The organism is Rhizobium leguminosarum (assembly GCF_010668065.1).
In the GTDB taxonomy this organism is placed as follows: domain Bacteria; phylum Pseudomonadota; class Alphaproteobacteria; order Rhizobiales; family Rhizobiaceae; genus Rhizobium; species Rhizobium leguminosarum_S.
The window spans coordinates 342,893-457,898 of the sequence record NZ_WUEN01000001.1 but is presented as its reverse complement, the minus strand read 5'-3'; the positions used below and the strand labels follow the sequence as shown (position 1 = coordinate 457,898).

The following is a 115,006-nucleotide window of genomic DNA, read 5'->3' as shown; positions in this document are numbered from 1 at the left end:
TGTCGCGGCCAAACGCTGACCGCGCCGTCATTGATGCCGGGTCGAAGGCGCTGACATCGGATCTTCAGGGTTTCAGCGATTACGGGCTGATCGTCGGTTATCCCCAAGCGCGGATTAGCAGCCTCTCGGAAGAACACGGCGTCATCGACCTGTCTGATTGTACCGGTCCCCGGCCGCAGATCGGCCAGAAGCTCTTCATCATCCCGAACCACACCTGCGTGGTTTCCAATCTGTTCGATACGATGGTCTTCCATCGGGGCGGCATCGTCACCCGCGTCGAGGATGTCGCGGCCCGCGGTCTCGTCTGGTAGGAAGAAAGCCGGTCGGCGGGCTTAGATGCATCACTTGGCCATATCGTGAAGGTATGTTTCAAACTTTGACCGGAACCGGCGGTCAAATGCTCGTGACATCGTGCTTCCCACAAACTGATCGATCGGCTTGAAAATTATCACTTTTTGTCTGCCACTGCGGTACGCATCCGTCCTCACCGGCGAGAACGGTGGCGTTCCCACTTTTGAAGTCCCCGGATTCAACTGAAACGAGACAACAGCCTGAGCACCCGCGAGAACAGTTAGGCAGCACAAGGAAAAATTGCAACAGTACAGTTGAGAGCGGCTGTGTTCTATCGGTCCATTAAGTTCGCATCTTCCGGCCAAAGGGTCCGGCAATAAGCCTTCAAGGAAATTGAAGCCGTGGCGGGTTTGCCGAGTAGAGTCCTGCTCGCGAAATTCATTTGCAATCTACATTAAATTGCATTATCACAAGACACACTAGATAGTTATAGCTCTAGCATTGCATCTCGGCTCTTCTTTCCTCTTCCGTTGCTTTAGCACGTCATCCGGATAGGCCTTCATGCATCCAAACAGTCAATATATCCACGCCGATAATGCGGCGCTCATTTTCGACGAGTTGAAGTTTCGATCGCTGACGGTGAAGAACCGTCTTTTTCGATCCAATATATCCGGTCAGTTCGATGACTATAATGGTCACGGCGGCAACGCTCGACTGAACTGGGAGGAGAAGTTTGCGCGCGGCGGGATCGGCTGCATCATTTCCTCCTTCACGCCGGTCTCAGTGCGCGGCCGGATCCTCGTACGTTACGCGATGATCGACGATGACGACAAAATTCCCTTTTGGCGGGAAGTAGGCCGCCGCGTCCATGCCCATGACTGTCGATTCATCATGCAGCTCAGCCATTCCGGCCGCCAGCAGGACATGGGTGGCGTCGAGAACCTGTTCAGCAAGGGCCTGAGTTCCACCAGCAAAAGCGATTACTTCCACGGGCTGCTCGCCCAGGCGATGACGAAACCCGAAATCACCGAAGTGGTGGAACAGTTCGCACAAGGGGCGCGGCGCGCGCGGGAGGCGGGGCTCGACGGTGTCGAGCTTCACGGCGCCAACGGCTATCTGCTGACACAGTTCCTGAGCTCCGGCATCAACGACCGGACCGACGAATATGGCGGCGGCTGGGAGGGCAGGGCGCGTTTCGTGCTCGAGATAGTCAGGGCGATCCGCCGCGAGGCGGGAAACGACTTTCACCTGCAGATGAAGATCAACGGCGTCGACCACAATGACTGGCTCTATCCCTGGATCAGGAAAGGCAACACGCTCGACGAAACCGTCAAGATCTGCACGATGCTGCTCGATGGCGGCAAGGGTGTCGATTCCTTTCATGTTTCAAGCGGATCGACTTTTCCGCATCCGCGCAATCCGGCCGGCGACCTTCCGCTGAACGACCTTCACCGCTGGTATGACGGCATGCTCTCGCAGGGTACGCGGGCGCCGATGAACTATGCGATCTTTTCCAATCCTTTGCTGGCGCGCGCCTTCCAGGCGCTTTGGCGCTGGCGCAGGGGCAAGGTCATCGAGGGCATCAATCTCGATTATGCACGCGCCGTTTCCGAAGCGATCGGCAAGATCGACCCCGATATCAAGGTGCTCTGTACCGGCGGCTTCCAGCATGCCGACAGGATCGCCGAGGCCATCCGTTCGAAAGCCTGCGATGGCGTCACCATGGCCCGCCCGCTGATCGCCAACAACGATCTGCCGGAGATCCTCGCCAAAGCAAACGGCCCGGAAAAGGAATGCACCTACTGCAACAAGTGTCTGCTCAACGATCTCGAAAACCCGCTCGGCTGTTATGACCTCAGCCGCTTTGACGGAACGAGCTTCGAGGATCGCTACGACAAGATGATCAAGCAGGTCATGTCGGTTTTCGAGCCGCCGACCTTCCATTGAGACGCGCCATCGCCCGCGCATTCGGATTGGACTCATGAGCAGCGACAACGACCGCAAAACGCCCGTCGAGATCGCAGTCGCCCGCCACCGCCGCTGGTGGCTGGCGATCGTCGTGCTGCTGTTGCTCGCAGTCGTCTACTATCTGGTTTTCGTCAACCAATATGTCGTCGCTTTCAAAAGCCAGAACGAGCATTTCATGCACGGCTCTATCGGCAGCGAGACGGCGACGGGACCGCCCTACTGGGTCTTCAAGGCCTTGCCGGTCATGTATACCGACAAGCTCGGGCCGGAAGGCTGGAGCCGTTTCGGCTTCCTCTACGAAAAGCCCGGCGACGACCTTCCGATCGGGGTGTCACGCCGCGTGGTCTCAGGCGTCGAGCGGGTCTGGCTCAACTGTTCCGTCTGCCATGTCGGCACATATCATCTTCCCGGCGATCCGGTTCGCCATCTCATCCCCGGCGCACCTTCCAATAATCTGCGCCTACAGGAATTCATTCGCTTCTTCATCGATGTCGGCCGCGATCCCGGCTTTACCGCGGATGCGTTGATTGCGACGATCGACGGCCCCAAGGTCGGCGGCGATCTCAATGTCTTCGAGCGGCTGGTCTACCGCTACGTGGTCTTTCCCAGGGTCAAGAACGCCTTCCTCGATCTCGGCACCCAACTCGATTTCGTCAAGCGGCAGGAGGAGTGGGGGCCGGGCCGCGTGGACACGTTCAATCCCTATAAGGCGCTGCAGTTCAACTTTCCGATGGACGAGGCGCATATCAGCGGCTCGGCGTTGAACGGCTCTTCCGACTATCCCGCCATCTGGCGCCAGCGCCCGCGCGAGGGCATGAACCTCCATTGGGACGGCAACAATGATTCCGTGGCCGAACGAAACCTGAGCGCCGCACTTGGCGCCGGCGTCACGCCCGTGACGGTCGACCGGGCATCGATCGCGCGTATCGAGGACTGGATGTGGGATCTGCCTTCGCCGCCGTTCCCCGTCGCCGCCAAGATCGATCAGGCGAAGGCGGCAGAGGGCAAGACGCTGTTCCTGCACTATTGCGCCGATTGCCACGGCTTCAAGGATGCGAACGGCTACAGCTACGACAGGCAGCGTTTCACGCGGCTCGGCAAGACGGTTCCACTCGCCGATATCGGCACTGATGCGGGACGCTGGACCTCCTATACGGAAAGTTTCGCCGCCGAGCAGAACCTGCTCTATGCCGGCTATCCCTGGCGCTTCAGCCGCTTCCACAAGACCGACGGCTATGCCAATCACCCGCTCGACGGCATCTGGGCGCGCTCGCCCTATCTGCACAACGGCTCGGTGCCGACCCTGCGCGATCTGCTCGAGCCGAGCGCCAAGCGGCCGCCTGTCTGGTTCCGCGGCAGCGACGAGTTCGATCTCGCCAAGGTGGGCTATCGGCAGTCTGCCGGCGCCGATGCCTTTCGCTACGACACGGCGCGGCCCGGCAACGGCAATGCCGGCCACGAAGGATATCGCTACGGCACGGAGCTGCCGGACGCGGCAAAAGACGCCCTCGTCGAATATATGAAGACGCTATGACCCAGTCGCGATCGCTCAGCAAATGGAAGGCACGGCATGCAGTCCTCGTCTGGATCGGCATCCTTCTGAACTTCGCCTTCGTCCTGCCGCTCATCTTCTGGCCGGAATGGATCCTCGGCCTCTTCGGCATTAGCGTGAACCAGCTGATCTGGCCGAGATTTGCAGGCCTGCTGCTCGGGATCCTGTCGATCTTCTACATTCCGGCGACGCTCGATATCGACCGCTACCGCGTTTTCGCCTGGCTTGCGGTCTTCCCCTCCCGCACGCTCGGCACGGTTTTCTTCTTGCTCGCCGTCTTCGTCTTCGACCAGCCGCTCGGCTACCTCGCCGGTGTCTTCCTCGACGGGTCAGTCGGCATTGCGACGCTTTTCTGTCTCCTGCGCATCCTGCGGCTCGAACAGAATATCGCCGAAGGGAGACAGGCATGAGGCGCGTCTTCTGGAAATGGCTTTTGGCCGTTCTGGTGCTGCTCGTCGTCGGCGCTTTCGCGCTGTTGTTCCTGCTTTTCCGGCCGGTCGCCCAGCCGAAGTCGAACGATCTGGCTGAAGTCTTCAACCACGGTTCGATCGGCAATGAAGAGGCGCAGGGAATTCCCTACTGGATCTGGCGGGTCCTGCCGCAGCTCTTTCCCGAACATCTGCCGGCAAACGCGGACGGCTACGGCGCCTTCGGCCTCTACTGGCGCCCCGGCGACGAGGTTCCTGTCGGCCTCTCGGTCAAGACGCTCGGCGTCATAGGGCGCGTCGCGCCGAACTGCGCCTTCTGCCACCAGGGCAGCTACCGGCTCCGGGCCGACGAGCCGGCGCGGCTGGTCGAAGCAGGCCCGGGAACGAGGGTCAATCCGCAGGCCTATATCCGTTTTCTGATCGATGTTGGCGCCGATCCGCGATTTACCGCCAACCGGGTGATGGCGGAGATCGGCAAAGTCTACGACATGCCGGTCTGGGAATGGGCGCTCTATCGCTTCGTGCTGGTGCCGGCGACCCGGGCGGCCCTCCAGGAGCAGGGGCGGCGCTTCGCCTGGATGAAGGACCGGCCGGATTGGGGCCCGGGCCGGATCGATCCCTTCAACCCGGTCAAGTTCCAGAACCTCCGTCTTGCCGACGACCACACGATCGGCAATTCCGACATGATGCCCCTGTGGTCGCTTGCCGGTCTAGCCACCACCAATACGCGCCGCTTCTCGCTCCACTGGGACGGATTGCAAACCGATCTTTACGAGACGGTGGTCTCGGGCGCGATCGGCGACGGGATGACCTACAAATCTTATGGGGGAAGCGAAGAGGGCCTTCGCCGCATTATGGATTTCATCCGCCTGCAGGGGCCGCCGCCCTCGCCGTTTTCTCCTCTCAGGCCGGCAGGCGATCCCTATCATGTCGATGCGGCGGCGGTCGACGCCGGCCGTGGGATCTATATCGCGCAATGCGCCGTCTGCCATGACGCCAAAGGGCCCCGTTACCGGACGCCGATCTCGATCGTCGAGCTCGGCACCGACCGCCATCGCCTCGACATGTGGACGCCCGCGGCCCGCGACCGCTACGCCGCCTACGAGCCGAGTTACGCTTGGAGTTTTACCAACTTCCAGAAGACCGACGGTTATGTCGCGACAGGCCTCGGGGGCCTGTGGCTGCGCGGTCCCTACCTGCATAACGGCAGCGTCCCGACATTGCGGGCCTTGCTTCTTCCGCCAGCCGAGCGGCCGGGGCAGTTCTACCGCGGCTACGATCTCGTGGATGCCGAGAATGGAGGCTTCGTAAGCATGCCGGATACGCCGGGGGAACGGTACGGCACGCTTTACGACACAAGCCGGCCGGGCAACGGCAATGGCGGTCATCTCTGGGGCACGGATTTGCCGCCGGAGGCGAAGGAGCAGTTGCTTTCGTATCTCAAGACACTTTGACCATCAGGAGGGATCGATGGCAAACATCAGACAGCGCATCGTGCGGTTTATCGCCTGGATCGTGGCGACCGTCGTCACCCTCGCCGTCATCGCCGTTGCTGCGGTTGCGCTCATCGTCTGGTGGCTGATCGAGCCGGATGCGGGCCAGTTCGGCCATGTCGAGGATGAGGCGAAGCAAGCCCATCGCAAGGTCGAGGAATTTCCCGGGGCGGGAGAGCCTTACTTCGCGGCAATGGACAAGGGCCTGCTGCTGCCGCCGACAGCCGGCGCCGATTATCCCGACGAGATCAAGGAGGTCGCAACCGCCACCGGGCTCGATCCGGAGGCCGTCCGCAAGGCGGCGATCCGCGGACAGAACACCTGGACCGTCTGGACTGGCGGCAACGACCGTTTCTGGGACTTCGCCGCCCGCGCGACAATCGGCTCCTTCGACCTTTTGAAGACCATCTCGTCCCATCCGACGATGGCCTATGGCCGCGACAACCGCTTCCGCTATCTCGGCCTCGTCAACGAACCCTGCTTCACAACCCCGAAGAGCGCCGATCCCGATCATTGGGGGCTGTGGATCGATCAGCGGAAGACGGAGTGCGCGGCCGACAGTTTCGGCGGCAATGCCGAGGCGGACTCACGCTATCCCGGCGTGCGGATCGGCTCGCGCGGCACCACGGTCAAGGTAAAGGGCGAGGAGAAGAAAATCCCGGTCGGCTCCTACTACGGCGAGCCGACGGGCGTAATGGGCCTGCGTCTCTTCCCCAATCCCGCCTTCGACAGCAAGGCCGCCGAACATTGGGATGCGGTGCGCTACTATACCGATCCTTCCTACTACAACGACAAGGACCTCGTGCGTCCCTATCGCGTCGGCATGTCCTGCGCCTTCTGCCATGTCGGGCCTAGTCCGATCAATCCGCCGAAGAACGTCGAGAGCCCGGAATTCCCTGAAATCTCCTCCAATCCCGGCGCCCAGTATTTCTGGGTCGACCGCATTTTCTTCTGGAACACCAAACCGCGCGCGACGCCCGTGGAACCGGCCCCTAACGAAGGAAACTTCCTTTTCCAGCTGTTCCATACGAACCCGCCCGGTTCGCTCGATACCTCGCTGGTTTCGAGCGACTACATGAATAACCCCCGTACGATGAACGCCGTCTACAACGTCCTGGAGCGGTTGCGCATCGGGGCAAAGACGGGCAAGGAAACCATCAAGGGAGACGAGAAAGACAACAAGCAGGCGCAGGACTATCCGCAGACCGCAGCCTTCGGATCCCTCTACGACAAGGCGACCGGCACGGTCGCCTCGATGCGCGTCCTGAAGGACGGAGCCGATTCCGTCGGCACGCTCGGCGCGCTCAATCGCGTCTATCTCAATATCGGCCTCTTCAGCGAAGAATGGCTGCTGCATTTCCGCCCCTTCCTCGGCGGGCAGAAGATCTCGCCGATCCGCATCACCGACGCCCAGAAGAATTCGGTCTACTGGCAAGCCACCGAGACGATGACGCCCGACATGGCGATATTCTTCCTGGTCGCGGCCCGCGCCGATTATCTGAAGGATACGGCAGTCGGAGAGCAGGTGCTCCAAGCGCGCGATCCGGCCGAGGTCGATCGCGGGAAGATCGTTTTTGCCGAAAACTGCGCCGCCTGTCATTCGAGCAAGCAGCCGGTGCCGGCGCCGGACCTCGGCGTCGATCAGGGCATCTGCGCAGGCGGCGGAGCCGGCCCTCATTATCGCGAATGCTGGGATCGCTATTGGGCCTGGGCCCAGTCGGATGCCTTCAAGCGCGGCATGGTCAAGCTCGTCACCGAAAAGGATGACGACGGAAAGGATTTCCTCGACGGCAATTACCTCTCCACGGAACGGCGCGTGCCGATGGATGTCGTGCGCACCAACGCCTGCAGCGCGATCGCCACCAACGGGCTTTCGGGCGACGTCTGGGACAATTTCACCTCTTCCACCTACAAAGCGCTGCCGCCTCCGCATGAGGTGACGGTCAATCATCCGGTTTCGGGGGCGGCAACGCCGCTGCAGGCGGCCGGCAACGGGCGCGGCTATCTGAGGCCGCCTTCACTTGTCAGCCTCTGGTCGACTGCGCCTTTCCTGCTCAACAATTCGGTCGGCCACGAGGAGAGCTATCACGGAACCGACTACTACAATCAGGAAAATGCCGGCGGCTACGGCGCCGGGCGCGGCACCGCCTGCCCCGCGGCGGATACCGGCGATCCCTATCTGCCCTGCGTCGAAAACAGGCTTACAGTCTTCGATCGGTCGATCCGCCAGATGCTCTCGCCGCAGACGCGCCGCATGGATAAGATGACCGAGGCGCCGGTGCCGGGCTATATTTACCGGACGAGCGCGCCCTCTTGCCTCATCGTGCCGCCGGGCTTCGTGCCCGACAAGGTGAAGCCCTTCACCGGCATGCTGAACAAGGTCGCCGGCTGGGCCTTCAAAAAGGACGGCTCGATCACCGTCGGCCCGTTCCCGGCCGGGTTCCCGATCAACGCGCTGACCAACACCGAGCTGCTGCCCGACAATGACGAGGAGGACAAGTTCGCCAATTACAAGCGCCTGATCGCCGCCGGCCCGGCGCTGATCGGAGCCTTTTCCGAGCTCGGCGGGCAATGTACGCCGGAGGAACTCGCAGATCCCGCCGTGCTCGCCAAAGCCGAGAAGGTAGTGCGCGACACGAAACTCGTCGACCGCCTGGTGGGCTTGAGCAAATGCCCGGATTACGTGGTCAATGGCGGGCACACATTCGGCGCCGATCTCTCGCAATCGGACAAGAATGCCCTGATTTCCTATCTGAAGCAGTTCTGACGATGTCCGGCGGGCCGACCCACGATTATATCGTCATCGGCAGCGGCGCTGGCGGCGCCGTCGTCGCCGCGCGGCTCGCCGAAGAAGGCCGGACGGTGCTCGTCATCGAAGCCGGCGGCGATCCGCTGGCCAAAGCCGATGACGGCACCGACATGCCGCTTGCCGATGCCTCTCGCGTACCGGCCTTTCACGCCTTTGCCTCGGAACATCCCGGCATGACCGAGAACCATTGGGTGCGCCACTATGAAAATCAGGAGATGCAGGAGCGCGACTGGCGCTACAGCAAGGAAAAGGACGGCGTGCTGTATCCGCGCGTGCGCGGGCTCGGCGGCTGCACCGCTCATCATGCGATGATCGTCGTGCGGCCCAATCATTGCGACTGGAACCACATCTTTGCGGTCACCGGTGACGAAAGCTGGAAGGCCCCGCACATGCAGGGCTATTTCGAGCGCATCGAGCGCTGCCGCTACCGCTTCTTCTTGTGGCGCTGGCTTGCCGCCGCAACCGGCCTCAATCCGACGGGCCATGGATGGTGGGGGTGGATGACCACGGAGCGCGCCGTGCCGCTGCGGGCCTTGCGCGACTGGCCGCTGTGGCGGGCGCTGCTGCGCTGCGTCGGCGCGGCGGCCGACGCCTTCGGCAAGCGGGGCTCCGACTGGGAGACGACCGAGATCGACCCGAACGACCACCGCAACTGGAACGTCGGCGCCTGCGGCGTGCGCGTCACACCGCTTTCGACGCGCGGCCACACCAGGCACGGGCCGCGCGAGCGGCTGCTCGACGTGATCAAGCGGCACCCCGACCGCCTGACGCTTCGCCTCAACACCACCGTCACGCGCATCGAGTTCGAGGGCAAGCGGGCGGTAGCGGTTCGCTGCATCGACGGGGAGGGGCGCGAGGAGATCATTCGGGCCGGCCGCGAGATCATCCTTGCCGGCGGCGCCTTCGCCTCGCCGCAGCTTCTGATGCTCTCCGGCATCGGCGATCCCGGCCATCTCGACGAGCACGGGATTCCCGTCGTCGAGGCGCTTCCTGGTGTCGGACGGAACCTGCAGGACCGCTACGAGGTCGGCGTCGTCAGCCGGATGAAAGAACCCTGGTCGGCCCTCAAGGGCGTGACCTATACGACCCGCGATGTCCATTACCGGCGGTGGCGCAGATTCCGCATCGGCAACTATACGAGCAACGGCGTCATGTTTTCCCTGACGCTCAAATCCCGCGACACGCTGCCGGAACCGGACCTGCATTGCTTTTCGCTGCTGGCCGATTTCCGCGGCTATTTTCCTCGCTATTCCGCGCGCATCCGCAAGCCGGATTGCATGACCTGGGCGATCCTCAAGGCCTATACCGAAAACCAGGGTGGAACGGTGCGGCTGAGAAGTGCCGATCCAGCGGTCCTGCCTGCCGTCGTGTTTCATTCCTTCTTCGAAGGAACCGGCGATTACGACCTCGATCTCGATGCCGTCGTCTATGCCATCCGCTTCGTCAGGAAGGTCAACGATGCGATGGACGACCTCATCGCAAGCGAAGAGGAACCCGGCCGGCAGAACGAGAGCGACGAGGCGCTTCGCCGCTATGTCGCGGAAAACGCCTGGGGCCATCATGCCTGCGGCACCTGCGCCATCGGCCCCCGCGAGGATGGCGGCGTGCTCGACAGCCGCTTCAGGGTGCACGGCATCGAAGGCCTCCGCGTCGTCGATGCTTCCGTATTCCCCCGCATTCCCGGCTACTTCCTTGCCACCGCCGTCTACATGATCGCGGAGAAGTCGGCCGACGTCATTCTCGCGGACAGCTGACTGGAAACACGCTGATGAACGAACACCCCATCCATCGGGAAGCCAGCATCTACAATTGGCTCGGTGAACACGTCCGGAGCTTCGTTCGATGGTGGCGGGAATTCGATGCCTGGCTGAACCAGCCGCTGCCGAAGGGGCGGCACATCGCCTGGCGATGGCTCGCCCCCGACGGTTACGCCTGGTTCGTGCCGGTGCTTGCGGGTATTCTGACCCTTGCCATGGCGCTCGGCCCGACCGTCGAGATGCGCTGGGGCAATCTCGGCCTGCTCGCGATCGGTTTTGCGCTTCTTTTCCTGCTGCATGCGGCCGCTGGCCGCCAGGCGCTCTTTAACCAGTATCTGCTGGGAGGACAGCTCGTCATCCTTGCGGTCCTTGCCGTGCTTCTCCTCGTCAATTCGCGCCCGAAAACTTACGGCATGACGACGGCGCGGCCCCGCCTGCACATCGGCGTCGCGATCGTCTGCGCACTCGTCCTTGCGCTCCCGGCGGCCTGGCTGCTTGCATTGAGCCTGTTCCGCTCCAATGCAGGCGCCGGGTTTGCCGACAGCCTGCCGAAAGTGGAACTCTTCCTGCCCAAGAACCGTTACGATTTCATGGGTCGCGGACCGATCGCAGCGCTGGTGTCTGCCCTTGTCATCGCCCCGATCCGCTATCCGGTCGAGCTGCTTCTGCCCGGATCGCTGCTCACCCTGTTCGTGCCGGACCACTATCTCGGGTACGCATTCGGCGTGACCGCCCTTGTCGCATGGATCGTCCTTTTCCTCGGCATTCTGTTCGACCGGTTGATGGAAATCCTGAAGACGGTCGGGCGCCTCTTCTTCATCGGCCCGCAGCGGGTCATCAGCGTTCTCGTCATCGTCGTTGCGGTACTGCGCCTCGCCGACGTCCATTACATCACCTATCTCTTCAACGCCGGCTCTAGAGGCTACGGCAACACGACGATCATGCGCTATATCGTATTCGCCTATGCTGTCGCCTGGTACTACGGCTTCTGGTGCGATCACTTCGTCGCGCGCCGGCTGATGCGCCTCATCGACAAGCAGCACCTATCGATCACGCCGGTCGAAATCGCTTACGACTATGAAGGCAGCGAGACCTTGAGCACCGTCCGCAACCAGGGCCGGACGATCGCGCTGCATGGCGCGGGGCGTTTGAAGATCGAGGGCCGCTACGAGGATCAGTATCAGCGGCAGACCAAAGCAGTATCGAACAGGGCGATCCAGTTCATGACGCCGGCGGAAGTGCTGACGCAGTTTCGTACGCAGCTGGAGCGTCTGCCTGCCGGGCAGGCTCCAGCGGGAGACCTGCTTGCAAGCCTGCGCAATTTCCAGCGCTCGACGCTCGTCTATCCCGCCCTCGTCGGTGCCCTGGCCTATGGCCTGATCGGCGGTCCCGCCGTCTTCAGCTTCCTGCGGGCGATCCAGCCGCCGGAACTTGCTATCCGCTCCGAGCGGCACGTGAACAAGCAGCCTTCAACGCTATTGTTCGAAAGCAACCAACCCAACGGCGGCTGCGGGCCGCTGCAGCTCACCACGCCGAGAATTGCCGTCGTCGCCTCCGGCGGCGGCACGCGTGCGGCGATCTATACCGCCTCGCTGCTGCGGGGGCTGGCCGAACACGACCAGATCTGCAACGTCGTCCTCGTCAGCGGTGTGTCAGGCGGCAGCGCCGCGCTCGGCTATTTTGCGCTTCACGAGAAAGAGCTTCGCCGGCCGCGGGACAGCATGGACGTCAAGGCGTGGGATGATTTTTCGCAAGCCATGGCGCTGCCCTTCATCGAGCAGGTGATAGATGGCGCGAGCGACATGCGCTTCGCCTTCGGGCGCTGGCATTGGGCGTCCTCGGCGTGCCGTGAAGCCAAGAGGCCGAATGAAGACGCGACGGGCTGGATACCTGCACGCTCGAGACTCGGCGCCATTCTCGCAGAATCCTTCGTCTGCAATATGGGTGCCGGGACGATGGAAGCGCCGTCCTTCGGCGTGATGCTCAACACCGCGATCGTCGGATCTTTTTCCGATGACAGCCCTTCTTGCCAGGCCGATCGGAACCTTTCGCTTCCCGAGAGGGCGACACGCTGCCGCCAATTCCTGGATGCTGCGCAAGCGGGCGGGCGGTTGGTGCTGACCAATCTTGCCGCGCCGACGTCTCCACGGGACGACGGATCGCTGCATATGCAGCTCGTAACGCTCGACAACGCGGATATATCGATCGCACGTGCTGCAGCCTTGAGCGCAAACTTTCCGCCCGTCTTTCCCGATGCCGCAATCGACATCGAAGCATCGGGAGAAGCGAGGACGCGATACTGGGTGACAGATGGCGGAGCGGTCGAAAACCGTGGCGCCATGACGCTCTACTATTCCATCCGCGACGCGTTCCGATCGGCGCCGCAATCATCGCAGACACTGCCGCCGCTGCACGTCGTCATCGCCGATGTTTCGGCCCCGGCCGGCCGCTATAGCGAGAGCTTCGGTTTCGGCTCGGTGCTCGGCGCCGGAGGCCAGCTGGGTCTGGGGCTGGAGACGGAGCTTCGCGCGGCAATCGAGATGCTCTACTGCGATCATAATTCCGAGGTCAGCATACACGAGATCACCATGCCCCGCGTTTTCAGGGACGGCGGTATTGGCACACATTGGCTGCTTCCCAACTCGCTGTCGTTCGCAAATCCGGCGAAACCATCGGAGACCGAAATCCTCTCCGCCCATGACGTCGCAACGCTCGTTCTGGCATTGCATAACGATATATCGGAAACATACCAGGACGAGGACGCAGCCAGGAAAGTCAAACTTTGGGCACAGGGTGACGACGCCGCAAAGCATGACGCGAACTGGAACGATTTTCTGGCGAGCCTGACGCCAACTCAAAACGAGCATGGCTGTCAGGTCCAGGGAGGAATTAAGGACTGACAGAAAGGGTAGGCCTGGTCGCCAATCGGAAAATGCGGCACCCCCACGTTCTCAAGAGCATTCCCGATATAGAAGTCCGATGCGTCAGGCCGCCGTCGGGTTGATCACGTTCATATCGATTTCCGTCAGCTCCACGCGCCGCTCGAAGGCTATGCCCGCCTCGTCGAAGAGGTGGCAATCGGCAGCATTGATGCCGGTTGCGACAGGCGCGTCCGCGCGGATGCCGACGCTGCCTGGCAGCATCGCGCAGAAATTCTCGGACTCTCCGTTGAGCGAGGCGTAAGCGACCGTATTTGCCCCGAGGCGCTCGATAACAGTTGGCGTCACCTTAAAGACGATATCGCCGCCGCCGAGCTGGATATGCTCCGGCCGGATGCCGAGCGTCAAAGCCTTGCCGGCCATGCCGTCGCGCGGCGTCACGGGCAGAACGGCTGTCTGGCCTTGATAATCCACCTCGACGCCACTGGCGCTGACGCCCTTGCAGGTCACGGGAAGAAAATTCATTTTCGGATTGCCGATGAAGCCGGCGACAAACTGATTTGCGGGCTTGTGATAAAGCTCCAGCGGCGCTCCCGTCTGGGAGATATCGCCGGAATCCAGCACGACGATGCGGTCGGCCATAGTCATGGCCTCGACCTGGTCGTGCGTCACATAGATCATCGTCGCCTTCAACTGCCTGTGCAGCTTGGCAAGCTCGATGCGCATGTCGGCGCGCAGCGCTGCGTCGAGATTGGAAAGCGGCTCGTCGAACAGGAATATCTTCGGTTCGCGCACGATGGCGCGGCCGATCGCGACGCGTTGGCGCTGGCCGCCGGACAGCATGCCGGGTTTCTGTTGCAGCCGCTGTTCGAGGTGAAGGATGCGCGCCGCGTTTTCCACCTTGGCCTTGAGCTTTTCCTCTTCCATCCTTTCGACCCGAAGCGGGAAGGCGATGTTCTCGAAGACAGTCATGTGCGGATAAAGCGCGTAGGACTGGAACACCATGGCGATGCCGCGCTTGACCGGCGGCAGATCATTGACCCTGATACCATCGATGACGATGTCACCGGCCGTCGTCGCGTCGAGACCGGCGATCATGCGCAGCAGGGTGGATTTGCCGCAGCCTGAGGGCCCGACGAAGACAACGAACTCGCCGTTCTTCACATCGAGCTGCACGCCCTTCAGAACTTCGTAGTCGCCATAGAACTTCTGAACTTTGTTGAGAAGGAGCTGTCCCAAAAATCTGTCTCCGCTGGCGGCCTTCGTCGCACATTCGATCATCGTGACTGCATGATTCCTCAAATCGGATTCGACTTAAGGAATCATGCAGCAATTCAAGGTGTTACAGCGCCGCACTGCGAAAAGACATGCGGCGCTGCAGGAGGGGGATCGCGGGCTGTTGCCGTCCGCGATCCCGCGACCCCAAAGAGGCTTACTTGAACGCCTCGACTTCGCCGGCGGCCTTCTTGAGTGCTGCCTCCGGCTCGGCCTTGCCCGTCACCACGGACTGTACCATCTCGATCATCGAGTTCTGGAAGCCCTTGTAGTCGGTGAAGAGCGGCTCGGGACCACCGTAGCTGATGCCTTCGATCAAAGGCTTCCAGTGCGGAACCTTCGCGACGAATTCATCGACCTTGGGCGACGGACGCAGCGGTGTGAGGCCGGCGCCGCCCTGCAGTTCATATTCGGATTGCACATCCGGCGAGGTGATGAACTTGGCGAATTCCGTCGCCTTGTCTTCGACACCCGAGCCCTTGAAGATCGCCAGGCTGTCGGTGATCAGCAGCGTGCCGGGGCCTTTGGCGTCGGGGCCGAGCGGCAGCGTCGTGATGCCCCAGCTGATCTTCGTTGCCTTCAGGCGGTCGGCTGCACCCGAGCCTGCCTGGATCATAGCCACTTTGCCGTCGAGGAAGATGGCGCGGACTTCGTTCTGCTCGTAGGCAGTCGGGCCTTCTTCGGAGTAGGGGACGATGTCCTTGTAGGCCTTGAGCGCGGCGAGAATCTGCGGGCTGTCGAGCGTGACCTTGCCGTCGGCATCGATCACCGTGCCGTTGTTGGTGTAAACCCAATGCATGAACTGGTGCATCGTGTTGTCGAAGGTCTTGGCGGAAAGACCGAAGCCCGGAATGCCGGTCTTTTCCTTGATGGTCTTTGCCATCTCGATTTCTTCAGCCCAGGTCTTCGGCGGCGTCTCGGGGTCGAGACCAGCCTGTTTGAAGAGATCCTTGTTCCAATAGAGCGCCTTGGTGGAGAAGGCGATCGGAACACCCCACTGCGTGCCCTCGAAGGTCACGGTGTTGACGATGTTCGGATAGTAGGTCTTCTTCTCGTCGTCCGTCATCGGCACAGGAACGATAAGGTCGTTCTGCGCGAATTCCTTCAGCGTGCGCGAGCCGACATAGGCCATCGCCACCGGCGTGCCGGCGGCAGCGAGCGTCGTTGCCTTGTCCTGGCACTGTGCCCATCCGACGACCTCGGGAGCGACCTTCCAGCCCGTGTTCTTTTCTTCCCACTGCTTGATGTATTTGGTGTGGACCGGGTCGATCGTGTCGCCGCAATAGATCCAGCTGATTTCCTTGTCGGCCGCCTGGGCAGTGACGGCGGTCAATGCCGTCGAACCGAGCAGGGCGAGCGCCATAAGGCCTGTCTTGATTGATATGCTCACGTCGTGACTCCCATTCTTGTGTTAGCTGTTCACTCGTTTTTTGGTCTTATTGTTTCACCGCACCGGCGGTCAGCCCGCCGACAAGGTAGCGCTGAAGGAAGAAGATGACGACCATCGCCGGCGCGATACCGACGAAGGAAGCCGCCATCAGTTCGTTCCAGATGACCTCCTGCTTGCCGAAGTAAGCAAAGAGCCCCACCGGCAAGGGCATGTATTCGGTCTTCGAGTTGAACGTCAGCGCGAAGATGAATTGCTGGGCGTAGGCGCCGATGAAGGTGGTGATGGCGACGACGATAATCCCCGGCATCGCAATGGGAAGGATGACCCGGCGCAGCGTGTAGAAATGGCTGGCGCCATCCATGTAGGCCGCCTCGTTGAGTTCCTGCGGAATACGGATCATGTAGGTACGCAGCAGCCAGATCGCCGAGGGGATCAGGAAGGCGACGCCCGGCACAATCATGGCGAGATAGGTGTTGAGCACGCCGATGCTGCGCATCAGCCGGAACAGCGGGATCAACAGCACGGCGCCGGAGAACATGTTCACCGTCAGGAAGGCGCCAAGCAGGATCCCCATGCCCCTGAATTCGAACTTCGCGAAGGCATAGGCCGCCGGAATGACGAGGCAGAGCACGATCAGAGTGACGATGATCGAGATGAAGAACGAGTTGAAGATATAACGCCCGAAGCCCGGCACGCTGATCCACATCGTCCGGTAGGCTTCAAACGAGCCGTTCTCCGGCCAGAAACGGTAGGGTGAGGAGAAGAGCTGGCTGAGCGGCTTCAGCGAAACCAGGAAGCCTTCGACGAAGGGCGACAGCACGAAGAAAAGAAAAAGCGCAATGCCGCAATAGATCAGGATGATTTCCCACCAGCGGTAACGGTCGATCATGGCTGCATTGCTCATGCGCGTTTCTCCGGATTGAGGCGGCGGGTGACGCGGAAATAGGCGAAGCAGAAGAGCGACAGGAAGATGCAGATCAAAACGGCGCGCGCTGCACCTTCACCGTATTTCTTCGAGCCGATCGCGGTCTGATAGGTATCGATGATCATCGTCGTCGTCTCGCCACTCGGTCCGCCCTGCGTCAGGATCCAGATGATGTCGAACGAGTTGAAGGTGGCGATCAGTGAGAGCATCGACATGGTGATGATCGCCGGAATCATCAGCGGCAGCGTGATGCGGCGGAAGCGGTACCAGCGGCCGGCGCCGTCGGTCCAGGCGGCCTCGTAGAGATCCTTCGGAATCGATTGGATCGCCGCCAGGAAGTAGATCGTCACCAGCGGCACGCCGATCCACACGTCGGTGATGATCGTTGCCCAGAAGGCGGTGTTTCCATAGGCGAGGAAGGCGACAGGGCCGTCGACGAGTCCGAAGCGCTGCAGCATGCCCGATATCATCCCGAACTGGCCATTATACATCCAGCCCCACATGAAGATGCCGATCGCCATCGGCACGATCCATGGCGGCATGGTCAAAAGCCGGAACAAGGAGCGGCCGGGGACCGCGGCATTCAGCATGCATGCGCCGAAGGTGCCGATCACCATTTTCAGGGCGACCGAGAAGAACGTCCAGATGAAGGTGCGGATGATGACTTCCGCAAACCGCTCGTTGAAGATCTTCTCGTAATTGGCCCAGCCGACCCAATTGGTGGTCTTCCTGAGGGACGCGTCGGTGAAGGAGAGGATGAAGGTATCGACCAGCGGATAGGCGACGATCGCCAGAACATAGAGCACAGCCGGAAGAAGAAGGATGCAAGCGAAGATGAAGGTGCTTCTTTGAACACTCATCTTGCCGCCCTCCTCAAGCCGCTCTCGCGTGAAGGGCTTCGTCGAAGCGGTCCCAGACGGGTCTGAGATCGACGACCGCTTTCTTCATCCTCGCTTCGTCCATCGCCAAGGCGAGGATGCCGGCTTCGAGTGCATTCAGGGTGGAAACAGGAAGTTCGAGCCCGGTGCGTACGCTTTCAAGCAGGTCGCTCGCCATCTGTTCATCGGCGCCGTAATGCTGAGAAAGCTCGGTGGCGGCATATTTGTTCTCGACAATCTTGTTGCCGGTCAGCTGTTCGTGAACGTCGAGATAGCCGCGAACGAAATCGCCTTCGGCCATGCCGCGCGAACCCATGATGGCGAAACGGCGGAATTGGTCGGGCACGTTCAGATTGGTGTGGAAGTTCATGCCGACGCCATTGGCATATTCGACGATCGCCACCTGATAGTCGATGATATCGGCATCGCTGTCGAAAACCTTGTCCGATCCCATCCATCCGCTCGGCTTGCGATGGAAGAGCTCGAGGTCGTTGATGCCCTCGCGCGCCGGGTCGTTGGCCGGAATGAAGCTCTTGCGGCCGCCGAAACTTGCGACGCGCTCCGGCCTTGCGCCGGCGACACCATTATAGAGATCGAGGTCGTGGCAGCATTTCTCCAGCATGAAGCTGCCGGAATAGCGCTCATAGCGGCGCCAGTCGCGCATAAAGAAGGCGCCGTGGTAAGGCTCGATATGTTCGGAAGCCTCGATCGACACGATCTGACCAAGCTTGCCCTCGGCCTGGATGGCGCGGAGATCCTTGTAAAGAGGAGAATAGCGCAACACGAGACCGACCATCAGTCGCTCATGGCCGAATTTTGCCATCAGATGGGCAAGCTCGATGCTTTCGGCGATCGTCGTGACGATCGGCTTTTCGCAGAAGACCTTGAGACCGGCTTGAAGCCCGAGCCTGATATGGTCGAGATGCAGGTGATTGGGGGAGCCGATCATCAGCAGATCGAGCTTTTCAGAGGCAAGGAGCTCTTCCGGCGAACCATAGGCCTTGCCGACTGAAATTCCCTTTTCCGTCAATCCGGGAAGTCCGGCGGGTTCCGGATCCACATAGCCGACAATGTCGAAGCTGCTATCGATTGCCTTGAAAACATAGCCGAGATAGCCGAGCCGGAATCCTAGCCCGATGATTCCCACTTTCATGCCGATCAGGTTCCCATTTAGTAATTTATTTTCTTTAAGTTGGGACAAAAATCGGGAGGCGTCAATAGAAAACGGGCATCGAAGCACAAGCATGAAATTAATTTTCATAGATCGATGGCCGGCGGTCGATTGTTGGCTGCGACCGAGCGGACGCGGATTGTACAAGCGAAGTGTGCGCGCCGCTTGAAGCAGGGGCGGCGAATTCAGCGCCGATCGCCGCAGGCAGCGATCGCCCCGGCAAGCACACGCGGGACTCGCGAAATGTTGAAAAGACTCGTGAGTTTACGTGTGTAGGATGATGCGAGACCCGAAGGCACGGAGGAGCCATCATGACCCGTATGACAGCCAAGGATTTCCCTCAGGAACTTCTCGAACTCTACGATTATTACGCGCACGGGAGAATTACCAAGCGCGAGTTTCTCGACCGGGCCGGCAAATTCGCCGTCGGCGGGCTTACAGCAGCCGCCATTCTTTCATCGCTGAGCCCCGACTATGCGCTGGCGACCCAGGTCGAGTTCACCGATCCCGATATATCAGCCGAATACATCACCTATCCTTCGCCGAAAGGAAATGGCGATGTCCGCGGCTATCTCGTCCGCCCCAAAAGCGCGACGGGCAAAGTAGCAGCCGTGGTGGTCGTTCACGAGAATAGGGGCCTGAACCCCTATATCGAGGATGTGGCGCGGCGCGTGGCGAAGGCGGGTTTCATCGCACTTGCGCCGGATGGCCTCACATCGGTCGGAGGCTATCCCGGCAACGACGAAAAGGGGCGGGAACTCCAGCAGAAGGTCGACCCGGAAAAGCTGATGAACGACTTCTTCGCGGCGGTCGAATTTTTGATGCAAAGCGATCTCACCACCGGCAAGGTCGGCATCACCGGCTTCTGCTATGGCGGCGGCGTCTCCAACGCCGCGGCGGTCGCCTATCCGGAGCTTGCCGCAGCCGTGCCCTTCTACGGCAGACAGCCGCGCGCCGAAGACGTGCCGAAGATCAAGGCGCCGCTGCTTCTCCATTATGCCGGGCTGGACAAGGGGATCAACGAAGGCTGGCCGGCCTATGAAGCTGCGCTGAAGTCATCAGGAAAAACATTCGAGGCCTACGTCTATCCTGACGTCAATCACGGCTTTCACAATGATTCCACGCCCCGATACGACGAAGCGGCAGCCAAGCTCGCCTGGCAGCGGACGGTCGACTGGTTTACGAAATACCTCGCCTGAGAAGGCCAGACCTGAACGAGCTGCGGCGGGGAGCCATTCCTCGCCGCTTTTCGTCCCGCGGCTTGTCAAGCCGACTGATGGCCTGTGATCAGGCTCCAGAAGGGATCGTCGCCAGACAGGTTTTCAAAATCGGCGAGCCCGCGAAGCTGCAGGAAAGAGGTGCCGGACACATTCCGATTTCCCCAGCGCAAGCAGTCCATGAATTTGACTTCACGTTCATGAACGCTCATCGGCGCTTCGAGCGATCCCTTCGCATGCAAGCGGGACTTGTTCAAAATGCGCCCGTCGCGCATCGTGACCGTAACGACATGCGGGAGGCGCTCCACGCCTTTTTCCTCATCAGCCGAATAGGACTGCATTTCGACACGCGGCATGAATTCCCGGATTTCCGATCGCCCAATCTCCTGCCGTGTAAAATCCGAAAGGCTAAGGGAGCCTTTGAGGAAAGCTGTCGCCAGGCAATATTGCATTGAGAAGCGGGCCTGCATCTCGTCGGCGGGATCGGGATAAGCGAGATTTCGGGCAGCGGATATGCCGACTTTCGTCTCGATCCTGGTAATGTCGTCTGCCAAAAGCCCATGCTCCTGCTTCAGATCCAGAAGCGCATCGATCGCCCGATGGGTCGAGGCGCAGCAGGGATGGCGCTTGGTCACCACGCCCCGGCTTTCGATGATATGCTCCTTCTCGAATGTCAGGCCGTCCCAGCCCTTGGCATCATCGCCCCCGAAAAGATCGAGGAAGCCTTGCGGCCGTTCGAGGATATCCGCCCGCCCGCTCATTCCCGCAAGCGCCATGCGCGCCGCATCCACGGCATTGCGCGCTGCAATGCCGGCATGAAGCGGTTTGGCGGTCGTGCCGAACTGCCCTTTCGGGCCGCAGGCGAAGCTCGTCGCGAGGCTCATCGCCGCGACTAAGCCGTTTTCGTCGGTGCCGAGAAGCCGTGCCACACCAGCTGCAGCCCCGATGCTGCCGACCGTCGCCGTTGCGTGCCAGCCTATGTTGTAGTGAGAGGGATTGACGCCGAAGCCGACCGCCGCCTGCGCTTCCAGCCCGGCCAGGCAGGCCTCGAGAAACCGTCTTCCGCTTGTGGCCTTGCCGCGCGTCAGAACCGCCAGCAGCGCCGGCACCAGCACCGCGGAAGCATGTGCCCTCGCCGGATGGAAATTGTCATCGAAATCGAGCGCATGAGCCGCCGTTGCGTTGATGAGTGCGGCGAAAGAGGGCGAGGCGGAGCCGCCGGTGACGAGCCGCGCTGCGCCGCCTCCGGCGATTTCTCCGTCGAAGGCGCGGGTGAGCCCGGCCACGCTTTCATCGCCGCTGCCTGCAATCATACAGCCGATAGTGTCCACCGCAGCATCTCTTGCCCGGTCCATGGCGAGGTCCGAGAACGTCGTTCGCGACAGGAGCTGTTCCGCGATCTTCCGGAGAATGGTGGCCATTGACGAAAGTCTTTCCGTGAGTTTGGTTCTCAGCGGAAAATGTTCAACTTTCCGCAGGTCCGCAATCTTATGCGGTTTGCGGGTAGGGCTATCGATGTTGGAGGTAGAATGGCGCGAGACACGAGTGCGGCGATCAGCCTGAAGCATATCGAGGCCTATGACGCCATCGCCGCGACGGGCTCGACGATCGCCGCTTCCGTCGAGCTTGGGATCTCGCAATCGAATGCCAGCCGCTTGTTGCAGCAACTGGAAGACTATCTCGGCGTCCGGCTTTTCGACCGGGAAAAGAACCGGCTTCAACCGACCCGCGAGGGGCTGCAGCTCGGCCCGGAAATCCGTGCCATTTCCGACCGGCTACGCGCTTTGAAAACGGCGGCGATGGAGCTTGAGAGTGGTCGATCGCGCGAGATCATGCTGCGGCTCGCCTTTCCCTCCAGTCTTTCCTCGACGCGCATTCCGAAGCTCGTGAAGAACTTTCTCGCGGCGAATGGTCCGATGCGCGTCGAAGTCGCATCCGGCAGCTATCTGGCAATTGAACGGATGGTGGCCGACGGCGAGGCCGATCTCGGCTTCGCGCGTCTGCCGCTGATGAGCCCGGGATTGAAACAGGAGAAGATCCTGTCGTCGCGGATCATTTGCGCCCTGCACAATGATCACCCCAAGGCCGACAACCGCCTTTTGTCGGTCGGCGATCTGAAGGGGCAGGATCTGATCATGCTGAACAGGGAGCGACCGGTTCGCCATGAGCTGGAGGCGTTGTTCTACAAGGCCGGCATCCGCCAACGCCCCTTGCTCGAAGCGCATTCGGTGGCGAGTGCCTGCGCGCTGGCCGCCCAGGGGCTCGGCATTGCGCTGGTCGGCGAGATCATCGCCCGCGAATATGCGACGCTGCCGCTGCAGTTCATTCCGCTCGAACCGGAACTGCCGGTTGCCTACGCGCTGATCAGCGGAGAGAAATTTCCAATGCCCAAGGCCGCCAGCCTCTTCCTTCAAAGCATTTCGGACTGGACATGATGACGGTGCCTGAACCGTACCGGGGGATCGCAAACGCATGAATATCAAGCAACTGGAAGTCCTGCGCACGCTTCTGGCGACGGGGTCGACGATTGCCACGGCCAAGACGATGGGGCTCAGTCAGTCCGGCGTCAGCCGCCTCCTCCAGCAGCTCGAGGCGGACCTTTCGATGTCGCTTTTCGTGCGCGACAAAGGCCGTCTCATCCCCACCCCCGAGGCCCTGCTTCTTGCTCGCGATGCCGAGACCATCTTGCTGGCGGTCGATCGGATGTCGGGCCATGCGGAGGACTTAAGAAGCGGCGCCGCCGGCCCGGAGATCGTCCGTGTCGGCCTGCCGAGCAGCATGTGGGAGCATTTCGCGCCGGCAATGCTGGCCGATTACATCAGCGATTTCCCCGGTGTGCGGATCGAAACCTTCTTCGAGACGACGACCGCGATCAACAAGCTCGTCGAGCAGAGGGTGATCGATTTCGGCTTTCTGCGCATGGAGGGCGAGAGCGGACCGGGCATCGAGGTCGAGCGGGTCGCCACCGGCGAAAGCGTCTGCGTCGTTCCGAAGGATCATCCTCTTGCGAAACTGGAGGAAATCACGGTCAGGAATTTGCGCGACGTGCCCCTCATTCTGATCGGCCGCCAACGGCCGAACCGCATGGCGCTCGACCAGACCTTCCGGCGGGCCGGCGTCAAGCAGATCGTCAAGATCGAGACGCATACCAACAGCTCCGCCTGTTCCTACGTCGCGCATGGCCTGGGTGTCACGATCATCAGCAGCTTTTATGCGAATCTCTATCGCCACCTGCCGGTGGTTCACCGTCCTTTCGTGCCACGCGCGACCCAGGAATTCGGATTGGCCAGGGCGGTCGGGACGCCACTCTCGATTGCCGCCCACGCTCTGAGCGACGCCTTGAAGCGACAGATCCAGCTTTCTCAAAAAGACGTTTAAAATCAAATTTCTAGCCTGAACCCTTACGCCAAGGCAGCCGTTTGGGTTGCGGTCGTATTCCGCATAGACTTATGACAGAATCGCATAATATTGCGGATATTTCTTCATTCGATCATAGTCTGCGGCAACGAAACCGATGGCGCCGGGCACTGTCCGTCGCCAATCGCGGGGAACAAAAATGCTGAAATTCGTTCTGAACCGCCTGTTGATGGCATTGCCGACGATCGTCCTCGTTTCGGTGACCGTCTTCACGCTGATCCGCTTCATACCCGGCGATCCGGCGGCGCTGATGCTGGGTGATATGGCTGAGCCCGATCAGATCGCGGCGATGCGCTCGGAACTCGGCCTCGACAAATCGCTGCCGGAACAGTTCCTGATCTGGACCGCCAATGTCGTGCAGGGTGATTTCGGCCGCTCGATCGTCAATGACGAGCCGGTTCTGCCGCTCGTCGCATCGCGCTTTCTGGTCAGCGCCGAAGTCGTCGTCGTCGCCGTGCTTCTGGCGAGCCTCATCGCCGTGCCGGCGGGTGTCATCGCCGCCTGGCGGCAGAACAGTCTGACGGACCTGGCGCTGGTCGGCACGGCCACGATCCTGCTGTCGATCCCGACATTCTGGCTCGGCCTCCTACTTCTACTTTTCTTCGGCCTGAAACTCGGCTGGCTACCGGTCCTCGGCTATGTCTCGATCGGCAGCAACGTCACCGGCGGCCTGCTTTACCTCGTGCTACCGATCATGACCCTGGTCATTCATGAGATGGGTGTGTTGATCCGCATGGCACGCGCCTCGACGCTTGAGGTGCTGCGTCTCGACTATATCACCCACGCCCGGGCCAAGGGGCTTTCCGAGAGCGCCGTCCTCTGGCGGCACGCCTTCAAGAATGCCTTCGGCCCGACCTGGACAGTCATTGGTCTGATCCTCGGCAATCTGCTCGGCGGCATTGCCGTCATCGAGACGGTCTTCACCATTCCGGGGCTCGGGCGCCTGATGGTCGACAGTATTTTTGCTCGCGACTACCCCGTGATCCAGGGTTGCCTGCTGTTCGTCTCGCTTTCCTATGTGCTGGTCAATCTGGTCGTCGACCTGCTCTATCCCCTGTTCGATCCGCGGGTGGTCGCCGAATGAAAAACGTCACGTTCAACGGCTTCATCGGCAGCATTCTGATTGCCGCACTGCTGATCTCCGCTGCGATCGGCCTCTTCTGGACCCCCTATGATCCGATGAAGCTCGGGTTCACGGCGCGGCTGGCGGCGCCAAGCAGCGCCCACTGGCTCGGAACCGACGAATTCGGCCGCGACGTGCTCAGCCGCCTGATCGTCGGCGCCCGGGCGAGCGTCTGGATCGGCACCTTGACGGTCACATTCGCGACGGTCTGCGGCACGCTGATCGGTCTCGTCAGCGGTTACGCCCGCGGTTGGATCGATGCCGTCATCATGGCCGTCAACAATGCGCTTCTCGCCTTTCCGGGCATCCTTCTGGCGCTGGGATTGCTCGCCGTCTTCGGCGCCAACCAATATGGCATCATCTTCGCGCTGGGCATTGCCTATTCACCCTCGATGGCCCGCGTTGTCCGGGGTGCCGTCCTGTCGCTGCGCGAGCGGGAATTCATCGAGGCCTCCAAAGTGATGGGCAATGGCGAGCTCTACACCATGTTCCGCCATATCCTCCCCAATTGCATCGCTCCCATCACCGTGCTTGCGACCTCGATGTTCGGCTGGGCGATCCTTTCGGAAAGCGCACTCAGCTTTCTCGGTCTCGGCGTCCCGCCACCGGCGCCGACCTGGGGCAACATGCTGGCTGCCGGGCGACCATTCATCGAGCAGGCGGTCTGGCTGGGTCTGTTCCCCGGCCTGGCGATCGCCCTGACGCTCCTCGGCATCAATCTTCTGGGCGACGCTCTTCGGGACAAGCTTGATCCGCGGATGAGGGGGCTGAAATGACCAATAGAACGCTTTTGAATGTCCGCAACCTGTCGCTTCAGGTCACCGGGACCGGTGTGCAGGTCGTCAAGGAGGTCAGCTTCGACATCGCTCCAGGCGAGATCTTCGGCATCGTCGGAGAAAGCGGATCGGGCAAGACGCTGGCAACACGCGCCCTGATCTCGCTGCTGCCGGCGCCCATCAAGGTGATCGGCGGCTCCGTTGCCTACAAGGGACGCGACGTGCTTTCCATGAACGCCGCGCAATTGCGCCAATTGCGTGGTGCGGAAATCGGTGTCGTCTTCCAGGAGCCGATGACCTCGCTCAATCCCTCGATGACCGTCGGCCGCCAACTCGAAGAAGGGTTGCAGCTGCATACGAAACTTTCGAAGGAGGAACGGCGCAGCCGGATCCTCGACATGCTGAACCGGGTCGGGATCAGCGACCCCGCCGGGGCGCTCTCTTCCTATCCGCATGAATTCTCGGGCGGCATGCGCCAGCGCATCATGCTGGCATCGGTCATGCTGCTGAAGCCGGCGCTCTTGATCGCCGACGAGCCGACGACGGCGCTCGATGCCGTGATCCAGCGCGATGTCATGGAATTGATGGTGGAGCTGACACAGGCGGAAGGCACCGCCGTGCTGCTGATCAGTCACGATCTGCCGATGGTTGCCCGCTACACGAACCGCATCGTCGTCATGGAAAAGGGCGTGATCGTCGAAGAAGGACGCACCGCCGATCTGCTCGATGCACCGCAGGGTGCCTATACGAAGAAACTGCTTTCCTCCCTGCCGTTCCGCGGAGAGACGCGGACGATCGACAAGACCAGGGCGCCGATGGTCTCGGCGCGGGATATCGTCGTCGACTATCCGGGCCGGCGGTCACTGATGAAGAAGGCAACACCGAAACGGGCGCTGCATGGCGTCAGCATCGATATCCACGAGGGCGAAGTCGTGGCGCTGGTCGGCGGGTCTGGTTCCGGCAAGACCACGCTCGGCCGCACCATTGCCGGACTGGTCCGGGAGAGCGAAGGCGATATCCGGTTCAAGGGACGCAGCCGCGACGACGACTGGATGGATTATCGGCTGAATTGCCAGATGGTGTTTCAGGATCCTTATTCCTCGCTCGATCCGCGCATGACCATCCTCGCGCTTGTGGAGGAAGCGCTGCGGCTCGTTCCCGATCTCGACGCCATGGCCAAGCGCAAGCGCGCCCTGGAGACGCTGGAGGAAGTCGGCCTTGGGTCCGACTATGCCGGGCGCTACCCGCATGAGCTTTCGGGCGGCCAGCGGCAGCGCGTGGCGATTGCCCGCGCCATTGCGCGCCGGCCGAAATTCCTGATCGCCGACGAACCGGTATCGGCGCTTGACGTGACGGTCAGGGCGCAGGTGCTCGAACTCCTGTCCGATCTGCAAAAACGCTACGGCTTTTCCTGCCTGTTCATCAGCCATGATCTCGGCGTGGTCGAACAGGTGGCCGATCGCGTCGTCGTCATGCAGGACGGCCGGATCATCGAGGAGGGCGACCGCGATACGGTTTTCGACAGCCCGAAGGAGGCCTATACGCAAAGGCTTCTCTCGGCCATCCCCGCTCTGGACCACAATGCTCAGGGCGGCGTGATCCTCAAATGGCGCCTGGAGAACTGACATGACGACGATGATTGAATCCGGAAAGCTCGGCCAGCGATTGAACGCGATCTGCGATGCCCAGCCGTTCGTGACGCGCTTCATGGTGCGTGCACTTGGCAGCGGCGAAACGATCGGCAGAGGCGCGGACGAGGAAACCCCTTCCGCCAGCACCCGAAAGACCTCGATCATGATGGCGGCCCTGAAGGCCGCGCATGAAGGCCGCCTGGACCTGGACGAACGGATCACCTACGAAAAACGTTTCGCGGAGGAAGTGGCGAGCGGGATGTTCCGCTATCTGACGCCTGGTATCGTCATATCGCTGCGCGACGCCATCACCGGCATGATGGTGCTGAGCGACAATGTCTGCACCAAGATGGTGTTCGAAAGGCTGACGCTCGAAGAGGTCGACAGCTATTGCAAGTCGATCGGCATGACGGGCACCAACCATCGCTTCCTCATCCCTCCGTTGGCGCTGTCGCCCGATCATTCATTGAAGGCCGTCACCACGACGACGGCGCGGGATCAGGTCTATCTGCTGCAGACCATCCTGGATGCGCAGGATTCGCGGGAAGCCGCGGACCGGCTCGGCTGCTCGCAGGCGCTCAGCGCCTATGCGCTTCAAACCCTGAAGAACCAGATCCTGCGTTATGCCATTCCCTCCCGGCTGCCCTTCGGGGTGCTGGTCGCCCACAAGGGCGGCACGGGAAAGCGCGGCCGCATGAATGCCGGTATCGTCTATCGCGACGGTTCCCCCTTCTACATCATCGCCGCCTATACCGACGACGTGCCGCAGGAGATGCCGGACGGCACCCCCGGCTACACGGTCGCGCTTGAAACCATCGGCAGGCTTTCACGCGCCTGCTGGGATGAATTCCAATCCTAACGATCATAAAAAGAGGGTAGAACAATGCATAAGCTTCTTCTTGCAGGCACCATGTTGATGGCGATGACCGGCGTGGTCGACGCCCGCGACATCGTCGTGGCGCAAAGCTCCGATCTGCGCAGCAACAATCCGGGCGTCAATCGCGACGGCAATACCGATGGCGTCATCCTGCATATCGTCGAAGGGCTCGTCGGCTATGCCAACAACGGCGAGGTCAAGCCGCTGCTGGCAAAGAGCTTCGAAGTCTCGGCGGACGGGCTGACCTACAGCTTCAAACTGCGTGACGACGTCAAATTCCACAACGGCAAGACATTGACCGCCGATGACGTCGTGTGGAACTGGAACCGTTATCTCAAGCCCGAAACGAAATGGACCTGCCTTCCCGATTTCGACGGCAGCGGATCCGTGCATGTTACGGGGGTCAAGGCAGTCGATGCTTCCACAGTCACCATCACGCTGGAAAAGCCATCCGCAGTTTTCCTTGGCCTGATGTCGCGCCCCGAATGCGGTTACACCGGGATGATTTCGCCGGAATCGGTCGGCGCGGACGGAAGCTTCATCAAGCCGATCGGCACCGGTCCCTTCAAATGGGATGAATGGAAGAAGGGCGAGTATATCCATCTCGCCAAGTTCGACGATTATGTCTCGCCGCAGAACGACGGCAAGCCCGACGGCATGGTCGGCTCCAAACGCCCTCTCGTCGATGGCATCAAGTTCATGGTCATTCCCGATGCTTCGACCGTAAAGGCCGGCCTTCAGTCCGGGGTGCTCGATACCGCGGAGATTTCGCCGGACCTCATTCCCGAATTCAAGACCAGCGATACGATGCAACTGATCGTGGCGCGCAACAACGGCAAAAACCTCTTCTACATCCAGACGCGCGACAAGGTTCTGAGCAATCCCGGGGTGCGCCGCGCCATGGCGATGGCACTCGATCTCGACCAGCTCGTCGAGGCCGCCTCCAATGGCACCGGCGCAGCCAACGGTTCGATGGTTTCGCAAGACTCGCTCTATTTCGACGATGTCCAGAAGGAGCGTCTGCCCTACGACATCGAGGCCGCGAAGAAAGAGCTTGCGACGGCGGGCTACAAGGGCGAGCCGATTACCATCATCGCCAACAAGCGCAGCAACGTGCCAAGCTTCCCCGCCGCGGTGATGGCGCAGGCCATGATGCAGCAGGCAGGTCTCAATGTGCAGATCGAGGTGCTCGACTATGCGACGCAGGTCGATCGCCGCCGGTCCGGCAACTACCAGATCATCTCGCAATCGGTCGCGCCGCGGCTCGATCCGGCGCTGATGTACGGCTTCTATGTCGGCAACAAGGACAAGAATGCTTCCTTGATGTGGGATGACCCGAAGGCCGTCGAGTTGATGAGGGCGGCCTATGCGGAACCCGACCAGACGAAGCGTCAGGCGATCTTCGACGAGTTTCACACGCTGATGCTCAAGGAAATGCCGGGCATCTTCCTCTATGACATGGTCGATGTCTGGGGCGCGACCAAGAAGCTGAAGGGCCAGCCCGTCTGGCAATCGAATGCCCGTCTTTGGGAAGTTTCGCTCGACAATTGAGCCTGAACTGCCGCGCCCGGTGGGTCGGGCGCCGCCATCCCGTTTCGACAGTCAACAGGAGATCCGGCAGGCAGTCTGCCGGGTCCGGTGCAACACGTCCCTGTGGCGGCAGGGCAGACAACGAGGAATACCATGAATCTTGACGCGATCAGCTCCATTGCCGCGACGATCGAAAGGATGAAGCCGGATTATATCGCCCTCAGCGACAGTATCTGGGACTTCGCGGAACTGAAATTCGAGGAGCGGCGCTCGTCGCAATTACTGGCAAGGACACTCGAGGAAAACGGCTTTGCCGTGCGCCGCAACGTCGCAGGCATGGAAACGGCCTTCATCGGCGAAGTCGGCAGCGGCAAGCCGGTGATTGCTTTCCTCGGAGAATTCGATGCCCTGGCCGGAATGAGCCAGACCGCCGACCTGGCCGAGCCTCTTCCCGAGGCGGCGGGAGCAACCGGTCACGGCTGCGGGCACAATCTGCTTGGCGTCGGATCGCTGATGGCGGCGGTTGCGCTTGCCCGCCACCTCAAGGAGAACAACCTGCCCGGAACGGTGCGCTATTACGGCTGCCCGGGAGAGGAGGGCGGCTCCGGCAAGACCTTCATGGTTCGTGCCGGCGCATTCGACGACGTCGATGCCGCCCTGACCTGGCATCCGGCTCCGTTCAACGGTGTTCGCTCGACGAACAATCTTGCCGTTCTCGAATATTACTATCGCTTCAGGGGTGTCGCGGCCCATGCTGCCAACAGCGCCCATCTCGGCCGTTCGGCGCTCGATGCGGTCGAACTGATGAATGTCGGCGTCAATTTCCTGCGTGAACACATGCCGCAGGATTGTCGCGTTCACTACGCCATCACCGACACCGGCGGCAGGGCCGCCAATGTCGTGCAGGCCAGCGCCGAGGTTCTCTATCTGATCAGGGCGCCTGACATGCCGCAGGCTCTTGAGCTTGCCGGGCGCGTCGAGAAAGTTGCACGAGGTGCGGCGATGATGACCGAAACCGCCGTCGAGATCGTGTTCGACACGGCCTCGACGAACCTTCTTCCCAACATCACGCTTGAAACGGCAATGCACGAGAACATGGTCGCGCTCGGGCCGATAGCCTTCGACGAGGCCGACATCGCCTTCGCCAAGAAAATCCAGGATACCTTCACGCAGGAGGCGATCAGGAGCAGCATCCGTCTCTATCAGATCAAGGGCGATGTATTCTCCAACGCCAGGGTCGATGGCTCGACGCCCTTGCACACCGGCCTGCGCGATTTCGAGGGACAATCACATTTCCGGGCCGGATCGACCGATGTCGGCGATGTCAGCTGGGTAACGCCAACCGCGCAATGCTGGGCGCCAGCCTGGGCGATCGGCACCAATCCCCATACCTGGCAAGTCGTTGCGCAGGGAAAAACCCCGGCCGCGCACAGGGCCATGGCGCATGCGGCCAAGACGCTTGCGACCACGGGGCTCGCATTGATGTCGTCATCCGACCTCCTGGCAGCCGCGACAGCCGAGTGGCGGGAAAAGACCAGCGGCAAAGCCTATGTGTGCCCGATCCCCGACGATGTGATGCCTGCATCGGTTCATAGCCGGTAACTCTGCCCTGAGAACACCGCGCCTAAGAGATGCTGCGGGGGCGGGGCGCCATTCCCCGCCGTCCATCCGTCTCGTGGCTATTGCGCGCCACCGGCTTTGCGTCGTCTCCGGCTGACCATCATTCCGCCGACGATGAGAACAATTCCGGTCGCGTTCGCCCAAAATGACGCTGGAACGTCGCGCGCATAATCAAGCACCACCCCTGTCACCATCTGGCCACCGATGATCAACAGAGCCGAATTCACCGCGCCTATTCGAGCAATCGCCCAACTGCCCGCCGCCACGAAAATAACGCCGATGGAACCACCCAGATAGGCATACCAAGGCGCCTCGGCAGCGCCCGCAGGAAGCAGACCTCCGACAAAGAGACCAAGGCAGGTGAGTGCAGCAAAGCCTATGGCATGGTTCCAGAAGGATGCGATCAGCGGCGTCGTCGATATGCTCAACCGCCCATTGAGCTGACGACTGAGGCCGACGAGCACACCACCCAGGCACGCGAGGAGAATGAACACCGTCATGCCGCACCTCGCCCAAACAGGATGATGAGTGCAGCCCCAGTGACGACCAAGCCGAGTGCTACGATGTCCCGCATATCCGGACGCCGCTTTGGCAGACCGAACAGTCCCCAACTGTCGGCCGCGACGCTGAAGGCGACCTGGCCTGCCAAACCCAAAGCCAAGGTGCCGGAGAGCCCGAGCGGCGAGTTGACCGCAGTCGAGGTCAGAATGACCGTTGCCGCGCCGGATATCCCCCCGAGATAAGCCCACCAAGGTGCGTTGGGGGTTTTTTCTACCAACGGCGTGCGCCGGCGGTGAACCACCAGGAGAAGAATAACGGCTGCGATGATGCCTGTACCGTGCGCAGTCCAAGATGAGAACAGGGGATTGCCATAACGGGCCAACTCGCCGTTGAGGTGCACCATGAAAGTCAGGAGCCCGCCCGTGGCGAAGGCTCCGATGAAGTAGATGGGATGCGAATTACGTGCTTCGGTAGTCATTGCAGATCCTGTCAAAGAATCGATTGCGCCCGATATTTTTCAAATTGTCACTACAGCGCCGCTGCGTCTTTTCGAGAGCCGCAAAGGACGCAGCAGCACTTTGAATTATGCAGTTCGAAGACGGATTTCTCGCGTGGACGAATGCATCGACCATGGTTCCTGATTAGGACGGTACGTCTCAGCGGATTTCCTGCCTGGCGTCAATCGTGGTCCGACAAACATCCTTTCCATTGACGGGCCCTTCCGGCAGATGGCTAATGGCCGGGTGTCGTCACTGCCTTGCAAGCATGGAGGATGCGATGCTGATCAAGGGCGAACGAACATTCGTGGTGCGGGATGCGGGAGGCTTCGTCGCACATGTCAACATGCCGGGCTGGTTGAAGCCGAAGCCGACCGATCACGGCCAGGGCCCTCTCGCCATGGTCGTTGAATCCATCCTCGACCCTGGCCGCCTGGTTGCGATGCATGAGCACCGGAACGACGAGATCATTTCCTGGGTGCCCGACGGCGTCATGCGTCACGACGACAAGGCCGCCGGCCGGTTGGTGATCGACCGTAATCATCTGATGGTGATGAATGCCGGGGTCAGCTTTTGGCATTCCGAAGAGACGCTGGCATCCGATCCGCCTCTGCGAATGCTTCAGATCCTCGTTCGCCCTCGTGCCGTCGATCTCGAGCCGAAGATCCAGTACGGAGCTATGCCGGCTGCCGCGGCAAACGTCTGGCGACACTTGGTCGGGCCGGAAGGGGAGGGCGCGCCCTTCTATGTCCGCAGCGCGATCGACTTCTTCGACATACGGCTAGACGCGGGCGTACGGGTGGAATTCCCGCAGAAACGAGGCCGAGACCTCTATTTCTATGTCTTCAGCGGTTCCGTAGTCGTCAATAAGCAGACGTTCGCCGAAGGCGAGCAGGGGCTGCATTTATCGGATGACAAGCTCGAAGTAGAGGCGCAGAGTGCAAGCACGTTGGTCGCGTTTCTGCTCGACCCGAACGCATCTATCACCAGGCAGGGGACTGTCGGCGACCACAAGAAGATCCCGCCGGCAATCATCGTTCGCGCGTTTCTGAGGTGGAAGAAATTGCGCGATATGTGGCGTCGTCATCTTTCGCATCGCCGCTCGAAGGCCAAAAGGGCAATATGAATGGAACAAGGATGCCCTTAACGGGTTTCGAACCTTAGCGTTCAATAGGAGGAGCATTTCATGCCTACGGTTGCCGCCACACCCATCACCCCACCAGACCAGCACGTTGTAACTGCGCGCGAAGCCATCGAGCCACTTTATGAGAAGCTTGAGCTTCAAACGGAATCGCTGGTCCTGTCTGCGGCGCTGGAAGCGGGATGGTCTTCAGACGAGGCAACCGAGGCGCTGGCGGCGCTTAGACTACAGGATGCACTTTCCACCCTTGGACGAACGGCCTGACCAATAAAGACTCCGAGAACAATCGACGTCTCCTGTCGGAATGCCGACTATCAGTTATCGAACGGTCTCGCGCGGCGTGCTGACTAGCACGGCGGCTGCATGATTAGCGGCGTGGAGCGCGCCCTCCAGTCCAGTCCCACCTGCGATTTCAGCGGCCAGCACGCCGGTGAATTCGTCCCCGGCGCCGTGGGTGCTGACAAGCCTCACCTTGATGGCTTCGATCAAGAATTCCTGGCCTGGCTTCGTCGCGCAGGCAAGGCCTTCGCCGCCCGCTGTGACGACTGCGGCGGGATACGTCTTGGCAAGCAGACGCGCAGCGTCAAGAGCGCCCGCGAGCGAGTCGAATATGGCGACGTCGGTCAGCTGTTCAGCTTCGATCGCGTTGACGACGATGACGTCGACCAGTTCGGAGAGTGCGAGAGGCAGATCGCGCGCCGGTGCCGCGTTGAGGATGACCCGCCCTCCGGCCGACTTCATCGCTTTGGCGGCGGCGACATTGGCGGCGTCAGGGACTTCGTTCTGCAGAACAAGGACACTTTGCTCGCCGAAGAGTTCCGATGCTCGATCCACATCCGATTGTCCGAGGGTGAGATTGCTTCCGGACACGATTACGGCCCCATAGTCGCCCTCGCGGTCGAAGATCGCCACGCTCATGCCGCTCCCGCCACTGTCCGCTACCTTGACGAATTGGTTATCGACACCTTGCCGATCGAGATTTTCCACCAGCGCTCGGCCGAAGGCATCATCGGCGACCGCGCCGATCATCGCGGTCCGGATGCCGGTCTTTGCAGACGAAACCGCCTGGTTGCCGCCCTTGCCGCCGCACTTCGGATGCCAACTCTCCCCCGTCACTGTTTCGCCTTTTCGCGGTCGCGCCGGGCCATGCACCATGATGTCGTAGTGCAGGCTTCCAAAGACGATAACGGAGGGGGAGGCGGTCGTCATATGATCTTGTCCTTGCGTTTCGATGCTACCGCGGACATCGTTTTTTCGAGGTTCTTTTCCGCCGCGTCGTAGTTGCGTTGAGCGACCGCGACGAAGAGCGCGTCGAGAATGTTGAGCTGGGCGATCCGGGCGGCGGCGTTTTCGCCCATCAGAGGCGAACCCTGGGCCGTCGAGCAAAGAACGATATCGGCGATCTGGGCGAGCGGCGAACCACCGTAATTGGTGATGGCGACTGTCCGCGCGCCGCTCTTTCTGGCCAGCTGCAATGCGTCGATCACCGCCGTAGTATTGCCGGAATGAGAGAAGGCAACCGCCACGTCATCCGCTCCGAGCAACGACGCCGACATCAGCATCATGTGAGAATCGTCCTGCACATTCGCTCTCACCCCGATCCGCAGGAACTTATGGGCGACATCGCGCGCGATTTGGGCAGACCCGCCGACGCCGTAGAAATCCCTCTGGCCAGCCTTCGTAAGGAGGTCCGCCGCCCGGTCGAAAGCATCGACGTCCAAAATTGCCAGCGTTTCCTCAAGCGCATGGATCGAGGTTCGGAATACCTTCAGAATGATCTCCCGCGAGCTATCTTCGACGGAAAGCTCCTGATGCATCTCCGCCGTCGGAAGCTTGTTGTAGCTCGACACCGCCGAACGAAAATCCCGGTAGCCATTGAAACCGAGCTTCTTGGTGATCTTCACCACCATGGCTTCGGAGACCCCGGCCTCAGCGGCGATGTCCTTGAGCGAGGTGTCCTCCGAGAAATCGCGCAATCCAAACACCGTTTCCACGACCCGGGCTTCCAAAGGGGTAAGCTGCGGCATCATCATCCGGATGCGCGGACCCACCGCCTTGAGATCATTTGCAGAATTCATCCTCTACCCCTTGTGACGCGATCGATCATCATCGCGACAAGGATGATAAGACCAGTGGCCAGAAGTTGATAGAAGGCCTGAACGTTCATCAACGTCAGTCCGTTACGCATCGCGCCGAGGATGATCGCACCGAGGATCGTGCCGACGATGCTTCCTTTGCCGCCCATGAGTGAGGCGCCGCCGATAGCGGCCGCCGCGATCGCGTCGAGTTCCCAGAGATTGCCAAGGATGGGCTCTGCTGCGCCAAGGCGACCGATCAGGATCATGGAGGCCAGGGCGGCGAGGACACCTGAGATCACATAGGCGGTGATTTTGGTGACGGCGATCGGCACGCCGGCAACATAGGCGGCCTCTTCGTTCCCGCCGACGGCAAGCAGATATTCACCGAGGGGCGTCTTCTTGAGCAGCACCCAGGCGAGAAAGGCTACGACCGCGACCATGATAACCGGATTGGGAATGCCCATCAGGGAGCCGTTGAATAGCGCGCGAAAACCCTGGGGGACGCCAAGCACCGGATTTCCGCCGGTATAGATCAGCGCAATGGCCCGGTAGGTGCTCAGCGTACCGAGGGTGACGATGAAAGGTTGCAGGCCGGCATAGGCCACGAGGACGCCATTGACGAGGCCGCAAAGAACGCCAATCCCGAGACCGGCCAGCATCGCGAGCGGAACGGGAATTCCGGCAACAAGCAGCGTCGCCGTGATCACCGCCGCTATTGCCGCGGTCGGTCCCACCGAGAGATCGATGCCGCCGGAAATGATCACCAGCGTCATCCCGAGGGCCAGGCAGGCATTGATGCTCGACTGCTGCAGAATGTTGAGCAAATTCCGCTGGGAGAGAAAGTCAGGAGCCAGCAATCCAAAAATGACCACGATGGCGATCAGTCCGATCAAGGTGCCGGCGTCTCGCACCGAGAACGATCCGAAGAGTTTGGAGGAGGGCACCGCGGCATTCTGGGTTGTGTCAGACATGGAATTGTTCCTGTGGGTCATGCCGCGCCAAGGCGACTGTCGGCCTTCCCAACGGCATGGGAGACGATGGTTTCTTCGGATAGCTGGTCGCGACTAAGCTCGGCGACGATCGTGCCGTCGCGCATGACAAGCACTCGGTCCGAGACGCGCATCACTTCCGGAAGCTCGGAGGAGACGACGATCACCGAATGACCTTCTGCAGCGAGGGCCTCGATGAGGTGGTAGATTTCGGATTTCGCGCCGACGTCGATACCTCGCGTCGGCTCGTCGAACAGCAGAATGCGCGAACCCGCCGCCAGCCACCGTGCGATGATCGCCTTCTGCTGATTGCCGCCGCTGAATAACCTGATCTGCCGATCGAGCTGGAATGGCCGGAGGTTGACGCGCCTGAGTAGGTCTTCTGCAGTCCGCTTGAGCCTCAGGTGATTGATGATCCCGCCTTTCGAGAAGCGGCTCATGGAGGGCAGCGCCATGTTGATGGTGACGGACCGGCCTGGGATGATGCCTTCGCGCTTGCGCTCCTCGGGAAGGAGACCGATGCCCGCGGCAATGGCCGCGCGCGGATCGGAGAGCGTCAGCAGCTTCCCGTCGACCTTCACGGTTCCCGACGTCACCCTGTCGGCACCTGAGAGCGCGCGCAAGAGTTCAGTCCGGCCGGAACCGACAAGTCCTGCCACGCCCAGAACCTCACCGCTGTGAAGATCGAAGGATATATCTCGGACACGCGCCGAATTGAGGTTCCGCACCTCGACGCTTACGGTGTTCGTCGCATACGAGTGATGGTCCTCGGCCAGGAGCTCGCGGCCAACCATCATCGCGATGACCTCGGCCGTTGCGGTTTTCCTCAGATCGACCATCCCGACGACCTTGCCGTCGCGCATGACCGTGGCGCGCTGGCAGATCCGGAACACCTCGTCCATCTTGTGGGACACGTAGATAATGGAGACGCCGGTCGCCGCCAGCCGCTCGATGATCTCGGCCAGTCGGTCGAATTCGCTCGGTGTCAGGCTGGACGTCGGTTCGTCCATGGCGATGATCTTCGCCTTGTCCAAGAGCGCGCGGGCGATCTCGACGACCTGCCGCTGCGCGACCTTCAGCGAGGAAATGGGAGCGGCGGGATTGATGGAGGGATCGATCATCGCGAGCGCCTCGGCTGCGCGCCGTTCTTGCTCCCGGCGATTGACTACGATGCCGCCGAAACGGGTCAGCGAGTGACCGAGGAACATGTTCTGCGCCACAGTAAGATGCGGCACCTGTTGAAGCTCCTGGTGAATCATGGCGATCCCGGCCTGGCGAGCACTTTCGGGGCGCCTGAAGTGATGGGCGGCACCGTCAACCCTCACTTCCCCTTCCGTTGGGCGAAAGACGCCGGACAGGATGCGAAGCAGCGTGGACTTGCCGGCACCGTTCTCGCCGAGCAGTGCATGGATCTCACCGGGCGCGACCTCGAAGGAGACGTCGGAGAGCGCTTTGACGCCGGGAAAGACCTTGGAGATATTCTCGAACGCCAATCTGGGAGTAGCCATGGAAATCCAACCTTTGAGAATTTGGACGGCCGGCCATGCCGGCCGTCCCGCGTGAGAGACGTTTAGTTTCCAGCCGCTTTCATCAGCACCGAGCGCACATCGACACCTTCGCCTTGGAAGTCGTTGATGTTGTCTTTGGTAATGAGAGCCTGTGGTGTTGCGACCACGCGCGGCAGCTTCTGACCTGCGACGAGGCGGAGTGCGACCTCCATCGCTACCTCACCGGTCAAAACCGGGAAGCTGTCGACCGTACCCGTCAGTTCGCCCGCTGCGATCGACTTGTAGGCATCGGAGATACCGTCCGTGCCAAAGACGACGACCTTGTCCTGCAGGCCCGCAGCCTTCACAGCCTCGACAACGCCTAGCGCCATGCCGTCATTGTTGCAGTAGAAGCCGACGAGGTCGGGATGCTGCTGGAGAATATTGGTCGCTGCGTCATAAGATGTCTGGCGATCCCAATTGCCCGGCACGCTCGCGACGACAGTGAACTTGCCACCGTCCTCGATCGTGCTCTTGAAGCCGTCGGTGCGCTGGACGGCGGCGTAGACGCCCGCTTGGCCTTCGATGATGGCGACTTTTCCACCATTGGCACGGTTGTCGATGAACCACTTTGCGACGCGAACACCGTTGTCACGCTGAACGTTGCCGACATAGTGTTCCGCCTGCGGGATCACTGCGTCATTGACGTTGACGACAGGGACGTTGGCGGCCTTGGCCTGCTCAATCACCGGCTGGAGATTGGCGTCGGTCTGCGGAGAGACCAGCAAGACATTGTAGCCTTGGGTGACCATACCCTCGGCGATCGTCAACTGACCGAGCTGGTCGCCTTCGCTCTGGGCCGCCTGATAGGCCACTGTTACGCCGAGCTTGTCGGCGAGCTTCTGGTATCCTTCGCCGAGCGAACGCCAATATTCATTAGTCAGCGTCTTGGAAACACCGCCGACTTTGAGGCCGTCGGGCAGCTTTGGCATTGCGCCGTGTTTGGCTTCCAGTGCCGACCAGGCCATGCGGTCCGGCTCGGAATCCGAGTTCAGCGGCTTGAGTTCCTGTGCCATCGTGATGCCAGCACAAAGGGTTGCGGCGAAAGCCACAGCGAAAAATCTCTTCATGTATTCCTCCCGGAGGGTTTGGTGGTTTAGTGCTCCGCGCCGAACATCAGCTCCTGTACGATGGCCTGCGTGGAAACGGCGTCCTGTCGGTCAATCGCGTTTGCGAGGCGATTGTCCTGCTCGAGGCGGTCGACGACCTTCAACATCCGCTGAACGGTCTTGATGTTGACCTCGCATTCATGAACCGGATCGAGCCCGGTCATATCGGGGAACGTGTCGAAATAAATCGCGCCGTCATAACCATCGCGGCGAATCTGGCGGAGCAACTCGATGGTCTGAAGCGTGTGGACGGCACCAACCATCAGGCCGTCGTCGCGCTTTGCATAGCCGTCATTGAGATGGACGCCGAGCACGCGGCTGTGGCGGGCGATCAAGGCGGCCGCATGTGCAGGCTGCTCGTCTGCATAGAGGACATGCGCAAAGTCCAGCGTGACACCCAGGTTCTTCGCGCCGACGTCCTTGATGGCGAGCAACGTCGTGGCCGCATCCGGCATCAGGCTATAAGAGCGAGGCTCGTTCGGCTTGTACTCAATCGAGATCAGGCAATCGGGATCGTGCGCGCATACTTCACGGATTCCATCGAGTTCGTGTTGCCACATCTTCGCATAGTCGACCTGGAAGGAATAGTCGAAGCCGTCCTGGCCAAGCCATATCGTCATCAGCTTCGACCCGGCTTCACGGGCGGCATCGATCCCTTTCTTCGTCAGATCGATCGCCTCGCGCCGGACGGGTTCATCCGGATGTGTGAAAGCGCCGAGCTTGAAGGCAGGACTTGTGTAGTAGCGCATAGCGAAGCCATTGATTGAAAGCCCGAGATTGCCGAGTTTTTGCGCAAGTTCCGCCGGATTTTCATTGACATGGTCTGGATAGTTCAGGTCGAGGTCGGTCAAACCTTTCACCCGGGCGGCGCGTTCGGCCATTTGCATGACCGACGGCTTTGTGGACTGGCCCGGCCATTCCCGATGAGCAGCGGAAGCGAATGAATTGAGGCGGGTGGCAAAGCGTGTCGGATTCAAGGCATCAGTCCCATCTGTGAAGTTGTGCACTACTTCACAGATTATGATGTCTTTGTAAAGTATGAATCGCTTTTATGGTGCCGAAATTGTGTGTTGCATTGCGAAAGGCAATCACCAACTGACTAGTTTTGCAGCAAATCGACAACGCTGAATGGGTTGGCTCGAGAGAACGAAGTGCGGCCGCGCTATCTGCCGTCAACAGCGCTATCTAAGAGCAGCGGAGGCATCACCGGCGGCGAGATGGACGTCGAAACGTAGCATCTCGACTATGGCTCATCAAATGAGGACGCTCTGACCGTCAAAGTCTTCCCGGCGGGGTCTTGCTGGAATATCAGCCCACCTTTGGCTTTCGAGTGTCCCGGGACATAGTCCAAGACGGTCTCGACGTTTTCAAGCACCGAACCTTGTTCTCGTATCTCGCCCTGGACGGTTACCTGCGACGCAGTCGCGCTTGAATCGTTTCGGATTTCGAAGAGGACCTGAAAGCCACCGCCGCGCTTTTCGGTTTGCAGCACGACCCCGACCAGATTCGGCGAAGAATCACGGTCCACCAATGCATCCTTGCCAATCCAAGCAATCACGCCAAGGACAATTACGGCCGAGACGACGCCCGTGGCCCATTCAATCCAATGCGGTTCGCCTGCTTCCACATTTTTGTCGTTGAAGATTTTTGTCATGGTGCCTCACAGGATCAGGCGAGCTGCTGCCGCGCCAATGGCACCGGGAAAGCTCAGAACGACAACGGCCATAAGGATTTGGGTAGACCCGATGTCATCGGTTCTATGGAACGTCCAGAGGCAATAGGCACTGATCAGACCGGCAATTACGTAGCCCGGCAGGGTGAAGCGAACGAAAGCGTGCCAGCTTGGCATACCCTCGGCGAGATCGTGGCTCCCCTTGAAAGAAAGGGCGTAAACGAACCCATGCATGACTGCCAGCGAGGCGGCGATCATGAGCAGGCCATGCCACGGCGTCATCTTGTACGAGAGCAAGATCATTTCCTCGGTGGGCGCGACGTTGAGGTTGAGGAACAGGGCGCCGACCGCCATCAGGAATAGTTCACCGGCGTAGCTCGTTTCCCGTTCGTGGATTGGGTCATCACTATCGCCTTGCTTGGCATCGTCACCATCGTCCGATTGTCCGCCGAGCTGGCTCCTACCTAGCATCGCGCCGATGCTGGCAGGTATGGCTTGGATGGCGATTATTCCGATAATCTCGTGCGGAGATTGGTCGTATTTCAGAACCCCCATGGCGATAAGGATCAGTGCGCTGCCCAGAACCCCAAGGCCGTAGGCAATGCTTGCGTCACGGATCGCTTGTCGCCAGGTCGACGTCCGCTCAAATCCGATCCGGTCCGAGAGAATAACGAGGAGAGGAATATTGACGATCAACAAGAGAAACAGGCGGCTGCGGTCCATGTAGAAGCCGAGCTCCCACATTTCCATGGTCATGAACATGGGCAGCGCGAAAAGCAATGCTCCAGCAATACCGCGTGCAATCCCTGCAAAAAATTTGCGGCTGTCGAAATCCTCATGCGTGGTCGCGACACTCAAGTTAGATCCCCCCCTAAATGAAGAACTCCCACCACCCGTAAACCGAGGCAACGGCATTCAAAGCGCACGCGCTCGCTGCAGAAGCGCGGGTTGGACGCATGAGCACCAGCGCCGCCGAAGCCAAAGCCGTCATGGACATCAAAGTTGACATGACTTTTCTCAATGCTTCTCAGTTGTGAGATAGTGGCAGTTCCGACCGTACCTGCGAGAGTTTTGGTGTCGACACGGTTCGATATCGTGCCTCGACCAAATTATAGATCCCGAACGCAGCCAAGCCGATAGCCACGACGAGGTAGAGAACAGCTCCGAAAGGAAGCTGTCTCACGAAGGTCAAGGCATCACTTATGCTTCCCGCCTGGCCCGGATCGACGGTGAAGGCCGCATAGCAAAAGAAGATGCCGACGATCACGAAAACGACCCCACGGGAAACCAGCCCATAGACGCAAATCAATAACAGAGGTCGGCTTTGACCGAGCGTCAGATATCGCTCAAATCGCCGTGTGATACCTTTCAGCGCGGTAACAGCACCACCAACGACAAACCCGAGACCAATCGCACCGGCCAGGAATCGACCAAACGGTTGCGACATGGCCCAGGCTGCTAAGCCCTTTTCTCCGCCGTCGCCACCGGATCCAAAACCAAGGGCGTCCTGAAAGGCGTATATTGCCAACCCCATGTACGTCACGGCGCTCCCGAGGAGGGCGGCACGGATCAGGTAGCTTTTCACACTGTGGTCATGGTTGTCTGCGTTTGCGATGGACTGGGCAAGCCGCCATGCTACAAAGCCGAGTAGCCCGAGCCCTATCAAGCCCAGCCACACCCGGCCCAATGGCTGTTCCAAGACAGCGTCGAGCGCTGACTTGGTATCGGCCTTTCCGCCGCCGAAGCTCGAAAATACTGCCAGCGCAGCAACGAGCAAAAACACAATACCTCGGGCGCTGTATCCGGCCCGTGCAAGCCATTCAAATTTCGACCTGGTCATCTCTGGTTCCCCCGGCGCGGATTTAACGAGCGCCCAGCAAAACAGTTCCGACTTCTCCGCGATGAATGTCTTCAACGAGGCAAGCGCCTCGAACTTTTGTCGCAATTTTGACTGTCGGACGCCATGGGGTTCCCAATGAAACGAGATTGCGAGCAGCGCTAACTCAGTTCCATAAGATAGATTACGCCACTTTCACAATCATAGATTGCTCTCACTAGATGAACATACTCCTAGTTGTTTTAGGAATTCGGCTGGGACCTCCCCTGAGATCCGCCTTTCAAATACCGTTTGATGATCGCAGTTCATAGAGCACGTGATGGCGCAACGGATGCCGTTCGGCCAAATTGGGATGATCGAACTCACCGATCCGGTTCATCCCCAGTCGTCTCATCAAACCCCAGGAACTGCTGTTTGCGGGCACGGTGAAGCTGACGATGCGGTCAAGCTTCAAATCGTTGAATGCAAAGTCGAGAGACCGTTCCGCGGCCTCGCGCGCATAGCCGGCGCCGTGCCGCGATGCTGAAAGCCGCCAACCGATTTCGACTGCAGGGGCAAACGGCAAAGCCGGCGAAACCTTGGCGAGGCCGCACATGCCGATCAACTGGCCGCTTGCCTTCTCCTCCAGCGCCCAGAACCCCCAGCCATGATCCTCGAAGTGCCGGTCGATGCGGTCGAGCATCGCATCCGACTGTTGGTCGGTCAGAGGATTGAGATATCGGACGACGTCGGGCTCGGCATTGATCGCAGCGAAGGGCTTGCGATCCTGCGGTCGCCAGGGTCTCAAAATCAGACGTTCGCTTTCGAGCCTCATCGTCCCTCTGCGATAGATCCTACCAGAGCGTCATGTGACGGTTGACATCCTTGTAGAGCAGGTAGCGGAAACGGCCGGGGCCGCCAGCGTAACACGCCTGCGGGCAGAAGGAGCGCAGCCACATGAAGTCACCGGCCTCGACCTCGACCCAATCCTGGTTCAGCCGATAGACCGCCTTGCCTTCCAGCACGTAGAGACCATGCTCCATGACATGGGTTTCCATGAAGGGGATCACGGCACCCGGCTCCAAAGTCACGATATTCACGTGCATGTCGTAGCGGACATCGGCCGGATCGATGAACCGGGTCGTCCCCCAGCGTCCATCGGTGTCCGGCATTGCCGAAATGGGGTGCTGGTCCTCATGCGTGACGATCGCCGGCGGCGGCTCCAGCCCCTCGACCTCTTGAAATACCTTCCGAATCCAGTGGAATTTTGCCGCAGTCGAGCCGCCGTTTTTCAGGCGCCAGACCGAACCCGCCGGAATATAGGCGAACGAACCGGCGCGCAGCGCGTGGCTGACGCCGTCGAGTTCCACCGTCATCTCGCCTTCAACGACGAACAGGACCGCTTCGGCCCGCTTGTCAGGCTCCGGCCGGTCGCTTCCGCCGCCCGGCTGAACCTCCATCACATATTGCGAGAAGGTCTCGGAGAAACCGGAGAGCGGCCGGGAGAGGACCCATGCCCGTGTCCCCGTCCAATGGGGAAGGACGCTGGTGACGATATCGGTCATGACGCTGCGCGGGATGACCGCGTAGGCCGTGGTGAAAACGGCCTTGCTGGAAAGCAGTTCGGTCTGCGGCGGCAGTCCGCCGAGTTTGGAATAATAGTCGTTGTTGTTCATCGGTCCAGATTTCGCGGCATGTGGCACTGCATCTGATTTATGCGCCGCTCACCTTGCAGGCAACTCTTAATTCGTCGCGTGAAAATCGATGCGGAGCCGCACCGCCTGCGTTCCCGTCAGAACTCGACTTCCAACTCGACGATCTCGTCCGGCTCGACCATCGCCCCCTCGGTCCACTCACCCATCAGCGGCCAGGACAGCACCGTTTCCACATAGGCTTCGAGCTGCGGTTCGAATTCCACCGCATAGGTGCGGAAACGGGTGCAGACCGGCGCATACATCGCATCGGCCACGGTCGGCGCGGTGCCGAACAGCCAGGGGCCGCCGCTTGCCTCGAGGCATTCGGTCCAGATCGCCTTGACGCGCTCGACATCGGGCCGCGCGCCCGAAAATATCTTGAAGCTCGCATGCCGCGCCTTGAGGTTCATCGGCAAGGCCGAACGCAGGTTATGGAAACCCGAATGCATCTCGCCCGAGACCGACCGGCAGCGTGCGCGCGCTGCGCGCTCAGTGGGCCAGAGCCCCGCAGTGGGCGTCACTTCGTGGAGATATTCGGCGATCGCCAGCGTGTCCCAGACCGTCACATCGTCATGCGTCAGCCTCGGCACCAGAACCGATGGTGAAAGCAGAAGCAGTTCCTGGCGCGCCTCGTCATCCATCTCCACAAGCACTTCGGCGAAGTCCAGTCCCGCCATCCGGCACAGCAGCCAGCCGCGCAGAGACCAAGAGGAGTAGTTCTTCGAGGAAATCGTCAGTGCAGCTTGCGACATCGGGCTCGTATCCTTGTCGGACAATGTTGCTTCTTCCTCGATAATCTTCTCGCATGGCAGGACATATTCCACTAGCATTTTTTGCACCGCCGCATCGATGCGGCAGTGCGGGAGATTTCGGCCATGCTCTACCAGGCCTATCAGTTCCAGGATGATCTCATCGCGCCGCTCCGCGATCTGGCGCGGCGCTTGCAAATCTTCTCGGCGACAGCGCTCTGGGGATCCGGCAGCGAAATGGGACGGCACTTCGCCGCCGCGCTGGAGATGATCTCACGCTTCGAGATCACCCACCAACGTCCGGATTTCGCTATTACCTCGGTCATGATCGGCAATCGCGTGGTGCCCGTCACCGTCGAGACCGTGCTCGACATGCCCTTCGGCACGCTGCTGCGCTTTGCAACGGACACCGATGCAAAGCGGCCGCGGGTGCTGGTCGTCGCCCCGCTGTCCGGCCATTTCGCGACGCTCCTGCGCGGCACGGTGCAGACCCTGCTGCGCGATCACGACGTTTATATTACCGACTGGGCGAACGCCCGCGACGTGCCGCTGTCGGCCGGACGCTTCGGCATGGACGACTATGTCGATTATATCATGCATTTCCTGGAGGAAATCGGCCCCGGCGCTCATATCCTCGCCGTCTGCCAGCCCTGCGTACAGGCGCTGGCCGCCGTTGCCGTGATGTCGGAAGAGCGGCATCCAGCCACCCCGCGGACCATGACGCTGATGGCCGGGCCGATCGATCCGCGCGAAAGCCCGACGAAGGTCAACGAGCTTGCCGTATCGAAGTCGCTCGCCTGGTTCGAGAACTCGCTGATCACGGGCGTTCCCTGGCGTTATCGGGGTGCAGGACGGCGCGTCTATCCCGGTTTCCTCCAGCTCGTCGCCTTCATGTCGATGAACATGGAGCGCCACCAGGACGCCCATCGCAAGCTTTACGACCATCTGGCGAAGGGCGAGACGGCCGAGGCCGGCAAGATCAAGAAGTTCTACGACGAATATTTCGCCGTGCTCGACCTGACCGAAGAATTCTACATCGAGACCATCGAACGCGTCTTCCAGAAGGCGGAACTCGCGACCGGCGACCTCACCCACCATGGCCGCGAGGTCGACCCTGGCCAGATCCGCAACACGGCGCTTTTGACCGTCGAGGGCGGCCGCGACGATATCTGCGCGCTCGGCCAGACCTCGGCCGCGCACGATCTCTGTCGTTCGTTGCGCCCGCATCTGAAGCGCCATCATCTTCAGGCCAATGTCGGACATTACGGCGTCTTCAGCGGCCGCCGCTGGGAGGGAGAGATCTATCCCGTCGTGCGCAACATGATCCTGGCGATGGAATAGTGGCCGTCAGATCCGGAAGCGATCGGCGTGCCACGTCAATGTGAAAGGGAAATGTGCGATGAACAGGGATAGGCTCTTTATACTTCGCCCGGGCTTCGAAGATCCCGCCTACCCAGGAGAACGTTTTTACTGCTGGCATTGCGCGCTCATGGAAGGCGTGCTGGCATCCTTTCCGGACCTCGCGCAAGGACTTGATATCGAGCGAATTGCATGGCCTCGCCCAAGATTGCCGGTCATCGAACTGGTTGGAGAGGAAAATCAGTCACTGCCCCTACTTTTGCTTGCAGACGGAGCAACCTCCGTCCACCAAACCGGCGTGTACCGTGGGCGGGCCTTTATCTCCGAAAAGGACAATATCCTGGCCACCCTGACGGAAAGGCATGGATTCCCAAATCCTCACCCTTGAAACTTCTGCTCGTTAGGCCGATCCGGCTATCCGGCCTTCGACTACCGCTCGGCCATCACCAGATGCCCCGGCCCGACCTCCCGGTAAGAGGCGCTTGGCGTTTGATAGTCGACCGGGCGCATCGGGCTCTTGATTTCGTCATTCGCCACCATCCGCTTTTCGTGGCGGCGGTCCGGATCGGGCACGGGCACTGCCGCGATGAGTTTCTTCGTATAGGGATGCTGCGGATTTTCGAAGACCGATGCCCGCGGGCCGATCTCGACGATCTCGCCGAGATACATCACCGCCACACGGTGGCTGACGCGTTCGACCACCGCCATGTCGTGCGAGATAAACAGGAAGGCAAGGTTGAGGCTCTGCTGCAGATCGAGCATCAGGTTGATGACCTGCGCCTTGATCGAGACGTCGAGCGCCGAGACGCTTTCGTCGGCGACGATGACCTTCGGCTGCAATGCAAGCGCGCGGGCAATGCAGATGCGCTGGCGCTGGCCGCCGGAAAATTCATGCGGATAGCGCGCCGCCATCTCCGGTAACAGGCCGACCTTCACCAAAAGATCGGCAATGACGTCCTTCGCCTGTTTCGCGTTGCCCATCTTGTGTTCGAGATAGGGTTCGGCGATCGCAGCACCAACAGTCATGCGCGGATTGAGGCTGGCAAAGGGATCCTGGAAGATCATCTGTACGGATTTGCGCATCTCGCGCAGATCCTTCCGGTCGAGGCCGAGCACCTCCCTGCCCTCGACGAGAACAGAACCGGCCTGCGGCTCGATCAGCCGCATGATGGCGCGGCCGGTCGTCGACTTGCCGCAGCCGGATTCGCCGACAAGCGACAGCGTCTCGCCGGCGTGAAGATCGAAGGAGACGTTTTCGACGGCATGCACCCGGCTGGTCAGCCGGCCGAACAGGCCGGAATGAATGTCGAAACGCTTGGTGAGGTTCTTCACCTGCAGGACCGGCGTCGCTGCCACCGTATCGGCGACCTCAGCAGGAATGTCCGATTCACCCGTTGCTGTATTGACCACGGGGAAGCGCAGCGGCCTTTGCCTGCCCTGCATCGAGCCGAGCACCGGCACGGCTGATAGTAGCGCTCTCGTATAGGGATGTTTGCCGCGGTGGAAGATATCGGCGGTGGCGCCGCTTTCCACCTGTTCGCCACGATACATCACCACCGTCCTGTCGGCGATCTCGGCAACGACACCCATGTCATGGGTGATGAAGAGAACGGAGGTTCCCTCCTCGTCCTGCAGCATCTTGATGAGATCGAGGATCTGGCCCTGGATCGTCACGTCGAGCGCCGTCGTCGGCTCGTCGGCGATCAGCAATTTCGGCCGGCTGGCGAGCGCCATGGCGATCATCACCCGCTGGCGCATGCCGCCGGAAAAACGGTGCGGATATTCGCCGAAGCGCGAGGCGGCCGAGGGGATGCGGACCTTTTCCAGCAGCCTGATCGTCTCGGCTTTGGCATCGGCCTTGCTCATATCGGAATGGCAGAGCAGCGCTTCGGAAATCTGGTCGCCGATGGTGAAGAGCGGATTGAGCGATGTCATCGGCTCCTGGAAGATCATCGCCACCTCGTTGCCGCGCACCTGCCGCATTGCATTTTCCGGCAAGGCCAGGAGGTCGCGTCCACCGAGCATGACGCGGCCCTCGACGCGACTCGTATCCGCCTGCAGCAGCCGCATAATCGAGAGCGATGTGACGCTCTTGCCCGAGCCGGATTCGCCGACGATCGCCACCGTTTCCGCTGGCGCCACCGTGAAGGAAACATCACGCACGACCGGTTTCCAGACACCGTCCACCAGGAAAGATGTCGTCAGACCTTCGACGGAAAGAACGTCGCTGGTCGTCTGGATCGGTTGGGTTTGGACACTGGCCATGGTGGTTCCTCTAGCGACAGATGAGCGTCGGCGGATCAATCCGGCCAGCGCAGCGCACCGTCGAAGCGGTGTCTGCTGCGGTTCTCGATCGGCGTTGCGATGATCTCGTTGGAGGCGCGCGCCTTGTCGAGCTCCTGCGCCAGGCGCTCCGCGACGATCGTCTCCTCGCCCGGATGCAGGTTGCACGGGTCGAGGTAGAAATAGCGGTGCTCCACCTCATGGTCGCGCACGATGATCGGCGGGCTGCCCTTGGCAAGCGCATCCGCCAGATCCCAAGCGGTGATATGCGCCTGCTCGGGATCGACGATCAGGCGCAGCCGATCAAGCGGATTGTTGGTCGGGTCAGGCTCGATCAGCGCGGTGAGGCCGGGGCGACCATCGAGTGTACGCTTCCACAGGTGGAGATAGCTGGTCTCGCGTTCCCGGATGCCGACATGGTCGCGGTTTTCCCAGGCTTCGAGTGCTGCCATGACGCCGAAGATGCTCTCCTTGCCGACCTTCATGCCGCGGCCGATGCCCATATTCTGCAGGAAGGCATGGCGCACCAGCTCCTTCTTGCCGGCAACGATGCCCGAGGTCGGGCCGCCGAGGAATTTGTGGCCGGAGTAAAGGGCGATATCGGCCCCCTGCTCCAGGAAAATCTTGAGATCATATTCCGAGGCGGCATCGACGATGACGGGCACGCCCTTGGCATGGGCAATCTCGACGAATTCCTTGAGATTCAAGAGGCCGTAATCGACGACATGGTGGGAGACGACATAGACGGCGGCGGCGGTCTTGTCGGTGATGGCGTTTTCCATGTGGAAGCGATGCGTCGAGGTAGCCTGCCCCACAAGCACCACCTTGCCGCCCGCAAGCCGGATCGCCTGGTCGACCGGTGCGCCATAGCTCACCACATGGCCCATCTGCACCAGCACTTCGTTCTTCTCCGGCACCACATCCGGCAGCCTCTCGATCGCCAGCAGATTGTTGCCGGTGATCGCGCCGGCGACGGCGAGCGAAATGCCGGCCGAGCAGGAGGCGGTGACGAAGCCCGCCTCGCCGCCGGTCAGCCGGGCGATGACGGCGCTGGCCTTGCGCTGCAGGTCGTTGATCTCGACGAAGTGCGGCAGGATCGATGCCATCGCGCTGATCGCTTCGGGAACGACGATCGAGGCGCCGAGGCTGGTCATCGTACCCGATACATTGATGACAGGGCGAAGGCCGAGCGACGGGCGGATATCAGTGGACATGGAGATCTCCAGGATTCTGGGTCGGAAAACGAAACATGGTGCGGTCGATCAAGTGTGTCGAGCTCTGGTCAGCCGTGCAAGGCGACGATCGCCTCGATCTCGACGGTGATGTTGCCGGGCAGCGAGCCGAAGCCGACGGCCGAGCGGGCATGTTCGCCGGCCGGCCCGAAGACTGCGATCAGCAGATCCGAGCAGCCGTTGATGACGCTTGGATGATCCTCAAAATCAGGCACGGCATTGACCATGCCGAGCAGCTTGACCACCCGCTTGACGCGGGAGAGATCGCCGAGCGCATCCTGCATGACGGCCAGCAGGTTGATGCCGGTCAGCCGCGCGTGGCCGTAGGCCTCCTCGACGCTGACCCCACCGCCGACCTTGCCGGCATGCATGAAGCCATCGGCCTCGCGCGGGCCCTGGCCGGAGAGGTAGAGCATATTGCCTTCGATCACGTGCGTGACGAAATTGGCGATCGGCGGCGGCGGCGGCGGAAGCGCAATGCCGAGGGCGGCAAGCCGTTCGTAAGGCGAGTTCTCGACCTTGCCGGCGGCGGTGGGAAACTGATTCACGCAAACTCCTGTCATGCAATTTTCGATTTGGCGAGTTTCGATTGGGCCGACCCTTGGTCGGCGGATTAAAGATCCTTGCGCAGTCTCGGATCGAGCATGTCCCTGAGGCCATCGCCGACCATCTGCAGCGACAGCACGGAGAGGATGATGGCGACACCCGGAAACAGCGTCATCCAGTCGGCCTGGCCGATATACTGCCGGCCGGCGGCGATCATCGTTCCCCAGGTCGGGATTTCCGGGCTGACGCCAAGGCCGAGGAAAGACAGGCCGGCTTCGGCAAGCATCGCGCTGGCAAAGAGGAACGTCGCCTGCACGAGGATCGGCGACAGCAGATTGCGCAGCACATGCCGCGTCATGATATGGAAGGTCGAGATGCCGAGCGCCCTCGCCGCCTCGACATAGGGGAGTTCACGAATGACCAGCGTCGAAGCGCGGACGATGCGGGCAAGGCGCGGCGCATAGACGATCGACAGCGCGATGATCACCGTCGTCAACGACGGGCCGAGAGCGGCGACGAGCGCGATCGCCAGCAAAATATCGGGGAATGCCATCATCGCATCGATCAGCCGGGCGATCGGCGTATCGAGCTTCTGGAAGAAGCCGGCAAGCAGGCCGAGCGTCACGCCGATTACGGCCGACAAGGTCACGACCGCAACACCGACGAGCAGCGACAGGCGGCCGGCGAAGATGGTGCGTGAGAAGACGTCGCGGCCGAACTCATCGGTGCCAAAGAAAAAGGTGCCGCTCGGCGGCTTCAGCCGATTGACGATGGAAAGCTTCGACGGCGAATAGGGCGCGACAACAGGCGCGAAGACTGCCAGAAGCACGAAGATCGTCAGGATCAGCAGACCCAAGGCGACGGTCTTGCGCTTCAGCAGGCGCTTGACGAATTTGCTGCCCTCACCTTCGACGGGCGTGATTGCGATATCGGCCATCAGTAGCGCACCCTCGGATCGATCAGCAGATAGAGCATGTCGATCGCAAAATTGATCAGCACGTAGAGGGCGGCGATGACGAGCAGAGCCCCCTGGATGACGGGATAGTCGCGGCGCAGAACCGCCGAGACGACGAGATTGCCGACACCCGGCAGGCCGAAGACGGTCTCGGTGACGACAGCGCCCGAAATCAGCACCGCTGCCGTCAGGCCGATCACCGTCAGGATCGGGATCAGCGCATTCTTCAGTGCGTGCTTGAGAATGACGCGGCGCTCGATCAGCCCCTTGGCGCGGGCCGTGCGGATATAATCGTCGCCAAGCACATCGAGCATCGAAGCGCGGGTGAAACGCAGGATCAGCGCCGAGGAGACGATGCCGAGCGCAAAGGCAGGCAGGGTCAGATGATACATGCGCTCGAAGAAGGTCGAGCCCGGACCGCCATAACCCGAGACCGGGAAGAGGTTCAGCCTGACGGCGAAGAACTGCATCAGGATCAGGCCGAGCCAGAAGCTTGGAATGCTGGCGGCGAACATCGCAAGCGTCGTTGCCGCCTGGTCGATGAAGGAACCGCGCCGATAAGCGGCATAAATGCCGATCGGCAAGGCGATGATGCTGGCAATGGCGAGCGAAAACAAAGTCAGGAAGAAGGTCGGCTCCGCCCGGTCGAGCAAGGCCGAGGTGACAGGCATGTTGAGGAAGATCGACTGGCCGAGATCACCTCTCAGCATCTGGCCGATATAGTAGACATATTGCAGGCCGAGCGACTGATCGAGGCCGAGCCGGGCCCTGAGGTCGGCAATATCCTGCGGCGTCGCATCCGGCCCGAGCATCACAGCGGCCGGATCTCCCGGCGTCACGCGCACGATGACGAAGACGATAGTGACGACGAGAAACATCACGACGATCATGCCGAACAGGCGCTGGAGGATGTAGCGTATCATGAATGCCTGGCAAACCTTTGCAGATGCTGCAAAAAAGAAGACCGATACCGGCCACGGCGGGCCGGTATCGGTGGCGATGCTTACTTCTTGATCGAAGCATTCCAGAAATACGGCCACGGAGCCGGATCGACGCCCTCAAGCTTGGTCGATTCTGCCGAAACGGCGTTGAAGTCGCCGATCTTCATGAACGGGGCGTCGACATAGATCGCCTTCTGGACATCGGCCCAGAGCGCCACGCGCTTCTTCGGATCGACTTCCGAGGTGAAGGCATCGACGGCGGCCTTGCGGGCCGGCGTATCCCACCAGCCCGGCGAGCTGGTCGAGAGCGAGCCGATCAGGGCAGGCTCCGGCAGGAAGGGGCTATGGGTGATGTAGATATCCCAGAGCTTCGGATCGGTGCGGCGCTGCGTCAGCGTCGCCCAGTCCACAACCTGCATATCGACGGTGAAGCCGGCAAGCTTCAGATATTCGGCGGCGACCTGCGCCATCTTGTAGTGGAACTCATACTGGCGGCTGGTCAGGATGCGGATCGGTTCGCCGTTGTAGCCGGCCTTCTTGGCGGCAGCCGCCGCCCCTTCCGGATCGGCGACGTTATAGGCGCCCTCGACGCCAGCATCTGTCGACCAGGCAAAGGTCTTGGGATAGATGGCGCCGTCGAGCGCGTAGAAATCCTTGCTGCCGAAAGCCGCCGCCAGCATGTCTTCCATGCTGAGCGCCTGGCGGATCGCCTTGCGAACCTCGACATTCCCAGCAATACCTTCCTTCGTGTTGAAGACGAAGACGGGATAACCGAAGGGCTTCAGGATGATCGGCTGCGAGGCGGTGGAGGCCTTCAGCTTGTCGTAGGATTCAACCGGGATCGAGTCGACGTAGTCGTACTGGCCGGAAACGGCGGCCTCGACGCGAGTGTTCGGATCCGGCACCGGCACGAAGCGGATTTCGTCGAGATACTGGTGGCGGGCGCCGCCATAACCATTGCTGTCGCCTTCGCGCGACTTGTAGCCATCGAAGCGGACGAGCTGGATGTATTGGTCGGCCTTGCGCTCCTTCAGCATATAGGGACCGGTGCCGATGAAGTCTTTCATCGGCTCGTCCTGTTTTTCGGACGGGATGATGATCGCAGCCGAATTGTTGAAGGCGAGCAGCGAGGTCAGCGGCGCATAGGGCTGCTTCAGCGTGATCGTGACGGTCGCCGGATCGACGGCGGTGACCTTATCGATAAAGCCGGCCACCTGCTTGCCGCGCGAGGCGATCTTCATCCAGCGGCCAAGCGAAGCGACGACATCTTCCGAGGTCATATCGCTATTGTCGTGGAACTTGATGCCGGTCCTGAGCTTGATCGTATAGGTTTTGCCGTCGGCACTGATCTCAGGCAGGCTTTCGGCCAGAAGCGGCGTCACGTTCCAGCTCTTGTCGAAGGTGTAGAGCGTTTCGAAAATGTGCTGTGTGACGATACCGACCAGATCGGCCGTCGACGACATCGGATCGAGCGTCGGCGGCTCGCCGATCGTCGCGACATTAATGACGCCGCCCTTTTCCTGGGCAAGCAGCGTCGAAGGCAGGGCGACGAGCGCGGTGCCGAGAAGGAATGCGACCAGTGTTTTCATGTGAGGACTCCCGTTTAGTTCCACAATTATGTAATTCATCTTTTTGTAACAGAATAAGAGATGGATCGATCCTGTCAAGCGTGAGCGACGGATTATGCTTGGGGGCGGCTACCGGGACGCCGCGAAAACACACAATCTTCGGCTGCGCCCGCCTGCACCACGGCCGCGCATTATGCCAAGGTGAGTCAATTGCCCTGCGGTCAGCTTCAACGGAACAGGAGAACAGGATGAGCATCGATTTCAACGACGGCAAATGGCTGAACGAGCCGGCACACTGGCACGCGAACGAAGCCGGCCTTAACCTGACCACCGATGAGAAAACCGATTTCTGGCGGGAGACCCATTACGGCTTCACCCGCCACAGCGGCCATTTCCTCGCCTTTCCCACCACCGACCGCTTCACCGCGCAGATCCGCGTCCATGGCGAATTCCGCACACTCTACGACCAGGCCGGCCTGATGGTGCGCATCGACGAGAGACGCTGGGTGAAAACAGGCGTCGAGTTCACCGACGGCGAAGCCTTCCTCAGTACTGTCGTCACAGATGGTAAGTCCGACTGGTCCGTGGCGCAGCCCTTCAGGGAATTGGAAGATTTCCGTATCCGTGTCACCGTCGCCAACGGAGCCATGCGCATCCAGGCTTCGCGCGATGGCAGTTTCTGGCCGCTGCTGCGGCTCGCCCCCTTCCCGGCTGCTGACCACTATGAGGTCGGACCCACGGCCTGCACGCCGGAGCGTAGCGGATTGACAGTCCGCTTCTCCGAATTCTCGATTGGGCCGGCGACTGCAAAGGATCTGCATGATTTGAGCTAGAAGAGCGTCCTTTGTGGCTCTACCGGAAGAACAAGATCAAATGACTGCGAGTGCAGCGCAGCACACTTGACAAAGACAAGCTGCCTGTATTTTACTCAGGCCTGCGGATTAGGCAAAGAGCCTTCCACATTACATGACTTCGATAGTCCCCGGGCAGTTTCGCCCCATGACGCCTCATCGCTCGATGGGATCCGCGTCGTGGGGTTTTTGATGTGGTCACTTCATGAACGACGCGCTGAAAATCGGCATCCTCTTTTCGACCACCGGCCCCTACGGCTCGATGGGCCGCGACGCGCGCGACGGCGCCGATTTCGCGATGGCCGAATATGCCGGCGTCGAAGGGCTGGCGATCGAGCCCGTCTTCTTCGATCCGCATGCCGATCTTGCCGCCTATCTCGACGGCGCGCGCCATCTTCTGCGGGCCGGCTGCCGCCATATCGTCGGCACGATCACGTCTGCGGCGCGCAAGGAAGTCATTCCGCTCGTCGAGAAACATGACGGCCTGCTCTGGTACATGTGCCCCTATGAAGGTTTCGAGGCAAACGAGAACGTCATCTATGTCGGCGGCTGCCCCAACCAGCATCTGCTGCCGCTGTTCGAGCACCTGATCCCGCGCTACGGCGCAAGGCCCTATCTCGTCGGCGCCAACTATGTCTGGGGCTGGGAGATGAACCGGCTCGCCCGCGAACTGATTACCAATGCCGGCGGCGAAGTACTTGGCGAACGCTATCTTCCGCTTGAGGAAACCGCCGTCGAACGCATCGTCGCCGAGATCGCGCAGCGCCGCCCGAGCTTCATCCTCAACAATCTGATCGGCCCCTCGAGCTATGCCTTCCTGGAGGCGATCAAGGCACTCGGTGATCGCGACCCGGCCTTCCGCGCGGAAAACTGCCCGGTGGTCAGCTGCGACCTGATGGAATGCGAACTCGACGATATCGCCGCCGGTGCCGCCGCCGGCCAGCTTTGCGCCGCTTCCTATTTCGATAGTATCGCGACCGCCGAAAATGCCGCCTTCAAGGCCCGTGTCACCGAGCGTCACGGCGCCGAGCGGCGTGTCTCCAGCGTCTTTGCCAGCGCCTATACGGCCGTCCGGCTCTGCGTCGACGCGATCGTCGCTGCCGGCGGTGACGAGCCCGACGCCGTCCGGCGCGAGCTCTACAATAGATCCTGGCCGACCCTGTTTGGCGCGCTTTCGATCGACCGCGAGACCAATCATGCCGCCCTGCCCTTCCATCTCGGCCGGATCAACGCCGACAACGGCTTCGATGTCGTCGCCTCGCGGCCGCCGCTCGCCGCCGACCCCTATCTGACCGGCCGCAACCGACAGGCCTTTCCACGGCTGAGGGTGGTGTCATGAGAGAGACGCCCAATTTCACCGGCTGGCAGGCGATGGTCCTGCATCGCGAGGACGGCAACACCGAAAGGCTGATTCGTCAGCTTCGCCTGCTCGGCATCCACGCAACGCTGCAATGGGCGCCGCTTTCGGCCGCGGCACTCCCTGATCTCGTCATCGTCGATGCCGATCAGGGCTGGGACGATCTGCTGCCCTGGAACGGCGAAACGCCTGCCTGCCCCGTTGTCGCCTTGCTTGGTTCGGAGGCGCCCGGCCGCATCGCCTGGGCGCTCGGACAGGGGGCCGGCGCAATCATCGCCAAGCCGATAGCCACATCGGCCGTCTATCCGGCGCTTGTCATGGCCGTCTCCATTCATCAGGAGCGCAAAGCGACTGCGGAAAAGCTGCAATATCTCGAAGAGCGCGTCCGGCTGCGGCCGCTCGTTCACGCCGCCGTCGAAAAGCTTCAGGCTGCACACGGCATCGACGAGGAGAGCGCTTACGCAATCCTGCGCAATTGCGCCATGCGCCGCCGCCTGCCGATGGAGCAAATATCAGCCTTCATTCTGGCAGGAGCAGAACCTCTGCCGGAGGCCGGCTGATGCATGTCTTGAAACAGATAATCCGCCAGCCGACGGCCCTTTTCGGCCTGATCGTCGTCACCCTCGTCATCGGTCTCGCCATCGCAGCGCCGTGGATCGCGCCGTTCAGCCCCGACGAGCAGATGTTTGACGGCCTTTCGCTCGAAGGTGCGCCGCTGCCGCCGGGCGGTGCCTATCTGCTGGGCACCGACACGCTCGGCCGCGACCTCTTCTCGCGCCTGCTCTTTGGCGCCCGCACTTCGCTGATCATCGGCCTTGTCGCCAATGGCATCGCGGTGGCGATCGGCCTCTTCGTCGGCATCGTTGCCGGTTATCTCCGCGGATTGCCCGGCAACATCCTGATGCGCTTCACCGATCTGATGATGGCCTTTCCGGCGCTGCTGCTCGCCATCGTGCTGGCCGCATTGCTGAAGCCGAGCCTCTGGATCGTCGCCATGGTGATCGCGCTGGTCAACTGGGTGCAGGTCGCCCGCATCGTCTATACCGAGACTCGCGGCCTGGTGGAGCGCGATTTCATCATGGCCGAACGCTCGCTCGGCGCCGGCCATATGCGCGTGCTCTTCATGCATATCCTGCCGCACCTCATGCCGACGGCAATCGTCTGGGGTACGCTCGGCATTGCCACCACCGTGCTGCTCGAGGCCACACTTTCCTTCCTCGGTGTCGGCGTCCAGCCGCCGCAGCCCTCCTGGGGCAACATCATCTTCGAGAGCCAAAGCTATTTCCAGGCCGCCCCCTGGCTGGTCTTCATCCCGGGCGCGATCATCCTTCTGACGGCGCTTTCCTTCAATCTGGTGGGCGACGCACTGCGCGACATTCTCGACCCGACCCAGCGCGGGAGGGGCTGATGGCGTCAATCATGCTTCGCAGGCTGGCGCAGGCGGCTCTGATCCTGCTCGGGGTCGCGGCCATCACCTTCCTGCTGCTCTACGCCCTTCCCGCCGACCCGGCCCGCATGATCGCCGGCCGCAGCGCCACCGCCCAGACGGTCGCCAACATCCGCCATGAGCTCGGCCTCGACCAGCCGCTGCTGGTCCAGTTCGGCACCTATCTCGGCAATCTGCTGCATGGCAATCTCGGCCGCTCCTATGCGCAGAAGACCGATGTCTGGACGCTGATCGCCGCCCGACTGCCGGCGACGCTGACGCTGATGCTTGCCGGCATCTTCGTCGAGGTGGTGCTCGGCCTGACGCTCGGCACCATCGCCGCCGTGCGCCGCGGCGGCTTCGTCGACCGGCTGGTGATGATGGTCTCCTTCGTCGGCACCTCCGCGCCGCAGTTCCTCGTCGCCCTGCTGCTGCTCTACCTGCTGGCGGCAACGCTCGGCTGGTTTCCGATGAGCGGCTACGGCAGCTTCCCGCATCTCGTCCTACCGGCCGTAACACTCGGCATCTGCGGCGCCGGCTGGTACGCCCGCATGGTGCGCTCGTCGATGATCGACGTGCTGAACCAGGATTATGTCCGCACGGCGCGCGCCAAGGGTCTTTCCTCGAAACGCGTCATCCTGCGCCATGCCCTGCCCAATGCCGTGCTGCCGATCATCGCGATGATCGGTATCGATATCGGCCAGTTCATGGGCGGCGTGGTCGTGGTCGAAGCGGTCTATGGCTGGCCCGGCATCGGCCAGCTCGCCTGGCAGGCGATCCAGCAGGTCGACATTCCGATCATCATGGGCGTCACCCTGACCTCGGCGCTCGCCATCATCATCGGCAACCTGCTTGCCGACCTCGTCGCGCCGGTCATCGATCCGCGCATCCGCACACGCTGACAGCAACCAAAGAAGGGGAACCAAGATGTTCAAACGCTGGCTGCAACAGACGACCATGGCAACGATGGTGGCGCTCGCCCCATTATCCGTCATGGCGCAGGAAACGCCCAAGCAGGGCGGCGATATCGTCGTCACCTACAAGGACGACATCACCACACTCGACCCCGCGATCGGCTACGACTGGGTCAACTGGTCGATGATCAAGAGCCTCTACTCCCGCCTGATGGATTATGCGCCCGGTACGCCGAATCCGGTGCCCTCGCTTGCCGAAAGCTTCACCGTCTCACCCGACGGCCTGACCTATACCTTCAAGCTGCACAAGGGCGTGAAGTTCTCAAACGGCCGCGAAGTTGTCGCCTCCGACGTGAAATATTCGATCGAACGCGCCGTTGACCCGAAGACTCAGGGGCCTGGCGCCGGTTTCTTCGGCGCCATCAAGGGCTTCGAGGATGAAACCGGCGGCAAGACGACAACGCTCTCCGGCATCGAGACGCCGGATGACAGCACCGTCATCTTCAACCTCTCGCGTCCAGATGCCACCTTCCTGCACGTGCTCGCCATCAACTTCGCCTCGGTCGTGCCGAAGGAAGCCGTCGAGGCGGCCGCCGGCGATTTCGGCAAGAAGCCGGTCGGCTCCGGCACCTTCATCCTGAAGGATTGGACGATCGGCCAGCAGCTCGTTTTCGAGCGCAACAAGGATTATTTCGTCAAGGGCGTTCCCTATATCGACAGCTTCAAGGTCGAGGTCGGCCAGGAGCCGCTGGTGGCGCTCTTGCGCCTGCAGAAGGGCGAGGTCGACATTGCCGGCGACGGCATTCCGCCGGCGAAGTTCCTCGAAATCAAGAATTCGGCCGACGGCGCGCAGATGATCGTCGACGGCGAACAGCTGCACACCGGCTACATCACGCTGAACACCAAAGTGAAACCCTTCGACAACGTCAAGGTTCGCCAGGCGCTGAACATGGCGATCAACAAGGACCGCATCACCCGCATCCTCAACGGCCGCGCAACGCCTGCCAACCAGCCGCTGCCGCCGCTGATGCCGGGCTACGACAAGTCCTTCGCCGGCTATGCCTATGACGTGGCGAAAGCCAAGGCGCTGCTTGCCGAAGCCGGTTATCCCGACGGTTTCGAGACCGTGCTCTACTCGACGAACACCGACCCGCAGCCGCGTATCGCCCAGGCGATCCAGCAGGATCTGGCCGCCGTTGGCGTCAAGGCCGAAGTCCGCGCGCTCGCCCAGGCAAACGTCATCTCGGCCGGTGGCACGGAAGGCGAAGCGCCGATGATCTGGTCGGGCGGCATGGCCTGGATCGCCGACTTCCCGGACCCCTCGAACTTCTACGGCCCGATCCTCGGTTGCGCCGGCGCGGTTCCGGGCGGCTGGAACTGGTCATGGTATTGCAATGCCGATCTCGACAAGCGCGCCGTTGCCGCCGACTCCATGTCCGATCCGGCAAAGGCCGCCGAGCGCACCGCCGCCTGGGGCAAGATCTTCACCGACATCATGGCCGATGCGCCGTGGATCCCTGTCATCAACGAACGCCGCGTCGTCGCCAAGTCGATGCGCATGGGCGGTGCTGACAACATCTACATCGATCCGACCCGCGTCATCAATTACGACGCGATCTACGTCAAGCAATAGGCCCTGAAGAAACAAAGCCTTCCCGGTCCACGCCGGGAAGGCATCATAAAATCGAGGGAGATATGCCATGTGCATCGCCTGCACCCACACCATCCACCGCGCCCAGCATAATTTCGGCTGGAACAAGGATTTCGCCCCCGCCGTTGTTGCCAAGCCCGGCGAGACGATCCACTTCGAATGCATGGATTCGTCAGGTGGCCAGCTCGGAGACGACGCAACGCTGGAAACGCTGAACGCGCTCGATTTCGGCAAGATCAACCCGGTCTCCGGCCCAGTCTATATCGAAGGCGCTAAGCCCGGCGATGCGCTGAAGGTGACGCTACGCAAGTTCATTCCGTCCGGCGTCGGCTGGACGGCCAATATTCCGGGCTTCGGCCTGCTTGCCGACCAGTTCAAGGATCCGGCCCTGCACGTCTGGTCTTATGACGCCAACAGCATGGTGCCCGCCCTTTACGGTCCGGGCGGTCGCGTGCCGCTGAAGCCCTTCGCCGGCACGATCGGCGTCGCACCTGCCGAGCCCGGCACCCATTCCGTCGTGCCCCCACGTCGCGTCGGCGGCAACATGGACATCCGCGACCTGACGGCGGGCGTGACGCTCTACCTGCCCGTCGAGGTCGACGGCGCACTGTTTTCGATCGGGGATACCCATGCCGCCCAGGGCGATGGCGAAGTCTGCGGCACGGCGATCGAAAGCCAGATGAACGTCGAAGCGACGATCGAGCTCGTCAAGGACGCCAAGCTGCAGACGCCGCGCTTCACCACAACCGAACCGGTGACCCGCCATCTCGACGGCGCCGGCTACGAGGTGACGACCGGCATCGGCCCTGACCTGATGACCGGGGCGCGCGAAAGCGTCATGCGCATGATCGATCTTCTCGGCGCCGAACACGGCATGAGCGCCGTCGATGCCTACCTGCTCTGCTCGGTCTGCGGCGATCTCCGGATCAGCGAGATCGTCGACCAGCCGAACTGGGTGGTTTCCTTCTACTTCCCGAGGATCGTGTTCGCGTGAACGAAGCCATGCCCGCCGCAGCACCGGTGCTCAGCCTTCGCAATCTGAGCGTCGATGCCCGCACACCCGAAGGCCGCAAGCCGGTGCTCCAGGATGTCAGCTTCGAGCTTGCAAGCGGCGAAACGCTCTGCATCGCCGGCGAATCCGGCTCCGGCAAGTCGGTCACCTCGCTGTCGATCATGGGGCTCTTGCCGAAAGCCTCGCTACGGGTCGCCTCCGGCAGCGTGCTGCTTGGCGAGCGCGACCTGCTCAAACTTTCCGATCGGGCGATGCGCAGCGTGCGCGGTGGCGATATCGCCATGGTGTTCCAGGAGCCGATGACTTCGCTCAACCCGGTCATGTCGGTCGGCAACCAGTTGACCGAGGCAATCCGCGCGCACCAGGGCAGCGACAATGCCGAGGCGGTGGCGCTGAAGATGCTCGATGCCGTGCAGATCACCGAGCCGGCCCGGCGGCTGAAGCAATATCCGCACGAGCTTTCCGGCGGCATGCGCCAGCGGGTGATGATCGCCATGGCGCTCTCCTGCCGGCCGAAGGTGCTGATCGCCGACGAGCCGACGACCGCACTCGACGTCACCGTGCAGGCGCAGATCCTCAGGCTGATGCGGGACCTCAAGTGCGAATTCGGCGCCTCGATCATCCTGATCACCCACGACATGGGCGTCGTCGCCGAAATGGCCGATCGCGTCGTCATCATGCAAAATGGCAGGATCGTCGAGCAGGGAACGGCGCTCGCCATCTTCCAGCGGCCGAAGGAGGCCTATACGCAGCAATTGCTCGACGCCGTCCCGCGGCTCGGCGCACTTGCAGGCACCGACCGCCCGCCGCGCATCACCCAGCGCGCCGTCGAGACGCTGCATCCGGACCGCACGCCGGTCCTGAACGTGCGCGACCTCACCGTCACCTATGGCAATGCCGCAAGCCGGTTTTTCAAGGGCAAGCCGCCAGTTGCAGCCGTCGATGGCGTTTCCTTCGATATCCTGCCGGGTGAAACGCTCGGCCTCGTCGGCGAAAGCGGCTCCGGCAAATCGACGACGGGCAAGGCCGTGCTCGGTCTCATCCCCTTCAAGGGCAATGTCCTGATCGACGGCCGCAATATCGCCGGCCTCAGCCAGCGTGAGATGCGGCCCGTGCGCCGCTCGGCGCAGATGATCTTCCAGGATCCCTATGCCTCGCTCGACCCGCGCATGGCCGTCGGCAAGGCGATCGGCGAACCGATGCTCATCCACGGCATCGGCAACCACAGCGAACGGCAGGACCGCGTCGCCGAACTGCTGCGCCGGGTCGGCCTGACGCCTGATGCGGCGACGCGCTATCCGCACGAATTTTCAGGCGGCCAGCGCCAGCGCATCTGCATCGCACGGGCGCTGGCACTGGAGCCCAAGCTGATCGTCGCCGACGAGAGCGTCGCAGCGCTTGACGTCTCTGTACGCGCCCGGGTGCTCGACCTGCTGCTCGAACTGCAGGAGACGATGGGGCTCGCCTATCTCTTCATCTCCCACGACATGGCAGTGGTCGAGCGCATGTCGCACAACGTCGCCGTCATGCGCGCCGGCCGCATCATCGAAACCGGCACACGGCGGGACATCTTCGAGAACCCGAGGAATGACTACACCCGCGCGCTGATCGCCGCGGTTCCGATCCCCGATCCGGAGGTCTATCGCGTGAAAGGGGTTCATGCATAAGCGCATTGCGAGAGCGAGTGTAGATCGGCGATCTTAAAGTCATTCGGATATTTAGTAAATATAGAGCTGCATTTCAGAAATATATTGCACCTATGGTTGTCGCTGTTATTCTTTCCAAAGAGGGAGGAGAACCGCATGGCGAGAGGGCCGCAGCCAGCACGGCCTCGGAGAAAATCCGAGGGCAACATTCAAGAAAACCTCGTCAAGACGCGGATCGGGGGCGATCTCTCGTCGTTCATGAAGGGCAAGACGGATCCCCCCAAGGGGATTGGCAAGGCGAAGCACTTCGATGTCATCATCGAATTCAACCGCGACTTTCCGGGCGGCGGCACAGCGGCGCGGCAACTCTTGTTCGAAGCATTCCTGTTGTACCTCAACAGGATTGGGGCGACTGACGAGAGCAACAACCTGTGGCGTTTCGGCATGTCGCCGCCGCTCGGCATGCCTGCGGTCTCGGAGGACAGCAAACTCGACCTCTCCCAGATCTTTTCGAATGGCAGCAGGATTGCCGCCAAATCCCTCTGGACCGACAGCTACGCCTTCGCGACCCTGACCCGGGAAGCCATTGACCGGCTTTCGAGCTGGACAATGCCCAAAAAGGATGACGACGAGAATAAGGGTGAAACCAAAAGCGGCAGCAAGAATAAGAAGACACCACTCGTCTACAAGATCTGGTGCGATCACCAGATCAAACGCTGCGTCTATGAATCCGTCAGGACAATCAAATGCGATGCGGCGCATGCATCCTTCGCAGCCAGCGGAAAAGGCATTGTCTGGGCAGTGGCCGATACCGGCATTGACGGGACACATCCGCATTTCAAAACACTGAGAACGCTCGATCTGCCGGACGGCCTCTTTCATCGGGATTTCACGGCCGACAATCCGGACCCGGCCGTGGCGTCGGCTGCGGCGCTGATCGACAATGCGGGCCATGGAACCCATGTTGCCGGCATCATCGCCGGCCGCACATCGGTGCTGGACGAACCGAAGACAGACGCGGTCAAGAAGATCTGCGTGAAAGCGGAGGTGCGCAACGAGGACGGGACCAAATCAACCGTCAAGGATACTCATGACGGCGTCATCACCGGCATGGCACCGCACTGCAAGCTGTTGAGCCTGAAAGTGCTGGCCAATGAGAAGCAAGGCAAGCTCAGCAATCTGCTGGCTGCGATCGGCTATGTCCAGCGCTCGAACGACTACGGGCGCAACATCAAGATCCACGGTATCAATCTCAGCCTTGGCTATCCGTTCGATCCGGTCTGGTTCGCGGCAGGGCAAAGCCCGCTCTGCGTCGAGGTCGACAGGCTGGTGCGTTCGGGCGTCTGCGTCGTGGTCGCGGCCGGCAATGCCGGCTACGGTACGGTGACGCAATTCTCAGGCGCGCCGGAGCGCGCGGCCCATAGCGGCACGATCATGGATCCCGGCAACGCAGCGCTCGCCATCACTGTCGGCTCGACGCATCGCGACATGCCGCATACCTACGGCGTCTCCTATTTTTCCTCCAAGGGACCGACCGCGGATGGGCGGATGAAGCCCGATCTCGTCGCACCCGGCGAGCGCATCATCTCATGCGCGCTCTACAACGGTGCCAAGTCAGGCGAAGCGCCGTTCCGGGAGGATACCGGAACGAGCATGGCGACGCCGCATGTCTCCGGCGCGATCGCCGCCTTCCTCTCGGTTCGGCGAGAATTTCTCGGTCAGCCGGAACGCGTCAAAGAGATCTTCATCGGCGCCGCGACCGATCTCAAGCGGCGGCCGGAGTTTCAGGGCGCCGGCCTGCTCGATCTGATGCGAACGCTACAGGCTGTGTAAGGAGGACATATGGACACACTTGGACCCTCGCCATTCCTATGGCTCGAATTCGACAAGAATGGCACGATCGATCCCGCGACGACGACAAGTCTCGCGGCGTTGCTCAACCAGCCCGGAACGACCGATCTGGTGGTCATGTCGCATGGTTGGAAGAATACCAAGGACGATGCCCGCAAGCTCTACGGAACGCTATGGGCGAACGCCCGTAAGAAGCTTGCGCCTGAAAAGGCGAGCCACACCGTCGTCGCCGGCGTCGTCTGGCCCGCCAAGGCCTATCGCACCGATTTCGACGAACAGACACTGGTGACGCCGGGCGGCGGTGGAACCCTGGCGGCAGATGGAACGGTGGCGGGCCCTGAGGATCTCGATGACAAGGCCTTCAAAAACGTACTGAAGGATTTCAAGGATCTCTTCGGGCCGGATGGCGCCGCAACAGCCAAAAAGGCGCAGGCGGCAGCGAAGACGCTCGACGAAACGACGTCGTTTTTCCTCGTCAAGAACGGCAACGAAGCACTCGGTTCTCCGGGAACGGATTCCGAACTCAACGCGGATTCAGCGCCGATTGCGCTCGCCACGGACGATGCCACCAGCGCCAAAATACTGATGGAAGCTCTCATCGCGGCGCCGACATTTAACCTCGAAAGCTCCGTCGGCAAGGCTCAAGGGCTCGGCGACGTCGTCTCGGGCCTGATCTCCGGCCCGAGAGCGGCGGTGGCGCGGTTCCTGAACCAGCTGACCTATTACGAAATGAAGAAGCGCGCCGGCATCGTCGGCGAGGCGTTGACGAAAAGCGTGCTGTCGAAGCTCGTGTTGCAGCAGCCGATCCGCCTGCATCTCGTCGGCCACAGCTTCGGCGCCCGGCTGGTCGCGGCGGCGGCAAACGGGCTCGCCCCGGTCCCGAAGCTGGAATTCTTCTCGCTCACCCTGCTGCAGGGCGCCTTCTCGCACAATGGCTTCGCCAAAGAGATCAAGCCGGGCCTTGCCGGCGCCTTTCCCGATGTCGTTGGCAAACCGACCGGCCCGATCTGCATCACCCACACCCACAACGATCTCGCCTGCACGCTCGCCTATGCGCTGGCGTCGCGCCTGTCGCGCGATATCGCCAAGAGCATCGGCGATGCCAACGACGAGTTCGGGGCGATGGGGGCGAACGGTCCGCAGCACCTGAAGGCGGGACAGGCTGTCGAGGACGATACGGATGCCGTCTTCGCGCCGCAGGCCGGCAAGGTCAACACCTTCCTGGCGGACAAGTACATCATCAAGACAGCGGCGTCGGACGCCCATAACAATGTCGCCAACGAGGATGTCGGACGGCTGTTGGCAAAGATCGTCGGCTGACCGCCTTTTCGTAAAAAACGCGCGGCGCTGTCAGTCATGGAATTGTCATTTTCAGGATGACATCAGTCCCGTTCTCTGCGAAAAAGAGCGCGATGAGAGACAGGGGCGCCCGTCGACAGATGGGCTGAGAAGCACCCTTCGAACCTGAACCGGATAATGCCGGCGGAGGGAGTCGCTCGGGGTCGCGGCATCGCCCGCACGAACCGCCCCGTGCCCGCCCCCGCCTGAAAGGGGCCATATGCAGACCAGGACCACACCAGGAGCGATGTTGAAGGCGATGCGCGAGAAGCCGCCGCTCGTTCAGTGCATCACCAATTACGTCGCCATGAATATCGCCGCAAATGTCCTGCTCGCCGCTGGCGCCTCGCCCGCCATGGTGCATGCGGCGGAAGAAGCCGGCGAATTCGCCGCGATCGCCAGCGCGCTGACAATCAATATTGGCACGCTGTCGACGCAATGGATCGACGGCATGCAGGCGGCCGCGAAGGCGGCGACATCCGCCGGCAAACCGTGGGTACTCGATCCGGTCGCCCATTATGCGACGGCGTTCCGCCGCAATGCGGTCGCCGAGCTGCTCGCCCTCAAGCCCACGATCATCCGCGGCAACGCCTCCGAGATCATCGCGCTTGCCGGCGGAGAAAGCCGTGGCCAGGGCGTCGACAGCCGCGATCCGGTCGAACAGGCGGAAGGTTCGGCGCGATGGCTGGCTGAGCGGCAGCGGGCGGTAGTTGCCGTCACCGGTGCCGTGGATTTCGTCACCGACGGCGAGCGGGCGGTGCGCATCGAAGGCGGATCGGCCTTGATGCCGCAAGTCACCGCGCTCGGCTGCTCGCTCACCTGCCTCGTCGGCGCCTTTGCCGCGACGGCGCCAGAGGATATCTTCGGCGCGACGGTCGCTGCACTTTCAACCTTCGCCATCGCCGGCGAGGAAGCGGCCCTTGGGGCGGCCGGGCCTGGCTCCTTCTCCTGGCGTTTTCTCGATGCGCTGGCCGCGCTCGACGCCGAAACGCTTGACGCCAGGGCAAGGATATCAGCTGCATGAAGGCTTTCGACCTTTCGCTCTATCTCGTCCTCGACCCCGATCTCTGCGCCGGGATCGGAATGGTCGAAACCGCGCGCCTTGCCGTTGCCGGCGGCGCGACCATGGTGCAGTTGCGTGACAAACATGCCGGCACCATCAGGATGATCGAGACCGGCCGCGCCTTGAAACAGGCGCTGGATGGGACCGGCGCCCTCCTCATCGTCAACGATGACGTCGAGGCGGCAATCGCCATCGGCGCCAACGGCCTGCATATCGGCCAGGAAGACATGGATGCGATGAGAGCGCGAACGATGATCGGCCCCGAGCTGATCCTCGGCCTTTCGGTCGAGAGCGAGGCGCTTGCTAACGCGGTCGATCCTGGTCTCGTCGATTACACCGGCGTCGGGCCGGTGTTTGCGACACCGACCAAGGCCGATCACAAGCAGCCGATCGGCTTTGACGGACTTGCAAGGCTGGTAAAGGCCTCGCCGGTGCCATCGGTCGCGATCGGTGGGCTCAAGGCGGATCATGTCGCCCAGGTGTTTGCCGCAGGCGCCAGTGGGCTTGCCGTCGTCTCCGCCATCTGCGGCACGCCCGATCCGGAAGCCGCCACGCGCCGCATCGCTGCAGAAATCCGAAAGGTCCGCGCATGATCCGCAATGTTCTCTCGATCGCCGGCTCCGATCCCTCCGGCGGCGCCGGCATCCAGGCCGATCTCAAGGCCTTTTCCGCCCGCGGCGTCTACGGCATGGCGGTGCTGACCGCGCTGACGGCGCAGAACACGCAAGGTGTCAGCGGCGTGCACCTGGTGCCGCCGCAATTCGTCGCCGACCAGATCAATGCCGTCTTTGCCGATGTCCGCATCGACGCCGTCAAGATCGGCATGATCGCCAACGCCGGCATCGCCGACGCCGTTGCCGGTGCGCTGACTGACCACCGCGACATTCCGATCGTTATCGACCCTGTCATGATCGCCAAGGGCGGAGCCGCCCTGCTCGCGCCCGAAGCGGTCGACGTGCTGACCCGCCGGCTGCTGCCGCTTGCGACACTGCTGACCCCGAACCTGCCCGAAGCCGCCGCCCTGCTGCACCAGCCGGTCGCGACAAACCGCGCTGACATGGCGGCGCAGGCCGAGCGCCTGCTCGCGCTTGGTCCAGCCGCGGTGCTGGTCAAGGGCGGCCATCTCAACAGCGACGAGAGCCCTGACGTGCTTGCCACGGCCGCCGGCCTGCACTGGTTCGAAGCCGTGCGCGTGCCGACCAAGAACACCCACGGCACCGGCTGCACGCTCTCCAGCGCGCTGGCGGCCGAGCTCGCCAAGGGCGCCTCGGCGCGGGAGGCCGTCGCCATCGCCAAGGATTACCTCGCCGGCGCGGTCGCGGCTGCCGGACGCCTCACCGTCGGCTCCGGCCACGGCCCGGTGCAGCACTTTCATGCGCTCTGGAAAGACGGCGAATAGGCGCTCGCTCCACCAATATTCCGCCAATCGAAAACGGCCCGGCCTTCCCGGGCCGTTTTTGGGTTCGGCACCTACTTTGCGTTGAAACCCTGGGGACAGCGGCGGGTCGTGCCTTTGGCCGTTTGAAAAACCTTGTTGACAAGCCCGGCCAGATGGCCAAGTCTATGACACTAAAAGGGGATATATTCCGCAATAAAGGAATAACTGGAGGAGTGACAGGTGCCAGACCTGCTTGTGAGCCTATATTCCACTGAGCTCGCCGACCTGAAACGCAAAGCCGGCGATGTCGGCGTCTCCATCCGTCCGGCCCTCCCCCCGGAACTGCATCTCGTCGTCAGCTGGGTTCGCGAACGGTTCAGCGAGAACTGGGCGAGCGAAGTCGCGGTCGCCTTCTCCCGCCAGCCCGTTGCCTGCCTGGTCGCCGTCGAAAGCGGCAAGCTCCTGGGCTTTGCCTGCTATGACACGACGGCGCGCGGCTTCTTCGGCCCGACCGGCGTCGACCCCGACGCACGCGGCAAGGGCATCGGGCTCGCCCTCTTTTCTGCCTGCCTTCAGACCATGAAAACGCTCGGCCACGCCTATGCCTTCATCGGCGATGCCGGCCCGGTCGATTTCTACGCCAGGACCGCAGGCGCAACCATCATCCCCGCCCCCGACAAGGGCATCTACGAAGGCATGCTGAGAAGCGCGCCGAAATGACCATCTGATCCCGGAGTTACAGAATTGTCCTCGACCCCGCTCGCCCTCTTCGTCGGTCTTCCCACGCCGATTATTTCGGATGATGAATTCGCCCTCTTTCGCGAAACCAATCCGCTCGGCCTTTTCGTCGGCCGGCGCAATCAGCGCGAACCGGAGCAGACGAGGCGCCTGATCGAGCGCTTCCGCGAAGCCGTCGGCCGCGACGACGCGCCTGTCTTCACCGACCAGGAAGGCGGTCGCGTTCAGCATCTCGATGCCGGCCCCTGGCCGCTCTTCCGCAGTTTTGGCCAGTTCGCCGAACTTGCACGCCGCGATTTCGATCTCGGCAAAAAAGCACTGCGCCTTTCCTCCCAGGCCATGGGCGCGATGATGACGGAACTCGGCCTTTCCAGCGGATGCTCGCCCGTTCTCGACCTCGTCTTCGAGACGACGAGTGCGGTCATCGGCGCCCGCTCTTTCGGCCCTGATCCCGATTTCATCGCTGCCCTCGGCCGCGAGGTCGTCGATGGCCTGCTCGAGACCGGCAACATGCCTGTTATCAAGCATATTCCAGGCCATGGCCGCGCAACGCTCGATTCCCACAAGGAGCGTCCGGTCGTCGACGCCAGCCGCGAGACGCTCACCGCGACCGACTTCAAGCCCTTCGTGGCGCTGAAGGATACGCCCTGGGCGATGGTCGCCCATGTCGTCTATTCGGCCTATGACGCCGAGCTGCCGGCGTCCGTCTCGCCTGTTATGCACGACGTGATCCGCAAGGACATGGGTTATGACGGCGTGCTGATTTCCGACTGCATCTTCATGGAGTCGCTCTCCGGCACCCTGCCGGAACGCGTCAAACAGGTGCTGGACGCAGGCTTCGATATCGCGCTCCACAGCCACGGCGACATCCCGGAAAGCGAAGCCGCCGCCAAGGCCGCCCGCCCGCTGACGGAAGGCGCCCTGCAGCGGATCGCTGCCGGCAAGGCCCGCCTCGGCAATCTCAAGATCGATGTCCGCGCCGCCCATGCTGAAGTCGAAGACATGTTTGCAAGCGCGCTGGTCTCCTGACCGGCACCTCATCTCTCACCGCATAAGAAAAGGGGAATAAAACATGAAAAAATGTCTTCTTGCCGCCGCCGCACTAACACTGCTTTCGGGTTCCGCCATGGCGCAGACGGTCCTCACCGTGAATATCGAACCGGCGACGACCTGGGTTCGCAACTTCAACCCGTTCAACCAGACCTCGTCGCGCCAATCGACACTCGACTTCATCTACGAGCCGCTGGTCGTCTTCAACCGCTTCGACAGCAATAAGCCGGTCTATCGCCTGGCCGAAAGCTTCAAACTCTCCGACGACCTGAAGAGCATCGATTTCAAGCTGCGCCCGAACCTGAAGTGGTCTGATGGTAAGCCACTGACCGCAGCCGACGTCAAGTTCACCTATGATTACCTGAAGAAGTTCCCGGCGCTCGATTTCGTCAGCATCTGGACCTTCATCACCGATATCAAGGCGGTCGACGGCCAAACGGTGCGCTTCACGCTCGCCAATCCGAGCTCACTCGCCGCCGAGCAGATCTCGCAATTGCCGATCGTCCCGGAACATGTCTGGAAGGACGTCGCCGATCCCGTGACGTTCGCCAACGAAACCCCTGTTGGCAGCGGCCCGCTGACGGAAGTGCCGCGCTTCACCGGCCAGACCTACGACCAGTGCCGCAACCCGAACTACTGGGACAACGAGCACCTGAAGGTCGATTGCATGCGCTTCCCGCAGCTTGCCGACAACAACCAGATGCTGACCGCAACGGCCGACGGCACGCTCGACTGGGGCGTCTCCTTCATTCCCGATATCGACAATGTCTATGTTTCCAAGGATCCGGCGCATTTCCACTACTGGTATTCGCCAAGCAGCATGGTCGCATTCCTGTTCAACCTGGAAACGGCGAACGAGAACAACAAGAAGGCCTTCAACGACCTCAAGTTCCGCCGTGCCGTCTCGATGGCGCTCGACCGCAAGACGATGATCGACGTCGCCGGCTACGGCTATCCGACGCTGAACGAAGACCCCGGCCTGATGGGCGAGCTTTACAAGAGCTGGTCGGACCCGTCCGTCAAGGCCGACTTCGGCAAGTTCGCAACCTATGATGCCGATGCCGCCAAGGCCCTGCTCGACGAGGCGGGCTACAAGGATAAGGACGGCGACGGCTTCCGCGACAATCCCGACGGCACCAAGATCTCCTTCTCGATCATCGTCCCCAGCGCCTGGACGGACTGGATCGATACCGTCAACCTCGCCGTCGAAGGCATGCAGGCGGTCGGCATCGATGCCAAGATCGAAACGCCGGAGGAAGCCGTCTGGACCGGCAACCTCATCAACGGCACCTTCGATGCGGCGATCAACAGCCTGCCGGCATCGGCTTCGCCCTATTACCCCTACAAGCGTGCCTTCAGCGCTTCGGACAAGGGCAAGACCCGCTTCACCGCGCAGCGCTGGTTCAACCCGGAGGTCGAAAAGCTCGTCACCGAGTTCACCCATACCGCAGACCTTGGCAAGCAGAAGGACGCGATGAACAAGGCGCAGCGCATCGTCGCTGAAAACATGCCGGTGATTCCGGTGTTCAACAATCCGAACTGGTATCAGTACAACACCAAGCGCTTCACCGGCTGGTCGACCAAGGAAAACCCCTTCGTCAATCCGTCGATCTCGCGAACCAACCCGGCACGCCTACTGAACCTCCTGGCTCTCGAGCCGGTCAAGTAAGCATCGCAATCCTCGGGAGCGGCGTAAAGCGCCGCTCCGTCACGACGGAGTCCCTATGGCTTTTCTGCTTCGCCGCCTCGTCTTCTACATGGCAGCCTTCATCGCGGCAGCGACGATCAATTTCTTCCTGCCGCGTCTGATGCCGGGCGATCCCGTGCAGATCATGTTCTCGAGCGCCGGCACCGAATTGCCGCCGGAAAGCCTGCAGGCGCTGAAGCTTACCTTCGGTTTCGTCGACGGTCCGCTCTGGCAGCAGTACCTCACCTATCTCGGCAGCATCTTCACCGGCGATCTCGGCCGCTCGATCAAGTATTTCCCGCTGCCCGTCACATCGGTGCTCGGCCATGCACTCGTCTGGACCGTCGGCCTGATGGGCACGGCGACGATCGTCAGCTTCGCGCTCGGCACCTTCCTCGGCATCGTCGCCGCCTGGCGCCGCGGCAGCAAGTTCGATGTCGTCGTCTCGGTCGGCGCGATCTTCGCGACCTCGGTGCCGGCCGTCGTCACCTCGCTGATCGTGCTTTTCATCTTCGGCTTCACGCTCGGCTGGTTTCCGAACGGTTATGCCGCCGACCCATCGCTCGATCCGGCCTTCAGCCTGCAATATATCGGCAGCCTCGCCTATCACGGCATCCTGCCGATGGTGACGCTCTGCACCGTGCTGATTGGCGGCTTCACCGTCACCATGCGCAACAACATGATCAACCTGCTCGGCGAGGACTATATCGTCATGGCCCGCGCCAAGGGCCTTTCCGACCGGCATGTGATGCTCTGGTACGCAGCGCGCAACGCCCTGTTGCCGACCGTCTCCAGCCTTGCCATCGCCATCGGCACCATCCTCGGCGGCTCGCTGGTGACGGAGGTCGTCTATAACTATCCCGGCCTCGGCAACATTCTCTACCAGGCGATCCTCGCCCGCGACTACCCCGTCATTCAGGGCCAGCTCCTCATCATGACCGCGACCATGCTGATCGCCAATTTTATCGTCGACGTCAGCTATGTGCTGCTTGACCCGCGGCTGAAGGGAGCGTGAGATGAAGACCCTGCTTCGAAACCGCAAGGCGCTGGTCGGCCTCGTCATCATCGCCTTCATCGTCCTCGTCGCGATCGCAGCGCCGCTGCTGACGCAGTACGATCCCGCCGCCCGCACCGGGCGGCCGCATCAGGCTCCGTCACTCGACCATATTCTCGGCACCACGCGCATCGGCCAGGATGTCTTTGCCCGGCTGATCTACGGTGCCCGCACCTCGCTTGCCGTAGGCTTCGGCGCCGGCCTGCTGATCACGCTCGTCGGCACCGCACTCGGCATCATCTCCGGCTATCGCGGCGGCAAGACCGACGAGATCATCAGCTTCTTCACCAATATGGTACTCGTCGTTCCGAACCTGCCGCTGCTGCTCGTGCTTGCCGCCTTCATCGGCCAGGCAAGCCCCCTCGTCATCGCCCTTATCCTCGGCGCCACCTCCTGGGCCTGGGGCGCACGCGTCACCCGCGCCGAAACGCTCTCCGTCAAGCAGAAGGATTTCGTCAAATCGGCCGAGATGATGGGCGAGCCGCAATGGCGCATCATGACGTTCGAGATCTTTCCCAACGTGATATCGATCGTCGGCATCAATTTCATCGGCAGCGTCATCTTCGCGATCATTACCGAGGCGACGCTGGAATTCCTCGGCCTCGGCGATCCGAGAGCGATCTCCTGGGGCACCATGCTCTACAATGCGCAGAAGGCCTCGGCCCTCTCGGTCGGCGCCTGGTGGGATATTCTCACCCCCTGCTTCGCGCTCGCCTTCCTCGGTATCGGCATGTCATTGCTGAACTTCGCCGTCGACGAGATCGCCAATCCGCGGCTGCGCACCGGCAATCACCTGAAGCGCTGGTCCCTGCTCGTTCGAACAGGGGAGGGTCGCCTGTGACCCAGCCGCTGCTTTCGGTGAGGAACCTCACCATCGACTATATCGGCGAGGAGAAGGATTTCCGCGCCGTCAACGACGTCAGCTTCGATGTCGCGCCCGGCGAGGTCTTCGGCCTTGCCGGCGAATCCGGCTGCGGCAAGAGCACCATCGCGTTTGCCATCAGCCGCCTGCACAAGCCGCCAGCGCTTATCCGCAAGGAGAGCCGCATCCTGCTCGACGGCCGCGACGTGCTCGGCCTCGACCGGCAGGCGCTCAGCGCGTTCCGCTGGCGCGAGGTTGCGATGGTCTTCCAGAGCGCGATGAACTCGCTGAACCCGGTGCTGCGCATCGAGACGCAATTCTACGACATGCTGCGCACCCACAAGGGCATGAGCCATGCTGCAGCCCGCGAGCGAACCGCCGAGATGCTGACGCTCGTCGACATCGCCCCGGATCGCATGCGCGACTATCCGCACCAGTTTTCCGGCGGCATGCGCCAACGTATCGTCATCGCCATTTGCATGGCGCTCGATCCGAAGCTCGTGGTCATGGACGAACCGACGACGGCGCTCGACGTCGTCGTCCAGCGCGAAATCCTGCAGCGCATCAACGAACTGCGCCGCAGCTTCGGCTTTTCCGTGCTGTTCATCACCCATGATCTCGGGCTGATGGTACAATTCTGCGACCGCATCGGCATCATGCTCGCAGGCCAGCTGGTGGAGCAGAACACGGCCGAGGCGATCTACAGGACGCCCAAGCACGACTACACGAAGAAGCTTTGGGCCTCCTTCCCCTCGCTGCATGGAGGAGTGCTGTTATGACGGACGCCATTCTCGCACTCGACCAGGTGACCAAGACTTTCGGCCATGGTTCCGCGGCCGTCCATGCGGCGCGCGCCATCTCGTTTTCGCTGCATGCCGGCCGGGCGCTGGCGCTGGTCGGTGAATCCGGCAGCGGCAAGACCACCTGCGCCCGCATGGCGATGCGCGAATATCTGCCGACATCCGGCCGGATTCTCTACAAGGGCCGGCCTGTCGAGGCGGCAAAATCCGCCGAGATCGCCCGTTACCGCCGCTCGGTGCAGATGATCTTCCAGGACCCCTTCGCCTCGCTCAACCCTGCTCACACCATTGCCCATCATCTCCGGCGGCCACTGAAACTGCACCGCCCGGAGATCAAGGGGGCCGAGATCGACGCCGCGATCCGTGAACTGCTGCAGCGCGTCAGGCTCGATCCCGATCTCGTCGCGCCGAAATATCCGCATGAGCTGTCCGGCGGTCAGCGCCAGCGCGTCAACATCGCTCGCGCCTTGGCCGTCAAGCCGGAGGTGATCGTCGCCGACGAGCCGACCTCGATGCTCGACGTTTCGGTCCGCCTCGGCGTGCTGAACCTGTTGAACGAGATGAAGCAGGAGATGAATCTTGGCCTGCTCTACATCACCCATGACATTGCCACCGCCCGTTATGTCGCCGAGGATATCGCCGTGATGTATGCCGGCCAGATCGTCGAATGGGGCAGCGTCGCCAAGGTGATCGACAATCCGCTGCATCCCTATACCCGTCTGCTGCTCTCGGCCGTGCCCGATCCCGAGGTCCGGTTCGACGACCCGAAGGCTCGGCTGAGGCCTGACGAGGTGGAGGACATCCGCCGCCGTTCGGCCGTGCCGCAGGACGACATCGTCGAATTCGAGCAGGATCATTTCATGCGGATGATCTGAGGACGGCTTGCTGGCCTCGTCGCCTGCCCTATGCTAGGGGACGCTTCCTTTCATGCGAGGCGAAGCCGTCATGCTGCCCTGGATCCAGCTCGATTCCGCGACCATTCCCGGTGAGAACGGCGAATTGCGGCTGAAGCAGCGCGGCAGCGAGTTCTCGATCATGCTCGGCGCCAACGAGCTGATGAACAGCCGTCTCAGCGGCTCGGAAGAAGCGCTGGCGACCCTTTCCTGGGATCGGATCAAGTCGCACGCCAAGCCAAGGATGCTGATCGGCGGGCTCGGCATGGGTTTCACCCTGCGCGCCGCTCTCGCCGTGCTCCCGGAGGATGCCGGCGTCACCGTCGCCGAACTGGTGCCGGCCGTGATCGCCTGGGCGCGCGGACCGATGGCCGAGGTCTTCAAGGGCTGTCTCGACGATCCGCGCGTCGGCATCCACCAGGGCGATGTCGGCGAAGCGATCCGCGCCGGCAAGGCTGCCTATGACGCCATTCTGCTCGATGTCGATAACGGCCCTGATGGGCTGACCCGCAAATCCAACGACCGGCTCTACGACTTCGCCGGCCTTCGCGCCGCCAGCGACGCGCTGCGTCCCGGCGGCGTGCTCGCCGTCTGGTCGTCCGGCCCGGATCCTGATTTCACGCGACGTCTCAAGGGCAGCGGTTTTGCCGTCGGTGTGGTCAACGCGCGCGCCAACGGCAAACGCGGCGGCGCCCGCCACGTCATCTGGCTGGCCGTCAAGCCGGTGAAATGACGCTCAAGCCGAAGCGATCCTGCGGGCGGCGTTGATGGCGCGGCGGGCGCCGGAGCGCAGTTGCGCTGTCTCGGCACCGGCAATGACCAGATCGAAGCCGAACTTCAGGAGCTCGCCGGCCCGCTCGCCGTCGCCGGCAAAGGCGCAGGCGAATTTGCCGTGGGCGCGGCAGCGCGAAACCGCATGCTGCATGGCGCTGTCGATCTCGGCGGCGTTCGGCGCCACCTGATCGCCGTTCGAGAGTGCGATCGAAAGGTCGGAAGGACCGATGAAAATGCCATCGATACCGGCAACGCCGAGGATGCCGTCGATCGCCTCGAGTGCCGCCCGGGTCTCGATCATGGCAATGGCGACGGTAAGCGCGTTGGCGTTCTTCAGATAATCATCGGCCGACAGGCCGGTATGGTTGAGCGCCAGCGACGGTCCCCAGCTGCGTTCGCCGAGAGGCGGGTATTTCGTGGCCTTGACGAAGGCTTGCGCGTCTTCGGCCGAATTGATCATCGGCGCGATGATGCCGGAGGCGCCGGCATCGAGCAGGCGCGAGGCGGAAGCGAAATCGCCGACCGGTATGCGTGCCAGCGCCGGCTTGCCGGCAAGCCGAACCTGGGCGACGGCGTTCGCGGCCGAGGGCATGTCCCACATGCCGTGCTGCATATCCAGCACGATGGTGTCGAAAGCCTCCTGCGCCAGGTGATTGGCGAGCGTGGCGTCGGGAATACCGATCCAGGCGGAGATCATGCCGCCCCGGTGTTGCCTGATCCGGTCCGCAAAGCCGTCGATTTCAGCTGCGCTCATGCCATTCTCCTCAGTTCGACAGGCCGCCTGCGGCCAGATATTTCACCTTGAGGAACTCTTCGATGTCGAATTCCCTCAAAGCCATGCACGGGTTGCCGGCTCATCCTCTCCGGCGCAGCCGTGAAATAATGACCGTCACGGCGATCCCCGCTGCAGCCATGATGCCTCCCCAGAGAACCCAGATGCTTTGGTTGATCATGAAACTGGATGCGGGATAGGGAAAATAGCCGCTTCCCTGGGCGATCCAGATCAGCCCCAGGAGGATCATGAGCAGTCCAACGACGTATCCGACGGTTCGCGACATGCTTCGCCCTTCCCTATGAATCGATGCCACAATGTCGATCGGCGTCGGTCATGACAAGGCTTCTATCCTGAGAGCGAACATATTCCGGATGCAACGACGCGCCGGCTCCATCCGAATGTCATGTCCTGCAGACTTCATCCACCAGCCAGGTGCTGAGCCTTTCGCTATCAACATTTGCCGATCGCGGCGGTATCAGCCAGTAACCGCGGTCGGGTGCCTCGAGCGGCGGCCCGGCTTCCACCAGCATATGTGTGGAGAGAATCGTATCGACCAGCCCCATCCAGCCGATCGCCACGCCCTGTTCGCTGAGCGCGGCCTGGACAACCAGCGAGTAGGTGTTGAAGCTTATATCGCCGCGGCCGGAATGGAGATCGCGAGTAACGGAGAATTCGGCAAGATAACTTCGCCAGTCGAACCAGGGCGATGGCGTCGGCGAATCGAGGTGGATCAGGATCGCCTTGGCAAGCTGCTGCGGATCGGCGAACGGGCCGTTGCGATCGAGAAATCCTCGCGTGCAGACGGGCACCACCTTTTCCTGCAGCAGAAGCGATCCGACGGCGCCGAATTCAGCCTTTGTGCCGAAAACCACCACCACATCTGCGTCGTCACGAAAGCCGGGCTCAAGCCTCTGGGTTGCGACGATCTGTATATCCGTTTCCGGGTGAAGCAGGCGAAAGCCGTGCATGCGCGGGATCAGCCAAAGCGCCGAAAAGGCATAGTCGGTTCTAAGTCTGACGACCGGCCTTTGAGCCTCGGTGCGGAGACTGCGCGCCAGGGCATCGATGTCACCAACCGTCTTCGCGGCGATCTGGAAAAGCCGTTCGCCCTCCGCGGTCAACTCGACGCCGCGGTGCTGCCGGCGCAGCAGGGCGACGCCGAACTGCTCTTCCAGCCGCCGAATCTGATAGCTGACGGCAGGCTGCGTAAGGCCGAGACCTGCCGCCGCGGCCGAAAAGCTGCCGAGCCTTGCGACCTCAGCGAAGATGCGCATCCATCCCAGCTCAGGCAGGCGGTCTGGCATAAAAATTCCTTTTGGGAAGCATCAAAAAAAGCTGGCTTTACAAGCATGATGATAGTGGTTTTCATAAGATCTGCAAATAGCAAGGGGAAGAGCTTCCCCGGCCTTTGAGACCACAGGAGACAATCTCGCATGGCGCGTCCGAATATCCTCATCCTGATGGTCGATCAGTTGAATGGCACTTTCTTTCCCGATGGCCCTGCCGATTTTCTGCATGCGCCGCATCTGAAATCATTGGCGGAGCGTTCCGTGCGTTTCACCAACGCCTATACGGCAAGCCCGCTCTGCGCACCGGCGCGGGCCTCCTTCATGTCCGGACAATTGCCGAGCCGAACCCGCGTCTATGACAATGCGGCGGAATTTGCCTCCGACATTCCGACCTATGCACATCATCTGCGCGCTGCCGGATACCAGACCGCACTTTCCGGCAAGATGCACTTCGTCGGCCCCGACCAATTGCACGGCTTCGAGGAGCGGCTGACGACGGATATCTACCCGGCCGACTTCGGCTGGACGCCCGATTATAGCAAGCCCGGCGAGCGCATAGACTGGTGGTATCACAATCTGGGCTCGGTCACCGGCGCCGGCGTTGCCGAGATCACCAACCAGATGGAATATGACGACGAGGTCGCCTACCACGCCGCCCGCAAGCTGTTCGATCTCTCGCGCGGACACGACGAGCGCCCCTGGTGCCTGACCGTCAGCTTCACCCATCCGCACGATCCCTATGTCGCGCGCCGCAAATTCTGGGACCTCTATGAGGACTGCCCGGCACTGGACCCGACGGTTGCGCCGATTGCCTTCGAGCGGCAGGACCCGCACTCGCAGCGTCTGATGAAAGCCTGCGACCACGACGCTTTCGACATCAGCGATGAGCAGATCAGGCGGGCAAGGCGCGGCTATTTCGCCAATATCTCCTATGTCGACGAGAAGATCGGTGACATTCTCGGCGTCCTCGAACGGACCCGCATGGCCGAAAATACGATCATCCTCTTTGCGTCCGACCATGGCGACATGCTCGGCGATCGCGGCCTCTGGTTCAAGATGAACTTTTTCGAAGGATCGGCCCGCGTTCCGCTGATGATCGCGGCACCCGGTTGGCAGCCCAAACGGATCGACCAGCCTGTCTCCACGCTCGACGTGACGCCGACGCTGGCGGGTCTCGCCGGGATCGATATCGCCTCGCTGAAGCCATGGACCGAGGGCGAGGATCTCGCAGCGCTTGCCGAAGGCACCGGCAGCCGCAGCCCTGTGCCGATGGAATATGCCGCGGAGGGTTCCGAGGCGCCGCTCGTCTGCATCCGGGACGGACGATACAAGCTCTCGCTCTGCGATAAGGACCCGCCGATGCTGTTTAATCTCGAGGCCGATCCCCAAGAACTCGACAATCTGGCGGCCGACCCGACCCATGCCGAGATCTTGGCAAGCCTTGTCGAACAGGCCGGCCGACGCTGGAACCTTTCCGCTTTCGACGCAGCCGTGCGCGAAAGCCAGGCGCGCCGCCGGGTGGTCTATGCGGCGCTGCGCAACGGGGCCTATTATCCATGGGACTACCAGCCCTTACAGAAGGCTTCGGAGCGCTATATGCGCAACCACATGGATCTGAACGTGTTGGAGGAAAACCAAAGGTTCCCGCGCCAGGAATGAACGAAAGGTGCTTCTGGTTTAAGCCGTCTTGCGCGCCGGCGCCTCGCGCAGGAAATCCTCGATGAATGCCTTTTGCAGCAGAATGCCGTCCCATTCGTCAGGGAAGAAGGGCGAGTCGTAGATCAGCGTAAAGGGACCGTCGTAACCGGCTCTCTCGCACATTTCCAGGCACGTGCGGTAATCCTCGGCATCTAGGCCGGCAGTGCCGTAATCGGCCTTGGCATGGCAGATTTCCGCCCGGCCCATGATATCGGCAAGGCCCTGATATTTCGCCGGCGCCGCCCAGTTACCGAGGTCGCCGTTGAGGCCGACCTTGCCGTCCAGCCGGTCCAGCAGCCAATTCATCTCGACCGGCGACGGCAGCAGGTCGAACCAGTTCTCGACGACGACACGCACGCCGCTGCCTTCGGCCTTTCCCGCCAGCCAGTTCAGGTGACGGGCTGCGCGGGTAAGATTTTCCTCCGTCGGCTTCTGCTTGCCGGCAATGACCCGCATCCTCTCAGCCCCGAGGGCTGCGGCGATGTCGATCCACTCCGCCATCCATTCGACGTCGCGTTCGGCCGTCTCGGGATGGCTCGGATCGCCATCCTCGACGAGCAGCGTCTGGAACAGCACGTTCGAGGCCGCCATCGCGCCACGCAAGTCGCTTATATAGCCAGCGTCGAGGCTCGGCAGATGGAAGGAACAGACCTCCAGCCGGTTGACGCCACGCGCCGAGAGCGCCGCCGGCACATCGATCAGCGCCGCAGCACCGGGGCCATAGGGCTCTTTCGCAGCAGCACTTTTGTCGGGATCGGGGCTATAGGCATGAACGGCGCCAAGCAGCCGATGCAGCGACCATGTCGAAACCGCGAAACGCCCGTTTTGCAAAACCTGCACGTGTTTTCCTCCTGGATCTCCTCATGCCATCAATGGCAACTAAATCCCGGCGGTTCAATTGCCAATTCAGGCAAAATCGTCGCGGATGACCGGCTCGGCCGCAAGGGCAATCCCCAGCAGCGCCTGATCGCGATGGGGGGTGGCCGAAAGCAGCAGTCCAACAGGCATGCCAGCCTCGCCCGTACCGCAAGGAATGGAAACGCCGCACCAGTCGAGGAAATTGCCGAGCGCGGTGTTGCGCAACGTCTTGTTGTTCGTCGCGAAGAACAGCTCGTCATCCTGCTCCAACGGCCCGATCGGCGGCGCGACATGGGCGACGGTCGGAAAGGCGAGCAGCCGGTCGCCGACGAGGCGCTCGACATCGACGATCAGGCGGCTGCGCGCCTCGAGGATCGCCAGGTAATCGGGCAGCGTCGTCTTGCTTCCGAGACGGGTGCGCATGACGACACGGTGGTCCATGCTGTCCGCGTCCGGTCCTGCCAAGCGTTCGCGGTGAAGTGCGAAAGCCTCCGCCGTGACCAGCGGACCATATCTCGTCATCAGATCAAATATCTCGTTGAAGGCGGGGATGACGGTGCGGGCAACCTTGGCGCCGGCCTTTTGAAGACGTCCCAGAGCTGCCTCGAACGCGGCGACGACGCCGGCTTCAGCGCCATCGAAGACGACATTTTCCGGCACGATGAGTTCCAGCCCTTGCAGGGGATGCGTGGCGACATCGGGCGCCGTCAGGCCGCGCATCGCCGCGTCGATCCAGACCGCGTCCCTGACGCTGCGGCAGAGCGGTCCCAGCGAATCCAGGCTCTTTGCCAGCGGATAGACCCCTGCCATCGCGTGGCGACCGCGTGTTGCCTTGTAGCCGACGATACCGTTGAAAGCGGCGGGAATACGCACCGAGCCGCCGGTATCGGTGCCCATGGCGGCCGGCACCAGTCCGGCCGCGACGACGACACCGGCGCCGGAGGACGAGCCGCCCGGAATGCGCGGCAGATCAGTGCCGCGCGGATTTACCGGCGTGCCGTAATGCGGATTGATGCCGAGGCCGGAAAAGGCGAATTCGCTCATATTGGTGCGCCCGACGGCCACCATGCCCGCCTGCCTGAGCAAAGCGACGACAGGCGCATCGCGCTTGGCCGGCATCTCCTTTGCCAGAACGACGGAGCCCGCCGTCGTCGGCAAGCCTTCGATGTCGAAAAGATCCTTCCAGGCAATCGGAATGCCGTCCAGCAATCCTAGCGAGCGCCCTTCCCGCAGACGTCGCGAAGAGGCGCGCGCCTCCTCCATCGCCCGGTTTTCGAGCAGTGTGGTGAAAACCGCCTTGTCGGCATAATTCGCGATGGAATCGAAAACCGCCTCGGCGACCTCGACCGGATCGGCCGCGCCACCTTGAATGAGGATGGAAAGTTGCGCGACCGACATCGCGCCGAAGGATTTGCTCATGGGACTATCCAGAAGAAAGATGTTCCTGTCTGGACTACCGCGGATCATTCCGGTGAACCAGAGCTTCACGATATTTTGCATTTATTGGTACGATTTTTTGAACACTGCGTTTGAAGATCGCCCCTTCAATTGCCACGATCGAAGACACACATGCTGCACGCATGCGGAAGCGGTTCGGCACGAGGGTGAGAGTTTGCTCTTAAGAGACCGGCACCGCATGTGTTGCAGGAGTAATTAAAATGACAGATTGTGAAACTTTAAGCCGTCGCCAGGATATGGTGACCCTCCATGTAAAAGAGGACGAAACCGCCGGTTTAGGCGAGCGCGATTACGTAGATCATGTCAGCGCCCAGAAACTTTCGGCCTTTGAGCGCATTGTCGTGGTCGGAGCGCTGGTTCTCTTGAGCTTTGCGGGTTTTGCCGCATATTCTTCCGGCAATACGGACCCGATGACGACATCGGCCATTGCCGCCCCGGCCGGCGATAACGTGCCGCAGCATCCGGCCTACGGCCATTGCCGCGACAGCAGCCCCTACGCTGAGAGGGTTTGCTGATAGCAAAACCACTGCATAATTTCATCCTTAAATCGGCACCGATTTAAGGATGAAATTATGCAGTCATTCAAAGTGCTACAGCGTCCTTTGCGCGTCTGAAAGACGCGCGGCGCTGTAGATCGCCGGGCGTGGAAACCTTGGCCCAGGCTGCATCGACAGCAGGAAAAGGGGAAAGGACCATGGCCGGCGACATCGACTACAAGCTTCACCGCTTCATCGACGCCCAGAACGGCATCTACGAGCGGGCGCTCTCAGAGCTGAAAGCCGGACGCAAGACCTCCCACTGGATGTGGTTCATCTTCCCGCAGATCGCCGGTCTCGGCACGTCGGCGATGGCCGAAAAATATGCGATCCGCTCGGCGGAGGAAGCCGCCGCCTATCTCGCCGATCCCATTCTCTCAAGCAGGTTGTTGCGTTGCGTCGAGGCGATCCTATCGGTGAACGGCCGATCGGCGCACGAAATCCTGGGCTCACCCGACGACTTCAAGCTGTGCTCATCGATGACCTTGTTTGCCGCGATCAGCGATCACGGTTCGCCCTTCCACCAGGTGATCGAGCATTTCTATCAGGGAAAATTCGACGAACGGACGATGGAAATCCTCAGCGCCAGCACAGACTGATTTTATGCCGGTCGGCTAAAATCTGAATAGTTATCTGCCCGGTCTGCTCTCCAGCGTAGCAATTTCCTCGGAAATTTCGCTCAACCGCTGACGCAGATCGCTGTCGGTGCCGTCATCGACCTCTTCCTCCCCGAAACAATAGCGCGCATCATGGAGCTCCAGCTTGGCTTCGAGCTCGGCGCGTTTGGCATATAGGCGTTTGAGATAGACGTAGTTCATCTCCCTGCCTCCACATCGCCCTCGGGTTAGTGTCAAAACGGCATGGACGCGGTAAGGTTCCCCTCCCACACACTTGCGATGCTCAGGCGAAAGAAGCGATCGCCGCGTGGCAGGCCTTGCCGAAATGACCGCAGCAGCCGGCAGCGCCCATGGCCTGGCGGCTGACGCGCGCGCCTTCGAGTAGCAGCGTCAAAGTATCGGCAAGAAGCTGGGGTTCGCGCGCGCCGGCCGCCGAACAGAGCGCGGCCAGGCGATCACGCTGTTCGGCCTTGTGCCGCTCGATCATTTCGTGGGCTGGATGGCCCTCGCCCTTCAGCTCGATGGCGGCATTGGCAAGATCGCACCCGGCGGGCTCGCCGTTCAGACATTGCGCCCGCATCTCCACCCAGGCGTCCAGCTGGGCGCGCGGATTGTCGGGATAGGCCGATTCCAGATCGCGCCAGATGGCGCCCGCCTTTTCGGAGGCACGGCGAAGCGTCTCGCAGACGAGCTCGTCCTTTGAGCCGAAATGCCGGTAGAGCGTCATCTTGTTGGTCAGAGCCGCGTCGGCAATGGCATCGACGCCGATGCCGCGAATGCCGCGCTCGCGGAAAAGCTCCGAGGCGGTCGAGACGATACGCTCCCGCGGCGGGATGCGATCTTCTGGAACGGCTGCGGGGATTTCATTCGAAGTTTCTGATTTTTTTGAGGACGTAGTCCTTGACATCAATGTGACCGATCGGTAACAAATGCATTGTTACTTACCGGTAACACCACAAAACGCGAAAGTCAATGCCGAGGGCATGGCAGCGGAAAGTGGAACACGGGCGACCGCCCACGAAAGGAGGACAACCATGACAAAGACCAGAGATGACCTGACGATATCCGAAGCCCTTCGCGACCCCCTGATCGCCATGGTGTTGCGCGCCGACGGCGTAAAGCTTGAAGACTTCAAGCAACTCCTGGAGACGGCCGCCCGCAAACGCGAACCGCGCTCGACATCGGTGGGCAATATGATCGGAGCGCTCGCAAGCCGCGCCAATCTGCCGGCAATGCCCTGCTTCGGCTGAAGCCGCCTAAACAGCTTGGGGATCTCTCCCTGCCCCCGTCAAGGGCTGCCGTCTCGACCAGACGGCGGCCCTTGTCGCTTATTGGAAGGCCGCGACCAAGCGATGCTGGCCGTCGGCAACGACGTAATCATTACAATGCCGACCGGCGGTGGCTGAGCGCCGTGCGTCCGTTCGGGCCGATACGCTACAGGATCGGCTTGCCGCCGGTGACCGCGATCGTCGTGCCGGAGACATAGCTCGACAAGGGATCGGCCAGCATCACGTAGGCTGTGGCAAGCTCGGCCGGCTGGCCCGGCCGTTTCATCGGACCTGCTTGCCGAAATTGCTGACGCTTTCTTCAGGCAGTGTCGAGGGGATGAGCGGCGTCCAGATTGGCCCGGGCGCCACGGCATTGGCGCGAATGCCTTTCTCGGCCAGAAGCTGGGCGAGGCCGGCGGTGAAATTCTGGATCGCGCCCTTGGTCGTCGCATAGGCAAGCAGCGTCGGGTTCGGATTGTCCGAATTGATCGATGCCGTGTTGATGATGGCGCTGCCGGGCTTCATGTGGGCGACGGCTGCCTTGGTCAGGTAGAACATCGAATGGATATTGACCTTGAAGGTCAGTTCCCACTCCTCGTCGCTGATCTCGTCGATGCTCTTGAAGCTCGCCTGATGCGCGGCGTTGTTGACGAGAATGTCGATACCACCGAGCTCCCTGACCGCCGTATCGACGATCTGCCTGCAGTGGGCGGGATCCTGGATGTCACCGCTGACAAGGATAGCCTTGCTTCCGGCCTGCTCGACCAGCCGTTTCGTCTCATCGGCATCCTCGTCCTCGTCGAGATAGGAGAGCACCAGATCGGCACCCTCCCTGGCATAGGCGATTGCAACAGCCCGGCCAATGCCGCTATCGCCGCCGGTGATGATCGCCCGCTTGCCCTTCAGCCGCTCGGAACCGCGATAGCTCTTTTCGCCATGGTCGGGAACCGGGTCCATCCGTGCCGTGAAACCCGGCATCGGCTGCTTCTGGGATGGGAAAGGCGGTGTGGGATAATTTGTCATCGTGACCTCCTGAGTTTCAGAAATCAAACTCGGCCTGATGCTTGTTGTTCCAAGCCTCGCGGCGGAATGACTTCTCCAGCAACCGCTCGCGCTGAAAGCACGCTCACGGCCGCCGCCGCATCCTAAATTTCCGGTGATTATTGAAAACAGAGCCTCATCTGGTCGGCCCAATCCGACTAGCAACCCGCGAAATGTTGCCATTTGCCACAGCGACAGCTATGCCATAGTAATGTAACATAATCGCGTTTTCATGAGGTGCGTGGAATTGGACGGAAAGACATCATCAGCAGTTTACTCCGAAGATGAGGGTGTTGCCGGCGAGACCGGTAGCAAGGGCGCGAGGCGCGCGCGCGTTAGCGGCATCGACCGGGCGCTTCAGGTGATCGATCACCTTTACGAGACCGGATCGCCCGCCGGCGTCTATGCTATCGCCAAGGCGGTGAAAGCGCCGCTGTCGACCGTTTACGTGATCGTCGACGACCTCGTCGAGAAGAACATGCTGACGCGCCAGGCCGACGGCTCGATCTGGCTCGGCGCGCGGCTCTACCATTACGGCCTTGCCTATGCCAGGTCGCTGGATTTCATGAGCATCGCCACCCACGAAATGCACGATCTCTGCCGCCAAGCCGGCGAAACCGTGCAGGTCTGCGGCCGCGACGGCGACTATATGCTGGTACTGGCCATGGCCGACGGCCCGAGCCATTTTCAGGTGGCGTCCCGCGTCGGCACAAGGGTGCCGCTGAACTGGACGGCCTCCGGCCGCCTGCTCGTCGGCCACCTGGCCGAGGAGGAGCGCATCGAACTGTTCAAGCGCTGCGCCCGCTCTTCACCGACCGGCCGCGCAGAAATCGATCCGGGCACGCTGTCGGAGGCCGCCGGCAAGGCCTTCGAATCGCGCCTGTCGATCCAGGCGGGGGAATCGGATTATGCGGTTGCCTGTATCGCCTCGCCGATCTGCGATCGCGACGGCCAGTGCGTTGCCACCATTTCCATCGTGCTGCCGGAACAGAAGGCATTTTCCGACGAGAACCACTATACGGCCCATGTGCGCAGTTCAGCGGAGCGGATCGAAAAGCTGATGGGCTGGCGCAACCGCTAAGCATTGCGCCCTTCCGCGGATCCTACCTGTAGGAATAGCCGTGGCTGTGGCGCACCAGCTTGCGCGCCCGCGGCACATAGCGGCTGGCGGTGAAGGCATCGGCGCCCATCACCGCATAGCGCGGCTCGAACAGCTTGTTGAGGACCGAAACGTCGCCGTTGGAATCCGTCGCCTCGAGATCGGAATCGACCAGGTCGAAAATGGTGAATTCCGCTTGCGAGCCGACCGTAAGCCGGTTCTCCATCGACAGCTTGATAACGGATGCCGGCGCATGGGTGACGGCTTCCACCACCTTGTCGAAAGGCATGCCGACGCTGAGCAGCTTCGACATCGTCGTCGCCAGGTCCCAGACCGGGAAGTTCATCGAATGGCCGTGCAGGTCGGTCGAGATCGAGAACGGCAGAAGCCCGCGCGCAATCGCCGCCTCGGCGACCTTGAAGGAGAAGGAGGCGCCGCCATGGCCGATGTCGAGACGGATGCCCTCGGAGGTGCAGCGCTCGGCGAGAGCGAAGAGGTCCTCGTCCTCCATGATGCTCGACCCGGCCTTGCCGTTGAAGCAGTGGGTGACGACGTCGCCGGGGCCGAGGATCTCCAGCACTTCATCATAGAGCGCTGGCGGCTCGCCGACATGCACCATCATGGGCACTTTCAAGATCTTGGCGATCTTCTTGCCGAGCTTGACCGGGGTGACGCCCCAGGACCCGGTGATGACATGGCTGGCGCGCACCTTGATGCCGACGATGTGCTCGCTGTTTTCGGCATAGACTTCAAGGATGCGGTCGAGATCGATGTCGCGGATATCCCGCAATTCCGCGACCCGGTTGCAGGCGACGAGACCGATCGAGCCGAGATTGAGGAAGGCCTTGATGCGTTCGCGCGAGGGCTCGATGATATATTCCCGGAAGCCATGGAAGTTCGCCTCCCCGGCCGAACCGGCATCGACCAGCGTGGTGACGCCGCGCTCGAGGCCGCATTCGGACGGACGGATGGAAATATCGGTACCGCCGTGCCAGATATGCACGTGCAGATCGACCCAGCCCGGCGAAATGAAGGCGCCCTTGCCGTCGATGCGCGTCACATCCTGCGAGACGGAAAGCGACGGACCGATCTCGGCGATCCTGCCGTCGGCATTGACGAGAATGTCGATTGCCCCCTCTGATGGACCAGAACCGAAAGCCATCGGTTTGACATTGGTGAGGAGAAGCGGCTTCTTCGCCTGGTCGCCGGACATGACATGCATTCCTTTCGAAGTCTCGGACCGGGATCGCTCCTCGGTCATCCGTCTGAAATTCCATAGTTATGCTATATAACTCTTTATAATAGAATAAAGCCGCGGATGCCGCTGTCAAGAAAAATGACGCGGCCGACACCGCTCAGAAAATGGCAGCGGCGCACTCCTTGCGAAGCGCGCCTATCTCGAAGATCCGGTAAATTCTCGTTTGTTTTCAATCTAAAAGGATTGAATAGTCGAGCCGTGCCAGGTGATCCGGATCGGCGATGGCATCGATCGCGGCGATCCTGCCATCGGCGATCGTCAGCGCCACGACGACGCGGAGCTGGCCCTGGATCTCCACGACGAATCCAAGCTCACCGCCGACGATGGCGATTTCGGCTGCCTGCGCCCGACCCTTGAAGGCTTCGGCCACGTGAGCTGCGCCGCGCATTTCGCCAATGGTGCCGAAGCGGGCGGCCGTCGCATCCGGCCGGAAGACCACGTCAGGGGCAAGCACCGCGATCAATCCCTCCAGATCGCCGTTGCGCGACGCCGTCAGAAAGGCCTCGGCGATCGTCCGCTTGCGGCCGAAATCGACATCAGGCGCTTCGTCCACCCCCTGCACCCGGCGGCGGGCGCGGCTTGCGAGCTGGCGGGTGGCGCCGGACGAACGGCCGATGATCGGCGCGATATCGTCGAAGGGCAGGTCGAACATGTCGTGCAGCACGAAAGCGACACGTTCGGCGGGCGCCAGCGTCTGCAGCACAACGAGCAGCGCCAGACCGACCGAATCGGCAAAGGCGGCTTCGCGCTCGGGATCGTTCGCCGGATCGGCGATCCCGGCATGGATAGGCGCCTCCAAGGGCTCCTCGCGCCGGGTCTTGCGGGCGCGCAGCATGTCGAGACAGATGCGCGCCACAACCGTCGTCAGCCAGCCGCCGAGATTGCCGACCCCTGTCGTATCGGTGCGGCTGAGCCGCAGCCAGGCCTCCTGAACGGCATCCTCCGCCTCGCTGCGCGAGCCGAGCATGCGAAAGGCTGCGGCCCTCAGATGCGCTCTGTTCGCCTCGAATTCTTCAGTCAGCCATTTTTTTTCGTCCATTTGTCACATTCCTCCGCTGCGTTCCGTCAAAGCCATGACGCATGAAACCCGGCTGATGTGACAGCGCCGGCGGATCGTCGAACCCGAAACGTATAAGGAGACATATCATGCAGGAGAGAATGGGAAATCCCGCCCTCGTCCTTCCCGCGGCCATGCAGGCGCTGGCGGCTCTCAGCAAGGTGCCGGCCGAAACCGGCCTTTCGCCCAAGCTGCTCGAACTCGTCAATCTGCGCGCCAGCCAGATCAACGGCTGCAGCGTCTGTGTCGACGGGCATCCGCGCATTGCAAAGAAGCTCGGCGAAACCGACGAACGGCTCTTCGCCATCGGCGCCTGGCGCGACTCGCCCTATTTCAGCGATGCCGAGCGGGCAGCCCTTGCGCTGACCGAGGCGGTGACCCGCGTCAGCGACCGCGCCGACCCGGTGCCGGATGATATCTGGGACGAAGCGACCCGGCACTATGACGGCAGGAGCCTTGCGGCACTCGTCATCGCCATCGCCAATATCAATGTCTGGAACCGGCTGAACATCGCCACCCGCCAGATCGCCGGGGCCTGGAAGCCGTAAACGGCGAGGTTGCCGGCAGCGCGTCACCCCTGCGCTGCCGGCAACCACCATCTCTAATCCACATGGCTTCAGGCCACGCGAAACAATCGGTCGTTCAGATGATGCCGCCGCCGCCGGCAGCGGATGCCGGGCGTTCGGCCGCTACCTTCTTGCGATAACCGCTGGCGCGGTAGACGGCGATCGGGTCGATCGCGCCGCCAGCCCTGCGGCGGGCTTCGGCCAGGATAGGCTCGACATCGGCGCGATAGGCGCGCTTCAGCGTTTCCGACGCCATCAGCGCGTCGTTGTCGTCCTGGTAGCCGGAGAGCGCCTTGCGGTCGACAAGCAATGCCTGCGCATAGGCGCGGCGGATTTCGTTGGCGCTGTTGATCAGGCTTTCGATCGGGTCGGTGACATTGTGCGACTGGTCGATCATATGGGCCGGGTTGAAGTCGTTGACGCCGCGCTGTTCGGCGTCAACCAGTTCGTTGAAGACGAGGAACAGCCGGTAGGGATCGATCGCGCCGGCGTCGAGATCGTCATCGCCATATTTCGAATCGTTGAAGTGGAAACCGCCGAGCTTGCCGAACTGGATCAGCCGGGCGACGATCATCTCGATATTGGTATTCGGCGCGTGGTGGCCGAGATCGACGAGGCAATAGGCCTTGGGGCCGAGCGTCTGGGCGATCAGGTAGTTGGTGCCCCAATCCTGCACGATGGTCGAATAGAAGGCCGGCTCATACATCTTGTGCTCGGAGAACAGCTTCCAATCGTCGGGCAGCGCCTTGTAGATATCCGCCATCGAGGCAAGGTAACGCTCGAAAGCCTTGGTGAAATGGCTCTGGCCGGGGAAGTTCGAGCCGTCGCCGATCCAGACCGTCAGCGCCTTGGAGCCGAGCGCCTTGCCGATCTCGATGCATTCGAGATTGTGCTCGACCGCCTGCGCCCGTGTTGCCGCATCGGTGTGGCTGAGCGAGCCGTATTTGTAGGAATGGGCCTGGCCGGGCGCATCGGAAAAGGTGTTCGAATTCATCGCATCGAAGCCGAGGCCGAGCGCGTTACCCTTGGCCTTCAATTCGCTGGCATCCGCCTTGTCCCAGGGAATATGCAGCGAGACGTTCGGGGTCGCCTGCGTCAGCTGGTTGATGACGGCGCAATCGTCAAGCTTGTCGAAGATGCCGCGCGGCTCGCCGGTGCCGGGGAAGCGGGCAAAACGCGTGCCGCCGGTGCCGACGCCCCAGGAGGGAACGGCAACGAAGAATTCCGCAACCTTCCGGGTGACCGCCTCGATATCGACGCCGCGACGGGCAAGCGTCGCGCCCAGTGCCTCGTAATCGGCCTTCAACGCGGTTGCCCGCTTGTCGTTGTCAATCGCGACCAGATCTGGCGCAATCCTGGAATCTGTCATCTATTCCTCCCTGGTCGCGAACCATAGGGGCACGGTTCGCGTTCAAACGCTTACATGTCTTCAAACGAAGGAGCTACGATGGACGTTGTCCGCATTCTTCTTGCGATCATCCTGCCGCCCCTTGGCGTATTCTTACAGGTCGGGATCGGCCTGCATTTCTGGCTCAATATATTGCTGACACTCTGCGGCTATGTGCCGGGGATCATCCACGCAATATGGGTGATCCTCCGGAAATAGCTCTATCCGTTTGCTTTACGCGCTCCGGACGCAAAACCGCTGCGCACCGTTGCTGGAATTGCTCTAGCGCGTAAAACTCTGCACGTTGCCGGCATCGACGTTGATGATGTTGCCGGTCGATTTCGCCGAAAGGTCCGAAGCGAGGAAATAGATCGCCTCGGCGATATCTTCCGGAAACACGTTGAGTTTCAGCATCGAACGCTTGCGGTAATGTTCCTCGAGATCGTCCACCTCGATCTTGGACGAGGCAGCGCGCTGCTCGCGCCATTCGCCGCTCCAGATCTTCGAACCGCGCAGGACCGCATCCGGATTGACGGTGTTGACGCGGATGCCGGCATCCGCACCTTCTAGCGCCAGGCAGCGGGCAAGATGGATTTCGGCAGCCTTCGCGGTGCAATAGGCGGACGCATTCGGCGAGGCCGCCAGACCGTTTTTCGAAGCGACGAAGATGACGTTGCCGCCGAGCGCCTGACGGCGGAACAGGCGGAAGGCTTCGCGCGAGACGAGGAAATAGCCGGTCGCGAGAATATCGATATTGCGGTTCCACGTCGTAAGCTCGGTCAATTCGATCGGCGCGGAGGAGGCAATGCCGGCATTGGAGACGAGGATATCGATGCCGCCGAATTCGACGCAGGCTTGCGCGAAGGAGGCGATCACCGCATCTTCCTTGGTGACGTCAAGCCGGACGCTGCGCACGGCGTCAGCGCCGAACTTCTTGACGAAATCGGCTTCGGTGCCTTCGAGCGCTGCCTGGTCGATATCGGCAAGCACCACGCAGGCGCCTTCGCCGACGAGGCGTGCGGCCGTCGCCCGGCCGATGCCGCCGGCGCCGCCGGTGACGAAGGCAACGCGGCCGGCAAGGCTCTTTGGCTTCGGCATGCGCTGGAGCTTGGCCTCTTCAAGCAGCCAATATTCGATATCGAAGGCTTCCTGCTCGGGCAGGCCCTGATATTCGGAGACCGTCGAGGCGCCGCGCATGACGTTGATGGCGTTGACGTAGAATTCGCTGGCAATGCGGGCCGTCGCCTTGTCGCGGGCAAAGGACAGCATGCCGACGCCGGGCACCAGGAAGATGACGGGATTGGCGTCGCGCATGGCGGGCGAATTACCATGCTTGCAGTCGTTGTAGTAGCGGGCGTAATCGGCGCGGTAGTCTTCCAGCGCCTTGTCGAGACCGGCAACGATCGCGTCGACATCCGGCCTGGCCGGGTCGAAATCGACGATCAGCGGGCGGATCTTGGTGCGCAGGAAGTGATCGGGGCAGCTGGTGCCGAGCGCGCCGAGCGGCCGCAGATCGCTGGAATTGACGAATTCGAGCACGGCGTCCTGATCGTCGAAATGACCGAGCTTGCGCTCCTGCTTGCCGATGCGGCCGCGGATCTCCGGCATCAAACGGGCGGCGATGGCGCGGCGTTCGGCGACCGGCAGGCTTTGTGCCAGCGCGCCACCGAAAATCGTCTTGCCTTCGGTCTTTTCGGCAAACCAGACGATCGCCTTGTTGATGATATCGAGCGTCAGCTCGTAGCAGGCCTTGGCATCGTTCGCCCAGGTGAAGAGGCCGTGGCTCTCGAGCACGACGCCCTTGGCATTCGGGTTTGCGGCAACGAATGCGCCGAGGTCGAGGCCGAGCTGAAAGCCCGGACGGCGCCAGGGCAGCCAGCCGATGTCATCGCCGAAGATCTGCTGCGTCAATTGCTTCGAATTCTTCGACGCGGCGATCGCGATGATCGCGTCAGGATGCATGTGGTCGACATGGGTGAAAGGCACGAAGCCGTGCAGCGGCGTGTCGATCGAGGCAGCGCGGGCGTTCAGGTTGAAGGTGCAGTGCGGCAGGAAGCCAACCATGCGGTCCTCGTCCTCGACACCCTTGTAGATGCCTTTCAGCGATTCCAGCTTGTCCTGGTAGAGCGTCGCGAAACCGTCGAGCTTGATCGTGCCGACGTCGCCGCCCGATCCCTTGACCCAGAGTACCTTCACCTTGCCGCCGGTCAGCGGATCGGTTTCCAGCACCTTCGCCGAGGTGTTGCCGCCGCCGTAATTGGTGATGCGCTTGTCGGCGCCGAGCAGATTGGAACGATAGAGCAGCTTGCCAGGCTCATCGAGGCCTGCCGCGTTAGCATCATCCCACCGGTTTTCCAGAAGCCGGACGTTCGCCGCCATGTCATCCTCCCATATGAAATCATCATCGGAACGCAAAGTTCGCGCCCCTTTTCGCAGACGGTATCGCTCATCAAAACCGAGGTTGTCAATCGAAAACGATCAAATTCGATTATTGTGCAGCGCAATATGAAAATTTATGATCGTTTTTGATTGACACATTGTCATATGTGCGAAATAAACGATCGAAGGAGGAGCCCCATGCACGAACGCGAACGCCATCGCATCATTCTGAGCGCCGTTCAGGAAAAGTCCGTCGTGACAGTTCAGGATATTTCCGAACTGACCGAGGCTTCCGAGGCGACGATCCGGCGCGACATCGCGGCTCTTCATGTTCAGGGCAAGATCCGCCGTGTGCGCGGCGGTGCCGAGGCGGTGCATCCGCCGCAGCTCGGCAATCTCGCCGGCCGCCCTTTCCGCGTTTCGGAATCGGTCAATATCGACAAGAAACGCGCAATCGCACGCCAGGCGGTCGAGCTTTGCGATCCGGGCGACGCGATCATCATCAACGGCGGCACGACTACCTTCCAGATGGTGCATTTCATGGCGGCGCACCGCCTGCAGGTGATGACCAATTCTTTCGCGATCGCCGAACATCTGGTCAAGCATTCGAAGAACACGGTGACGGTGCCGGGCGGCGCGATCTATCGCGAGCAGAGCCTGATCCTCTCCCCCTTCGACAATGACGCGATCCGCAATTTCTACGCCCGCCGCTTCTTTATCGGCGCGCAGGGCATCGGCCCGCTCGGCATCATGGAAGCCGACGCGCTGATCATCCAGAGCGAACAGAAGCTGATGCACCAGGCCGACGAATTGGTCGTCATGGCCGATTCCAGCAAGTTCCATCGCCGGTCGAGCCTCATTCTGTGCCCGCTCGAGCGTGTGTCTACGATCATCACCGATGACGGCATTCCAGAGGAAGCCGTCAGGATGATCGAGAATGCCGGCATCAGGCTCATTGTCGCGAGCCCGGCCGCCCAGGCAATCAAGGAGGATTCCTCATCGGTCGCATAAGGCGCCGGGGAGGTGTGAAGAGTGTCAATCAAGTGGGAGGATGAAAGCATGAAACTCGCAAAGAAACTCGCAATCGGCGTGGCATTTGCCGTCGCCATGATGGCCGGCACGGCCAGCGCCGCCGACATCAAGATCGGTCTCGTCGTCAAGTCGCTCGGCAACGGCTTCTTCGATGCCGCCAACAAGGGCGCGCAGGAAGCCGCCAAGGAACTCGGCGGCGTCGAGGTCATCTATACCGGTCCGACGACGACGACGGCCGAAGGCCAGATCGAAGTTATCAACTCGCTGATCGCCCAGGGCGTCAGCGCCATCGCCGTTTCGGCCAACGATCCCGACGCGCTCGTTCCGGCGCTGAAGAAGGCTGCACAGCGCGGCATCAAGGTCATCTCCTGGGATTCCGGCGTCGCGCCTGAAGGCCGTATCCTCCAGCTCAACCCGTCGTCCAACGAGCTGATCGGCAAGATGTGCCTGACGCTCGTCAAGGATCATCTCGACGGCGGCAAGGGTGACTTCGCCATCCTGTCGGCAACGACCACCTCGACCAACCAGAACATCTGGATCGACCAGATGAAGAAGCAGCTCAAGGATTTCCCGGGCCTCAACCTCGTCACCACAGTCTATGGCGACGACCTCTCGGACAAGTCCTATCGTGAAGCCGAAGGCCTCTTGAAGGCGAACCCGAACATCAAGGTCATCGTCGCTCCGACGACGGTCGGCGTTCTCGCCGCGTCCAAGGTCGTCGAAGACAAGGGTCTTGTCGGCAAGGTCTACGTCACCGGTCTCGGCCTGCCGTCCGAAATGGCCGGCGCGATCAAGTCGGGCGCGACGAAGGAATTCGCCATCTGGAACCCGATCGATCTCGGCTACTCCGCAACGCAGATCGCCTATCGCCTCGTCAAGGGCGAGACCGACGGCAAGCCGGGCAGCGAGATAGAAGTCGGCCGCATGGGCAAGATCAAGGTCGGCGACAACGGCGAAGCCGCCATGGCCGATCCCTTCGTCTACAATGCTTCGAATATCGACCAGTTCTCCAAGGTCTTCTGATCCGGAGCCGACGCATAAAAGCCCGGCGGCCTGATGGCCGCCGGGATTCTCATTCGACACTGGTAGAAGCTTGATGAACGCTGCCTTTCAACAAACCGCCACGGACAGCAAAACCGGTGATGCGCCCGCCATTCTGGAAATGCGCGGCATCTCCCAGATCTTTCCGGGCGTGAAAGCGCTCGACAATGTCAGCATCGCGCTGCATCCCGGCACGGTCACCGCGCTGATCGGCGAAAACGGCGCCGGCAAATCGACGCTCGTCAAGATCCTGACCGGCATTTACAGGCCGAACGAAGGCGAGATCCTGGTCGACGGCCAGCCGGTGACCTTTGCCAGCGCCCAGGCCGCAATCGATGCCGGCGTCACCGCCATCCATCAGGAAACCGTGCTGTTCGACGAGCTGACGGTTGCCGAGAATATCTTCCTCGGCCACGCGCCGCGCACGCGTCTGCGCACCATCGACTGGCAGGCGATGAACAGCCGCGCCAAGGCGCTGCTGACCGCGCTGGAAAGCAATATCGATCCGACGATCCGGCTGAAGGACCTCTCGATCGCGCAGCGCCACCTGGTGGCGATTGCGCGCGCGCTGTCGATCGAGGCCCGCATCGTCATCATGGACGAACCGACGGCAGCCCTTTCCCGCAAGGAGATCGATGATCTCTTCCGCATCGTCCGGGGCCTGAGGGAAAAGGGCAAGGCGATCCTCTTCATCAGCCACAAGTTCGACGAGGTCTACGAGATCGCCGATGACTTCGTCGTCTTCCGCGACGGCCGCGCCGTCGGCCAGGGCCGGCTCAAGGAAACGCCGCAGGACGAGATCGTCCGCATGATGGTCGGCCGCGACGTCGAGAATGCCTTTCCGAAGGTGGATGTCGCCATCGGCGGCCCGGTTCTCGAGATCCGCAACTACAGCCATCGCACCGAATTCCGCGACATCTCCTTCACCCTGCGCCAGGGCGAGATTCTCGGCATCTACGGCCTGATCGGCGCCGGGCGTTCGGAACTGTCCCAATCGCTCTTCGGCATCACCAGGCCGCTCTCCGGCAAGATGATGCTCGAAGGCCGCGAGATCACCATCCATTCGCCGCAGGACGCGATCCGCGCCGGCATCGTCTATGTACCGGAGGAACGCGGCCGCCACGGGCTGGCGCTGCCGATGCCGATCTTCCAGAACATGACGCTGCCTTCGCTTACCCGCACCTCGCGCCGGGGCTTCCTCAGGGCGGCAGAAGAATTCGCCCTCGCCCGCAAATATGCCGAGCGACTGGACCTACGCGCGGCCGCCCTTTCCGTCCCGGTCGGCACGCTGTCGGGCGGCAACCAGCAGAAGGTCGTCATCGGCAAATGGCTGGCGACGGCGCCGAAGGTCATCATCCTCGATGAACCCACAAAGGGCATCGACATCGGCTCGAAGGCGGCCGTGCACGGCTTCATCAGCGAACTCGCCGCCGAGGGCCTGTCGATCATCATGGTCTCGTCCGAATTGCCCGAGATCATCGGCATGTCGGACCGCGTCCTGGTGATGAAGGAGGGTCTCGCCGCCGGAATTTTCGAACGCGCCGAGCTGTCGCCGGAAGCGCTGGTGCGCGCCGCCACCGGCAATGCATGAGGCCCGCAATGCAAGGTAAGAGCATGGCAAGACTGATCAGAAAACGCGAAACCCTGCTGTTCCTCATCATCGTGGTGATGATCGCGATCTTTTCGACGCGCGCTGCCGATTTCGCAACGCCGGAGAATCTCGCCGGCATTTTCAACGATACCTCCATCCTGATCATCCTGGCGCTCGCGCAGATGACGGTCATCCTGACGAAATCGATCGACCTGTCGGTCGCCGCCAACCTCGCCTTCACCGGCATGGCGATCGCGATGATGAATGCCGCCTATCCCGACCTGCCGCTCGTCGTGCTGATCCTTGCCGCGATCGTCATCGGCGCCTGCCTTGGCGCCATCAACGGCTTTCTCGTCTGGGCGCTCGAAATCCCACCGATCGTCGTCACACTCGGCACGCTGACCATCTATCGCGGCATGGCCTTCGTGCTCTCGGGCGGAGCGTGGGTCAATGCCCACCAGATGACGCCGGTCTTCCTGTCGGTGCCGCGCACGCCGATCCTCGGCCTGCCGGTTCTCGGCTGGGTGGGCATCGTCATCGTGCTTCTGATGTATGTTCTGCTCAGATACACCCAGTTCGGCCGCTCGGCCTATGCGACCGGCGGCAATCCAACCGCGGCCGTCTATGCCGGCATCGATACGGGCTGGACGAAATTCCTGGCCTTCGTTCTGTCGGGCGCGCTCGCCGGCCTTGCGAGCTATCTCTGGGTGTCGCGTTATGCTGTTGCCTATGTCGATATCGCCAACGGCTTCGAACTCGACAGCGTTGCGGCCTGCGTCATCGGCGGCATTTCGATTGCCGGCGGCGTCGGCTCGGTCGCCGGCACCGTGCTCGGCGCGCTCTTCCTCGGCGTCATCAAGAATGCGCTGCCGGTGATCGGTATTTCACCCTTCACGCAGATGGCGATCTCCGGAACCGTCATCATTCTCGCTGTCGCCTTCAACGCCAGGCGCGAGCGCAACCGCGGCCGCATCATCCTGCGCGATCGCGCCGCAGCCGAGATCAGAACGGAGGCCGCAGCATGAGCACCGTGTCCACACACGAAAAGCGGGTCATCCCCGACCGCCTCGGCACACCCTTTCGTCGCATTATCGCGAGCTGGGAAGTGCTGCTCTTTGCCGTCGCCGTCCTGATCTTCATCTTCAATTCGCTGGCTTCGCCCTATTTCCTCGATGCCTGGAACCTCTCGGACGCCACCTTCAACTTCACGGAAAAGGCGATGATCGCCTTCGCCATGGCGCTGCTCGTCATATCGGGCGAGATCGACCTCTCGGTGGCTGCGATCATCGCGCTCGCCTCGACGGCGATGGGCGCGGCAGCGCAGGCCGGCATCGGCACACCGGGCCTGGTCGCGATCGGCATCGGCACCGGCCTTGCCTGCGGCACCTTCAACGGCGTCCTGGTCTCGGTGCTGAAATTGCCGTCGATCGTCGTCACCATCGGCACGATGAGCCTTTTCCGTGGCATCTCCTATATCGTGCTCGGCGATCAGGCCTACGGCAAATACCCTGCGGATTTCGCCTATTTCGGCCAAGGTTATGTCGTCTGGGTGTTCTCCTTCGAATTCGTGCTGTTCATCGTGCTGGCGATCCTCTTCGCCATCCTGCTGCACGCGACGAATTTCGGCCGGCAGGTCTATGCGATCGGCAACAACGACTTCGCCGCCCGCTTCTCCGGCATTCCGGTCGAACGCGTCAAATTCATCCTCTTCCTGCTGACCGGCGTCATGAGCGGCGTTGCCGCCGTCTGCCTGACCTCACGCCTCGGCTCGACCCGGCCGTCGATCGCGCAAGGCTGGGAACTCGAGGTCGTCACCATGGTCGTGCTCGGCGGCATCTCGATCCTCGGCGGTTCCGGCACCATCGTCGGCGTCGTCATCGCCGCCTTCGTCATGGGCCTCGTCACCTTCGGCCTCGGCCTGCTGAACGTGCCCGGTATCGTCATGTCGATCTTCATCGGCCTGCTTCTCATCATCACCATCGCCATCCCGATCATCGCCCGCCGCATCAAGGTCATGAGCTCCCGATGACTTTAGAAAAACACGCCTTTAAAATGCAGCTCAATCCCGGCATGGAAGCCGAATACCGCAGGCGTCATGACGAGATCTGGCCGGAACTGGTCGATCTTCTGCACAAGTCAGGCGCCAGCGACTATTCCATCCATCTCGACCGCGAGACCAACACGCTGTTCGGCGTGTTGACGCGGCCGGCCGACCACACGATGGCGAGCCTGCCGGAGCATCCGGTCGTGAAAAAATGGTGGGCTTATATGGCCGATATCATGGCGACCAATCCCGATAATTCACCGGTCCAGAGCGACCTGGTCACCGTCTTCCATATGCCATGAACGCCACCTCCTATCGCCGCATCGCCGTCCTCGACATCGGCAAGACCAATGCCAAGGTCGTCGTCCTCGACAGCGAGACCGGCGCCGAGATCGCCGTGTTGAAACGGCCGAATATCGCGATCAAAACCGGTCTCTATCCGCATTACGACGTAGAGGCTCTCTGGTCCTTTGCGCTCGATGCGCTGAAGAGCCTTGCGCGCGAGCCCGGCTTCGACGCCATTTCGATTACCACCCATGGCGCCTCCGCAGCACTCCTTGCCCGGGACGGCACGCTTGCCATGCCTGTCATCGACTACGAACACGAATATCCTCAGGAAATCCGCGACGCCTATACGGCACTCCGCCCCTCCTTCGACGAAACCTTCTCGCCGCGCCTGGCGATGGGTCTCAATGTCGGCGCCCAGCTGCACTACCAGAAGACCGTCTTTCCCGAGGAATTCGCCGCGGTGGCGACCATCCTCACCTATGCGCAATATTGGACGGGGCGGCTGACCGGTGTTGCCGCCAATGAGCTGACCTCGCTCGGCTGCCATACCGACCTCTGGAACCCGAGGGCCGGTAGTTATTCCTCGCTCGTCGACAGGCTCGCCATCCGCGACCTCATGGCGCCGATCCGCTCCGCCTTCGATGCCCTCGGCCCGGTCCTGCCCGACATCGCCGCGGAGCTCGGCCTCACGTCCCCCGTGCCGGTCTATTGCGGCATTCACGATTCCAACGCGTCGCTGCTGCCGCATCTGGTTCATCGGGCCGCACCCTTCGCCGTCGTCTCCACCGGCACATGGGTCATCAATTTCGGCGTCGGCGGCGATCTCGATCATCTCGATCCGAAACGCGATGCGCTCGCCAATGTCGATGCCTATGGCCGTGCCGTCCCCTCTTCCCGTTTCATGGGTGGGCGGGAATTCGAGATCCTGTCGGCCGAAATCGGTCCTGTCGACGAAAAAGCCGCTCAGGCGGCAATCGGCCCGGTTATCGGCAAGGGCACGATGCTCCTGCCGAATATCGCCCCCGGTTCCGGGCCCTTTCCGGGAAAGACAAGCCGTTGGATCGGTGCCGAAGAGGCCAGCCGCGAGGAGCGCTCTGCCGCTGCCTGTCTCTATCTCGCTTTGATGACCGATGCCTGCCTCGGACTGGTCGGCGCCAAAGGCTCTATTATCGTCGAAGGGCCTTTTGCGCTGAATGGGACCTATCTCAAGCTGCTTGCCGCCCTGACCGGTCGCGAGGTCATGGCCCTTCCCGGTTCGACCGGCACCAGCCAGGGGGCGGCGCTTCTCACCGGCATCCGGCCGGTCTCGGGTGCCGAGACGCATGTTCCGCCGACCAATATTCCCGGACTGACCGCCTATCGGACCCGCTGGTACGCGGCGATGGAATAGGAGTCTTTCCAAAAGCGGCCTTGTTCGTCCCTGCCTTCTCGCTAGTGTGGCACCTCGAAAATCATGTCGAGGAGATAGCATGACAGAGACATTCGATCCGCGCGCTCTTGCCACCCGGCTTCACAGCCTGCGCCAGACCGGCCGGCAGGAGGCAACGGACAGTTTCGCGCTGCCAGCCGATCTCCATCAGGCGATGGAGGCGCAGAATTTGCTCACTGCTGCAGACGGTATTTCCAGCAATGCCTGGAAGGTGACGGTCTCGCCGCAGGGCCAGGCGGTCACCGCTCCGCTGTATCCCTATGCCGAAGCCGTTTCGGGCGCCGCCATTCCGTGGTATCCGGGCCTGAAATTCGAGACCGAGATCGCCGTCCGCCTCGGCAGCGACCTCCCGGTCCGCGCGGGCATTCCCTACAGTCGCACTGAGGTGGTCGAGGCGATTTCCGCTGTCTACCTCGGCGCCGAGCTGCTGGTCAGCGCCGTGAGGGAAAGCGGCAGCGTTTCCTTTCTGCTGTTCGTCGCCGACCGCCTCGGCAATAGCGGCTACGTGCTCGGCCCGGAGGTCGAAAAAAGCGTCGTCGATACCGCCGCCGGCACGCCGCTCAAGGTCACCCATGCCGGCCGTAAGATCTATGATGGTCCAGCACAGCATCCGAAAGGCGACGTTCTCACCTGGCTCGTCGATTACGCCAATGACGGCTTGCGCCCCGGGACATCGCTGAAGGCAGGCGCGCTCATCACCACAGGCACGTTGAGCGGCGCAATCGAACTGACCGAACCCGGCGAGATCGACATCCTGCTCGGCGACATCAGGCTCAGCTTCTCGGTGTCGAAGGCTTGATTTGACCCTAGTTTTCCCCGGTTTGGTGCCGGATTTGGCAATTGCCATCCGGTTCCGCCTGCGCTAATAAACTTGAGTACAAATTGAAGGTTTACTTTCGGCGCATGGCCGGAGGCGGAAGTGGAAATGACGTTTCAACCGCGGATGCAGAACAAGATCCAGGGCTTTTCCGTCATCGGCGGCGTGCATCGCCGCCTGTGGAACGGCATCGTCGCCGATGTCTGGGACGTGGAATGCGCCTCCTATGCCGGCGGCTATTACGTCTCGCGCGATCCGCGGCTGTTCATCATGCTCGATAAGCGGGGACCGGGCAATTCGCGTATCAAGCTCTCGCCGAAGGCGCAGGGCACCGTCCAGGACACGGAGAAACGGCCGATCTCCTATGTGCCGGCCGGCATGGAAGTCTGGGCCGATCTGACCGACGTGCATTCGGTGCGCCACCTCGACATCCATTTCGACACCGAGACCGTCAGCCGCCGGCTGATGGAGGATATCGATCCGCGCCGTCTGGAAAGTCCGCAGCTTCTGTTTTCCGATGAGCGGGTGCTGTCGCTCGCACAGCTGGTCGCCGCCGAATGCCTCAATCCGGAGCCGCTGCACGATCTCTATGGCGACGGCCTGGCATTGGCGCTGATCATCGATGTCCTGAAGATTGCCAAGGCGATGCCGCGCAAACGCAGCAAGTTGGCCTCCTGGCAGCTTCGCCGCGCCACCGAATTCATCGAGGAACACTGCCTGCGCAATATCCGCCTCGAGGAACTCGCCGGCCTGACCGGCCTGTCGCAATCGCATTTCAGCCATGCGTTCAAGGCCTCGACCGGCATCGCTCCGCATCAATGGCAGACCAATGCCCGGCTCGACAGGGCCAAGCGGCTGCTTGTCGAAAGCGAAAATGCGTTGACCGCAATCGCCGCCGAAACCGGCTTTGCCGATCAGGCGCATTTTACCCGCGTCTTCCGCAAGCATGTCGGCATCACGCCGGCGAGCTGGAAGAAGGCACAAGTTGCCTGATTGCAACGCTTGGCGGGCAATTGTTTGCAACGCGGAGAATTACCCAAAAACGTTCAATTTTCCCCGATCGCGACAATCCACCCCGGTAAAACTGAGTTAATCACTCATCTTATTCAGGGCTTCGCCGCACGCGGTATCGCGCGGCACGAGTGGGGTATAGGACATATGCGCGGGCAGACCAGGGGTCTCAATTTCAAGGTAATTCTATTGGCAGGAGTGGCGATCGCCGGCCTGATCGCGGGCTCCGCCGCGGCACAGGAAGCGAATTCGACTGAGCTCGCGCCGATCGTCATCCAGGGCGGCGGCGACACCGCCACCAGTCCGGTCAAGGGCTATGTCGCCAAGAACTCCTCCGCCGGCTCGAAGAGCGACACCCCGCTCAACGAAATCCCGCAATCCGTCTCCGTCATCGGCACCCGTGAAATGGACGATCGCGGCATTACCAACAAGATCGACGAGGCGCTGCTTTATACGCCTGGCGTCACGTCGCAGCCCTTTGGCAACGACGGCGATACCGACTGGTTCTATATCCGCGGCTTCGACGCGACGCAGACCGGCGTCTTCTTCGATAATCTGACGCTGTTCAGCTATGGCTTCGGCGGCTTCCAGCTCGATCCCTTCATGCTGGAGCGCGTCGAGGTGCTGAAGGGTCCGGCCTCCGTGCTTTACGGCGGCGCAAACCCAGGCGGCATCGTCAATATCGTCCGCAAGCGCCCGCTCGACGAGCCGCTGTTCTATACCGAGATCGGCATCAACAGCAACGGCAACGCCTTCACCGGCTTCGATGTCTCCGACAAGGTCGGCTCCAGCGGAGCGATGAGCTATCGCATCACCGGCAAGGTTGCCGGCGGCGACAATTATTCGGATTTTTCCGAGGATCTGCGCGGCTTCATCATGCCGCAGCTCACCATTTCGCCGGATGACAGCACGAGCCTCACGGTCTGGGGTTACCTCGCCGGGCTCGACCAGGTGCATACCGGCAACGGCTTCTTCCCCTATGTCGGCACCGTCGAGGATGCGCCTTTCGGCAAGATCGACCGCGACGCCTTCTATGGCGAGCCCGATATCGACAACGGCAGCTATGTGCAGAAGATGATCGGTTACGAATTCGAGCATGAATTCGACAATGGCATCAAGTTCTCGCAGAATGCGCGCTACGGCCATCTCGACAAGCATGAGATCGGCCCCTACCTGAACGGCTGGGTCGGCGGCGTGCCGACGGGTCCGGACTACCAGCTGGCGCGCATCGGTTTCGAAGGCCGCTCGGGGGTCGATAGCTTCTCGATCGACAACCGGCTCGAAGGCGAGACCGAAATCGGCGGCGCCACGCATAATCTTCTCGTCGGGCTCGACTACACCTATTATCGCCTGGAAAATTGGCAGTCCTGCTGCGGCTCCAATTCGATCAGCGCAACCGATCCCACCTATGGCACGACACAGGGCGCCAATTTCGTCTATGCGGACGGCGTCGTCACCAAGAACCAGATCGGCGTCTACGCCCAGGATCGGATCCATTTCGGCGATGGCTGGCTACTGACGCTCAACGGCCGCTACGACTATGTCGATATCGACCAGGACGCCGTAATCGGCACGACCTACAGCACCAACGACAGCGCGCTCAGCGGCCGCATCGGCCTTGCCTATGAGTTCGACAACGGCCTGACGCCCTATGTCAGCGCCGCGACTTTCTTCAACCCGCTTGTCGGCACCGGTGTTTCCGGCGCGTTGAAGCCGGAAGAGGGCGAGCAGTTCGAAGGCGGCATCAAGTATGAGCCGGCCTTCATCGACGGCTCGCTGACCGCTTCGGTCTTCCACATCACCAAGCGCAACAACACGGTGACCAATCCGCTGACCTTCGCCCAGAGCCAGCTCGGCGAAGTGGTTTCGCGCGGCGCCGAACTCGAAGGCAAGGTCAATATCAACGAGAACTGGAAGGTTCTCGCATCGCTCGCCTATACCGACATGGAGGTGATGGAGAACGACGCCAATCCGGCGCTGGTCGGCAATTCACCCTATATCGTCCCGAAGGTGACCGCCTCTCTCTGGGTCGACTATACGCTGACGACAGGGGCTTTCGAGGGCATGAGCTTTGGCGCCGGCGTCCGCCATCAGGGCTGGTCCTGGGCCGACGAGGCCAATACCGAGAAGGTGCCGGCCGCCACCCTCGTCGACGCTGCGATCCGCTACGAGAAGGAAAACTGGGGCGCCTCGCTCAACGTCGCGAACCTCTTTGACAAGGAATATGTCAAGGGTTGCGGCGGGCTGACCGTCTGCGGTTACGGCGATGCCCGCACCGTCACCTTCAAGCTCAGCAGGAAGTGGTAAGTTGACAATCTGAGTTTAGTTTTGCAGGAACCTGTGGGGAAAGGGAGGGCCTGCCCTCCCGAACCCGTTTGCAGCGCCGAACCTGGAGCAGACCATGCCTTCGCCTTTCCTTGCCCTGTCGGCGATAGATTATGCCATCGGGCCGAAATCCATCCTGTCCGGCATCGACCTGACGTTTGAGCGCGGCCGCATTTACGGACTGGTGGGGCCGAACGGCTCCGGCAAGAGTACGCTTTTGAAGATCATCGCCCGCCAGGTCGGGCCGAAATCCGGCGCCATCTCCTTCGACGGCAGGCCGGCGGGTGACTGGGGCAGCCGGGCCTTTGCCCGGCACGTCGCCTACATGCCGCAATTCACGCCGGCGACCGACGGGATGACCGTGCGGGAACTTGTGGCACTCGGCCGTTTTCCCTGGCACGGCACGCTTGGCCGCTTCACCGCGACGGACCGCAACATGGTCGAGGAGGCGATCGTCCGCACCGAGCTCGAGGATTTTGCCGATCGTCTCGTCGCCAGCATGTCCGGCGGCGAACGCCAGCGCGCCTGGATCGCCATGATGCTCGCCCAGGACGCCCGCTGCCTGCTGCTCGACGAGCCGACGTCGGCGCTCGACCTCGCCCATCAGGCCAGCGTTCTCTCGCTGGTCAAGGAACTCAGCCATGAACGCGGGCTGACCGTCATCATCGTGCTGCACGATATCAACCTCGCCGCGCGCTATTGCGACGCGATCATCGCGCTCAACCGCGGCCGGATCACCGCCGAGGGCACGCCCTCAGAGATCATGCAGGCCGATACGCTTCAGTCGATCTTCGGCGTCGGAATGGGCGTCTTCCCGCATCCGGTTCGAAACGAGCCGGTCAGCTATCTGTTGTAGGCCATGGCTTTTTTCTCCCGCAGGCAGTTTCTGGCCGGTGCGGCGGCCTCGCTCTCCGCCCCCGCGCTTTTGCGGGCGGCGCAGGGTTTGCGCGTCGCGACGCTCGATTGGGCGCTGCTTGAAACCCTGCTGGCAATCGGCGCGAATGTCGTTGCGGCAACGGAACTGCGGCAATTCCGCGAGGTGGCGGTCACGCCTGACGTGCCGGCCACGACCGCCGATCTCGGCCTGCGCGGCACGCCGAATTTCGAGGTGCTGCGGTTTGCACGCCCGGACCTGATCTTCAACTCGAACTTCTATGCCTGGGCAGACGAACGCATGCGCGGGGTCGCGCCTGTGGAAAGCCATGCGATCTACAAACCCGGCGAAAGCCCCTTCGCGCTGGCCGAACATGCCACACTTGCGATCGGCGAGCGTCTGCAGCTTGCCACAGCGAGACAGTTGACCGAAGAGCTTGCAGCCAGGCTCGACCGCTACCGGGCGGTCCTTGCCGCCGGCGACGGGCGGCCGGTGATTCCGATCAATCTTGGCGATGCCAGGCATTTCCGCGTCTTCGGCTCTGACAGTATGTTCGGCGAGGTGCTGAAACGCGTCGGCCTCACCAATGCCTGGCAGGCTCAGACCAGCTACTCGGCCGCCGCTCCCGTCGGCATCGAGATATTGGCATCGATGCCCGACGCCTGGATCGTGATGATCCCGCCACACCCGGCCGATGCGCTCGCCACGCTCGCGGCCAGCAGCTTCTGGAATGCGTTGCCGGCCGTGCGCGAAAAACGCGTGCTGATACTCGGCTCGATCAATCCCTATGGCGCACTGCCGGCGGCCGGCCGCTTTGCCGATCTTCTGGCGGAGGGGCTTGCGCATGCATGGAATGGTTAGCCGCGCCAAGCCCGCAGGCAACGCGGGCACGCCCGTCTTCGCGATATTACTGCCCGTACTCTGCATCACGGCCTTCGCAGTCCTCATCGTAACGCGTCCTGAGGTTCCGCACGGCGATCCCGATGCAGCCATGCTGAACAGCGTGCTGCTCTGGAACAGCATCATGCCCCGCGCCATGCTGGCATTGATCACCGGCGCGGCACTCGGCCTTTCCGGCACATTGCTGCAGCGTGTCCTGCGCAATCCGATCGCCGATGCTTCCACGCTCGGCATTGCCTCCGGGGCGGAACTGGCAATGACGGCGGCCATAGGCTTCTCGCCCCTGCTCATCGGATTTTCGCGCGAGATGGCCGCCTTCGGCGGCGGACTCGCGGCTGTCGCCATCGTGCTGGCTTTGAGCTGGCGGCGCGGGCTCGATCCGGTGACCGTGGTACTCTCCGGCCTGATCGTCAGCCTGATCGCCTCGGCCGTCAGCGTCACGCTGATCCTTTCGCGCGGCGAATATGCCATGTCGATCTACATCTGGGGCGCCGGTTCGCTCAGTCAGCAGGATTGGAACGGCGCGCTCTCGCTCGGCCCCCGGCTTATCCTCGGCTTTGCCGCCGCTCTTCTCCTGGTGCGGCCGCTCCGTATCCTTGCCCTCGACGACAGCGGCGCCAGGAGCCTCGGCCTTGCCCTGCATTCGACCCGCCTGGCGATCGTCGCGCTCGCCGTCTGGCTTGCCGCCTCGGTGATATCAGAGGTCGGCGTGATCGGCTTCGTCGGGCTCGCCGCCCCCGCGATCGCAAGGCTTGCCGGCGCGCGCAGCACCGGCAAACTGATGCTGACAGCGCCGCTGATGGGCGCCGGCCTGCTGTTCCTGACCGATTGCCTCACCCAGATCCTCGGCCCCGGCTTCACCGATCTTGCGCCGACGGGAGCCGCGACCGCCCTGCTCGGCGGTCCCTTATTGCTCTGCCTGCTGCCCAGTGTGTATTCCGTTTCCGCCGTTGCCGCCCAATCGACCGCAGCGCTGAACAGGCTCGCTAAGCCGCTTCTGGCCCTTGGCGCGCTCTTTACTGCTCTCGCCCTGATCTTTGCCGTCGTCGTCACCCTCGGCCCTGCCGAGGACGGCTGGCATGTCGCGACCGGCTCGCTCTTGGCCGATCTCCTGCCCTTCCGACTGCCGCGAACGATCGTGGCGGCCGGGGCCGGCGCCATGCTGGCGGCAGCCGGCTTCATCATGCAGCGCGTCACCGGCAATCCGATCGCCAGCCCCGAGGTCCTGGGCGTCAGCAGCGGTGCCGGTGCGGGTCTGACCGTGGCGCTCTTCCTCTTCGGCTTCCCCTCGCCCATCATCATGCTGCTTGCCATGGCGCTCGGCGCGCTGGCCGCCTTCCTTGCGATGATCGCCATATCAGCCCGCGCGCAATTCTCGCCGGAACGCATGCTGCTAGCCGGTGTCGGCATCGGCGCTTTCGCCATGGCGATCGTGACCATGGTGCTCGCCCAGGGCGATATGCGCGGCTACATCCTGCTGACATGGCTTTCCGGCTCGACCAACCGCGCCGGCGCCTTCGAAGCCTGGACGGCCATCATCTCGCTCGTCGTGCTGACAGCGCCCTTGCCCTTCCTCAGCCGCTGGCTGACGATCCTGCCGCTTGGCGCCGGCCCCAGCCGCGCCGCCGGCCTTCATGTCGGGGCAAGCCGACTGGCGCTTGCCATCCTCGCCGCGCTGATGACGGCGATCGCCTCCTTCCTCGTCGGGCCGCTCAGCCTCACCGGCCTGATTGCGCCGCATCTTGCCCGCCTTGCCGGCTTCCGCGCCCCCGGCCACCAGCTGACAGCGAGCCTTCTCTTCGGCGCCGGCGTGCTGATGGTGGCGGACTGGCTGTCGCGCGTCGTCATCTACCCCTACCAGGTGCCGGTCGGCCTCTTCGCGGCCCTGATCGGCGGCCCCTATCTCATCTGGCTGCTTTCGCGAAAGGAGGTTCAGCAATGATGGCTGAACGATTTGCAGTATCCGGCGTCGCAGTCACCGCCGACCCCGGCAGAATGCTCGACGAGATCTGCACGCATTTCGTCGAGCACGGCACCGTCACCCGAAACGGTGACGCCGTCACAGTCGAGACGATAATCGGCAAGGCCGATATAAGTCGAGACGGCCGGGCACTCGCGATCGAGCTCTCCTGCCGGAGCGCGCGAGCGCTGCAGAATGCGAGGGCCATCCTTGCCGAACACCTGTTCGACTTTGCCGGCGAGGCGACGCTGGAGCTCACCTGGTCCGATGCTCCAAAGGCGGACCGCCTGCCCGATCTGCGCGAAATCCGCGTCATCGGCGCTACAAATATCACCCCGCATATGCGCCGGGTCACCGTCGCCTGCGACGATGCCAGGCATTTTGCCGATGGCGGCCTGCATTTCCGCCTGCTTATTCCGCCGAAGGGACGCCCGCCCGTCTGGCCGCAGTTGCGCACCGACGGCCGCATCCACTGGGCGAGCGGCGAAGACGCGCTAACCGTGCGCATCTACACGATCCGCAGCATCGATCTGGAGCGGCGCGAGATGGAGATCGATTTCGTTCTGCATGAGGGCGAGAACATGCCCGGCGCCGAATGGGCGATCAACGCCAAGCCGGGCGACATAGCCGGAGCCCTCGGACCGGGCGGCGGCGGCGTTCCCGACGCAACGTCGATAATCCTTGCCGGTGATGAGACGGCGCTGCCCGCCATCTCCCGCATCGCCGCCGAGATCCCCGCCGGAAGGCGGCTCAAGATCTTCCTTGAAATCGACAGCGTCGCGGAAGAACAGCCCTTGCCCTCGGCGGGCATTGTCGATGTCACCTGGATTCATCGAAACGGCAAACCTGCCGGCACGCTTGATATGATCGAGAAATCAATCAAGAACGCGCTCACCGATGCGGATGCCGATACTTTCGTCTGGGCGGGCTGCGAAAGGGCGGAAGCCAAGCGCATTCGCGACTTCCTGAAAACCGAGCGCGGCCACGATCGCCAGAGGATGAGCATCGGCGCCTATTGGGAGCGCTGAGTGCCGCTTACGCCTTCTCGCGGAACATCTCGATGATGGCGGAAAAGTCCCTTCCGCCATGTCCCAGCTTGTCGAAGAGTGCATAAAGCTGCGCTGCTTCCGCGCCGAGCGGCGTGGAGGCGCCACTCGCCAGCGCCGCTTCCTGGGAGAGCCTGAGATCCTTCAGCATCAGAGCCGCGGCAAAGCCTGGCCTGTAGTCGTTGTTCGCCGGCGAGGTCGGCACCGGTCCGGGCACCGGGCAATAGGTGTTGATCGACCAGCACTGGCCTGACGAGGTCGAGGCGACGTCGAACAGCGCCTGATGCGAGAGGCCAAGCTTTTCGGCGAGCACGAAAGCCTCGCAGACGCCCACCATCGAAATGCCTAATATCATGTTGTTGCAGATCTTCGCCGCCTGGCCGGCGCCGGCCTCACCGCAATGGACGATCTTCTTACCCATGGCCGCGAGGATTGGTTTTGCCCTAGCGAAGGCGTCTTCCGAGCCGCCGGCCATGAAGGTCAGCGTGCCCGCGGTCGCCCCGCCGGTGCCGCCGGAAACCGGGGCGTCGAGCGACAGGCAGCTTGCGGCCTTGGCCATCTCATGCGCCCTGCGGCTGCTTTCGACATCGATGGTCGAACAATCGATGACCAGGGTGCCTTGCGCGGCGGACTGCAGGATATCGGTCCAGGCCGTCAGCACGTGTCTGCCCTGCGGCAGCATGGTGATGATGGTCTCCGCATCCTTGACCGCCTGGCTGGCATGGCTTGCCGGCTTGACGCCGCTCTCCTCGGCCGCCTTCAGCACCGAAGCCGCGAGATCGAAGCCGAGGACCTCGTGACCTGACTTGACCAGATTGGCCGCCATCGGCCCACCCATGTTGCCGAGGCCGATGAATGCGATCCTTGCCATGGTCTTCTCCTATCGATTGTCTTCGAGGATCATCGCTGCCGCCTTTTCGGCGATCATGATGGTCGGCGAATTGGTGTTGCCCGAGGTGATCGACGGCATCACCGAGGCGTCGGCAATCCTGAGCTTGCCGAGCGCCCGCAGTCTCAGCCTGGGATCAACGACGCTGTCCCTGTCGGCGCCCATGCGGCAGGTGCCGACGGGATGGAAGATCGTCGTGCCGATCTCGCCCGCCGCCCGCTCCAGATCGGCCTCCGTCTGATAGGCAGGCCCCGGCTTGAATTCCTCCGGCCTGAAACGGGCAAACGAAGGCTGCGCGACGATCTTGCGCGTCAACCGTATTGAACGAACAGCTATGTCACGATCGCGCTGCGTCGAGAGGTATTTCGGGCTGATCGTCGGCTGGGCGGCAAAATCCGGGCTGGACAGGTGGACCGAACCGCGGCTTTCCGGCCTCAGATTGCAGACGCTCGCGGTGATTGCCGGGAAAGGATGGACGGGATCGCCGAACTTCTCCAGCGAGACCGGCTGCACATGATATTGTAGGTCGGGCGTTTCCCGGTCCGGGCCCGATCGGGTGAAGATGCCGAGCTGGCTCGGCGCCATCGCCATCGGCCCGGAGCGGCGGACGAGATATTCGAGCCCGATTGCCGCCTTGCCGATCAGCTTCGTCGCCTTCTCGTTCAGCGTCGGAACCCCCGTCACCTTGTAGACCAGACGCAGCTGCAGATGGTCCTGCAGGTTCTCGCCGACACCCTTCACCTCGGTGACGACATCGACGCCGGCCCGCTGGAGAACCTCACCCCTGCCGATGCCTGACAGTTCCAGGATATGCGGCGAACCGATCGATCCGGCTGACAGGACGGTTTCTTTCGCCGCGTAGGCGCGTTTTGCTACGCCCCGATGCTGGAATTCGACACCGGCAACGGCACCCTTCTCCACCAGCAGCCGCCGAACCTGCGCCTTGGTCAGGACGGTCAGGTTGGAGCGCCTCATCGCCGGCCGCAGGAAGGCCTTCGAGGTATTCCAGCGAATGCCGGAACGCTGGTTGACGTCGAAATAGCCGGAGCCCTCGTTGCTGCCGCGGTTGAAATCCGCAGTCTCCGGGATGCCCGCTTCCCTGGCAGCCTGCTGGAAGGCATCGAGCACGGCCCAGCGCACGCGCGCTTTCTCGATGCGCCATTCGCCGCCGGCACCATGCATCTCGTCTTCGCCGCGATAAAAATCCTCCGACTTGCGGAAGAAGGGCAGAATATCGTCCCAGCCCCAGCCGCTGCAGCCCATCTGCCGCCAGAGGTCGTAATCGCGCGCCTGGCCGCGCATGTAGATCATGCCGTTGATCGACGAACAGCCGCCGAGCACCTTGCCGCGCGGATAGCTCAGCGCCCGGCCGTTCAATCCCGCTTCCGGCGCCGTGGTGAAGCACCAGTCGGTACGCGGATTGTTGATGCAATAAAGATAACCGACCGGAATATGGATCCAGTGGTAGTTGTCGCTGCCGCCGGCTTCGAGCAGCAGCACCCGGCTCCTGCCGTCGGCAGACAGCCGGTTGGCGAGCACGCAGCCGGCGCTGCCTGCCCCGACGATGATGTAGTCGTAACGATCCATGCCCCGCATGAGACTCCAGATGCTTGCCGCTTCCCTCTCCCCGCGGCACGGGGAGAGGAAGAGTCGCAGCGCCGCCGCCCGTCTCTTTTCCGAAAGAGTAATTCTTTCCGGAAAGAGAGAGGTCCGCCCGTTCAGCGGCGATAGACGAAGCCCAGTTTCCGCCCCAGCCGCGAGGCGTAGAATTCGCCGATGATGCCGCGGCGGAAGATCAGCACGCAGACCATGAAGACGATGCCGGTGATGATCGTCACCGGGAATTCCGAGGTGGCGAGGTAGTTTTCCAGCACCACCACCAGCCCGGCGCCGAAGAGCGGGCCGATCAGCGTACCGATGCCGCCGAGCAGCGTCATCAGGATCACCTCGCCCGACATCTGCCAGGCGACATCGGTCAGCGTCGCGAACTGGAAGACGATCGATTTCACCGCGCCCGCGAGCCCCGCAAGCGCTGCCGACATGACGAAAGCGCCGAGCTTGTAGCGCGCTACGGAATAACCGAGCGAGATTGCCCGCTGCTCATTTTCGCGGATCGATTTCAGAATCATGCCGAAGGGCGAATTGATAAAGCGCCAGATGATCAAGATGCCGACGAGGAAGACAGCCAGCACGAAATAATACATGTTGGTCGAACTGTTCAGGTCAATGAAACCGAAGAGATGGCCGCGCGGCACCGACTGGATACCGTCCTCGCCTTCGGTGAACTCCGCCTGCAGGCAGAAGAAGAAGAACATCTGCGACAGCGCCAGCGTGATCATCGCGAAATAGATGCCCTGGCGGCGGATGGCGAAGAAACCCATGACGAGACCGAGAAACGCCGCACCCGCCACGCCGATGAGGATGCCGAGTTCCGGCGGCAGGCCCCATTCCTTCACCGTATAGGCGGTGAAATAGGCGGCACCGCCGAAGAAGGTGGCGTGGCCGAAGGACAGCAGGCCGGTATAACCGAGCAGCAGATTGAAGGCGCAGGCAAAGAGCGCGAAGCAGAGCAGCTTCATCAGGAAGATCGGATAGAAAAAGAACGGCGCCAGCAGCAGAAGCAGCAGCCCGGCGACCAGGAAACCCGCCTGCACCGAAAGGGCGGTTCGGCTTTTTTCCGATTGGATGGTTTCGGTGATGTCGGCCATGTCAAGCATCCCGTCCGAAGAGGCCCGCCGGCCTGATGAGAAGCACGATCGCCATGATGACGAAGATCACGATGTTGGACGCCTCGGGATAGAAGACCTTGGTCAGGCCCTCGGCAATGCCGAGCACATAACCGGTGATGATCGCGCCCATGATCGATCCCATGCCCCCGACGACGACGACGGCGAAGACGACGATGATCATGTTCGAGCCCATCAGCGGCGAGACCTGGTAGATCGGCGCCGCCAGCACGCCGGCAAAAGCGGCAAGACCGGCGCCGAGCGCGTAGGTGAGCGTCAAGAGCACCGGCACGTTGACGCCGAAGACCTGCACCAGCACGGCGTTTTCGGTGGCGGCACGCAGGTAAGCCCCGAGTTTGGTCTTCTCGATCAGCAGCCATGTGCCGAGGCAGACGACGAGCGAGACGACGACCACCCAGCCGCGATAGATCGGCAGGAACATGAAGCCGAGGTTGGCCCCGCCGGCAAGGGCCGCCGGCGTTGCATAGGGCTGGCCGGAAGAGCCGTAGAGATAGCGGAAGGTGCCCTCGACCGCGAGCGCCAGCCCGAAGGTGAAGAGCAGGCCGTAGAGCGGATCGAGATCGTAGAGCCGGCGTAGGAACAGCCGCTCGATGATTGCACCCGCAAGGCCGACGATAACGGGCGCCAGGATCAAGGACGGCCAGTAGCCGATGCCGGCATAGGTCAGCAGCAGGTAGGCGACGAAGGCGCCGAGCATATATTGCGCGCCATGGGCGAAGTTAATCACCCTGAGCAGGCCGAAGATGATGGCGAGGCCGAGGCTGAGCAGCGCGTAGAACGAGCCGTTGATCAGGCCGATCAGTAGCTGGCCGAACAGCGCCTGCAGTGGAATGCCGAAGATCATCGTCATCTGGTCACACTCCCAGAACCTTGTGCAGCGTATCCATGCGCTGCGGCAGTTCACCGACCGGGAATTCCGACACCATCTGCCCATGATCCATCAGATAGAAGCGATCGGCAATACGGCTGGCGAAACGGAAATTCTGCTCGACGAGCAGGATCGTCATGCCACGTTCCTTCAGCGTCTTCAGCACCTCGCCAATGCGCTGGACGATAACGGGGGCAAGCCCTTCCGTCGGTTCGTCGAGAATGAGCAGCCTGACGCCGGTGCGGAGGATTCGGGCGATCGCCAGCATCTGCTGCTCGCCGCCTGACAGTTTGGTGCCCGGGCTGGCGCGGCGCTCGTAGAGATTGGGGAAGAGCTCGTAGATCTCGTCGAGCGTCATGCCGCCCCCTGCCACGACAGGCGGCAGCAGCAGGTTTTCGGAAACGGTGAGCGTCGAGAAGATGCCGCGCTCCTCCGGCACGAAGCCGATGCCCCGATGCGCCGTCTTGTGCAGCGGCACCTGCATCATATCGCTGCCGTCAAAGCTGATCTTGCCCTTACGGGCCCGCACGATGCCGGTGATGGTGCGCAGCGTCGTCGTCTTGCCGACGCCGTTGCGGCCGAGAATGGTGATCGTCTCGCCTTCGGCCACGCGCATGTCGACGCCGTGCAGGACGTGGCTTTCGCCGTACCAGGCATTGAGCCCCTGGACTTCGAGGAGAGTGGCCATCAATGCTCCTCCGTGCCCATATAGGCCACACGCACGCGCTCGTCCTGGCTGACGGTCGCATAATCGCCCGCGGCGAGGATCTCGCCGCGCTGCAGCACGGTGACATGCTGGCAGATATTGGCGACGACGGAGAGATTGTGC

Annotated in this window: 106 protein-coding genes, 1 pseudogene and 1 riboswitch (2 of these 108 cut by a window edge); of the genes and pseudogenes, 63 read left to right on the top strand and 44 right to left on the bottom strand. The window is 61.9% G+C overall.

Going from position 1 to position 115,006, the window contains the following annotated elements:
• The 8 genes from GR198_RS02105 to GR198_RS02070 form a co-directional block, all read left to right on the top strand.
• Positions 1–311: the 3' end of a D-TA family PLP-dependent enzyme gene (locus tag GR198_RS02105; RefSeq protein ID WP_029874842.1), read on the top strand. Its footprint begins 787 nt before the window's first position; only the last 311 of its 1,098 coding nucleotides appear in the window; its start codon lies off the left edge, out of view; it ends in the stop codon at positions 309–311.
• A gap of 541 nt (positions 312–852) precedes the next feature.
• On the top strand, positions 853–2,238 hold the full coding sequence (locus tag GR198_RS02100) for an NADH:flavin oxidoreductase (protein ID WP_029874843.1): 1,386 nt from the start codon (positions 853–855) through the stop codon (positions 2,236–2,238).
• Positions 2,239–2,272: 34 nt separating this feature from the next.
• On the top strand, positions 2,273–3,793 hold the full coding sequence (locus GR198_RS02095) for a hypothetical protein (RefSeq protein ID WP_029874844.1): 1,521 nt from the start codon (positions 2,273–2,275) through the stop codon (positions 3,791–3,793).
• Entirely contained in the window at positions 3,790–4,221 is a 432-nt protein-coding gene (locus GR198_RS02090; protein ID WP_029874845.1) for a hypothetical protein, read from the top strand. Before GR198_RS02095 ends, GR198_RS02090 begins: the two co-directional genes overlap by 4 nt.
• Positions 4,218–5,693 carry a hypothetical protein gene (locus tag GR198_RS02085; protein ID WP_029874846.1) on the top strand — a complete coding sequence of 492 codons (1,476 nt, stop codon included), beginning with the start codon at positions 4,218–4,220 and terminating at the stop codon, positions 5,691–5,693. The genes GR198_RS02090 and GR198_RS02085 overlap by 4 nt, the downstream gene beginning before the upstream one ends.
• A gap of 16 nt (positions 5,694–5,709) precedes the next feature.
• Positions 5,710–8,499 carry a cytochrome c gene (locus tag GR198_RS02080; RefSeq protein WP_164067193.1) on the top strand — a complete coding sequence of 930 codons (2,790 nt, stop codon included), beginning with the start codon at positions 5,710–5,712 and terminating at the stop codon, positions 8,497–8,499.
• Positions 8,500–8,501: 2 nt separating this feature from the next.
• Complete coding sequence (locus tag GR198_RS02075; protein ID WP_164067190.1) at positions 8,502–10,295, top strand: GMC family oxidoreductase; 1,794 nt, start codon at positions 8,502–8,504, stop codon at positions 10,293–10,295.
• Positions 10,296–10,309: 14 nt separating this feature from the next.
• Complete coding sequence (locus GR198_RS02070; protein ID WP_164067187.1) at positions 10,310–13,198, top strand: patatin-like phospholipase family protein; 2,889 nt, start codon at positions 10,310–10,312, stop codon at positions 13,196–13,198.
• An 84-nt stretch (positions 13,199–13,282) separates the two neighbouring features.
• Here the strand turns inward: GR198_RS02070 and GR198_RS02065 are convergent, their stop codons facing one another.
• The 5 genes from GR198_RS02065 to GR198_RS02045 all read right to left on the bottom strand — a co-directional run bounded on the left by GR198_RS02065 (position 13,283) and on the right by GR198_RS02045 (position 18,798).
• Positions 13,283–14,416: an ABC transporter ATP-binding protein gene (locus GR198_RS02065; RefSeq protein ID WP_029874850.1), complete on the bottom strand. Its 1,134-nt coding sequence runs from the start codon at positions 14,414–14,416 to the stop codon at positions 13,283–13,285.
• A gap of 193 nt (positions 14,417–14,609) precedes the next feature.
• Positions 14,610–15,815 carry an ABC transporter substrate-binding protein gene (locus tag GR198_RS02060; protein ID WP_164067622.1) on the bottom strand — a complete coding sequence of 402 codons (1,206 nt, stop codon included), beginning with the start codon at positions 15,813–15,815 and terminating at the stop codon, positions 14,610–14,612.
• Positions 15,816–15,888: 73 nt separating this feature from the next.
• Complete coding sequence (locus tag GR198_RS02055) at positions 15,889–16,746, bottom strand: carbohydrate ABC transporter permease (RefSeq protein ID WP_003553169.1); 858 nt, start codon at positions 16,744–16,746, stop codon at positions 15,889–15,891.
• Complete coding sequence (locus GR198_RS02050; protein WP_164067184.1) at positions 16,743–17,627, bottom strand: carbohydrate ABC transporter permease; 885 nt, start codon at positions 17,625–17,627, stop codon at positions 16,743–16,745. Before GR198_RS02050 ends, GR198_RS02055 begins: the two co-directional genes overlap by 4 nt.
• Positions 17,628–17,640: 13 nt before the next feature.
• A complete protein-coding gene (locus GR198_RS02045; RefSeq protein WP_062940260.1) occupies positions 17,641–18,798 on the bottom strand; it encodes a Gfo/Idh/MocA family protein in 1,158 nt (385 codons plus the stop codon).
• A gap of 329 nt (positions 18,799–19,127) precedes the next feature.
• On the opposite strand from GR198_RS02045, the gene yghX reads away from it, so the two are divergent.
• Positions 19,128–20,015, top strand: coding sequence for a YghX family hydrolase (gene yghX, locus GR198_RS02040; protein ID WP_164067181.1), 888 nt, complete (start codon positions 19,128–19,130; stop codon positions 20,013–20,015).
• Positions 20,016–20,080: 65 nt separating this feature from the next.
• On the opposite strand, the gene GR198_RS02035 is transcribed toward yghX, so the two are convergent.
• Entirely contained in the window at positions 20,081–21,454 is a 1,374-nt protein-coding gene (locus GR198_RS02035) for an MmgE/PrpD family protein (protein ID WP_164067178.1), read from the bottom strand.
• Positions 21,455–21,493: 39 nt separating this feature from the next.
• Between GR198_RS02035 and GR198_RS02030 the strand changes: the two genes are divergently transcribed.
• The 8 genes from GR198_RS02030 to GR198_RS01995 all read left to right on the top strand — a co-directional run bounded on the left by GR198_RS02030 (position 21,494) and on the right by GR198_RS01995 (position 30,989).
• Positions 21,494–22,468 (top strand): LysR family transcriptional regulator, encoded by a 975-nt coding sequence (locus GR198_RS02030; RefSeq protein ID WP_204336991.1) that lies wholly within the window; start codon positions 21,494–21,496, stop codon positions 22,466–22,468.
• Between the two features lie 37 nt (positions 22,469–22,505).
• On the top strand, positions 22,506–23,411 hold the full coding sequence (locus GR198_RS02025) for a LysR family transcriptional regulator (protein WP_164067172.1): 906 nt from the start codon (positions 22,506–22,508) through the stop codon (positions 23,409–23,411).
• A 178-nt stretch (positions 23,412–23,589) separates the two neighbouring features.
• On the top strand, positions 23,590–24,534 hold the full coding sequence (locus GR198_RS02020) for an ABC transporter permease (RefSeq protein ID WP_164067168.1): 945 nt from the start codon (positions 23,590–23,592) through the stop codon (positions 24,532–24,534).
• Positions 24,531–25,349 (top strand): ABC transporter permease, encoded by an 819-nt coding sequence (locus GR198_RS02015; RefSeq protein ID WP_017992060.1) that lies wholly within the window; start codon positions 24,531–24,533, stop codon positions 25,347–25,349. Before GR198_RS02020 ends, GR198_RS02015 begins: the two co-directional genes overlap by 4 nt.
• Positions 25,346–26,974 carry an ABC transporter ATP-binding protein gene (locus tag GR198_RS02010; RefSeq protein WP_164067165.1) on the top strand — a complete coding sequence of 543 codons (1,629 nt, stop codon included), beginning with the start codon at positions 25,346–25,348 and terminating at the stop codon, positions 26,972–26,974. Before GR198_RS02015 ends, GR198_RS02010 begins: the two co-directional genes overlap by 4 nt.
• 1 nt (position 26,975) lies before the next feature.
• Positions 26,976–27,839, top strand: coding sequence for a serine hydrolase (locus GR198_RS02005; protein WP_164067162.1), 864 nt, complete (start codon positions 26,976–26,978; stop codon positions 27,837–27,839).
• Between the two features lie 24 nt (positions 27,840–27,863).
• Positions 27,864–29,408 (top strand): ABC transporter substrate-binding protein, encoded by a 1,545-nt coding sequence (locus GR198_RS02000; RefSeq protein WP_164067159.1) that lies wholly within the window; start codon positions 27,864–27,866, stop codon positions 29,406–29,408.
• Positions 29,409–29,540: 132 nt separating this feature from the next.
• The gene (locus GR198_RS01995) at positions 29,541–30,989 is read left to right on the top strand and encodes a M20 family metallopeptidase (protein WP_164067156.1); all 1,449 of its coding nucleotides are present in this window, start codon (positions 29,541–29,543) and stop codon (positions 30,987–30,989) included.
• A 77-nt stretch (positions 30,990–31,066) separates the two neighbouring features.
• Here GR198_RS01995 and GR198_RS01990 read toward each other — a convergent pair whose 3' ends face one another.
• Positions 31,067–31,507, bottom strand: coding sequence for a DMT family transporter (locus GR198_RS01990; protein WP_164026881.1), 441 nt, complete (start codon positions 31,505–31,507; stop codon positions 31,067–31,069).
• On the bottom strand, positions 31,504–31,986 hold the full coding sequence (locus GR198_RS01985) for a DMT family transporter (protein ID WP_029874864.1): 483 nt from the start codon (positions 31,984–31,986) through the stop codon (positions 31,504–31,506). Before GR198_RS01985 ends, GR198_RS01990 begins: the two co-directional genes overlap by 4 nt.
• Before the next feature lie 299 nt (positions 31,987–32,285).
• On the opposite strand from GR198_RS01985, the gene GR198_RS01980 reads away from it, so the two are divergent.
• Both GR198_RS01980 and GR198_RS01975 read left to right on the top strand, forming a co-directional pair.
• Positions 32,286–33,131 carry a pirin family protein gene (locus tag GR198_RS01980; protein ID WP_164067154.1) on the top strand — a complete coding sequence of 282 codons (846 nt, stop codon included), beginning with the start codon at positions 32,286–32,288 and terminating at the stop codon, positions 33,129–33,131.
• A 60-nt stretch (positions 33,132–33,191) separates the two neighbouring features.
• Positions 33,192–33,410 carry a hypothetical protein gene (locus GR198_RS01975; protein WP_003547964.1) on the top strand — a complete coding sequence of 73 codons (219 nt, stop codon included), beginning with the start codon at positions 33,192–33,194 and terminating at the stop codon, positions 33,408–33,410.
• A gap of 54 nt (positions 33,411–33,464) precedes the next feature.
• Here the strand turns inward: GR198_RS01975 and GR198_RS01970 are convergent, their stop codons facing one another.
• The 12 genes from GR198_RS01970 to GR198_RS01915 all read right to left on the bottom strand — a co-directional run bounded on the left by GR198_RS01970 (position 33,465) and on the right by GR198_RS01915 (position 44,803).
• Positions 33,465–34,355 carry a ribokinase gene (locus tag GR198_RS01970; RefSeq protein WP_164067151.1) on the bottom strand — a complete coding sequence of 297 codons (891 nt, stop codon included), beginning with the start codon at positions 34,353–34,355 and terminating at the stop codon, positions 33,465–33,467.
• Entirely contained in the window at positions 34,352–35,224 is an 873-nt protein-coding gene (locus GR198_RS01965) for a MurR/RpiR family transcriptional regulator (RefSeq protein ID WP_138331411.1), read from the bottom strand. Before GR198_RS01965 ends, GR198_RS01970 begins: the two co-directional genes overlap by 4 nt.
• A complete protein-coding gene (locus tag GR198_RS01960; RefSeq protein ID WP_164067148.1) occupies positions 35,221–36,195 on the bottom strand; it encodes an ABC transporter permease in 975 nt (324 codons plus the stop codon). The genes GR198_RS01965 and GR198_RS01960 overlap by 4 nt, the downstream gene beginning before the upstream one ends.
• 17 nt (positions 36,196–36,212) lie before the next feature.
• Positions 36,213–37,721, bottom strand: a complete 1,509-nt coding sequence (locus tag GR198_RS01955) for a sugar ABC transporter ATP-binding protein (protein WP_164067146.1) — start codon at positions 37,719–37,721, stop codon at positions 36,213–36,215.
• 62 nt (positions 37,722–37,783) lie between these two features.
• Positions 37,784–38,830: a sugar ABC transporter substrate-binding protein gene (locus GR198_RS01950; RefSeq protein ID WP_164067143.1), complete on the bottom strand. Its 1,047-nt coding sequence runs from the start codon at positions 38,828–38,830 to the stop codon at positions 37,784–37,786.
• Positions 38,831–38,856: 26 nt separating this feature from the next.
• The gene (locus GR198_RS01945) at positions 38,857–39,846 is read right to left on the bottom strand and encodes a sugar phosphate isomerase/epimerase family protein (RefSeq protein ID WP_164067140.1); all 990 of its coding nucleotides are present in this window, start codon (positions 39,844–39,846) and stop codon (positions 38,857–38,859) included.
• 266 nt (positions 39,847–40,112) lie between these two features.
• Positions 40,113–40,523: a TIGR02588 family protein gene (locus GR198_RS01940; RefSeq protein ID WP_130785127.1), complete on the bottom strand. Its 411-nt coding sequence runs from the start codon at positions 40,521–40,523 to the stop codon at positions 40,113–40,115.
• A 6-nt stretch (positions 40,524–40,529) separates the two neighbouring features.
• Positions 40,530–41,456 carry a TIGR02587 family membrane protein gene (locus GR198_RS01935; protein ID WP_164067137.1) on the bottom strand — a complete coding sequence of 309 codons (927 nt, stop codon included), beginning with the start codon at positions 41,454–41,456 and terminating at the stop codon, positions 40,530–40,532.
• Between the two features lie 112 nt (positions 41,457–41,568).
• Positions 41,569–42,456: a DUF1206 domain-containing protein gene (locus GR198_RS01930; RefSeq protein WP_164067134.1), complete on the bottom strand. Its 888-nt coding sequence runs from the start codon at positions 42,454–42,456 to the stop codon at positions 41,569–41,571.
• Positions 42,457–42,658: 202 nt separating this feature from the next.
• Entirely contained in the window at positions 42,659–43,192 is a 534-nt protein-coding gene (locus GR198_RS01925; protein ID WP_164067131.1) for a GNAT family N-acetyltransferase, read from the bottom strand.
• A 19-nt stretch (positions 43,193–43,211) separates the two neighbouring features.
• Positions 43,212–44,033, bottom strand: coding sequence for a bifunctional allantoicase/(S)-ureidoglycine aminohydrolase (locus GR198_RS01920; RefSeq protein WP_164024798.1), 822 nt, complete (start codon positions 44,031–44,033; stop codon positions 43,212–43,214).
• A gap of 116 nt (positions 44,034–44,149) precedes the next feature.
• On the bottom strand, positions 44,150–44,803 hold the full coding sequence (locus GR198_RS01915; protein WP_164067128.1) for a glutathione S-transferase: 654 nt from the start codon (positions 44,801–44,803) through the stop codon (positions 44,150–44,152).
• Positions 44,804–44,926: 123 nt separating this feature from the next.
• Here GR198_RS01915 and GR198_RS01910 point away from each other — a divergent pair, with 123 nt between their 5' ends.
• Positions 44,927–46,141: a polyhydroxyalkanoate depolymerase gene (locus GR198_RS01910; protein WP_164067620.1), complete on the top strand. Its 1,215-nt coding sequence runs from the start codon at positions 44,927–44,929 to the stop codon at positions 46,139–46,141.
• A 58-nt stretch (positions 46,142–46,199) separates the two neighbouring features.
• Positions 46,200–46,547, top strand: a complete 348-nt coding sequence (locus GR198_RS01905) for a DUF3088 domain-containing protein (protein WP_164067125.1) — start codon at positions 46,200–46,202, stop codon at positions 46,545–46,547.
• A gap of 41 nt (positions 46,548–46,588) precedes the next feature.
• Here the strand turns inward: GR198_RS01905 and GR198_RS01900 are convergent, their stop codons facing one another.
• From GR198_RS01900 to GR198_RS01875, 6 genes are all read right to left on the bottom strand, one after another.
• Positions 46,589–48,424 carry an ABC transporter ATP-binding protein gene (locus GR198_RS01900; RefSeq protein ID WP_164067123.1) on the bottom strand — a complete coding sequence of 612 codons (1,836 nt, stop codon included), beginning with the start codon at positions 48,422–48,424 and terminating at the stop codon, positions 46,589–46,591.
• A 35-nt stretch (positions 48,425–48,459) separates the two neighbouring features.
• Entirely contained in the window at positions 48,460–49,656 is a 1,197-nt protein-coding gene (locus GR198_RS01895) for an aminotransferase class V-fold PLP-dependent enzyme (RefSeq protein ID WP_164067120.1), read from the bottom strand.
• Positions 49,657–49,724: 68 nt separating this feature from the next.
• Entirely contained in the window at positions 49,725–50,237 is a 513-nt protein-coding gene (locus tag GR198_RS01890; RefSeq protein ID WP_027665566.1) for a RidA family protein, read from the bottom strand.
• A 50-nt stretch (positions 50,238–50,287) separates the two neighbouring features.
• Positions 50,288–51,157: an ABC transporter permease gene (locus GR198_RS01885; RefSeq protein WP_164047113.1), complete on the bottom strand. Its 870-nt coding sequence runs from the start codon at positions 51,155–51,157 to the stop codon at positions 50,288–50,290.
• Positions 51,157–52,098 (bottom strand): ABC transporter permease, encoded by a 942-nt coding sequence (locus GR198_RS01880; RefSeq protein WP_003547937.1) that lies wholly within the window; start codon positions 52,096–52,098, stop codon positions 51,157–51,159. Before GR198_RS01880 ends, GR198_RS01885 begins: the two co-directional genes overlap by 1 nt.
• 80 nt (positions 52,099–52,178) lie before the next feature.
• On the bottom strand, positions 52,179–53,705 hold the full coding sequence (locus GR198_RS01875; RefSeq protein WP_164067116.1) for an ABC transporter substrate-binding protein: 1,527 nt from the start codon (positions 53,703–53,705) through the stop codon (positions 52,179–52,181).
• A 227-nt stretch (positions 53,706–53,932) separates the two neighbouring features.
• On the opposite strand from GR198_RS01875, the gene GR198_RS01870 reads away from it, so the two are divergent.
• The 21 genes from GR198_RS01870 (at position 53,933) to GR198_RS01770 (ending at position 75,988) form a co-directional block, all read left to right on the top strand.
• Positions 53,933–54,517 (top strand): DUF1349 domain-containing protein, encoded by a 585-nt coding sequence (locus tag GR198_RS01870; protein ID WP_164067113.1) that lies wholly within the window; start codon positions 53,933–53,935, stop codon positions 54,515–54,517.
• 223 nt (positions 54,518–54,740) lie between these two features.
• Positions 54,741–55,874: a transporter substrate-binding protein gene (locus tag GR198_RS01865; RefSeq protein ID WP_164067110.1), complete on the top strand. Its 1,134-nt coding sequence runs from the start codon at positions 54,741–54,743 to the stop codon at positions 55,872–55,874.
• Positions 55,871–56,452 carry an ANTAR domain-containing response regulator gene (locus tag GR198_RS01860; protein WP_164067107.1) on the top strand — a complete coding sequence of 194 codons (582 nt, stop codon included), beginning with the start codon at positions 55,871–55,873 and terminating at the stop codon, positions 56,450–56,452. Before GR198_RS01865 ends, GR198_RS01860 begins: the two co-directional genes overlap by 4 nt.
• A complete protein-coding gene (locus GR198_RS01855) occupies positions 56,452–57,300 on the top strand; it encodes an ABC transporter permease (protein WP_164024789.1) in 849 nt (282 codons plus the stop codon). Before GR198_RS01860 ends, GR198_RS01855 begins: the two co-directional genes overlap by 1 nt.
• Complete coding sequence (locus GR198_RS01850) at positions 57,300–58,220, top strand: ABC transporter permease (protein WP_164067104.1); 921 nt, start codon at positions 57,300–57,302, stop codon at positions 58,218–58,220. Before GR198_RS01855 ends, GR198_RS01850 begins: the two co-directional genes overlap by 1 nt.
• Before the next feature lie 25 nt (positions 58,221–58,245).
• Positions 58,246–59,865 (top strand): ABC transporter substrate-binding protein, encoded by a 1,620-nt coding sequence (locus GR198_RS01845; RefSeq protein WP_029874888.1) that lies wholly within the window; start codon positions 58,246–58,248, stop codon positions 59,863–59,865.
• A 67-nt stretch (positions 59,866–59,932) separates the two neighbouring features.
• Positions 59,933–60,877 (top strand): acetamidase/formamidase family protein, encoded by a 945-nt coding sequence (locus tag GR198_RS01840; protein WP_164067101.1) that lies wholly within the window; start codon positions 59,933–59,935, stop codon positions 60,875–60,877.
• A complete protein-coding gene (locus GR198_RS01835; RefSeq protein ID WP_164067099.1) occupies positions 60,874–62,562 on the top strand; it encodes an ABC transporter ATP-binding protein in 1,689 nt (562 codons plus the stop codon). Before GR198_RS01840 ends, GR198_RS01835 begins: the two co-directional genes overlap by 4 nt.
• Positions 62,563–62,697: 135 nt before the next feature.
• Complete coding sequence (locus GR198_RS01830) at positions 62,698–64,374, top strand: S8 family peptidase (RefSeq protein ID WP_164067096.1); 1,677 nt, start codon at positions 62,698–62,700, stop codon at positions 64,372–64,374.
• A 9-nt stretch (positions 64,375–64,383) separates the two neighbouring features.
• Positions 64,384–65,712: a hypothetical protein gene (locus GR198_RS01825; RefSeq protein ID WP_164067093.1), complete on the top strand. Its 1,329-nt coding sequence runs from the start codon at positions 64,384–64,386 to the stop codon at positions 65,710–65,712.
• 91 nt (positions 65,713–65,803) lie between these two features.
• Positions 65,804–65,900, top strand: a riboswitch (TPP riboswitch).
• Positions 65,901–65,950: 50 nt separating this feature from the next.
• Positions 65,951–66,754, top strand: coding sequence for a hydroxyethylthiazole kinase (gene thiM, locus GR198_RS01820; RefSeq protein WP_011655179.1), 804 nt, complete (start codon positions 65,951–65,953; stop codon positions 66,752–66,754).
• Complete coding sequence (thiE, locus tag GR198_RS01815; protein ID WP_164067090.1) at positions 66,751–67,386, top strand: thiamine phosphate synthase; 636 nt, start codon at positions 66,751–66,753, stop codon at positions 67,384–67,386. Before thiM ends, thiE begins: the two co-directional genes overlap by 4 nt.
• On the top strand, positions 67,383–68,192 hold the full coding sequence (gene thiD / locus GR198_RS01810) for a bifunctional hydroxymethylpyrimidine kinase/phosphomethylpyrimidine kinase (RefSeq protein WP_164067087.1): 810 nt from the start codon (positions 67,383–67,385) through the stop codon (positions 68,190–68,192). Before thiE ends, thiD begins: the two co-directional genes overlap by 4 nt.
• Before the next feature lie 219 nt (positions 68,193–68,411).
• Positions 68,412–68,891 carry a GNAT family N-acetyltransferase gene (locus tag GR198_RS01805; RefSeq protein WP_164067084.1) on the top strand — a complete coding sequence of 160 codons (480 nt, stop codon included), beginning with the start codon at positions 68,412–68,414 and terminating at the stop codon, positions 68,889–68,891.
• Positions 68,892–68,915: 24 nt separating this feature from the next.
• Positions 68,916–69,938: a glycoside hydrolase family 3 N-terminal domain-containing protein gene (locus GR198_RS01800; RefSeq protein WP_164067082.1), complete on the top strand. Its 1,023-nt coding sequence runs from the start codon at positions 68,916–68,918 to the stop codon at positions 69,936–69,938.
• 43 nt (positions 69,939–69,981) lie between these two features.
• On the top strand, positions 69,982–71,628 hold the full coding sequence (locus GR198_RS01795) for an ABC transporter substrate-binding protein (RefSeq protein ID WP_029874898.1): 1,647 nt from the start codon (positions 69,982–69,984) through the stop codon (positions 71,626–71,628).
• Positions 71,629–71,683: 55 nt separating this feature from the next.
• Complete coding sequence (locus GR198_RS01790; RefSeq protein ID WP_029874899.1) at positions 71,684–72,661, top strand: ABC transporter permease; 978 nt, start codon at positions 71,684–71,686, stop codon at positions 72,659–72,661.
• 1 nt (position 72,662) lies between these two features.
• A complete protein-coding gene (locus GR198_RS01785) occupies positions 72,663–73,541 on the top strand; it encodes an ABC transporter permease (protein ID WP_027665594.1) in 879 nt (292 codons plus the stop codon).
• Positions 73,538–74,341 carry an ABC transporter ATP-binding protein gene (locus tag GR198_RS01780; protein WP_029874900.1) on the top strand — a complete coding sequence of 268 codons (804 nt, stop codon included), beginning with the start codon at positions 73,538–73,540 and terminating at the stop codon, positions 74,339–74,341. Before GR198_RS01785 ends, GR198_RS01780 begins: the two co-directional genes overlap by 4 nt.
• Positions 74,338–75,237, top strand: coding sequence for an ABC transporter ATP-binding protein (locus GR198_RS01775; protein ID WP_029874901.1), 900 nt, complete (start codon positions 74,338–74,340; stop codon positions 75,235–75,237). Before GR198_RS01780 ends, GR198_RS01775 begins: the two co-directional genes overlap by 4 nt.
• A gap of 70 nt (positions 75,238–75,307) precedes the next feature.
• On the top strand, positions 75,308–75,988 hold the full coding sequence (locus GR198_RS01770) for a spermidine synthase (RefSeq protein ID WP_029874902.1): 681 nt from the start codon (positions 75,308–75,310) through the stop codon (positions 75,986–75,988).
• A 3-nt stretch (positions 75,989–75,991) separates the two neighbouring features.
• Here GR198_RS01770 and GR198_RS01765 read toward each other — a convergent pair whose 3' ends face one another.
• The 3 genes from GR198_RS01765 to GR198_RS01755 all read right to left on the bottom strand — a co-directional run bounded on the left by GR198_RS01765 (position 75,992) and on the right by GR198_RS01755 (position 78,108).
• Positions 75,992–76,783: an HpcH/HpaI aldolase family protein gene (locus GR198_RS01765; RefSeq protein WP_029874903.1), complete on the bottom strand. Its 792-nt coding sequence runs from the start codon at positions 76,781–76,783 to the stop codon at positions 75,992–75,994.
• Positions 76,784–76,883: 100 nt separating this feature from the next.
• The gene (locus GR198_RS01760; RefSeq protein WP_029874904.1) at positions 76,884–77,087 is read right to left on the bottom strand and encodes a hypothetical protein; all 204 of its coding nucleotides are present in this window, start codon (positions 77,085–77,087) and stop codon (positions 76,884–76,886) included.
• A 118-nt stretch (positions 77,088–77,205) separates the two neighbouring features.
• Entirely contained in the window at positions 77,206–78,108 is a 903-nt protein-coding gene (locus GR198_RS01755) for a choline sulfate utilization transcriptional regulator (protein ID WP_164067079.1), read from the bottom strand.
• A gap of 129 nt (positions 78,109–78,237) precedes the next feature.
• Between GR198_RS01755 and betC the strand changes: the two genes are divergently transcribed.
• The gene (gene betC, locus GR198_RS01750) at positions 78,238–79,752 is read left to right on the top strand and encodes a choline-sulfatase (RefSeq protein WP_164067076.1); all 1,515 of its coding nucleotides are present in this window, start codon (positions 78,238–78,240) and stop codon (positions 79,750–79,752) included.
• 18 nt (positions 79,753–79,770) lie between these two features.
• On the opposite strand, the gene GR198_RS01745 is transcribed toward betC, so the two are convergent.
• The gene (locus GR198_RS01745; protein WP_029874907.1) at positions 79,771–80,631 is read right to left on the bottom strand and encodes a sugar phosphate isomerase/epimerase family protein; all 861 of its coding nucleotides are present in this window, start codon (positions 80,629–80,631) and stop codon (positions 79,771–79,773) included.
• Positions 80,632–80,697: 66 nt separating this feature from the next.
• Positions 80,698–82,068, bottom strand: coding sequence for an amidase (locus GR198_RS01740; protein WP_029874908.1), 1,371 nt, complete (start codon positions 82,066–82,068; stop codon positions 80,698–80,700).
• A 275-nt stretch (positions 82,069–82,343) separates the two neighbouring features.
• Here GR198_RS01740 and GR198_RS01735 point away from each other — a divergent pair, with 275 nt between their 5' ends.
• Both GR198_RS01735 and GR198_RS01730 read left to right on the top strand, forming a co-directional pair.
• Positions 82,344–82,622 (top strand): hypothetical protein, encoded by a 279-nt coding sequence (locus tag GR198_RS01735; protein WP_027665604.1) that lies wholly within the window; start codon positions 82,344–82,346, stop codon positions 82,620–82,622.
• Between the two features lie 179 nt (positions 82,623–82,801).
• Positions 82,802–83,242, top strand: coding sequence for a DUF1810 domain-containing protein (locus GR198_RS01730; protein WP_029874909.1), 441 nt, complete (start codon positions 82,802–82,804; stop codon positions 83,240–83,242).
• Between the two features lie 30 nt (positions 83,243–83,272).
• Here GR198_RS01730 and GR198_RS01725 read toward each other — a convergent pair whose 3' ends face one another.
• Together GR198_RS01725 and GR198_RS01720 are read right to left on the bottom strand one after the other, a co-directional pair.
• Positions 83,273–83,461, bottom strand: a complete 189-nt coding sequence (locus GR198_RS01725; RefSeq protein ID WP_003547852.1) for a hypothetical protein — start codon at positions 83,459–83,461, stop codon at positions 83,273–83,275.
• Between the two features lie 82 nt (positions 83,462–83,543).
• Entirely contained in the window at positions 83,544–84,167 is a 624-nt protein-coding gene (locus tag GR198_RS01720; protein WP_029874910.1) for a TetR/AcrR family transcriptional regulator, read from the bottom strand.
• 127 nt (positions 84,168–84,294) lie between these two features.
• Here GR198_RS01720 and GR198_RS01715 point away from each other — a divergent pair, with 127 nt between their 5' ends.
• The gene (locus GR198_RS01715; RefSeq protein WP_003547846.1) at positions 84,295–84,510 is read left to right on the top strand and encodes a hypothetical protein; all 216 of its coding nucleotides are present in this window, start codon (positions 84,295–84,297) and stop codon (positions 84,508–84,510) included.
• Between the two features lie 184 nt (positions 84,511–84,694).
• On the opposite strand, the pseudogene GR198_RS01710 reads toward GR198_RS01715, so the two are convergent.
• A pseudogene (locus tag GR198_RS01710) lies at positions 84,695–85,551 on the bottom strand (SDR family oxidoreductase).
• A 250-nt stretch (positions 85,552–85,801) separates the two neighbouring features.
• Here GR198_RS01710 and GR198_RS01705 point away from each other — a divergent pair.
• Complete coding sequence (locus GR198_RS01705) at positions 85,802–86,650, top strand: IclR family transcriptional regulator (RefSeq protein ID WP_029874912.1); 849 nt, start codon at positions 85,802–85,804, stop codon at positions 86,648–86,650.
• A 22-nt stretch (positions 86,651–86,672) separates the two neighbouring features.
• Here the strand turns inward: GR198_RS01705 and GR198_RS01700 are convergent, their stop codons facing one another.
• Positions 86,673–87,881: an amidohydrolase/deacetylase family metallohydrolase gene (locus GR198_RS01700; protein WP_032984695.1), complete on the bottom strand. Its 1,209-nt coding sequence runs from the start codon at positions 87,879–87,881 to the stop codon at positions 86,673–86,675.
• A 214-nt stretch (positions 87,882–88,095) separates the two neighbouring features.
• Positions 88,096–88,965: a sigma-70 family RNA polymerase sigma factor gene (locus GR198_RS01695; protein ID WP_029874914.1), complete on the bottom strand. Its 870-nt coding sequence runs from the start codon at positions 88,963–88,965 to the stop codon at positions 88,096–88,098.
• Between the two features lie 107 nt (positions 88,966–89,072).
• Between GR198_RS01695 and GR198_RS01690 the strand changes: the two genes are divergently transcribed.
• Positions 89,073–89,531, top strand: a complete 459-nt coding sequence (locus GR198_RS01690; RefSeq protein ID WP_003547836.1) for a carboxymuconolactone decarboxylase family protein — start codon at positions 89,073–89,075, stop codon at positions 89,529–89,531.
• Between the two features lie 94 nt (positions 89,532–89,625).
• Here the strand turns inward: GR198_RS01690 and rhaI are convergent, their stop codons facing one another.
• The gene (gene rhaI / locus GR198_RS01685; protein WP_029874915.1) at positions 89,626–90,918 is read right to left on the bottom strand and encodes an L-rhamnose catabolism isomerase; all 1,293 of its coding nucleotides are present in this window, start codon (positions 90,916–90,918) and stop codon (positions 89,626–89,628) included.
• Between the two features lie 78 nt (positions 90,919–90,996).
• Here rhaI and GR198_RS01680 point away from each other — a divergent pair, with 78 nt between their 5' ends.
• Positions 90,997–91,155, top strand: a complete 159-nt coding sequence (locus GR198_RS01680) for a YqaE/Pmp3 family membrane protein (RefSeq protein WP_003547831.1) — start codon at positions 90,997–90,999, stop codon at positions 91,153–91,155.
• A gap of 63 nt (positions 91,156–91,218) precedes the next feature.
• Here the strand turns inward: GR198_RS01680 and GR198_RS01675 are convergent, their stop codons facing one another.
• Entirely contained in the window at positions 91,219–93,315 is a 2,097-nt protein-coding gene (locus GR198_RS01675) for a bifunctional rhamnulose-1-phosphate aldolase/short-chain dehydrogenase (protein WP_029874916.1), read from the bottom strand.
• A 198-nt stretch (positions 93,316–93,513) separates the two neighbouring features.
• On the opposite strand from GR198_RS01675, the gene GR198_RS01670 reads away from it, so the two are divergent.
• From GR198_RS01670 to GR198_RS01605, 14 genes are all read left to right on the top strand, one after another.
• Complete coding sequence (locus GR198_RS01670; RefSeq protein ID WP_003547829.1) at positions 93,514–94,326, top strand: DeoR/GlpR family DNA-binding transcription regulator; 813 nt, start codon at positions 93,514–93,516, stop codon at positions 94,324–94,326.
• A gap of 48 nt (positions 94,327–94,374) precedes the next feature.
• Positions 94,375–95,370 carry a rhamnose ABC transporter substrate-binding protein gene (gene rhaS / locus GR198_RS01665; RefSeq protein ID WP_003553864.1) on the top strand — a complete coding sequence of 332 codons (996 nt, stop codon included), beginning with the start codon at positions 94,375–94,377 and terminating at the stop codon, positions 95,368–95,370.
• A gap of 73 nt (positions 95,371–95,443) precedes the next feature.
• Positions 95,444–96,979, top strand: a complete 1,536-nt coding sequence (locus GR198_RS01660) for a sugar ABC transporter ATP-binding protein (RefSeq protein WP_029874917.1) — start codon at positions 95,444–95,446, stop codon at positions 96,977–96,979.
• Positions 96,980–97,002: 23 nt separating this feature from the next.
• Entirely contained in the window at positions 97,003–98,004 is a 1,002-nt protein-coding gene (locus GR198_RS01655; RefSeq protein WP_003553868.1) for an ABC transporter permease, read from the top strand.
• Positions 98,001–99,008, top strand: coding sequence for an ABC transporter permease (locus GR198_RS01650; protein ID WP_027665616.1), 1,008 nt, complete (start codon positions 98,001–98,003; stop codon positions 99,006–99,008). Before GR198_RS01655 ends, GR198_RS01650 begins: the two co-directional genes overlap by 4 nt.
• On the top strand, positions 99,005–99,325 hold the full coding sequence (gene rhaM, locus GR198_RS01645; RefSeq protein ID WP_003547822.1) for an L-rhamnose mutarotase: 321 nt from the start codon (positions 99,005–99,007) through the stop codon (positions 99,323–99,325). The genes GR198_RS01650 and rhaM overlap by 4 nt, the downstream gene beginning before the upstream one ends.
• Positions 99,322–100,701, top strand: a complete 1,380-nt coding sequence (locus GR198_RS01640) for an FGGY-family carbohydrate kinase (protein ID WP_029874918.1) — start codon at positions 99,322–99,324, stop codon at positions 100,699–100,701. The genes rhaM and GR198_RS01640 overlap by 4 nt, the downstream gene beginning before the upstream one ends.
• Positions 100,702–100,780: 79 nt before the next feature.
• Positions 100,781–101,539 carry a fumarylacetoacetate hydrolase family protein gene (locus GR198_RS01635; RefSeq protein ID WP_029874919.1) on the top strand — a complete coding sequence of 253 codons (759 nt, stop codon included), beginning with the start codon at positions 100,781–100,783 and terminating at the stop codon, positions 101,537–101,539.
• A 126-nt stretch (positions 101,540–101,665) separates the two neighbouring features.
• Positions 101,666–102,550 carry a helix-turn-helix domain-containing protein gene (locus GR198_RS01630; RefSeq protein WP_029874920.1) on the top strand — a complete coding sequence of 295 codons (885 nt, stop codon included), beginning with the start codon at positions 101,666–101,668 and terminating at the stop codon, positions 102,548–102,550.
• Between the two features lie 165 nt (positions 102,551–102,715).
• Positions 102,716–104,875 carry a TonB-dependent siderophore receptor gene (locus GR198_RS01625; protein WP_029874921.1) on the top strand — a complete coding sequence of 720 codons (2,160 nt, stop codon included), beginning with the start codon at positions 102,716–102,718 and terminating at the stop codon, positions 104,873–104,875.
• 94 nt (positions 104,876–104,969) lie between these two features.
• Positions 104,970–105,749, top strand: a complete 780-nt coding sequence (locus GR198_RS01620; protein ID WP_029874922.1) for an ABC transporter ATP-binding protein — start codon at positions 104,970–104,972, stop codon at positions 105,747–105,749.
• Between the two features lie 3 nt (positions 105,750–105,752).
• Positions 105,753–106,628 (top strand): ABC transporter substrate-binding protein, encoded by an 876-nt coding sequence (locus GR198_RS01615; RefSeq protein ID WP_029874923.1) that lies wholly within the window; start codon positions 105,753–105,755, stop codon positions 106,626–106,628.
• Positions 106,621–108,609, top strand: coding sequence for a Fe(3+)-hydroxamate ABC transporter permease FhuB (fhuB, locus tag GR198_RS01610; protein WP_029874924.1), 1,989 nt, complete (start codon positions 106,621–106,623; stop codon positions 108,607–108,609). The genes GR198_RS01615 and fhuB overlap by 8 nt, the downstream gene beginning before the upstream one ends.
• Positions 108,606–109,655 (top strand): DUF2218 domain-containing protein, encoded by a 1,050-nt coding sequence (locus GR198_RS01605; protein ID WP_029874925.1) that lies wholly within the window; start codon positions 108,606–108,608, stop codon positions 109,653–109,655. The genes fhuB and GR198_RS01605 overlap by 4 nt, the downstream gene beginning before the upstream one ends.
• Before the next feature lie 7 nt (positions 109,656–109,662).
• Here GR198_RS01605 and mmsB read toward each other — a convergent pair whose 3' ends face one another.
• The 6 genes from mmsB to GR198_RS01575 all read right to left on the bottom strand — a co-directional run.
• Entirely contained in the window at positions 109,663–110,544 is an 882-nt protein-coding gene (gene mmsB, locus GR198_RS01600) for a 3-hydroxyisobutyrate dehydrogenase (protein ID WP_029874926.1), read from the bottom strand.
• Between the two features lie 9 nt (positions 110,545–110,553).
• On the bottom strand, positions 110,554–112,149 hold the full coding sequence (locus tag GR198_RS01595; RefSeq protein ID WP_029874927.1) for a GMC family oxidoreductase: 1,596 nt from the start codon (positions 112,147–112,149) through the stop codon (positions 110,554–110,556).
• A 131-nt stretch (positions 112,150–112,280) separates the two neighbouring features.
• Positions 112,281–113,270: a branched-chain amino acid ABC transporter permease gene (locus GR198_RS01590; protein ID WP_029874928.1), complete on the bottom strand. Its 990-nt coding sequence runs from the start codon at positions 113,268–113,270 to the stop codon at positions 112,281–112,283.
• Between the two features lies 1 nt (position 113,271).
• Positions 113,272–114,159, bottom strand: a complete 888-nt coding sequence (locus GR198_RS01585; protein ID WP_003547797.1) for a branched-chain amino acid ABC transporter permease — start codon at positions 114,157–114,159, stop codon at positions 113,272–113,274.
• Positions 114,160–114,163: 4 nt separating this feature from the next.
• Entirely contained in the window at positions 114,164–114,865 is a 702-nt protein-coding gene (locus tag GR198_RS01580; protein ID WP_003547796.1) for an ABC transporter ATP-binding protein, read from the bottom strand.
• Positions 114,865–115,006, bottom strand: partial view of an ABC transporter ATP-binding protein gene (locus GR198_RS01575; RefSeq protein WP_029874929.1) — the 3' portion only. Its footprint extends 641 nt past the window's final position; only the last 142 of its 783 coding nucleotides appear in the window; its start codon lies off the right edge, out of view; it ends in the stop codon at positions 114,865–114,867. Before GR198_RS01575 ends, GR198_RS01580 begins: the two co-directional genes overlap by 1 nt.

Bases quoted from the DNA above. Each gene is read 5' to 3' on its own strand.
- GR198_RS02100 (WP_029874843.1), top strand. From the start codon at position 853: ATGCATCCAAACAGTCAATATATCCACGCCGATAATGCGGCGCTCATT.
- GR198_RS02095 (WP_029874844.1), top strand. From the start codon at position 2,273: ATGAGCAGCGACAACGACCGCAAAACGCCCGTCGAGATCGCAGTCGCC.
- GR198_RS02090 (WP_029874845.1), top strand. From the start codon at position 3,790: ATGACCCAGTCGCGATCGCTCAGCAAATGGAAGGCACGGCATGCAGTC.
- GR198_RS02085 (WP_029874846.1), top strand. From the start codon at position 4,218: ATGAGGCGCGTCTTCTGGAAATGGCTTTTGGCCGTTCTGGTGCTGCTC.
- GR198_RS02080 (WP_164067193.1), top strand. From the start codon at position 5,710: ATGGCAAACATCAGACAGCGCATCGTGCGGTTTATCGCCTGGATCGTG.
- GR198_RS02075 (WP_164067190.1), top strand. From the start codon at position 8,502: ATGTCCGGCGGGCCGACCCACGATTATATCGTCATCGGCAGCGGCGCT.
- GR198_RS02070 (WP_164067187.1), top strand. From the start codon at position 10,310: ATGAACGAACACCCCATCCATCGGGAAGCCAGCATCTACAATTGGCTC.
- GR198_RS02060 (WP_164067622.1), bottom strand. From the start codon at position 15,815: ATGGCGCTCGCCCTGCTCGGTTCGACGGCATTGACCGCCGTCACTGCC.
- GR198_RS02055 (WP_003553169.1), bottom strand. From the start codon at position 16,746: ATGAGCAATGCAGCCATGATCGACCGTTACCGCTGGTGGGAAATCATC.
- GR198_RS02050 (WP_164067184.1), bottom strand. From the start codon at position 17,627: ATGAGTGTTCAAAGAAGCACCTTCATCTTCGCTTGCATCCTTCTTCTT.
- GR198_RS02045 (WP_062940260.1), bottom strand. From the start codon at position 18,798: ATGAAAGTGGGAATCATCGGGCTAGGATTCCGGCTCGGCTATCTCGGC.
- yghX (WP_164067181.1), top strand. From the start codon at position 19,128: ATGACCCGTATGACAGCCAAGGATTTCCCTCAGGAACTTCTCGAACTC.
- GR198_RS02035 (WP_164067178.1), bottom strand. From the start codon at position 21,454: ATGGCCACCATTCTCCGGAAGATCGCGGAACAGCTCCTGTCGCGAACG.
- GR198_RS02030 (WP_204336991.1), top strand. From the start codon at position 21,494: ATGTTCAACTTTCCGCAGGTCCGCAATCTTATGCGGTTTGCGGGTAGG.
- GR198_RS02025 (WP_164067172.1), top strand. From the start codon at position 22,506: ATGAATATCAAGCAACTGGAAGTCCTGCGCACGCTTCTGGCGACGGGG.
- GR198_RS02020 (WP_164067168.1), top strand. From the start codon at position 23,590: ATGCTGAAATTCGTTCTGAACCGCCTGTTGATGGCATTGCCGACGATC.
- GR198_RS02015 (WP_017992060.1), top strand. From the start codon at position 24,531: ATGAAAAACGTCACGTTCAACGGCTTCATCGGCAGCATTCTGATTGCC.
- GR198_RS02010 (WP_164067165.1), top strand. From the start codon at position 25,346: ATGACCAATAGAACGCTTTTGAATGTCCGCAACCTGTCGCTTCAGGTC.
- GR198_RS02005 (WP_164067162.1), top strand. From the start codon at position 26,976: ATGACGACGATGATTGAATCCGGAAAGCTCGGCCAGCGATTGAACGCG.
- GR198_RS02000 (WP_164067159.1), top strand. From the start codon at position 27,864: ATGCATAAGCTTCTTCTTGCAGGCACCATGTTGATGGCGATGACCGGC.
- GR198_RS01995 (WP_164067156.1), top strand. From the start codon at position 29,541: ATGAATCTTGACGCGATCAGCTCCATTGCCGCGACGATCGAAAGGATG.
- GR198_RS01990 (WP_164026881.1), bottom strand. From the start codon at position 31,507: ATGACGGTGTTCATTCTCCTCGCGTGCCTGGGTGGTGTGCTCGTCGGC.
- GR198_RS01985 (WP_029874864.1), bottom strand. From the start codon at position 31,986: ATGACTACCGAAGCACGTAATTCGCATCCCATCTACTTCATCGGAGCC.
- GR198_RS01980 (WP_164067154.1), top strand. From the start codon at position 32,286: ATGCTGATCAAGGGCGAACGAACATTCGTGGTGCGGGATGCGGGAGGC.
- GR198_RS01975 (WP_003547964.1), top strand. From the start codon at position 33,192: ATGCCTACGGTTGCCGCCACACCCATCACCCCACCAGACCAGCACGTT.
- GR198_RS01970 (WP_164067151.1), bottom strand. From the start codon at position 34,355: ATGACGACCGCCTCCCCCTCCGTTATCGTCTTTGGAAGCCTGCACTAC.
- GR198_RS01965 (WP_138331411.1), bottom strand. From the start codon at position 35,224: ATGAATTCTGCAAATGATCTCAAGGCGGTGGGTCCGCGCATCCGGATG.
- GR198_RS01960 (WP_164067148.1), bottom strand. From the start codon at position 36,195: ATGTCTGACACAACCCAGAATGCCGCGGTGCCCTCCTCCAAACTCTTC.
- GR198_RS01955 (WP_164067146.1), bottom strand. From the start codon at position 37,721: ATGGCTACTCCCAGATTGGCGTTCGAGAATATCTCCAAGGTCTTTCCC.
- GR198_RS01950 (WP_164067143.1), bottom strand. From the start codon at position 38,830: ATGAAGAGATTTTTCGCTGTGGCTTTCGCCGCAACCCTTTGTGCTGGC.
- GR198_RS01940 (WP_130785127.1), bottom strand. From the start codon at position 40,523: ATGACAAAAATCTTCAACGACAAAAATGTGGAAGCAGGCGAACCGCAT.
- GR198_RS01935 (WP_164067137.1), bottom strand. From the start codon at position 41,456: ATGCCGTTGCCTCGGTTTACGGGTGGTGGGAGTTCTTCATTTAGGGGG.
- GR198_RS01925 (WP_164067131.1), bottom strand. From the start codon at position 43,192: ATGAGGCTCGAAAGCGAACGTCTGATTTTGAGACCCTGGCGACCGCAG.
- GR198_RS01920 (WP_164024798.1), bottom strand. From the start codon at position 44,033: ATGAACAACAACGACTATTATTCCAAACTCGGCGGACTGCCGCCGCAG.
- GR198_RS01915 (WP_164067128.1), bottom strand. From the start codon at position 44,803: ATGTCGCAAGCTGCACTGACGATTTCCTCGAAGAACTACTCCTCTTGG.
- GR198_RS01910 (WP_164067620.1), top strand. From the start codon at position 44,927: ATGCTCTACCAGGCCTATCAGTTCCAGGATGATCTCATCGCGCCGCTC.
- GR198_RS01905 (WP_164067125.1), top strand. From the start codon at position 46,200: ATGAACAGGGATAGGCTCTTTATACTTCGCCCGGGCTTCGAAGATCCC.
- GR198_RS01900 (WP_164067123.1), bottom strand. From the start codon at position 48,424: ATGGCCAGTGTCCAAACCCAACCGATCCAGACGACCAGCGACGTTCTT.
- GR198_RS01895 (WP_164067120.1), bottom strand. From the start codon at position 49,656: ATGTCCACTGATATCCGCCCGTCGCTCGGCCTTCGCCCTGTCATCAAT.
- GR198_RS01890 (WP_027665566.1), bottom strand. From the start codon at position 50,237: ATGACAGGAGTTTGCGTGAATCAGTTTCCCACCGCCGCCGGCAAGGTC.
- GR198_RS01885 (WP_164047113.1), bottom strand. From the start codon at position 51,157: ATGGCCGATATCGCAATCACGCCCGTCGAAGGTGAGGGCAGCAAATTC.
- GR198_RS01880 (WP_003547937.1), bottom strand. From the start codon at position 52,098: ATGATACGCTACATCCTCCAGCGCCTGTTCGGCATGATCGTCGTGATG.
- GR198_RS01875 (WP_164067116.1), bottom strand. From the start codon at position 53,705: ATGAAAACACTGGTCGCATTCCTTCTCGGCACCGCGCTCGTCGCCCTG.
- GR198_RS01870 (WP_164067113.1), top strand. From the start codon at position 53,933: ATGAGCATCGATTTCAACGACGGCAAATGGCTGAACGAGCCGGCACAC.
- GR198_RS01865 (WP_164067110.1), top strand. From the start codon at position 54,741: ATGAACGACGCGCTGAAAATCGGCATCCTCTTTTCGACCACCGGCCCC.
- GR198_RS01860 (WP_164067107.1), top strand. From the start codon at position 55,871: ATGAGAGAGACGCCCAATTTCACCGGCTGGCAGGCGATGGTCCTGCAT.
- GR198_RS01855 (WP_164024789.1), top strand. From the start codon at position 56,452: ATGCATGTCTTGAAACAGATAATCCGCCAGCCGACGGCCCTTTTCGGC.
- GR198_RS01850 (WP_164067104.1), top strand. From the start codon at position 57,300: ATGGCGTCAATCATGCTTCGCAGGCTGGCGCAGGCGGCTCTGATCCTG.
- GR198_RS01845 (WP_029874888.1), top strand. From the start codon at position 58,246: ATGTTCAAACGCTGGCTGCAACAGACGACCATGGCAACGATGGTGGCG.
- GR198_RS01840 (WP_164067101.1), top strand. From the start codon at position 59,933: ATGTGCATCGCCTGCACCCACACCATCCACCGCGCCCAGCATAATTTC.
- GR198_RS01830 (WP_164067096.1), top strand. From the start codon at position 62,698: ATGGCGAGAGGGCCGCAGCCAGCACGGCCTCGGAGAAAATCCGAGGGC.
- GR198_RS01825 (WP_164067093.1), top strand. From the start codon at position 64,384: ATGGACACACTTGGACCCTCGCCATTCCTATGGCTCGAATTCGACAAG.
- thiM (WP_011655179.1), top strand. From the start codon at position 65,951: ATGCAGACCAGGACCACACCAGGAGCGATGTTGAAGGCGATGCGCGAG.
- thiE (WP_164067090.1), top strand. From the start codon at position 66,751: ATGAAGGCTTTCGACCTTTCGCTCTATCTCGTCCTCGACCCCGATCTC.
- thiD (WP_164067087.1), top strand. From the start codon at position 67,383: ATGATCCGCAATGTTCTCTCGATCGCCGGCTCCGATCCCTCCGGCGGC.
- GR198_RS01795 (WP_029874898.1), top strand. From the start codon at position 69,982: ATGAAAAAATGTCTTCTTGCCGCCGCCGCACTAACACTGCTTTCGGGT.
- GR198_RS01790 (WP_029874899.1), top strand. From the start codon at position 71,684: ATGGCTTTTCTGCTTCGCCGCCTCGTCTTCTACATGGCAGCCTTCATC.
- GR198_RS01785 (WP_027665594.1), top strand. From the start codon at position 72,663: ATGAAGACCCTGCTTCGAAACCGCAAGGCGCTGGTCGGCCTCGTCATC.
- GR198_RS01775 (WP_029874901.1), top strand. From the start codon at position 74,338: ATGACGGACGCCATTCTCGCACTCGACCAGGTGACCAAGACTTTCGGC.
- GR198_RS01770 (WP_029874902.1), top strand. From the start codon at position 75,308: ATGCTGCCCTGGATCCAGCTCGATTCCGCGACCATTCCCGGTGAGAAC.
- GR198_RS01765 (WP_029874903.1), bottom strand. From the start codon at position 76,783: ATGAGCGCAGCTGAAATCGACGGCTTTGCGGACCGGATCAGGCAACAC.
- GR198_RS01760 (WP_029874904.1), bottom strand. From the start codon at position 77,087: ATGTCGCGAACCGTCGGATACGTCGTTGGACTGCTCATGATCCTCCTG.
- GR198_RS01755 (WP_164067079.1), bottom strand. From the start codon at position 78,108: ATGCCAGACCGCCTGCCTGAGCTGGGATGGATGCGCATCTTCGCTGAG.
- betC (WP_164067076.1), top strand. From the start codon at position 78,238: ATGGCGCGTCCGAATATCCTCATCCTGATGGTCGATCAGTTGAATGGC.
- GR198_RS01740 (WP_029874908.1), bottom strand. From the start codon at position 82,068: ATGAGCAAATCCTTCGGCGCGATGTCGGTCGCGCAACTTTCCATCCTC.
- GR198_RS01735 (WP_027665604.1), top strand. From the start codon at position 82,344: ATGGTGACCCTCCATGTAAAAGAGGACGAAACCGCCGGTTTAGGCGAG.
- GR198_RS01730 (WP_029874909.1), top strand. From the start codon at position 82,802: ATGGCCGGCGACATCGACTACAAGCTTCACCGCTTCATCGACGCCCAG.
- GR198_RS01725 (WP_003547852.1), bottom strand. From the start codon at position 83,461: ATGAACTACGTCTATCTCAAACGCCTATATGCCAAACGCGCCGAGCTC.
- GR198_RS01720 (WP_029874910.1), bottom strand. From the start codon at position 84,167: ATGTCAAGGACTACGTCCTCAAAAAAATCAGAAACTTCGAATGAAATC.
- GR198_RS01715 (WP_003547846.1), top strand. From the start codon at position 84,295: ATGACAAAGACCAGAGATGACCTGACGATATCCGAAGCCCTTCGCGAC.
- GR198_RS01705 (WP_029874912.1), top strand. From the start codon at position 85,802: ATGAGGTGCGTGGAATTGGACGGAAAGACATCATCAGCAGTTTACTCC.
- GR198_RS01700 (WP_032984695.1), bottom strand. From the start codon at position 87,881: ATGTCCGGCGACCAGGCGAAGAAGCCGCTTCTCCTCACCAATGTCAAA.
- GR198_RS01695 (WP_029874914.1), bottom strand. From the start codon at position 88,965: ATGGACGAAAAAAAATGGCTGACTGAAGAATTCGAGGCGAACAGAGCG.
- GR198_RS01690 (WP_003547836.1), top strand. From the start codon at position 89,073: ATGCAGGAGAGAATGGGAAATCCCGCCCTCGTCCTTCCCGCGGCCATG.
- rhaI (WP_029874915.1), bottom strand. From the start codon at position 90,918: ATGACAGATTCCAGGATTGCGCCAGATCTGGTCGCGATTGACAACGAC.
- GR198_RS01680 (WP_003547831.1), top strand. From the start codon at position 90,997: ATGGACGTTGTCCGCATTCTTCTTGCGATCATCCTGCCGCCCCTTGGC.
- GR198_RS01675 (WP_029874916.1), bottom strand. From the start codon at position 93,315: ATGGCGGCGAACGTCCGGCTTCTGGAAAACCGGTGGGATGATGCTAAC.
- GR198_RS01670 (WP_003547829.1), top strand. From the start codon at position 93,514: ATGCACGAACGCGAACGCCATCGCATCATTCTGAGCGCCGTTCAGGAA.
- rhaS (WP_003553864.1), top strand. From the start codon at position 94,375: ATGAAACTCGCAAAGAAACTCGCAATCGGCGTGGCATTTGCCGTCGCC.
- GR198_RS01660 (WP_029874917.1), top strand. From the start codon at position 95,444: ATGAACGCTGCCTTTCAACAAACCGCCACGGACAGCAAAACCGGTGAT.
- GR198_RS01655 (WP_003553868.1), top strand. From the start codon at position 97,003: ATGGCAAGACTGATCAGAAAACGCGAAACCCTGCTGTTCCTCATCATC.
- GR198_RS01650 (WP_027665616.1), top strand. From the start codon at position 98,001: ATGAGCACCGTGTCCACACACGAAAAGCGGGTCATCCCCGACCGCCTC.
- rhaM (WP_003547822.1), top strand. From the start codon at position 99,005: ATGACTTTAGAAAAACACGCCTTTAAAATGCAGCTCAATCCCGGCATG.
- GR198_RS01640 (WP_029874918.1), top strand. From the start codon at position 99,322: ATGAACGCCACCTCCTATCGCCGCATCGCCGTCCTCGACATCGGCAAG.
- GR198_RS01635 (WP_029874919.1), top strand. From the start codon at position 100,781: ATGACAGAGACATTCGATCCGCGCGCTCTTGCCACCCGGCTTCACAGC.
- GR198_RS01630 (WP_029874920.1), top strand. From the start codon at position 101,666: ATGACGTTTCAACCGCGGATGCAGAACAAGATCCAGGGCTTTTCCGTC.
- GR198_RS01625 (WP_029874921.1), top strand. From the start codon at position 102,716: ATGCGCGGGCAGACCAGGGGTCTCAATTTCAAGGTAATTCTATTGGCA.
- GR198_RS01620 (WP_029874922.1), top strand. From the start codon at position 104,970: ATGCCTTCGCCTTTCCTTGCCCTGTCGGCGATAGATTATGCCATCGGG.
- GR198_RS01615 (WP_029874923.1), top strand. From the start codon at position 105,753: ATGGCTTTTTTCTCCCGCAGGCAGTTTCTGGCCGGTGCGGCGGCCTCG.
- fhuB (WP_029874924.1), top strand. From the start codon at position 106,621: ATGGTTAGCCGCGCCAAGCCCGCAGGCAACGCGGGCACGCCCGTCTTC.
- GR198_RS01605 (WP_029874925.1), top strand. From the start codon at position 108,606: ATGATGGCTGAACGATTTGCAGTATCCGGCGTCGCAGTCACCGCCGAC.
- mmsB (WP_029874926.1), bottom strand. From the start codon at position 110,544: ATGGCAAGGATCGCATTCATCGGCCTCGGCAACATGGGTGGGCCGATG.
- GR198_RS01595 (WP_029874927.1), bottom strand. From the start codon at position 112,149: ATGGATCGTTACGACTACATCATCGTCGGGGCAGGCAGCGCCGGCTGC.
- GR198_RS01590 (WP_029874928.1), bottom strand. From the start codon at position 113,270: ATGGCCGACATCACCGAAACCATCCAATCGGAAAAAAGCCGAACCGCC.
- GR198_RS01585 (WP_003547797.1), bottom strand. From the start codon at position 114,159: ATGACGATGATCTTCGGCATTCCACTGCAGGCGCTGTTCGGCCAGCTA.
- GR198_RS01580 (WP_003547796.1), bottom strand. From the start codon at position 114,865: ATGGCCACTCTCCTCGAAGTCCAGGGGCTCAATGCCTGGTACGGCGAA.